Raw genomic sequence first — 112,548 nt, forward strand, 5'->3', positions numbered from 1 at the left:
TCTAAAAAATAATGAGCACGGTGCGGCTGTGGCGGGCGGTTGTTTTTGTTCAGGTTTCCGGCGCGTCCCGCACCGTGCGGCGCTGGCGCGCACCGTGCGCTGCGCGCTCCTCTTCCTGATTTTCCTTGATGATTTGCACCGTGCGGGGGCGCCCCATGTCCGATGACAACGAGTTCCGCATCCGTCCGGGCCGTATCCGCTCGACCCGCGCGCAACAGGCGAGGCCCTTTGTCGCCCAGGCGCTCGCCGCCGCCCAGAAAGCCGGCGGACGCGTCTCGCGCTCCGGCAAGATCACCTCGGGCAACCGCTCACGCTTCGGGCGCGGTCAGCGCGCCAGCATCCAGGCCAACCGGCTTCTCACCGGACGCTCGCGCATCGCCGTCATCAAGACCCGCGTGGTTCGCCAAACGGCACGCTCGGCTCCGCTCGGCGCACACCTTAATTATCTGCGCCGCGATGGCGTGACCCGCGACGGGGAAAAGGCGCGGATGTTCGGCCCGGAAAGGGACGACATGGATGTCGGCGCTTTCGCGGAAAAGTGCCAGGACGACAGGCATCATTTCCGCTTCATCGTCTCGCCCGAAGACGCGGTGGACATGGCCAATCTGAAGGATCACGCCCGCGAGCTGATGGGGCAGATGGAGAAGGATCTCGGCACGCGCCTCGATTGGGTCGCCGTCGATCACTGGAACACCGACAATCCCCATATCCATATCATCCTGCGCGGCCGCACCGACGATGGCCAGGACCTGGTGATTTCCCGCGACTACCTCAAGGAGGGCATGCGCGCCCGTGCGCAGGATCTGGTCACGCAGGAACTCGGGCCCCGCACCGATCTGGAGATCCACCGCAATCTGGAGCGGCAGGTCGAGGCGGAACGCTGGACGCAGCTCGACCGGCAGCTTGTGCGCGACGCCGGCAAGTCCGGCATCATCGACCTTGCCCCGCTTCCCGACCGCCAGCCGGACGAGTTTCATACTCTGAAGGTGGGGCGGCTGCGAACCCTTGAAATCCGCGGGCTTGCCGAAGAGATCGGCCTCTCGCAATGGTTCATCAAGCCCGAAGCCGAAGCGGTCCTGCGTGAACTGGGCGAGCGCGGCGACATCATCAAGCGCATGCACCGTGCCCTGACCGAACGCGGCATCGAACGCGGCTCGGCCAGCTATGTCCTCGCCGGCGAAAGCCTTGACGTTCCCGTCATCGGCCGCCTGGTCGAGCGCGGCCTCGACGACGAGTTGAAGGGCACCGCTTATGCCGTGGTCGACGGCACCGACGGGCGGACCCATCACATCAAGCTGCCGCATCTCGACGCCGCCGGCGACAGTCCGCCCGGTTCCATCGTCGAGTTGCGATCCTGGGAGGACCCGCAGGGGCAGCGCCGCGTCGCGCTCGCCGTCCGCGCCGATCTCGATCTTGGTGCGCAAGTCGGCGCCTCGGGCGCGACCTGGCTCGACCGGCAGGCCATCGCCCGCGATCCGATCGCGCTGTCGGACAGCGGTTTCGGCGCTGAGGTCCGTCAGGCTCTGGACGAACGCGCTGAACATCTGATCGGCGAGGGCTTTGCCGAGCGGCAGGGCGGTCGCGTCGTCTTCGCGCGCCGGCTGCTCAGCACCTTGCGCCAACGCGAACTCGACAACCTCGGCGAGAAGCTCGCAACCGAGACCGGCATGTCCTTCGAGCGCGCAGCCAGCGGCGAATATGTCGCCGGCTCCTATCGCCAGCGTTTCGCGCTCGCCTCCGGCCGCTTCGCCATGATCGACGACGGCCTCGGCTTCCAGCTCGTGCCCTGGTCGCCCTCTCTCGAAAAACAGATCGGCCGTCACGTCTCCGGCGTAGCCCGCGATGATGGCGGCGTAGATTGGGACTTCGGGCGCAAGCGCTCCCTCGGCCTTTAGCCTCAACCAGAAAGGACCATCGCAATGTCCGCGACCAAGATCCTCTGGGGACAGATCACCATCGTCTTCCTCATCATCCTCGCCACCACCTGGGGCGCGACCCAGTATGTCGCCTCGAGCCTCGGTTATCAGGCGCAACTCGGGCCGCCCTGGTTCGTGATGTTCGGCGTGCCGATCTATTATCCGCCCGCGATCTTCTGGTGGTGGTATTTCTACGAAGCCTATGCGCCGCCGATCTTCGCCAAGGGCGGGATCATCGCGGCATCGGGCGGCTTCATCGCCATTGCCGTCGCCATCGGCATGTCGGTCTGGCGGGCGCGCGAGGCGAAAAACGTCGCCACCTATGGCTCGGCGCGATGGGCCGGGAAAGGAGAGATCAAGGCGGCGGGCCTGCTCGATCCCGATGGTGTTGTTCTCGGCCGTTACGAGAAGGACTATCTACGCCATGACGGGCCGGAGCATGTCCTGTGCTTTGCCCCGACACGTTCGGGCAAAGGCGTCGGCCTCGTCGTCCCGTCGCTGCTGACCTGGCCGGGGTCGGCCATCGTCCACGACATCAAGGGTGAGAACTGGCAGCTCACCTCCGGCTTCCGCTCGCAGCACGGCCGCGTGCTGCTCTTCGACCCGACCAACCCGAAATCCTCGGCCTACAATCCGCTGCTGGAAGTGCGCCGCGGCGAGTGGGAGGTGCGCGACGTCCAGAACATCGCCGACATCCTCGTCGATCCGGAAGGCAGTCTCGACAAGCGCAACCATTGGGAAAAGACCAGCCATTCGCTGCTGGTGGGCGCCATCCTGCATGTGCTTTACGCCGAACCCGACAAGACCCTGGCAGGTGTGGCCAAATTCCTGTCCGATCCGAAGCGCCCGGTGGATTCCACGTTGCGCGCCATGATGAAGACCGCGCATCTGGGCGAAGCGGGGCCGCACCCGGTCGTTGCCAGCGCCGCGCGCGAGCTGCGCAACAAGTCCGAGAACGAGCGCAGCGGCGTGTTGTCGACGGCGATGTCGTTTCTCGGCCTGTATCGCGATCCGGTCGTGGCCGAAGTCACACGCCGCTCCGACTGGCGCATCAGCGATATTGTGGGAGGCGATCAGCCGGTCACGCTTTACCTCGTCGTGCCGCCCTCCGACATCAACCGCACCAAGCCGCTGATGCGATTGCTGCTCAATCAGATCGGCCGTCGCCTGACCGAAGACCTGCAGGCGAACGCCGGGCGGCATCGGCTCCTTCTGATGCTGGACGAGTTTCCGGCGCTGGGCAGGCTCGATTTCTTCGAGACCGCGCTGGCTTTCATGGCCGGCTACGGTCTGAAATCATTCCTGATCGCGCAGTCGCTGAACCAGATCGAGAAAGCCTACGGGCCGAACAACTCGATCCTCGACAACTGCCATGTCCGCGTCAGCTTCGCCACCAACGACGAGCGCACGGCGAAACGGGTGTCGGATGCGCTCGGCACCGCCACCGAGATGAAGGCGATGAAGAACTATGCCGGCCATCGCCTGTCGCCCTGGCTCGGGCACCTTATGGTCTCGCGCTCGGAAACCGCGCGCCAGTTGCTGACGCCGGGCGAGATCATGCAGCTTCCCCCACATGAGGAGATCGTCATGGTGGCGGGCATCCCCCCGATCCGGGCGACGAAGGCGCGCTATTACGAGGACGCCCGGTTTCGCGAGCGCGTTCTGTCACCGCCTGAATTGAAAGGTCCCGAAGAAACGCGGCCCGACGACTGGACCAAGCTTCCGATCCCGGCGCGACCGGAAGGCGCCACGGATCACGGCGACCAGAGAACCAATGACGAAGATCCGACCGAATCCGAACGCCGATTGCAGCCTGAACTCAGCCGCGTAAAGCCCGTGGAGAAGAAAAAGCCCCTCGAGAACGAATTCGAGATCGCGCCGCCCGATGAAGTTGAGGAAGAGGCCATGCAAAATCGGCGCATGATCCGCCAGGTGCAGGGCATTGCCCGGCAGGTTGCCATGGACCCGAACGACGGCATGGAGCTGTAGCGCCATGGCCAATCTCCGGAAGAAGAAAAAACTCACCGTCTATCTGGACCCCGATGTCGAAAAAGCCCTGACCGAGTTTGCCGCGCGGCGGGACCGGTCGCAGTCGATGATCGGCGAGGCGGCCATCGCCTCATTCCTGTCTCCCGACGATGCCGAACGCCGAGAGGCGATAATCGCCAAGCGCCTCGATCGACTCGATCGCCGCATGGACCGGCTTGAACGAGACGTCGGCATCGCCGTCGAAAGCCTGGCGGTCTTCATCCGCTTCTGGGTCAACACCACACCGGCCTTGCCTGAGCCGGCGGCAAAGGCCGCGAAGGCCAAATCAGCGGAGCGATACGAGGCGTTCATCACCGCGCTCGGTCGCCGCCTCGCACAGGGACCGAAGCTGCGGCAGGAGGTGTCGGAGGATGTGACGGATCAGAGAGTTGAATTTGGCCGCCTTAGTCGTTGACACGAGTTCCCGCTCCCGGTTGGCTGAGCAGTAACAAGGATCCGCCGGAAGCGGCCTTCGCGACTGTCGCGGTCTTTGGGATTTTCGCGAATTATCCTAAGGTGATGGCTGTATATTCACTCGACTTTGGAGGAACAGCCTTGAGACTTGCCATTGCCAGCCTGTTCGCCATCGGTCTCGCCGTCCCTGCCTTCGCCCAGACGGAACCGCCCGCAGATTTTGACGAAGCCGCATGGCAGGCCGAATGGGACGCGGGCGACACGGATGGCGACGGCAAGCTGAGCCGGGAAGAGGCGAAAGCCGGGAATCCGAACATGACCGATGAAGTCTTCGACCAGATCGACACCGATGGCGACGGTTTCATCAGCCCCGCGGAAGACAAGGCCGCGCTCTTCGAAGCACGCGGCAAAACCACAAATGAATAGGGTATGGGCGGGGGCTTTTGGCGCAACGGTGTTTGTCGCGGCAGCATCCGTGGCAGGCGCGGAGGCGCCCACGTCCGCCAGACCGGCCGGGTTGCCTGAGAACTATGTTCCTGAAATCCCCTCGCATGAGATGGAGCCGGACACCGGCCCGCTTTCGGCCGCCCTACAGGAGCGTTTCCGCGACCGTATCGCCGGTATCTTCATCGAGCGCGAGCCCGATTTCCATGTCGTCGTCAGGCTAACGGGAGACCGGGATGCGGGCACGCTTCAGTACCAATTGGGCGAAGATCGGGTGCGTGTCGAAGTCCTGACAGGCGCATCCCATACCGTCGATCAACTGGTCGCCGCGTTGGATGACCGCCAGATGATTACGCGCGTTCTTCCCGATGGCTACGGCGGATATGTCGATGAGCGCACCGGATATGTGGTTCTTACGGTTCTCCCCGGAACAGAGCTTGCCGGTGGCAGCGAAGCATCCCTTTCGGCTGCTTTGGGCGTGCCGATCCGCATCATCGAAGGGGAACCCGCTACAATCGGTCCAGCACCACAGCAGCGGGAAGAGCGGTAATCCATTGCGGCCCGGATTCCGGGCCGCGACGTGTCGCAAAAATCAGTCGCACAATTTTGACTTTCGCACGCGACATTTGCGACAGAAATTCCCCTGAAAATTCAACGTTGGCCTGACCTGCTACAAAAATCAGGGATCTTCGTGACGGCTTCTCAAAACTTATCGTTGCTTCCCGCTTCTCCTTTGATCGGCCCCCATAACAGCGCGACGAGGGCGAGATTGGCGATGGCGAGAGCTGCCAGCGCCACAAGAGTTTGATCGGTGCCCCCGACCGAAAGCAGGATCGCACCCACGGTTGGGCCGGCAGCTTGGGCGACGAGACTGGGCCGGGCAAGCCGCCCCATGATCGGCGCATAGCGGGAAGGTCCGAACAGGGCGAGCGGGAGCGCACCCTTGGCGATCGAGAAGATGCCATTGCCGGCCCCGTAGAGGATGAGCGACAGGCCGATGATGAGAAAACCTGCCGCGAGCATCGTCACCCCTGCCGCGCTCAGGACGGAGGCGGCCGCGAGTGTCCAGAAGGGATGATGCCTCCCCCCGCTCGCCATTTCGCCAATTCGGCCGGCGACTTGGGCCGGGCCTATCAGCGCGCCGAGGGCTACAGCTTCGCCCAGCGACAGCCCGCGTTGCTGCAACAGGGTCAGCAGATGCACCGATATGATGGTGACGCCCAATCCGGCCAGCACCACGATCGCCGTCATGATCAGATAGGCCCGGCGCTCATGGTCGCGCAGCTTGATCGCAGGAGCTTGGTCTTTGCCACCGATCGGCCTGGGCTTGCCGTTGCTCGGAAGGACCAGCAGCACGAGCGGCAGGCAGATCGCGAGATGAATGCCGGCATAGGCCATGCAGGCCCCGCGCCATCCCAGATGCTCCAGAAACAAGGCCGAGAGCGGCCAGCAGACCGTGCTTGCGAAGCCGCCCCACAAGGTCAGTGTAGTGATGGCGGATCGCGCGGAACGGCCATAATAGCCCCCGAGCGTGGCAAATGCCGCATCATAAAGGCCGGCCCCCATGCCGATACCGAGCACGATCCATCCGGCGACGAATACCCATAGGGACGGCGCAGCCGCAAGGATGACGAGGCCGGCAGCGAACAGCAGGCAAGCCAGAGCAAGGATGGGACGCCCGCCGTGCTGGCCAATGGCGTCACCCACGCGCGGGGAAACGACGCCGGCCGCGAGCAGGCCAATGGAGAGAGCGCCGACGATCCATGAAAGCGGCCAACCCGTATCGGCCGCGATCGGGGCGGCGAGAACGGCGAGCAGGTAATAGGAGCTGCCCCATGCAAATATCTGTACGATGCCGAGCGCGGAGATGACGGGCCACCTTCTCGCGTCGGGAGACAGGCCCGTTTGAGCCGGCAGGTTTGTCGTCACCGGACGCGCTTGAGCGCCATACGCTCTTCCAGCTTTTGGGCGGTTTCCTTGCGCTCGCTGTAGCGGTCGGTGAGGTAAGGAGCGACGTCGCGGGTCAGAAGCGTGAACTTCACCAGTTCCTCCATCACATCGACCACCCGGTCGTAATAGGATGAAGGCTTCATTCGACCCGCTTCGTCGAACTCCTGATATGCCTTGGCGACCGAGGACTGGTTGGGGATGGTGATCATCCGCATCCAGCGGCCGAGGACGCGAAGTTGGTTGACGGCGTTGAAACTCTGCGAGCCGCCAGAGACTTGCATCACGGCCAATGTGCGGCCCTGGGTGGGGCGAACTGCGCCAACCGCGAGCGGTATCCAGTCGATTTGCGCCTTGAGGACTCCGCTCATGGCACCGTGACGTTCGGGGCTGGTCCAGACCTGCCCTTCGGACCATTCCGAAAGTTTCCGAAGCTCCTGCACCTTCGGATGATCAACGGGCGCACCATCAGGCAGCGGCAGGCCGTGCGGATCGAACACACGGGTTTCCGCGCCGAAGTGGTTGAGGAGCCGTTCGGCTTCGAGCGTGAGCAGCTTGCTATAGGAGCGTTCACGCAACGAGCCGTAGAGCAGGAGAATGCGCGGCGGATGAGCAGAGGGCGTCGTTCGTAGGCGTTCAGCCGATGGGCTGTCGAGCACCGCGCGGACCACATTAGGAAGGTCGGAAACCGTCATGGCTTGGCCTCGGCCGGAACGGCAACGGGCGTCCCTTTCTCGGGAAACCACTTCGCGCCGAGCCTGAGCGCGACATGAACGAGCAGGATCAGTGCGGGCACTTCCACGAGCGGGCCGATGACGGCGGCGAAGGCCACCGGCGATGCGAGACCGAATGCCGCGATGGCGACCGCGATGGCCAACTCGAAATTATTGCCGGCAGCGGTGAAGGCGATGGCCGTGGTGCGCGGATAATCCGCCTCGATCAGCCGGCCCATCGCGAAGCTGATGAGGAACTGGATGACGAAATAAAGCGCCAGGGGAATGGCTATGCGCAGGACATCGAGAGGCAGCGACACCACGTCCGCGCCCTTGAGGCTGAACATGGCGACAATGGTGAACAGCAGCGCGGCTAGCGTTATGGGGCTGATGCGCGGCAGAAATTCGTGCTCATACCAGCCCGCGCCTTTGCGAGCGATGAGGATGCGGCGCGTCAGGAACCCGGCGAGGAAGGGAATGCCGAGATAGATCAGCACCGCTTCGGTAATGGTCCAGAAGCTCACGTCTATGACGCTGCCCTCAAGGCCGAAGAGGGGTGGCAAGACGGAAAGGAAAAACCACGCATAGGTGGAGAAGAACAGAATCTGGAATATCGAGTTGAAGGCAACCAGACCGGCGACATATTGATTGTCGCCGCGCGCGAGTTGGTTCCAGACCAGCACCATAGCGATGCAGCGGGCGAGTCCGATCAGGATCAGTCCTGTCATGTATTCCGGGTGGTCGCGCAGGAAGATCACGGCCAGCGCGAACATCAGCGTCGGGCCGATGATCCAGTTTTGTACCAGCGAAAGGATCAGCACTCGCTTGTCGGAAAAGACCCGGTGCAGTTCTTCGTAGCGCACCTTGGCGAGCGGCGGATACATCATCAGGATCAGGCCGATGGCGATCGGTATGTTGGTGGTGCCGACCGACATGGCGTTGAGAGCTTCCGGCAAGCCGGTGAATATCGTGCCCAGCACGACGCCGAGTGCCATCGCGGCGAAAATCCACACCGTCAGATAGCGGTCGAGGAAACCAAGGCGGGAAGCTGGCTTGAGGGAAGCCATCAGTATTCTCCAATCGCAGGCTGAAAGTCAGGCGGAAGCAACGCGCCGTCCATGTTCGTCAATGATCCGCTCGCCATCCTCTTTGACGAACTCGCCCCGTTGTGGGGGCAGCAGATCAAGAACGGCTTCGGACGGTCGGCAGAGCTTGACCCCTTGGGGGGTGACGACGAGGGGGCGATTGATGAGGATCGGGTGCGCCATCATGGCGTCGAGCAATGCGTCATCGCTCAATTCTGGATCGCCAAGGCCGAGGTCGGCATAGGGCGTTCCTTTCTCCCGCAAGATCGAGCGGGCCGTCAGGCTGGCGCGCTCGATGAGTTGCGCGAGCAGCGCCCGTGAGGGCGGGGTTTTCAGATATTCGATGATATGCGGCTCGACGCCGGAATTGCGGATCAGGCCGAGCGTATTGCGCGAGGTGCCGCAATCGGGATTGTGGTAGACAATGACATCCATGGATTGCCTCACGCCGCGCCAGAGCGGGGCGAGGCTGCCCCTTCGGATTGACCGATTTCGTTGAGCTTCATATTGAGCGACGATTTATCGAGGCTGGCGACGGGCAAGGCCACGAAGACCGAAATCCGGGTTTTCATGTAGCGAAACGCCGTGACAAAAGCCGCCATGCGCTGAATCTCGGTGCCCTCGACGGTGGCGGGGTCTTCGATACCCCAATGCGCGGTCATCGGCTGGCCCGGCCAGACCGGACAGGCTTCGCCGGCCGCGTTGTCGCAGACGGTGAACACGAAATCCATCACCGGCGCGTCGGGGCCGGAGAATTCTTCCCATCCTTTCGATCGGAAGCCTTCAGCCGGGTAGTCGTAGCTTTCGAGTACCTTCAGGGCGAGCGGGTTCACTTCGCCTTTGGGCTGGCTTCCAGCCGAATAGGCCCGGAAGCGACCCGCACCATCCTTGTTCAAGATGCTTTCGGCAAGGATCGAGCGGGCGGAATTTCCGGTGCAAAGAAACAGCACGTTGAAGATTCTATCGGAGTGATTGGCCATAGGCTCAGGCATGGGTGACGCCTTTCGTCGGTTTGCAGCAGGACAGCGCGGCGACTGCCGGGTTGCACACGTCCGGGTGGCCTTGGCAGCAATCGCGCATGAGAAATTCGAGCAGGCCGGACAGCGCCGGATAGGAGGCGCTGTAGATGATCGAGCGCCCGTCGCGCCGCGACTCGATGAGGTCGGCTTGTTCAAGGTGGCTCAGGTGGAAGGACATGCGCGACGACGATGCGCCGTCCATCGCTTCCCCGATCGCGCCGGCCGGCATCCCTTCCGGGCCGGCCGTCACCAGCAGGCGCACGATGCGCAGCCGGGTTTCCTGCGAGAGCGCCGCGAAGGCAGAGAGGGCTTGCTTTTCGTTCATGTATGCCTCAACATCTCAAGAGTAGTTGAATCATGGATACACGGACATGAACGCTTACGCCAGCCCCTTAATCACAGAATTTCCTGATGTTGCCTCGCTCGGGGCGATCCTCGATATTTTGGAGGGCCATGCCGACAAGGTTCTTGTGCTCGCCTATGGCGACGGGCAGCAGGTGCAGGCCGGCTATCACATCACGGAGGTCAAGGCCGGTTCCTTCGTCACGCTCGATTGCGGCGGCAATCCCGATGCGTGGCGGGAGACGGTCTTGCAGGTCGAGGATATTCCCCCGACCGAAGGCAGCATGCCGATGACCGTCGCCAAGTTCCGGTCAATCTTGGGAAAGGTCGGCAGCAGGGTCCAGCTTGACACGGACGCGCGGTTGACATGGGAGGTGAGCCGGCCCGGTGAGCCGATGCAGGTCTATGACGGGGCCGGAATCGAGATCGAGAAAGACCGGACGATTGTGCGTCTCAGCCCGCGCCCCGCAATCTGCAAGCCGAGGCATCGCGCGCAGCAGACGAGAGCGTCTGCCTGCTGCGGCTAAGCCCGCCCGAGCCATTGCCATGTCGCACTACTTCTAAATCCCGCTACGTTGCAGGTTCCGGGAATTTTGCGGCGATAGTTTCGGATAGCTGGCGAGGACTTCTGTTCATGCAGCCTTTGTTTTGCCTCGTGCCAGAACGCTCTCCACCAGCAAAAGCCCGACCCCACAGACAATCGCCACGTCGGCAAGGTTGAAGGCGGGCCAATGATAGCTGCCAATGTAAAAATCCAGGAAATCCGCCACCGCACCCTGCCGCAGCCGGTCGAGCAGATTGCCGAGCGCCCCCCCAACCACGAGCCCGAGGGCGGATGCCGTCAGGCGGCTGTCGCTTCGATGGATCCAGACAAGGAGGCCAGCGACTATAGCGAGCGTGAACGCCATCAGGAGCCAAGCCGGCGCCTGGCCGAACAATCCGAAGCTCACGCCGGTATTGAAGCCGAGCACGAGATTAAAGAAGCCGGTGACGGGGATGACCTGAGGCGGGTTCATAACATGGTTCAGGACCCACCACTTCGTCGCCTGATCAAGGAAAAATCCGCCAAGGGCGATGGGAAGGCCGAGCCTGAGCATGTCCAAATGTCCTTTAAACTCCGGCTTAGCCGATCCGGCCGAGGGCCGGGAAAGTCTGGAGCAGCCATATCGCAAAGCTGGTTAGATGGCCGGTGATCATGGCGATGCCCATCACCACCATCACCCCACCAGCGACGATTTTGAGCACCCGGCCAGTACGGCGCATCGACATCATCCGCGCCATGAACCCGCGCATGAACAAAGCGGCCAAGATGAAAGGGAGGCCAAGGCCGAGCGAGTAGACGGCGAGCAGCGTCGTTCCGCTTGCGACCGTGGCGTTGGCGGCGGACAGGGTCAGAATCGCGCCCAGCACTGGTCCGATGCAGGGAGTCCAGCCGAACGCGAAAGCGAGACCGAGGAGATAAGCCGCGCCGGCGCTTCCGCTGCCCGGATTGGCATGGAACCGCGCTTCACGATTGAGCCAGGGCATTGGTACGAGGCCTGTCGTGAACAGACCGAAGAGGACGACGATTACGCCTCCGATCAGGTTCGCTTCGAAAAGATACATGCGCAGGAGCCGGCTCAACACGGTTGCGCTGGCCCCAAGGAGGACGAACACGGTCGTAAAGCCGAGCACGAAGCAGAGGCTGAGGCCGAGAGTTCGGCTTGCCGCCTTGAATTCGGCATCGGCCGCAGTGCCATCCGGGCTAATCGTGCGGCCTGCGACGTAGGAGATATAGCCCGGCACCAGCGGAAGGACGCAGGGCGACAGGAAGGATACGACACCTGCGGCGAAAGCCGTCGCTATTCCGATACTGGAGAACTCCATCAGCCAATCTCGCCCGCCAGGCGGCGGAGCTTCTGCAATCGAATCTCACGCGGCTCGTGCATGTCGAGCGTGCCGACGAATTGGCTCTCGGCATCCATTAGGTAAACGCCGGCGGTATGATCCATTGTGTATTCGCCCCCTTCCAGAGGCACTTTTCGCGCATAGGCCGCAAAGGCCTTCACCACAGCGTCCGTTTCCTGTCGATTTCCCCGCAGTGCGAGGATGCGGTTATCAAAGGCTGTCATGTACTGAGCCAGCAATTCTTGTGTGTCCCGTTCGGGATCGACGGTGAAGAACAGGACGTTGAACTGGTCGGCCACCGGCCCGAGCTCGTTCATGAGATCGCTCAGTTCATAGAGCGTCGTCGGGCACACATCGGGACAATGGGTGAAGCCGAAGAAGGCGAGATAAGGCTTTCCGGCCAGCGCAGCATTGTCGATCGTTTCGCCTCGATGGGATGTGAGCTGGAACGGGCCGCCGATGGCTGCCGTGCCTGTCGAGGACGCGACCGCCACGGTTTGCTGTTGCCAAGGCTTGGATACGGACAGGCCGATGAAAAGCCCGCCGACAGCGGCGACGGCAACCCATGCAACAAGGCGGAAAAGTTTGACGCCGCTCATTGGACAGCCTCTCCGTGTCCGTCATGTTCGTTCGCAGATTCCGGACGAGCGCCCATGTTCTGCACAACGAACTCAACGTCGATCGCAGCGGCCTGCTCGAACACAAGAGTCGCGGCAAACCGCTCCCCATCCTTCAAAGGGCGCGATGGCTTCAAGAACATGATGTGCATACCGCCAGGTTGAAGCTCGACGGTCTCGCCAGCTCCAATTTCGATGCCATTTTGCACAGGCCTCATGCTGGCAACCCCATCGCTCACGGTCGACTCATGGATTTCCACCCGGTCTGACAGAGGTGATGAGATTGAAACCAGGCGATCGGCCATATCGCCATCGTTTGTCAGCGTCAGATAGCCGCCGGCTACCGGCGTGACCGGCGGAGTCGCGCGTGACCACGGGTGATTGATGGTGATCGAACCAGCTTGGAAGTCGTGACCCACAGCAGGAGAGATCGACACTGCAAGGGCAAGGAAGGCGGCGGATAGGGCTCGCAAACTAGTCATGTTCCTTTTCTCCTTTTCCAGCTTCGCCGGCCTTCTCAAGGATTTCGAAGCCGCTTCTGACAACGACTACAACCACACCCAAGCCAATGATCAGATCCGGATAAGGCGAATTGAAAAGAATTACTGCAAGACCAGAAACAGCGATCGCCGAGTTCACGAGCATATCGTTTGTCGTGAATATCCATGAGGCTTGCAGATGCACGCCACTTTCCCGATGTGATTTCAGGAACCACATGCAGATCATATTCGTAAGCGCGCTCGCGATTGCCACGGCGATCATGACCGGCCCGATCGGATCGGAGCCAGTGAAGAAGCGTCGGCCAACCTCAAACAGAAGCAAACCGGCGAATACTATCAGGAGCATACCCGACAGCCGCGCAACGCGAACCTTCGCCGCCAAACCGCGACCTACGACGAAAAGGCTGATGGCGTAGACACCGGCATCGCCAAGATTATCGAGTGCAGAGCCCATCAATCCTGTTGACTGAGCCCACCAACCTAATCCTCCCACAATGGCTGCCTGGGCAGTATTAATCGCAAGTACCCATGCGAGCGCCCATTGTTCGCTCTTCTCGGATGAATTGGCACTGCCCTGGGACTGATTACTCATAAATTATACCTCGGCTTTCTTGGCGAGAAGTGGAAGCCGCGACCTGCATGTGCGCACTGTTCAAGCTCATTTGTCGCGGGTGCCGCGCCAGGTCAGCAGGCGCAGCGCATTGGCCGTAACGAGGACAGTAGCGCCCGTATCGGCGAGGATGGCCATCCAGAGCGTGGTAATGCCGAATAGAGTCGTCACGAGGAAGACAGCCTTCAGACCAAGCGCTATTGCGATGTTCTGCCAGATATTGCCGAGCGTCGCCTGCGACAATCCGATGAGATCAGCGATACCCGTCACCCGGTTTCTGAGCAGCGCGGCATCAGCGGTTTCCAGCGCGACGTCGGTGCCCGCACCCATGGCAACGCCAACGGAGGCAGCAGCGAGCGCCGGAGCGTCGTTGATACCGTCTCCCACCATGGCAATCGGTCCATCAGCCCTGAGGCGGCCGATCTCGGCGAGCTTGGCGTCGGGCAGAAGTTCGGCGCTCGCCTCAAGGCCGAGATGAGCCGCAATGGCGTCGGCCGTGCGCTTGTTGTCGCCGGTCAGCATCAGAGGGCGCACGCCGCGATCTGTCAGCCGCTTCACACCTTCGATAGCGTCGTCGCGCGGCTCGTCGCGCAAGGCGATCAATCCCTCGATGGTCTTGCCCTTGATGAGCACGACGACCGTCTTGCCCTGGCTCTCCAGCCCGGTGATCGTGTCAACGATGCTCTCTTCGAGGCCCGTTTGTTCGGCGGCGTGACGGGGAGACCCGACCGAAGCGAAGCCGTCCTTCAACCGCGCTGTGACCGCTTTGCCGGGTGTGGCAACGCCGCCCCCGAAGGTGGCGGGCAGTTCGAGCCCCCGCACCTTTGCCGCCTCCACGATTGCAATCCCGAGAGGATGGCTGGTGCTGCGCTCGACGGCCGCCGCGATGGCAAGGACGGAGTTCTCATCACCATTGATCGGCACAATGTCCGTCACCTGGGGGTGGCCACGCGTCAGCGTTCCCGTCTTGTCGAAGGCAACGGTTACGACCTTGCCAAGTGTTTCCAGCGTCGCGCCGCCCTTGATCAACAGTCCCTGACGCGCACCGGCGGCAAGACCCGAAGCAATAGCCGCCGGTGTGGAAATCACGAGCGCGCAGGGACAAGCAATCAGCAACGTCGCGAGACCCCGATACACCCATGTCATCCAGTCACCGCCGAAGGCGAGCGGCGGCACGACAACGATCAGAGCCGCGACGACCATCGCGCCCGGCGTGTACCAGCGGCTGAAACGGTCGATCATACGCGCCGTCGGGGCCTTTGATTCCTGGGCTTCCTCGACCATGTGGATGATACGGGCGATGGTGTTGTCGGCCGCGACATGGCTGATCGACACCCGCAACTCGCCATTTGCATTGATGCTGCCGGCATAGACGTTTGCGCCGGCTTCTTTCAGCACGGGCACGGATTCGCCTGTCACCGGGGCCTCATCGACCTCAGAAACGCCGTCAATCACCGTGCCGTCAGACGGCACACGGTCACCAGGCCGAACAACGACAACATCACCGACGGCCAGATCTTCTGCGGCGACCTTCTCAACAACACCATCACGCTCGCGGAACGCGGCCCGAGGCACGAGATCGATCAGTGCTTCAATGCCAGCGCGCGCACGGCCGGCCGCCACGGTTTCAAGCAATTCGCCCACTGCGAACAGAAAGATCACGACAGCAGCTTCTTCGGCCTCGCCGATGGCGACCGCGCCGAGTGCCGCGACCGTCATCAGCGTCTCGATGGTGAAGGGGGAGCCGGACATCGCGCCGGCGACCGCCCGCCTCGCGAACGGGATGATGCTGATCAATGCAGCGCCCGAGTATAGCCATTGCTCCGATTCGGGCAGGACACGCGCGAGGGCGAAGGCAAGGATGAACAACGCGCCGGTAAGGAGCACAAGCCGACCCTTGCTGCCTTTCCACCACGCCTCCGTGCTGCGTTTCCGAGGTGGGCTCGCCTTTGCCTCGGTCTGCTCGATCACTGGTGTGTAGCCGAGCGCTCGGATCTTTTGCTCAATGGTGCCGAGAGCCGTACGGTCCTCATCCAGTTGCAATGCGAGCGTCTCGTTGGCGTAGCTGACATGAATGTCGCTAACGCCCGGCAGGCGTTGCATCACCGTTTCAATTTTCAACGCGCAGGAGGCGCAGTCCATGCCTTCTACACGCAGTCTGTAAGGGCTCGCTGCCGCCATGATGTCACCTCGACTTTCCCGATGTGACATTGTAGATAGACCCTGTAGTAACTATAGGGTCAAGAGATGAACGACAGAATTCTGATGATCGGCCAATTGGCTAGACGAACGGGGACCAAGGTCGAGACGATCCGGTTCTACGAGAAGAACGGTCTCCTGCCCGCACCCTCGCGTACCGATGGCAACTACCGTGCATATGAGCCGGGCCACCTCAACCGCCTCAGCTTCATCAGGCGTGCGCGCGAGCTTGGTTTCTCGCTCGATCAGATCAGGGAGTTTCTCAAGCTGGCCGACGATCGTTCGCAGTCCTGCGCGGCGATTGATGCGATTGCAAAGGAGCACCGGAAGGAAGTCGAGCGAAAAATCGAAGACCTAACTGCGCTCAAGTCGGAACTGGACAGGATGATAGACCAGTGTGGATGCGGGCTGGTCGCAGATTGTAGGATAATAGAGAGCCTGTCTCCGCTGCCAGCCAGAACCTAATGACTGCTCACCGCAGCGCCGGGCCTCTCGATGCCAAAATCTTTGCGGCGATCGGTGACGTAATCATCTGGATCACAGCGAAGAAGGCGGCAGGCACGGCGATTTCCGAGGGCAACCCGGACGCCGCTACGAACGCCGCCGCAATGGAGAACTCCTTTTTGCTCACCGTGAACAGGTAGGCGATCAGCTCTTGCCGGTCGGCCACAAAGACTTTTGCGATGGACCCGACCGCATAGCCGATCAGGTTCAGCGTGAGCGCGGCCAGCGCGATTAGGAGGGCGAACCAGCCATAGCCGAGGATTGTTTCGGCGTTTGGACCCACGACCGCCAGAAGCAGGAGCAGGTAGAGCACCGAACCAAGAGAGGGATAGAGGCCATCGTGTCGGCCGACCGCTTCCGGGTATCGCGTGCGTAGGTAGACCCCGATCACGGTCGGCAGCACCACGATCAGCACTAATTCCATGATGATCGCCCCGATGGGAACTTGCAGCTCGATTCCGGTGAGAAGCAGGAACAGGATCGGCACGATGAAGGGCGAAAGCACTGTGTTGACCGCATTGAGGACCGCCGCGAGGGCGACATTGCCGCGTGCGAGCAGGACCAGCAACGGAGCGGAAACGTCAGTCGGCAGAGTGCCGACAAGGGTTTGACCGGCGGCCAGCGGCCCAGAGCCGAAGAACAGCCGCCCGGTGAGCCATCCGGCGAGCGACATGGGACCATAGACGAGGCCAAGCGCCCAAAGCTGCCGGCTCGGCTTCCGGAAAACCAGCTTCACGGCGTGAGCGTCGAATGTCAGGCTGATGACCAGCATCAGCAATGCCAGAAGCGGGCTTATGCCGCTTTCAAGGACCATGCCGAGCGAAGGGACGAGCAGGCCAAGCGCGGCCGTTACAACGGCCAGCAGCAGGAGATTGTTTTCAACAAAGGCGAGGGCTTTCTGCATCGGCAGTCCTATTCGCAGCGGATCGTACCGGTTGGGCGGCCCTCGCATTTCGCGAACAGGGCAATCGCTTGATCGCAATATTTGCAGTGACCTTGGCAGCAGTCGTGCATGAGGAAGGCGACGAGATCGGAGAGCGCCGGCCAGTTGGCGCTGTAGATGATCGACTTGCCATCTCGCCGCCCCTGCACGAGTCCGGCACGCTCCAGTTCCTTGAGATGGAAGGAGACGCGCGACGGCGGCGCATCATCGAGCGCGCCGGCGATGGCACCAGCGGCCATGCCGTCAGCCCCCGCGACGACCAACATGCGGATTATCCGCAAGCGGTCCTTGTGAGAGAGCGCGGCGAAGCCCGCGAGCGCGTCGTTTTCGTCCATATCATTTCAACGTTTCATGTTTTGTTGAAATTATTGCTTATAGATGGAGCGCGCGCGCCTCAATCTCGCGCAATTCCTGAAACCCGCAATAGATCGGCTGCACCCGGAAAGTCGCGGCTATTCGTTTCACAAGACTTTATCGCAAGTGCTAAGCCACTTGCGACATGATTTCCGAGAGCGGACCACCTGGGGCGAACGTCGGCTCGGTCCCGGCGAGGCGGCCTGACGCCACGGGCCGGTCGAATCAGTCGAGAGCATGCCGGTGTGCCTGCAGATCATCCGACTGGTCAGGCACACCGCCGTTCTCCTGTAATTTTATCCCACACTACTACGACGACCGAAACTTGTTGAAACGACCTGTTTTGTGTCTCTTTTAGTGATCCCCATCCGGGGATCGTCTCTCGCCTCCCCGGTGGAACGGGGACGAGATGCCAGGCATCAACCACAAACAGGCAAATGTGGACCGCGGCGCGCGCATGCTCCGGACAGCGCTCGGGCCTGCCATCTCAACCCTGCTGCAAGACCCGTCTGTCGTCGAGGTCATGCTGAACCCGGACGGACGCATCTGGGTGGACCGGCTGTCCGAAGGGTTGGCCGATACGGGCGAAATACTGTCCGCCGCTGACGGTGAGCGCATCGTGCGGCTGGTCGCCCACCATGTCGGCGTCGAAGTCCATGCGCGCAGCCCGCGCGTCTCGGCCGAACTGCCCGAAACCGGCGAGCGCTTCGAGGGGTTGCTGCCGCCGGTCGTGTCCGCACCCGCCTTCGCCATCCGCAAGCCCGCGGTCGCAGTATTCACGCTAGACGACTATGTGGCCGCCGGCATCATGTCCGCCGATCAGGCGGAAACGCTCCGCGCGGCCGTCGCGTCCCGCGCCAACATCCTTGTCGCAGGCGGCACGTCCACCGGTAAAACGACGCTGACCAATGCGCTGCTCGCCGAGGTGGCGAAGACGCAGGATCGGGTCGTCATCATCGAGGACACCCGCGAACTGCAATGCGCAGCGTCGAATCTCGTGGCGATGCGCACCAAGGATGGTGTCGCCACCTTGTCGGAACTGGTGCGGTCTTCGCTGCGCCTGCGTCCGGACCGCATTCCGATCGGTGAGGTGCGCGGCGCCGAGGCGCTCGATCTCCTCAAAGCCTGGGGCACCGGCCATCCGGGCGGCATCGGCACCATCCATGCTGGTTCCGGCATCGGCGCCCTGCGCCGCCTCGAACAACTCATCCAGGAAGCCGTCGTCACTGTGCCGCGCGCGATGATCGCGGAGACCATCGACCTCGTGGCCGTCCTCGCTGGCCGCGGCTCCGCGCGCCGGCTGGCCGAACTTGCCTGCGTCGAAGGGCTCGGCCCCGACGGCGATTACCGGATTTCCCTCGCTTTTCCCGACACCTCAATCCCTCACGTTCCAGGAGAACCTGCATGATCCGTTGCGCCGTTCGTATCCGTCATCATCTGGCGACCGCCGCCGCCTTCACCTGGGCGAGCCTGATGACTGCCCCCGCCCAAGCGTCTGGCTCCTCCATGCCCTGGGAAGCGCCGCTGCAATCCATCCTTGAATCCGTCGAAGGCCCGGTGGCCAAGATCGTGGCAGTGATCATCATCATCGTCACCGGCCTGACGCTCGCATTCGGCGATACCGGCGGCGGCTTCCGTCGCCTCATCCAGATCGTCTTCGGTATCTCCATCGCCTTCGCGGCGTCCAGCTTCTTCCTCTCGTTCTTCAGCTTCGGCGGCGGAGCGCTGGTCTGATGGCGGTGAGTTTCGAGGCGCTCGACGCGGTTCCGGGATTCAGTGTGCCGGTTCACCGCGCCCTGACCGAACCGATCCTGCTTGGCGGAGCGCCACGCTCCGTCGCGATCCTCAATGGCACGCTGGCCGGAGCCGTGGGCCTCGGCCTCCAGCTCTGGCTGGCCGGCATCCTGATCTGGGCCGTCGGTCACATCGCCGCCGTCTGGGCCGCCAAGCGCGATCCGCTCTTCGTCGAGGTCGCGCGCCGCCACCTCCGCATCCCCGGTCATCTTTCGGTGTGAGGAAGCCCATGATGAATCTCGCCGAATACCGCCGTACCGCATCCCGCCTCGCCGATTACCTTCCCTGGGTAGCGCTGGTCGGCTTCGGCGTTGTCCTCAACAAGGACGGCTCGTTCCAGCGCACCGCGAAGTTTCGCGGTCCCGATCTGGATTCCGCCGTCGCGGCCGAGCTGGTCGCGGTCGCTGGCCGCCTTAACAATGCCTTCCGTCGCCTCGGCTCCGGCTGGGCGATCTTCGTCGAAGCACAGCGGTCGGAAGCCGCCACCTATCCGGCGAGCCGCTTCCCCGATCCCGCATCGGCGCTGGTCGATGCCGAGCGCAAGGCCGATTTCGAGGAGAAAGGCAGCCATTTCGTCTCTGGCTATTTCCTGACCTTCCTCTGGCTTCCGCCCGCCGAGGATGCCGCCCGCTCCGAGTCCTGGCTTTACGAGGGCCGCGAAACGTCGAGCGTGAACCCTTGGGAACTGGTGCGCGGCTTTGCCGACCGCACCGACCGCGTGCTGGCGCTGCTCGACGGTTTTATGCCGGAATGCCGCTGGCTCGATGACGCCGGGACGCTGACTTACCTGCATTCGACGATTTCGATCAACCGGCATCGCGTCCGCGTGCCCGAAACCCCGACCTATCTCGATGCGCTGCTGGCCGATCAGCCGCTGACCGGCGGGCTGGAGCCGCGCCTGGGCAATCAGCATCTCCGGGTGCTGACGATCACCGGCTTTCCGGCAACCACCACCCCCGGCCTGCTCGACGAAATGAACCGGTTGGCCTTTCCCTATCGCTGGTCGACCCGCGCCATCCTCATGGACAAGACCGATGCGACCCGGCTGCTGACGAAGATCAGGCGCCAGTGGTTCGCCAAGCGCAAGTCGATTGCCGCCATCCTGAAAGAGGTGATGACCAACGAGCAATCCGCGCTCGTCGACACCGACGCCGCCAACAAGGCGGCCGATGCCGACATGGCCCTGCAGGAACTTGGCGCCGACATGGCGGGCATGGCCTATGTCACGGCGACCGTCACCGTTTGGGACGAGGACGCCCGCCGCGCCGACGAAAAGCTGCGGCTGGTCGAGAAGATCATCCAGTCCCGCGATTTCAGCGTCATGGTCGAAACGGTCAACGCCGTCGACGCCTGGCTCGGCAGCTTGCCCGGACATGCCTATGCGAATGTCCGGCAACCGCCGGTCTCGACGCTCAACCTTGCCCACATGGTCCCTTCGTCCGCCGTGTGGGCGGGACCGGAACGGGACGATCACTTCGGCGCGCCCCCGCTGCTGTATGGCAGGACCGAAGGATCGACCCCGTTCCGGTTTTCCCTCCATGTCGGCGATGTCGGCCATACGCTTGTCGTCGGGCCGACGGGTGCCGGCAAATCGGTGCTGCTGGCGCTAATGGCCTTGCAGTTCCGGCGCTACGCGCGCTCACAGGTCTTTGCCTTCGATTTCGGCGGCTCGATCCGGGCCTGCGCCCTCGCGATGCAAGGTGACTGGCACGATCTTGGTGGCGAGCTGACCGACGCTTCCGAAACATCCGTCTCGCTGCAACCTCTGGCGCGCATTCACGAGACGGCCGAACGCGCCTGGGCCGCCGACTGGATCGTGGCGATCCTGACGCGCGAGAACATCCAGATCACCCCGGAGGTGAAGGAGCACATCTGGACGGCCCTGACCTCGCTCGCCTCCGCCCCGGTCGGGGAACGCACCATCACCGGCCTCGCCGTGCTGCTCCAGTCGAATGATCTGAAACAGGCGCTCCGCGCCTATTGCGTCGGTGGTCCCTATGGCCGGCTGCTCGATGCGGAGACCGAACATCTTGGTTCAGCAGACGTGCAGGCATTCGAAATCGAGGGCCTTGTCGGGACCGGCGCGGCGCCCGCGGTCCTCTCTTATCTCTTCCACCGCATCGGCGACCGGCTAGACGGGTGGCCCACGCTGCTGATCATCGACGAGGGCTGGCTGGCGCTCGACGACGAAGGCTTCGCGGACCAACTCAGGGAATGGCTCAAAACCCTGCGAAAGAAGAACGCCAGCGTCATCTTCGCCACGCAGTCACTGTCCGACATCGACAATTCAGCCATCGCGCCGGCGATCATCGAAAGCTGCCCAACGCGGCTGTTGCTGCCCAACGAGCGCGCCATCGAACCCCAGATCACCGCGATCTATCGCCGTTTCGGCCTCAATGACAGGCAGATCGAGATCCTCGCACGGGCCACGCCCAAGCGGGACTACTACTGCCAGTCGCGGCGCGGCAACCGCCTGTTTGACCTCGGATTGTCGGAAGTCGGGCTGGCGCTTTGCGCCGCATCGGCCAAATCCGATCAGGCCCTGATCAGCGAAATCCTCACCGAGCATGGCCGCGACGGGTTCCTCGCCGCCTGGCTCAAGGCGCGTGGCGTCGAATGGGCCGCAGAACTGATCCCGGACCTCAGCAATCTCGCGACCGAAAGCGAGGATCTGCCGTCCGTCATTTTCGATGAGGACGCGTTCGAGCTCACCCTGGAAGAAGAGGAAAGTACCCCATGACGCGCACAAAGACCCGGATTTCCCGCATGGCCAGCGCTTCGGCGCTCGCCCTTTCGCTTGCCGCGCCGCTGGCGCTCGCGCCGGACTTCATCACCCCGGCCCATGCCTTCTTCGGCGGGTTCGGCCGGATCGTCTATGATCCGACCAACCACGCGGAGAATCTGCTGACCGCCGCCCGTACGCTGGAGCAGATCAACAACCAGATCACCTCGCTTCAGAACGAGGCGCAGATGCTGATCAACCAGGCCCGCAATCTCGCGAGCCTGCCTCACAGCTCGCTTCAGGCGCTTCAGCAGAACGTCCAGCGGACCCAGCAGCTTCTCGGGCAGGCCCAGAACATTGCGTTCGACGTTCAGAACATCGATCAGATGTTCCAGCAGGACTACGGCAAGCTGTCTTTGACCGCGACCGACACCCAGATGATCGCCGATGCGCGCTCGCGCTGGGAAAACACCGTCGGCGGCCTGCAGGACGCCATGCGCGTCCAGGCCGGCGTCGTCGGCAATATCGACAGCAATCGCACGCAAATGTCGGAGCTTGTCGGCCAAAGCCAGGGGGCGACCGGCGCGCTTCAGGCGACCCAGGCTGGCAACCAGCTTCTCGCCCTCCAGTCGCAGCAGCTTTCGGACCTGATCGCTGTCATCTCGGCCAATGGCCGGGCGAATGCCTTGACCGAGGCCGAACGCGCCACGGCAGCCGAACAGGGACGCATTCAGCGCGAGCGTTTCCTGACGCCGGGGTCAGGCTATCAGCCCGGCAACGCGCGAATGTTCAACTGAGGAAAGGAGGCGGAGTATGGAGGGGAAGGTGCTGGCCCGGATCGCGGCCATTGTGTTCGTGGCCGTGGCCATCACGGCGGCGATCATCGAGATGTCGCGTGAGGAAGGCCCCGCGCCAGCACCTTCCGTCCCAGCGCTTCAGCCCGCCACCGATCCGCTGCGTCTGGAACAGCGGCGTTGCCAGGCATTGGGCGAGGCGGCGGCCAATGATGCCGACTGCCTCCGAACCTGGGCCGAGACCCGCGATCGCTTCCTCGGCAAGACACCCGCGCCAGCGACCCCCGCACAGAACGGGAGACCGTGAGCCATGGGCGGAACGGGGGTCATCGATAATTTTCTCGGCATCTTCACCAGCTATATCGACTCCGGCTTCGGCCTGCTCGGCGGCGAGGTGGCGTTTATCGCCACGACGCTGATCGTCATCGACGTGACGCTCGCCGCACTGTTCTGGGCCTGGGGCGCCGACGGCGACATCATTGCGCGGTTGGTGAAAAAGACGCTGTTCGTCGGCGTCTTCGCCTATCTCATCAGCAACTGGAACAATCTCGCACGGATCGTCTTCGAGAGCTTCGCCGGGCTCGGGCTCATGGCGTCCGGCACTGGCTTCTCGGTTGCCGATCTGCTGCGCCCCGGCCGCGTTGCCCAAACCGGGCTGGACGCCGGTCGCCCGCTGCTGGAATCTATTTCGGACCTGATGGGCTGGATCGCCTTCTTCGAGAACTTCATCCAGATCGCGTGCCTGTTGTTCGCCTGGGCGCTGGTGGTGCTGGCCTTTTTCATCCTGGCAATCCAGCTTTTCGTCACGCTGATCGAGTTCAAGCTGACCACGCTGGCCGGCTTCGTGCTGATTCCATTCGGCCTGTTCGGCAAGACCGCCTTCATGGCCGAGCGGGTGCTGGGCAATGTGATCTCCAGCGGTATCAAGGTGCTGGTCCTCGCCGTCATCATCGGCATCGGCTCCACGCTCTTCGGCCAGTTTACCGCAGGCTTCGGCGGTGCGACCCCGACAATCGACGACGCCATGGCGATCGTGCTGGCAGCCCTTTCCCTTCTCGGCCTCGGCATCTTCGGCCCCGGCATCGCCACCGGCCTCGTCTCCGGAGGCCCGCAACTCAGTGCCGGCGCCGCCGTCGGGACTGGCCTTGCGGTTGGCGGCGCTGCGATCGCAGCCGGTGGCGCGACCATGCTCGCGGCGCGGGGTGGCGCAGCCGCACTCTCGGGCGGGGCAGCACTTGCCCGCGGCGGTGCCTCGGCCGCCGGTGCGGCTTCGTCCGCCTATACCCTCGGCTCCTTGGGCGGGTCCGGCACGGCCGGGGTCGCCTCCGGCCTTGGCGGTGTGGCGCGCGCCGGAGCCTCCGCCGCCGTTTCACCACTCAAGCGCGCCGCCTCCCGCGCCAGCGACAGCCTGAAATCCAGCTATTCCGATGGTGCGAAAGCCGGATTCGCGGCATCCGGCGGCACGTCGACCATGGGCACCGTCGGCAGAGATTCGTCGCCTGCGCCGTCAACCCCCTCAACCCCTGATGGGCCGCCGGCCTGGGCGCAGCAGATGCGGCGTGGCCGGGCCATGAGCCACGGCGTCACGGCTGCTGCTCATGCTGTCCGATCCGGCGACAGCCACGGCGGCGGCTCCTCCGTCAGCCTTTCCGAAAGTGACCGCACATGAACATCTTCAAACGACCGACGACCCATTACGGCAAGGTGCCGGAACCCGAGACTCCCTATCAAAAAGCCGCACAGGTCTGGGACGAACGCATCGGCTCGGCCCGCGTGCAGGCGAAGAACTGGCGCTATATGGCGTTCGGCTGTCTGATCCTCTCGGCCGGCTTTGCCGCCGCGCTCGTCTGGCAATCGGCGCGTGGAACCGTCGTGCCCTGGGTGGTGCAGGTGGACAATCTCGGTCAGGCGCAGGCTGTCGCGCCCGCGAACGCCGATTATCGCCCGACCGATCCGCAGATCGCCTTCCATCTCGGCCGCTTCATCGAGCAGGTCCGCGCGATCCCGGCGGACGCGATCATCGTCCGGCAGAACTGGCTTCGGGCTTACGAGTTCACCACCGACCGGGGCGCGGCGGCCTTGAACGATTATGCGCGGGCCAACGATCCCTTCACCAAGGTCGGCCGCCAGCAGATCGCCGTCGAGGTGTCGAGCGTCATCCGGGCTTCGCCGGACAGTTTCCGCGTCGCCTGGACCGAACGCCATTTCGAGAACGGCCAGCTTTCCACGACCGAGCGATGGACCGCGATCCTGACTGTCGTGATCCAGCCCCCGCGCGATGCCGAACGATTACGCGCCAATCCGCTGGGAATCTACATCAACGCAATTTCATGGTCGCGGGAGATGAGCCAATGACCCGCACGACTTTCCGTAGAGCCGGTTTTCCGGTTTTCCGTAAACCCGCTTTCGCGGCTTTGCTGCTTTCCGCGACCATGTTGGCCGGCTGCGCGACCAACCGGACGCCGCAATTCAACTATGACGCCGACGTGCCGCCGCTGCCCACCGTGCAGACGGTCGCCACCGACGACCGGCCCCGGCCGCTTCACACGCCGCCGGCCTGGACGGTCGCGCGGGGCGGAACTGCTGCCAGCACTCCGGACGGCCGTGTCGAAAACGCCAATGCCGCCGCCCGTGTCGAACCTCGCCGTGAGGGCTATTACAACGCCATCCAGATTTATCCGTGGAGCGAAGGCGCGCTCTATCAGGTCTATGCGGCCCCCGGCCAGATCACAAATATCGCGCTGGCGCCGGGCGAAAGCCTGACCGGCGCGGGACCTATTGCGGCCGGGGATACGACACGATGGATCATTGGCGACACCGAATCCGGTTCGGGCGCGAACCGCCGCGTCCACATCCTCGTGAAGCCGACACGCCCGGACATTTCCACCAACCTTGTCGTGACCACCGACCGGCGCACCTACATGATCGAGCTGCGCGCGCGGGAATCGCTCTACATGCCTTCCGTCGCATGGGCCTATCCCGCGGCGCCGGCGGGAAGCCGTGCCACCACGCCCGCCGCGCCCATCATCCCCGCCGAGGCGGCGCGGAACTATCGCTACGGATTGCAGGTGCGGGGCGACAGCCCGCCATGGCGGCCGCTCTCCGTCTTCGACGATGGCCGCCGCGTCTATGTCATTTTCTCGCGCGGCATCGTGCAGGGCGAAATGCCGCCTTTGTTCGTCATCGGGTCGGACGGAGAAACGCAGATCGTCAACAGCCGTGTCCACCAGAATGTCCTGATCGTGGACCGCCTGTTCGGTGCGGCCGAACTGCGCCTTGGCAGCGGCGATCGGCAGCAAGTGGTCAGGATCGTCCGCATCAACCCGACGCAGGCCGCAGCAGAACCAGCCAGCACGACCACGGGAGGATCGTCGTCATGAGCGATACCGATACCGCCGCCCCCATGCGCCTGCGCGCCGAGCCGCCTCGTGTCACCCGCCTGTCCCGAAAGTTGCTGGCAAGCGTTGGCGCGGTCGCGCTTCTCGGCATCGCCGGAACCTTGATCTATGCGCTCCAGACCCGCGATGCGGGGCCGGGTGGCGGCGAACTCTATTCGACCGAAAACCGACCCACGGCTGACGGCCTCGCCGGTCTGCCGCGCGACTATACCGGCCCCGTCCTGGGACCGGCATTGCCGGGCGACCTTGGCCGTCCGATCCTCGACGCGCAGAACCGGGGGCAGCCAGTCGCGCCTCCGGCAATCACCACACCAGCCGTCGATCCCGAAGAGGAGCGCCGCCGCGCCGAGGAAGAGGCCGCGCGCTTGAGCAACGTGTTCTTCCAGTCCGGGTCGCGTTCTGGCGGGACAGCGGGAACGGCCATGCCAGGAATAGCCGGGATAGGCTTGCAGCCGGACGGCACAGGGCAGAACAGGCACGCGGCTTTCCTCAATAGCCCGGTCGACCGACAGACGGTTGCGCCAGATCGCGTCACGCCGCCGGCATCGCCCTACATCCTTCAGGCTGGAGCCGTCATTCCGGCCGCACTCATCACCGGAATCCGCTCCGATCTGCCGGGCCAGATCACCGCGCAGGTCACCGAAAACGTCTATGACAGCCCGACCGGCTCGCTGCTTCTGATCCCGCAGGGAACGCGCATCATCGGCCAATATGATGACGGCGTGACCTTCGGCCAGCGCCGCGTCCTGCTGGTGTGGAATCGCCTGATCCTGCCGGGCGGCCGCTCCATCGTTCTGGAGCGCCTGCCGGGCGCGGACGCTTCCGGTTACGCCGGGCTTGAGGATGGCGTCGATTATCACTGGTGGGATCTGATGAAAGCGGCAGGGCTTTCCACACTGCTCGCGGTCGGTACAGAGCTGGCGACCAGCGACGAGGACCGGTTGATCCGCGCCATTCGCGACGGCGCACAGGATACCGTCAATCAGGCCGGGCAGCAGATCGTCCAGCGCCAATTGCAGGTCGCGCCGACGCTCACCATCCGGCCCGGCTTTCCGGTCAGGATTATTGTGACCCGCGACCTGGTATTCGAGCCCGCAGGAGGTTGAGCATGACAAAACTGAAACTCGGTCCCATCGTCGAGGACAAGCCCGTCAAGGTTACGGTAGAGCTGCCGGGGCCGCTTCATCGCGATCTTGCGACCTATGCCGAGGTGCTGGCCCGCGAGACCGGCCAACCCGCCGCTGATCCTGTCAGGCTGATCGTGCCAATGTTGGAGCGCTTTATCGCCACTGACAGGGGGTTCACGAAAGCACGGCGCTCCGTCCTGTCTCCGAAGTCGCAGGTCTGACGGCCATTGCTTTCGCCAGACTGAGAAAGCGACGGAAGGCGGGATTGTCGTTGCTCGCCGACCAGACGGCCGAAAAGGGCAGAACCTCGCCGAGGATCGGTCGGTAAACCACACCCGGAAATTGTGCGACGGTGATGGCTTCGCTCACCAAAGTCAGCCCTCGGCCGAGGGCGACAAGCGGCACCAGATTATCCCGACCGACATATTGCACCTGGATCTCGGGATGCCTGCCGAGATCCGCCAGCCGCCGCACCAGATGATCGTAAATTTCCTGTCCCGGAGCAGTCTCGCTGACGATAAAGGACTCGTCGGCCAGATCGCGCCATACGACTTCCTCCCTGTTGGCTAAGGCATGATGGTCAGGCAAGACCACGAACACACGCTCCGACCACAAGAGGACGCGTTCGCAATCCGGCCAGTCTCGTGTTCCAGTGATGAAGGCGACGTCGAGATTGAGTTGCCGGATCGCTGCGACATGCTCTGCGGGGTTCCCGTCAGCCACTTCGATTCTCACCGCGCTATGTCGCCTGCCGTAAACTTCCAGCAACTCCGCCAAAAAGCCGGAAGCGATCGAGGAATAAATACCGATCCGGACACGTCCCTTTTCAGAACGACCTGCGGAGGCAACCTCTCGAGCGCCTTCTCCAACAGTCCTGATGACCCTGCGGGCGTGTACGAGGAATCGCTGGCCGGCATAGGTTTGCGATACGCCCCATGTATGCCGGTGAAACAAGGAGGCGCCAATCTCGTCTTCCAGCTTGGCAATGGACCGACTGATTGCAGCTTGCGACCGTCCAACCGCAGCTCCTGCTTTGCGAAAGCTGCCATGCTCGACCACAGCCACGAAATAGCGGAGATGGCGAAGCTCGACTTTATCCGAACACTTGACCCCTTTCCGCATTATGCGGCCACCTTGCTTCTGGTCGCCAACATCAATGTCTGGAGAAAGCCCAAACGAATCCGTATGTCGGCACCATCATCGAGGTCCGCGGCATCATCTGCATAAACGTACCCTTCCGCGATCAGCGAGCCGAATAATTTGTCGACGGACGAACGGTTCTTCGCTTGGTCCTTCATTTCTGCCGCCTTGCATTGACGAAACGGGTATCAAGCAAGATCGTGCAGCCTCCAACCATTGGAAGGTCAAGACCGAAATTGCTTAAGTCCCGGTCTTAACCGCAGCGTGAAGATTGCCGTGTCGGCGATAAGTGCTGCTGCCTGCTTCAACGAACGCATTAGCGGCCCGCTCTTCAGCGGTACAGGCATCACATCGCCAAGAAGCCTTGTTTGTCAGTCATCAAAGTGCTCCTCGTCGATGTGGGTTGCCATGTCGATCAGCATGTCGCTCACGTGACTGTCTGCCACTTCGTAGAAAACCTGCTTTGACCGACGCTCCCCCCTGACGAGCCGTGCACCTCTGAGCAGGCGTAAATGGTGGCTAACCAGTGTCTGCGACAGTCCCAGGCTCTCAACAATGTCGCCGACGGACTTTGGACCCGGCAGGCAAAAGAGCAGAATTCTCAGCCGTGTAGGATCGCCCAGCAGGCGAAAAGTCTCTGCCAGTACGGTTACGTCGTTCTGCGACAGGGACGGGGCTTGCTTCAACGTTCATGCTCCTGCTTGCTGTGGACATGCTCAGGCCCATGGTTGTGGTGATGCCCATCATGGTCGTGTCGATCCCCATGCGCGTGCCCCGTCAAGGCAGAGGCTTGCGACAGGCTGCACGCGTCCGCATCGTCATTCCAGTCGATGGCGATGGTCGGATGTTCGATCTTAAACTGTGACTTCAACTCACGCTCGACCGCGCGCATCACCGAGCGAGCATCGACATCGGCTTTCGGCCGCACATGTAGGGTGGCCAAGGTCCGCCCGGACGTGATCGACCAGACATGGATGTGGCTCACCGACGCCACGTCAGCGATGTTCTCGACAAGATGGCGTTCGATCTTCTCGGGCGTCGCGTTATCTGGCGCACCTTCAAGCAGGATATGTATCGACTTGCCGAGGAGATTCCACGCGGCGCGCAGGATCAGCAGGGAGACAAACACCGAGAGGATAGGATCGATCAGCGTCCAACCCGTGTACATGATCACGATGGCGGCTGAAACCGCTGCCACAGAGCCGAGGAGGTCGCCCAACACATGAAGGATGGCACCCTTGATGTTCACGTGCTCGGTATCTCCGCGCGTCAGAATCCAGAACACGAGAATATTGATGAGGAGCCCCGCAATGGCGACGCCAAGCATCGGACCCGCGAGGATAACATGCGGTTCCTGAAAGCGCTGCCAGGCTTCATAGACAATCCAGACGACGATCGCGAATAGCGTGATTGCGTTGATAAAACCGGCAAGGACCTCGAAACGCAGATAGCCAAAGGTCCGCTTGGAGTCTGCCGCCCGCCGTCCGAACCGAAAGGCGGCATAAGCTAGCGCCAGCGCAGCCGCGTCGCTCAGCATATGTCCAGCGTCGGCGAGCAGCGCCAGCGATCCTGAGATCAGACCGCCGATCACCTCCACGATCATGAACGTGAGGATCAGGAAGAACGAGAGAAGGACCTTGCGCTCATTATCGCTCGTGACGGTCGGCGCATGGGAGTGATCATGGGAATGGTCATCATGAGAATGACCATGGCTGTGTGAATGGGACATTTCAGGGCTCATGCGGTTGACATACAACACATGAATATGTGTTCATATGTTGTATGTCAACCGCTCCGCTTGCAATTCGTCCAAGCAGGCGTCTGCGCAAGGCCTACGGCGGGTAGCGCGCCACGGAACCGCGCCGTAGGCTTAATGACTATCCTGTCAATGGACAGCGATCGTGCCGGTAGAAACCTGTCCCCTCTTAGCGTTGACCAGAACCGCGGCAATGACTGCGGCAATCACGAGGGCAGCTCCAGCTCCCGCAAGCGCAAGACCATAACCGTGGATCAGCGCATCGCTGGCCGATCTCACTAGCCCGGCGTCACCCGTCTCCCGCCCGCGATAGAGGGCGGCGAGTGCACCCGGCAACCTGCCAGCCGTGGCAGAGACTGCGATGGTCGAAAGGACGGCCAGCCCCAAGGCGACGCCGATCTGTTGCGAGGCGTTGAAGAGCGCCGATGCGATGCCCGTCTCCTGTGTCTGCACGCCTTTGACGGCGGTCAGCGCCAGTGCAATCACGGCCCCCACGAAACCGAAAGCGGTGAGGAAGGCCGCGGGCATGAAGTGCCACATATAGTTGAGTTCCTGTCCGATATTGGCGAGCCAGAACAAGGCAGCGCCGCCTATTAGTGCGGCGGGCGCTGCCACCTCGCGCGGCGCAAACCGCGTGACAAGCTTGGAACTGACAATGGCCCCAACGATAATACCCGCACCGAATGGCAGGAACGCCAGCGCGGTCATGATCGGGCTGTAGCCGAGGATGTGCTGCAAATAGAGCGTCAGCAGATAGATCATCCCCATCGGACCGAAGCCCAGCAGCAGCATGGCGAGGTAGGAACCCGCCCGGTTGCGCTCCTTGAACAGACGTGGCGGCAGAAGCGGGTCTTTGCTGCGCGACTGCAAGATCAGGAACAGCGGCAGCAGGATCGCGGCGGTAGCGAACGAGGCGAGCGTGATGCTGTCCGTCCAGCCATGTTCGCCGCCACGGGTGATCCCATAGACGAGCGCGGCCATGCCCACAATGCTGGTGAGCGCGCCGGTGAAGTCCGGGCGGCCTTTGTGCAGTTCCGCCTCGACAAGCGTTCTTGACCCCGCCAGCACAGCCAGGCCGATGGGAATGTTGATGAAGAAGGCCCAGCGCCAGCCCAGCAGCCCCGTCAGCAGCCCGCCGAGGATCAGCCCGGCGATGATACCAAGGCCGGACATTGCTCCGTAAACGGCCATCGCTCCGTTGCGCGCCTTGCCTTCGGGGAAGGTCGTCGCGATCAAGGCAAGAGCATTGGGGGCCGTCAGCGCCGCACCCACGCCCTGTAGACCGCGTGACGCGATTATGCTCATGCTGTCCTGGGCAAGCCCGACGAACAGGGAAGCAATGGTGAAGATCGCCATGCCCGCCTGCAGCATGCGCCGCCGGCCATAGATATCGCCCAACCTGCCGCCGAACAGCAGCAGTCCACCAAAGGCGAGAACGTAGGCGTTGATCACCCAAGGCAGGCTCGCAGCCGACATTCCGAGTTCGTTCTGGAGTGTCGGCAGGGCGATGTTCGCGATGGTATCGTCAAGCACCACCATGAGCTGAGCCGTCGCAATGACGGCCAGCGGCAATGTCGTGCTTGCAGGTGACGAAGCCACCGGAGGCTTCGGCGTTTGGGGGGAGAGCGTAGACATCCGGAGTTCCTGTTATTTTTCATGGGGCGTTCAGATGTCGCAGACCCCTAATCCTTCCAACGGCTGGAAGGTCAAGAACAAATTGCTTCCCAAATCCGCTGAAACTTGATCTATAAGCCGATGAGCTGCACATCGCCCACATTTTGCATGCGAGAAGCGCCGATCAGGCAATGGCGATCAGTGGTCTAGCTGGCCATGACATGACCAGATTCGTCGTTCACGGACGGGCCGAGCGGCCTGGCGCGGCAGGAACGGGCGGCGGTCAGACGGTCCTAGCAGCAAATTCGCCGGAACAAGGTTCGTCTTGACATGCTTCCTTCCTGATCCATTGCACCCCAGATGGGGCTTCCAACAATGGGAAGGTCAAGGCCGCCTTGGCCGCGATATCATTTTTCCTCGTTGACCCTTGACCTTGCCAACGTGGCAAGGACCAGATTTGTCCGTGAACGCCCAACAGAGGAGAGTTCGCATGTTCCGATTCACTGCTCCCGACATGACTTGCGGCGGCTGCGCGCGCCGGGTCAACAACGCGCTTCTGAGCGTCGATCCGGCGGCTGATGTCACCACCAATCCACCCACCCGCGAAGTGACGGTCACCACGAAGGTGGACGAGCAGGTACTCCCCGCCGCCTTAACCGAGGCAGGCTATCCGGCCGAACGCAAGGACCAGTCGGCGGCCGCGTGAGGCTTCTGGGCGCGGTGGCGGCTCGGCTGCGCCCCTTCGTCTCCGCCATTCTCAACAGCTCGACTCGACGTGCAAGTACACTCAAGAACCGCTCCACCAGAGAAATGCGCCGGCGACAAAGAGATAGCGTGCCGCTTTGCCGATCGACACGAATATGAGAAAACGAGAAAGGTCAACTCGCAGTGCTCCTGCCACAACTGTCAGCGGATCGCCGATAATCGGCAGCCAGGACAAGAGTAGAGACCACACGCCATAACGTCCGTACCAATCTGATGCACGGCTAAATGACCTGTCGTCAATCGGAAACCAGCGATGGTCTCGAAACCCTGAGAGGAACCTGCCCAGCGCCCAGTTCACCAAGGAGCCGAGCACATTTCCTGCCGTTGCGACGCCCACTAGGGTGACGAGGTTGGCCTGTCCCATTGTTAGAAGAGTCAGGAGCGCTGCCTCGGACGACCCTGGTAGGAGGGTCGCCGACGTGAACGCGCTTACGAAAAGGGCGGCATATGCGACAAGATCAGTTCCGATGTCTGCAACCAATGCCGTGCTGCCTCGAAGTTCGTCATGCACGCCGGCTCTGCTCATCGACGCCAATAGCTATTCTCAATTCTCAAGTCTGGCGCCAGAGCTGTTTCGCTCCGGCGCCGCGCTGCTTACTGGTTCGATCCGGCGTAGACTATGCCGTTCGGGCGATCGCCGACCGGCACGGTCTTGAGCACTTCCTGGCTCGCCACGTCGATGATCGAAACGCTGTCATCGGCAATGTTCGTTACGAACACGAATGCCCCGTCAGCCGATGCCGAGACGCCGTGGGCGCCGCTCCCGGTGGTGATCGTCTCGATCACGTTTCCGGACTCAATCTCGATCACGGAGACCGTGTCGTTCGGTTCCGCCTCGGTGCCCTGATTGGCCACATAGACGTAGGCTCCATCCGGGGTGGCGAACATCTGGATCGGGTTCGGCCCGACGTCGATCCTGTTCGTCACCTCGCGGGATGCGGTGTCGATGACGGCCACCCGGTTCTCGTCTCGAAGAGAGACGTAGACCTGATCGCCCGAGGGCGTGAACCCGACCTGAACAGGCGCTGCGCCCACCGGAATGCGCGCAACCTCGGTCAGCTCCTGCGTGTCGATGACGGAGACCGAGCCGTCCTCGACATTGGCCACATAGAGCTCGCTCTCATCCGGGTTGAGGCGCAGCCCGTGCGGATAGGCTCCGGTCGTGATGTGCTCGATCACCGAAGCCGCTGCGAGATCAACGACCGCAATCTCGTTCCCGCCGGACAGCGAAACATAGGCGCGGCCGCTACGATCGGCGACGACATGCGCCGGATGCGCACCGACTTCTACAGTGCCGACGGGTTGTGACAGCTGCTGCGGATCGAGCACCACCAGAAGCCCGTTGCCGGCATCGGCATGTCCCTGGTCATCCGATCCGTGAGCGTGATCGGAGGCAGCGCTCCCGACGGCGAGCAACAGCCTCCCGTCCGGTGTCCGATCGACATTGTGCGGTGAGACTCCGATCTGCACCGTCTCGACCGAACCCGTGCCGAGTTCGATGGCGCTGATCGAATTGTCGCCCTCGTTGGCGGAGTACACGGTTCCGCCTGTCTCGACCAAGCCGGCAGGCTGCTGGCCGGCATTCCTGTCCAGCCACGCCTGCATTTCGGCGATCTCACGTTCCTGTGCTTCAATGATCTGAGACGCCCACTCTCTTGTCTGCGGGTCATCTCCGTATCGCTGCACGATCTTCGCCATGTCGACCGCACCCTGATGGTGCGGGATCATGCCCCGGATGAAAGCGACGTCCGGGTCCTCGGCCATGACGCCCTCCATCATCGGACCGTGCATCTCCTCCATCGCATCGACATAGGCCTTGGTGAAGTCGGCGACATCGGCGTCGGCTGGAGCCGACTCTCCGCCTTGGGGAGCGGCCATCCCACCGTGCATCATGCCGCCCTGCATCATCTGCTGCATGGCGTCCATGCACGCTTGGGGCATGGTCTCCATCATGGCCCGGCATTCCTTCGGCATGTCCTGCATCGAAGGCATCTGTCCTGAAGTGGACATGGAGGCAGGGGCCCGTTCCTCCTGGGCCTGCGGCGTCTGAGGGTGATGGGCGTCATGCTCTGCCTGCTGCGCCAGAGCAGCGCCGGAGACTCCCATCAAGAGACTGGCAGAAAGGGCAACTATTGTTCGGTACGTCATGGTTCATCCTTTGGCACCGGAGAGCCGCGTCTAATTTCTGGACGCGCGCCTACCGTGGCTTCGTCTGACTGTTTGCTGCTTGAGTGCCGAGAAGAACACCTCCCGGCCGATGCGTTCACTACGCAGGGGCGGTCAGACGCGGTGGTGTCAGGAGGACTGAAGGATTTCGGCCCAGATCGCTGGCCTGGAAACCGAGCAATGGCTCGCCGTCCGAGGATGGCATCACAGGCGGCGCCTCGGGTAGCAGGGCAACAATGGTGCAGAGCTGGCCGCAATCGCGGTCCGGCGCCGTTTCAGTGTGACAGCATCGTTCGTCCGCAGCCTTGCTTCGGTCGTCGGAGTAATTCGAATGGGCCTCATGCTGTGCACCCGCAACGGTCTGATCCTGATACGAGCCGTGTGTGCCCGGGCTGGCATGCGCCGCTGCCAGGAAAACAAAAGCGCTGAACGCAAGCAGCAGCAGGCCTGTCAGGAACTGGCGGAGCCAGTCGCCTTTCGATCCGAAAGCCGCAGTCGAGCTCCTGCTCATGGCTTGGCTTCTTTGTCGAGGTCGGGATGGAGAGTTGCCACGCACCAGATGACATCCTTGCGGCCGTCAGTATCCGAGCCCAGGCAACCAGAGCTCCTGACAAAGGCAGGGTCTGCCCCGCAGGCCCGGTTCTGGATCGGACTGATGGCGACCGGATGGATCATGAGCACCGTTCCACTCAGATCTCCCGCGCGCCGCGGAAACGCCCGAAGGTTTTCTGGACGGAAGGGCCGAACAGGAACACCTCGTATGGCTCGGGGACCACGCCGGGAAAGTCCATGCCGGGGGAGCCGGCGGGCATTCCGGGAACCGCAAGCCCTGTCGCGAGCGGGCGCGCGGCCAGGAGGCGGCGAAGCGCGGCGGCCGGCACATGTCCTTCGATGACATAGCCGTCCACTTCGGCCGTATGGCAGGAGTACAACGCCGCCGGGACGCCGAGCCGCTGCTTGAGGCTTTCGACCTCGCTCGATTCCACGACGCTCACCGGGAAGCCGGCCGCCTCGATATGCTCGACCCATGCGCCGCAGCACCCGCAATTCGTATCCTTGGTGACGGTCACCAGAGGCAGTCCTGCCGAGCGAACCGTTCCCGCCGTTGAGAGCAGGAGGGGGAACGCGGTGGCGCTGGCGAGGAAGGAGCGCCTGCTGATCATATGGATGGTTTGCATCTCAGTTCCTCCATCTGGGCCGCAACTTCGTCAAAGCTGGATCACCGGAAAAATACGTATTTGATCAAAGCGGCGGCGGTAAGGAGCACGAGCACCAGAAGAACGATGCCCCACATCATCCCGCCCGACATCATGACATTGCATCATGGCCTGTTCTGCCCTTCCGTCGCAAAGATACTCATAGCGGCCCCCTTCGCCGCAGACTTTGACTTAGCGCAAGGATGGGACGGTATCCGGGCTGTTGGCGCCACCATCGTCACCAATTTTTCCAGATGGAGGACCTTCGCCCACGTCAGCCTCCTACAATCTCGTGACCCGCAGCCGGGAGGCGTTCGCGATGACGCTCACCGACGACAGCGCCATGGCGGCGGCCGCGATGATCGGCGACAGCAGGATGTCGAAGAACGGGTAGAGCACCCCGGCCGCCACCGGCACGCCGAGCGCGTTGTAAATGAAGGCGAAGAATAGGTTCTGGCGGATGTTGCGCATGACAGCCTCCGAGAGCCGGCGCGCGCGGACGATGCCCGTGAGATCGCCCTTGAGCAATGTGACGCCTGCGCTTTCCATTGCCACATCGGTACCGGTGCCCATGGCGATGCCCACATCGGCCGCCGCCAGCGCCGGTGCGTCGTTCACGCCGTCGCCTGCCATCGCCACCACCTCGCCTGCCGCCTTGTGACGCTGCACGACCGCGCTTTTCTGGTCGGGCAGGACCTCGGCCTCGACCTCGTCGATGCCGAGCCGGCGGGCGACCGCCTTGGCCGTGGTCCAGTTATCACCCGTAAGCATGACAACGCGGATTCCCTGCGCCTTCAGCGCGGCAAGCGCCTCGGGCGTCGAGGGCTTGACCGGATCGGCGATGGCGAAGATGGCAGCGATGCGGTTGTCCACTCCCATGAAGATCGCGGTTGCCCCGTCCTCGCGCAGCCGGTCGGCCTCATCCGCCAGTGGGGCGACATCAACGCCTTGCTCGGCTAGGAACTTGGCATTTCCAAGGGGAATGCGCTTGCCTTCGACCGTGCCGTAGGCGCCTTTGCCGGTCGGCGAGTCGAAATCCGCGACCGGTGCGGTCACGATCCCCCGCTCCTCGGCAGCGCGAACGATGGCCAGCGCCAGCGGATGCTCGCTGGCCCGCTCCACGCTGGCGGCAAGCCGCAAAGCCTCGTCCTCGGTGAACCCCGGCGCCGGCACGATTGCGGTGACGGCGGGTCGTCCCTCGGTCAGCGTACCGGTCTTGTCGACTATGATGGTATCGACCTTCTCCATATGCTCCAGCGCCTCGGCGTTCTTGATCAGCACGCCCGCCTGTGCGCCACGCCCGACGCCGACCATGATCGACATCGGCGTTGCCAGCCCGAGCGCACAGGGACAGGCGATGATCAGCACGGAAACCGCCGCGATCAGACCGAAGGAGAAGCGCGGCTCCGGACCCCAGATCGACCAGGTTATGAAGGCAAGGATTGCGACCACGATCACCGCCGGCACGAACCAGCCCGACACCTGATCGGCGAGGCGCTGGATCGGCGCGCGACTACGCTGCGCCTCGGCGACGAGCTGGACGATCTGCGACAGCATGGTGTCGCGGCCGACCTTCTTCGCCTCGATCACCAGCGCGCCGGACTGGTTCATGGTGCCGCCGATGGCGGTGGCGCCGACCTCCTTGGTGACCGGCATCGACTCGCCAGTCACCATCGATTCATCGACGGCGCTGCGTCCTTCCAGAACTTCGCCATCGACCGGCACCTTCTCGCCGGGACGCACCCGCAGGCGGTCGCCGACCCGAACGGTGTCGAGTTGAACCTCCTCCTCGGTGCCGTCGTCACGAATGATCCGGGCGGTCTTGGGGGCGAGGTCGAGCAGCGCCCGGATCGCGCCGCTGGTGCTCTCGCGCGCCCGCAATTCCAACACCTGCCCGAGCAGCACGAGCACAGTGATGACCGCGGCCGCCTCGAAATAGACCGCGACCGAGCCGTCATGCTGGCGGAATGCATCTGGGAAGATGCCCGGCGCCAGCGTGGCGACGACGCTGTATATCCACGCCGTTCCCGTGCCCATGGCGATCAGTGTAAACATGTTGAGGCTGCGGTTGACGAGCGACTGCCAGCCACGCTGGAAGAACGGCCAGCCCGCCCAGAGAACGACCGGCGTTGCGAGGATCAGTTGCAGCCAGTTCGAGACCTGCTGCCCGATGGCATGAGTCAGCCCGAACAGATGCCCGCCCATCTCGAGAATGAACACCGGGATCGCCAGAACGAGGCCGATCCAGAAGCGGCGTGTCATGTCGATCAGTTCGACATTGGGCTCGGCCTCAAGGCTGACCAGTACCGGCTCCAGCGCCATGCCGCAGATCGGGCATGATCCGGGGCCGTCCTGCCGGATCTCAGGATGCATCGGGCAGGTATAGACCGTCCCCTCGAGAATCGGTACTACCTCCGCCGCCGCCGGATCGAGATAGCTTTCGGGCTCGGCCAGGAACTTCGCGCGGCACCCGGCCGAGCAGAAATAATAGGGCCGGCCCGCATGCTCGGCCTTGTGCTGGGCCGTGTGGGGATCGACAATCATGCCGCAGACCGGGTCCTTGACCTTGTGCGTGTCGTCCTGCGCGACGGCCCCGTGATCATGCGCATGACCTTGGGCGGAATGAGCGTGACTCTGATTCTGGTGATCGTGTTCGGTCTTGCTGGCCATTTTCACGCCTCCTCGGCGTCTTATCCTAAGCTTGCTCTTCGCCTATTCTGCGCCTTCCAACCGTTGGAAGGTCAAGAGGTGATCGGAATCCGGGGTTCCTGCCAATCAGTGATTGTCGTGGATCTTTCCGATGCTGGTCCGTTCTTGCCCCGTCTGAGACTGCATGATGTCAATCTCGGCCGCAGAGTCCTCGCCGTCGAGGCAGTATTCCTCGATCTGCAACGTCGAGAAGTAGATGTTGAAACGCTCGCGCAGGAGATTGCTTGCTTGTCGCAGCACCCGTTCGCCTTCCTGAAAGTCCCCAACGCAGACGTGGCTTGAGAATACATTGCGCCCGGATGTCAGACTCCAGGCATGGACGTGGTGCACGTCGGTAACCCCCTCTAGCTGCCGTATGGCCTCGATGGCGGCCTCCAAGTCGAGGTCTTCGGGCGTGCCTTGCAGCAGGATGTGCAATGCCTCGCGCATAATACCCCAGGAAGCCCAGAGCAGCAGCAGTCCGAAGGCCATGCCAAGCAGCGGATCGATGGCCACAAAGCCCGTGAATCGGATCACCAGCGCCGAGACGATGATGAGGAAGCTGCCGACGAAGGTCTGCAGGATGTGCCAATACGCACCCCGCATATTCAGGTTGTCCTTCTGGCGCTCGTACATGAGCCAGAGCGCGACAAGCTCGGTGGCGATGCCGCCCGCTGCGGCGATCAACATCGGCGTCGTGGCCAGTTCGATGGGCTCCATGAGGCGCATCGCGCCCATCCACAGCACGTAGAGAGCCATGGCGACGAGGAAGAGGCCGTTGAAGAGGGCCCCCAGGATCTCCGCCCGAATGTAGCCGAAGGTGCGCGAGGGGCTGGATTTTCGCTCACCCAGACGCATGGCGACCAGCGCAATGAGCACGCCGCCCACGGCCGAGAAGGTGTGGAAGGCATCCGACATGACGGCGACTGAGCCCGTCCAGATGCCGATCCCGAGTTCCACGATGAAGTAAAGGCCGGTAAGCCAGCCCGAAATGACGAGCGCTTTGCGATCACCACTCGCCGGCATGTGGCCGGCATGACCGCCGTGAGACATTGACATAGGGTTCACCTCCTTGTTGCACAGGAGGACGCCGGTGCCGGCGTCCTCCTGCCAGCACGCTGCCTATGCGCTGACCGCGAATTCGGTCATCATGCCTGTTTCAAGATGCGGCATGTGATGGCAATGCAGCATCCAGCGCGCGGCTTCTCCGGCATCGAGTGCCACGTCGACCATCGACATCGGCGGCACATACACCGTGTCCCGCTGCGCGCCCGTGACCGCACGTCCATTCAGCCCGACGACCTGGAACACATGGCCGTGGAGATGCATCGGGTGACCCATCATCGACATATTGTGGAAGGACAGCACGATCCGTTCGCCGCGCCTCGCGGTAACCGGGCGATGCTGGCCCCAGACGGCACCGTTGATCGTCCACACATAGGGCTGCATCGAGCCGCCCAGCATCACCATGTGGCTGCGGTCCACCGGCCGCTCCGGCAAGGATTCGGAAGCGATCAGGCGCGTCTCCTGCGCAAGGTCGGTGTCAAAGGCCGGTGCTTCGGTCTCTGCCAAAGCATCAATGTGCCGTATCTCGGCGCCCGGAGTGGCAAGGATCAGACCGGTGCGCTCCCGCGCGCCTTCTCGCAGCGCGAGGATCGGCCAGGCACCGCCCTCCGAAGGCAGGTCGATCTCAAGGTCGAGCCGTTGGCCCATGGCCAGACCGAACCTCGTGCCGGAGAGCGGCTGAACGGCATGGCCATCAACCGCGACGAGCCGGGCCTGCGCTTCGCCGGTGTCGAGCCAGAACACCGTCGCCGCAGCGGCGTTGATGACCCGCAGGCGGATACGCCCGCCGCGCTCGACCTGCACCACTTCCGGGTCCGAGAGCGTACGATCATTGGCAAGATAGGCGTCCCAGTCGTAGTCGTTGAGGTCCATCGTCATGCCGTCCATGGTCCCCATTCCCATCATGCCGCCCTTGGCGCCGTGATCCATGCCAGTCATCGGCATGTTTCCCATCGCGCCGTGGTTCATACCTGACATTCCGCCCGTGCCTGTGCCTGTGCCGCTTCCGTGATTGCCCGTGGCACCATGGCCGGACTTGATCTCCGCCATCACCTCTTCGGGTGCCTTGAATGAGAAATCATGCAGAAACAGTACCACCTCCTGCCGGTCAGCGGCGACATCCTCGGCGCTGCGCACGATCAGGGGCGCGGCCAGAAGGCGCATCTCGTGCAGCGGAACATGCGCGTGCATCCAATAGGTGCCGGGCAGCGGTGCGAAGTCATAGGCGCGAGTCTCGCCGGGGGCGAGCATCGGCAAGGGCATGTCGGGCACGCCATCCTGCGCATTGGGCGGGATCTGGCCGTGCCAGTGGATCAGTGTGGCGGTGTCGAGTTCGTTCGTTAGATCCACCCGGAACGGCATGCCGGGATCGAGTGTCAGGCCCTGTCCGGATGGCCCGGCAAGGCCCCAGACAGTGGCGGCGCGTCCGTCGATGTCGAGCGTGCGGCTGGCGGCGCGAAGCGATAGCGGCGTGGCGTCCTGCGCTGCCGCCATCCGGGGCACCTGAGCGTAGGCCAGCATGGCCGCGCCAGCGGCGAGAAAGCCGCGTCGTGAAAGGGTATTCATGGTCGTCTCCTCGGGACCGCAGTCCCGTTCCTCAAAGCTGTCGGAAGGCCGCGGGCCGAATGCCCGGGCGCGATCAGAGGAGACGGATCTTCGGAGGGCGTTCGTTCAGTCCGAGCGCCCGACCGGGAATGCTGGCATCAGGCGGCAGAACATAGGCGGTTGACGTGTATTGGTTTCCAGAACCACCGCTCGGTGATACGAGAAAGATTGAAAAACCTGCACAAACCAGTTCACAGGTTCCCGCATCCATGTCTGCCGATCCGCAGTGTTTGCTGGTGCATGCAGGCTCAATGCCGGCTGCAGAGTTTGTAATCTCGCCCACATGCACAGCCTGTTCCGGCGGTATGCTCATTCGTGCCGCGTGCGCGGAGAATGCCATCGTCATGACGGCGACGCCGATTATGGCAAGCATGGAGACAACGCGCGCAAACATACTGGAACGATAGGTACTACTCACCGGAATGTCTATTGCAAATGGTGTCGCACCACTGGCAAATCCTCCTTGCCATCTCGTGCGTTGCAATTCCTCGTTACTGAACATGCGTGCCATGCGAAAGAAGCTCCTAAATACATTCTGGGCAGGGTCGCTCCTCGCAGGTGCGATCGTGGCGACATTGGCTGGGTGGCATTACGCCCGTTCCGAATCCATCGCTGCGGCATCAGCGGAGGTCGTCGAGCAGGGCCGACAAGTCTATGCGGATCAATGCGCGTCTTGCCACGGTGCGAATCTCGAAGGGCAGCCGGACTGGCGCTCGCCGCCTCCCTCCGGTCGGCTGCCCGCACCGCCGCACGACGAGAGCGGCCACACCTGGCACCATGCCGATGAGATGCTGTTCCGCATCGTCAAGGAGGGTACAGCGGCCATCGTCGGAGGGAGCTATGAGAGCGACATGCCTGGTTTTGCCGATGCCCTGAGCGACGGCGAGATCCGGGCTGTCCTCGCTTTTATTAAGAGTACTTGGCCGGAACGAGAGCGCGGATATCAGGAGGAGGTCTCCCGCCGCCGCTGAGTTTCGGAGTCCCGCCTACGCGGGCAGTTGTTGACCTGCGAAGTCGGCATTGACCCGTCCCGTTTCCGGCTCATCCATCCTTGGGCCTCATTGAACGGATGATGTCCTAGTGATGCCGCTGACATTTTTTCGGAGGCACAGGAAGTTCTCCGATAGCCAGATAAGCTTGAGACAACGGCTTGTGCGAAGCTGCGACGCCGAGCCCTCGCGCATCAATCAGTTCAAGAGCCTGCAATAGCTTCTCGGCAACTTCCATGTCGCCGTCCGAACATGCCCGTTTGAACAGGTGCAGGATTTCGCCGGCAAGCGTCATGGCTATTGCTCCCTGGCACCGTGACCGCTTCTTTCCGCCTTCGCCGACACGACGGGCCTCGTGTGCTCGAACCTGTTCCCTGTCGCGCCGGAACGATCGCGGGTGTGTGTGGGGCTGGTCTCAGGGTCATCAGTCGTCGCCAACTCATCGATGATCGGGCAGTCCGGCCGGGCATTGCCCCGGCAGTTCTCGGCAAGGTGCTTGAGCGTCATGCTCATCTCCCTGAGTTCACGCGCCTTCCGTTCAAGTTCTTCGACATGCTCGAGCGCCACGCGCTTGACGTCCGCGCTCGCCCGGTCTCGGTCTCGCCAGAGCGCAAGCAGTTCCGTCATTTTCTCGACCGAGAAACCGAGATCGCGCGCACGCCTGATAAAACGCAACGTATGCACGTCCTTATCGGAGTAATCCCGGTATCCGCTATCCGTCCGCGACGCTTCCGCGATCAATCCGATCGATTCGTAGTAGCGGATCATCTTCGCCGAGACGCCTGATGCCGCCGCTGCTTTACCGATGTTCATCGCTGGTTCCTTTCTTCGACTTATGTAGGCGCTTCTTCGGGCGTAAAAAACACGTCCGCATGTATGTCCTCGCCGCGCAAGCCCAGTTCGCGAAGCATGATGCCGGAAGCATCGATCATGGCAGGCGGTCCGGCCATATATGCCTTCCAGCCATTGAGGTCCTGCACGTCACTCACGATCGCATCCGTTACCAGGCCGGTTCGGAAGTGATCGGATCGGCTCACCTCCGAAAGCACGGGCATGAAGGTGAGGTTGTCGTAGGTGCTCGCCAGAAGACTGAAATGATCGACGAGATAGAGATCACGTTCCGTCCGTGCCCCGAAATAGAGATGGATCGGCTGCCGCAGGCCGCTTGCCAGCGCCGTTTCGACAATCGACTTGATCGGCGCCAGTCCCGATCCGCCGGCGACCGCCAGAATTGGACCCGTATGCTGTTCGCGCAGAAACGAACTGCCGAGCGGCCCGCGAACCGAAACCTCGTCGCCGACCTTGAGTGACCTGGCGACGTGTTCGCTCGTCGCTCCACCGGGCACATGCCTGATGTGGAATTCGAGATGGTCTCGACCCGGCTGGTTCGCCATCGAATAGTCGCGCGCCGGAACGCCATCGAACGTCACCTGCGCATACTGGCCCGCCTTGAACGCGACGGCCTCTCCCGTTTCGACCTCCAGCCTGATTTGCCGGATGTCGTGGGTTGCGTCATCGATCGCGACAACCCGCGTGCGATAGGTGCGGACGGGAAGATCAAGCTGTTCTTCCTCCTCATCGAGCCATGCGACCGTGCAATCCGTGAGCGGCTGCGCGCGGCATGCAAGGATCAGTCCCTGAGACCGCTCATCGTCCGTCAGGGCAAAGCGCGTGTGCGGCAGAAGATCGACCTCGCCGCTGACCAGTCGGGACTTGCACGAGCCGCAGCGGCCCGAACGGCATCCATGAGGATATGCGATCCCTTCTTCTAGCGCTCTCTCCAGAATGGTTCGGCCATCCGGCACGTCGATGATGCGCCCCGCCTGCCGAATTTCGATTTGTCTTCCCATGACAATCTCCCTCAGGCGGCGCCCGATGACAGGGCTTCCGCCAGACGAGGTTTCTGGTCAGCAAAGGTGCCATAGAAGACCTGTTCGTTGACAATCGTGATCGGGGCAACGCGCACGCCGGTCCGCGCTTTCGCCTCTTCGGCGATCTGCGGATCTGACAGGTCACGCTCTTCGAATGGGACACCCTGGTCAGCAAGCCATCGCTTGACGGCATGGCAATCGGGGCAGGTTGGCGTGGTATACAGCACCACTGACGGAGTTCCCGTATTGGTCATCGCTTCATTCCTTTACATGTGGCGAGCCTGCCGAAGCAGGCTCGCCTGTTTCTCATTCCGCAGGCGCAAGTTCAGGCTGACGGGGCCGGACTGCGCCGCTTTCCGCCTGCGCGGGCGCGCGGAAGGTCTTGAGCCTCAGCGCGTTGCCGAGGACGAAGACGCTCGACAGGGCCATCGCGCCGGCGGCAAAGACCGGCGACAGCAGGATGCCGTAGGCCGGATAGAGCAGACCGGCGGCAACGGGGATCAGAGCCGTGTTGTAGGCAAAGGCCCAGAACAGGTTCTGCCGGATGTTGCCGATCGTCGCCTTGGACAGTGCGATCGCGTTCGGCACGCCTTGCAGGCTGCCCGACATCAGCACCACGTCGGCTGCCTCGATGGCAATGTCCGTACCCGTGCCGATGGCAAGGCCCACATCCGCTTCGGCCAGCGCCGGAGCGTCGTTGATGCCATCGCCGACGAAAGCGACCTTGCCATGCTGGGCTTTGAGGCGGCGTACAGCGTCGACCTTGCCGTCCGGCAGCACTTCCGCCACCACCTCGTCGATCCCCAGCCGAGCCGCGATGGCTTTTGCCGTGCGGGCATTGTCGCCGGTGATCATCGCGACCTTGAGGCCGAGATCGTGCAGCGCCTTGATCGCTGCGGGCGTCGTCTCCTTGATCGGATCGGCCACGGCGATAATCGCCGCGAGCTTGCCGTCGATGGCGGCATAGAGCGGTGACTTGCCCTCATTGCCGAGACGTTCGGCAATCTTGGCGAAGGCAGCTACGTCGTGGCCGAGGTCTGCCATGTAGCGGTCAGCGCCAATTTCGACTTGGCTGCCGCCGACCATGGCCTTGACGCCGAAACCCGTCACCGACTCGAAGTCCGACACGGCCGGCAGCGGGATGTCCTCCCCGGCGGCCGCATCCACGATCGCACGGGCGATCGGATGCTCCGACTTCGCTTCGACGGCCGCAACCAAACCGAGGACATTTGCCCGGTTGAATCCGATGGCCAGTTCCAGATCGGTGAGCGCAGGCTTGCCTTCGGTCAGTGTGCCCGTCTTGTCGACGGCGACGACCCTGGCGTCCTTGAGCAGCTGCAACGCTTCGCCCTTGCGGAAGAGCACGCCCAGTTCCGCACCGCGGCCCGTGCCCACCATGATCGAGGTCGGCGTCGCCAGACCCATGGCGCAGGGGCAGGCGATGATCAGGACGGCGACGGCATTGACCAGAGCGAAGGTCAGCGCGGGCGACGGGCCGAACCACATCCATGCGGCGAAGGTGAGGATCGCTACCGCAAACACCGCCGGCACAAAATACATCGTGACCTTGTCGACCAGCGCCTGGATCGGTAGCTTTGAGCCTTGCGCTTCCTCGACCATGCGGATGATCTGCGACAGCACCGTGTTGCCGCCGACCGCCGTCGCACGGATGGCAAAGGCGCCCTTCTGGTTCACCGTTCCGGCCACGACCTCGCTGCCATTCGTTTTGGACACCGGGATCGGTTCGCCCGTGATCATCGATTCGTCGACATAGCTCTGGCCTTCGATGACCTCGCCATCCACCGGGATGCGATCGCCGGGACGAACCTCGACGATGTCTCCCGACAGCACGGCGTCGATCGGCAGTTCGATCGTCTTGCCGTCCCTGCGCACGCGCGCCATCTTGGCCTGAAGGCCGACGAGACGCTTGATCGCCTCGGAGGTGCGTCCCTTGGCACGAGCCTCCAGCAAACGGCCGAGCAGGATCAGCGTCACGATGACGGCGGCAGCCTCGAAATAGACGTTCACCGTTCCGGCAGGCAGGAAACCGGGCGCGAAGGTCGCGACCAGCGAATAGCCATAGGCGGCGAGCGTGCCGACCGCGACCAGCGAGTTCATGTCGGGGGCGAGCCGCCACAGGGCGGGCAGCCCCTTGTCGTAAAAGCGGATACCCGGAACGAACAGGACGATGGTCGTCAACACGAACTGGATATACCAGTTCGTCTGCATGCCGATGGTTGAAGCGATCAGGTCATGCATGCCCGGAATGACGTGTGAGCCCATCTCCAGGATGAAGACAGGCACCGTCAGCACCGCCGCGATGGTGAAATCGCGGGTCAGTTCACGACGTTCCGCTTCCTTCTTTTCGGTACGATCATCCGTCTCGCCCTGGCTGGTTCCTGCCGCCGTGGCGATCACCCTGGCGTCGTATCCCGCGCCCTCGATGGCAGCCACCAAATCCGCCGCATCGGCGCTGCCCTGGATCGTGGCCTTCTCGGTCGCGAGGTTGACGACGGCATTAGTGACGCCGGGTACGGCCTTGAGCGCCTTTTCGACGCGTCCCACGCAGGATGCGCAGGTCATGCCCTCGATCGCCACTTCAAGCGAGGCTGCCGTCGGCGCGGAGAAGCTTGCCGCAACCTCATAGCCTACATCCTCCACGGCCTTGACGAGAGTGGCAGGATCGACCGCAGCGTTCGTGGTGATGCTCGCCTTTTCGGTCGCCAGATTGACGACCGCATCGGCGACGCCAGGCACGGCCTTGAGGGCTCTTTCGACACGACCTACGCAGGATGCACAGGTCATCCCCTCAATGGGGAGTGATATCGTTCCAGACAGGTCTGTTGCTCGAACGGGGGCATTCATAGCCGCCTCCTTTTTTGTCCCGAAATTCCAGTTCGGACAGAAGATGGGGTTTCCAACCATGGGAAGGTCAAGAGGACAAACAGAGAAAAATCGCCATTGACCTTCCCATGGTTGGAAGCCCCACATTTGGCAACGTGAGACCAAACAAGGAGAATTCTCATGGAACTCAGAATCGAGAACATGACCTGCGGTGGCTGCGCAAAATCCGTCACCAAGGCGATCCAGTCAGTCGACCCCACCGCCAGGGTGGAGACGAATCCGGAGGCGCGGGCGGTCAAGGTTGAGACGACTGCTAGTGCGGGGGCTATTCAGCAGGTTCTCGAAGAAGCCGGCTATCCTGCAACTGTAAACTGACCAGGAGCTGTGTCATGAACAAGCTCACCCCGATCTTCATTGCCGGCGCGTTCGTCATTGCTGGCGGACTCGCCTACGCACAGTCTCAGATGGACGAGCAAGGCCAAGGAGCGACCATGAATCACGGCGAACATGCCGGACACGGCGCCACCGCGCATTCGGATAACCCTGTCATTCGCGCCTACCAGCAAGTCAACGACAAGATGCATGCCGATATGGCGATCGAGTTTACGGGCGATGCGGATGAGGATTTCATGCGCGGCATGATCCCCCATCACCAGGGCGCCATCGACATGGCTCGTGTCGTTCTCGAACACGGATCAGACCCCGAGGTGCGAGCACTTGCTGAGGAGGTCATCTCCGCCCAGGAGGCGGAAATCGCGCAGATGCAGGAATGGCTGGCCAAGCGCAGCCAATGAGACGGTGAAGGGCGGATCAATTCCGCCCTTTTCCTTTGCCGGTCATCAGCACGAGGACGGTTGCCACCGCGAAGGCGACAAGCGCCCCATCGGTGCGCCTTCGGTCAAGGCAAACGGCTCGCGTGGACGCTGAACCACGTCTGGAACCCTGTTTCGAAAATGGTGATGCGTCCGCGGGCCTCGACCAGGGATAACAGCGTATCGGCCAGATCCCTGACCGCAAGCAACCCGACCCGAAGCTCTCCAACTGCGGCGATCAGATTCTCGGCTCTGATCTTCATGTCCATCTCCTTCGTTTGGCCCTCCAAGATGAGGGTTCCAACCATTGGAAGGTCAACCCCACTGATGATCGCGACAATGGTGCAAAGCAGACAGAAAGCGCCGGCGAGATTTTTTGATCGGAGGGAACCAAGATGGCTCTCGAACCTTAAATATACCCATACGGGGTATTTTACGGCCATGTGCCAGAAGGACAACAAAGCCCTCCGCGCGAGGCTCAAGCGAATCGAAGGACAGGTGCGAGGGGTCAGCCAGATGGTGGCCGATGACCGTTACTGCATCGATATCCTGCATCAGATCCACGCCATCAAGGCGGCGCTGGCCAAGGTCGAGACCGAAATCCTCAAGACCCACGCCGCTTGCTGTGTCGAGGAAGCGATAGCGGCAGGTGATGCGGACGCGCAACGCCGCAAATTCAGCGAGTTGGTCGAGGTGTTCGCAAAAGCAAAACTCTGAAATCGAAGGACTGACGACATGGCCACTTCCACCGCAAAACGCGCCGACCTGCACAGGATGGTGACCCACGAACATACCTGTCCCTACGGTCTCAAATCGCTCGACCTCCTGAAACGGCAGGGCTACGAGGTCAACGATCATGAGCTGACGTCGCGCGCCGAGATCGATGCTTTCAAGAAAACGCACGGCGTCGACACCACACCGCAGACCTTTATCGGCGGCAATCGCATCGGCGGCTACGACGATCTTCTCGCCTTCTTCGGCAAGGAGGTAAAGGACAAGGACGCCACCACCTATACGCCGGTGATCGCGTTGTTCGCGATGGCTGCGTTGATGGCGCTAGCGACGAGTTGGGCCGCGTTCGGTACCCTTGCGACCGTTGCGGCGGCAGAATGGTTCATTGCCATCGCCATGTGTCTGCTCGCCCTGCAGAAGCTCAAGGACGTGGAAAGCTTCGCTACCATGTTCCTCAACTACGATCTGTTCGCCCAGCGCTGGGTGCGCTACTCCTACGTCTATCCGTTCGCCGAAGCGCTGGCGGGCATCCTGATGATGGCCGGCGCGCTGATGTGGCTGTCGATCCCCGTTGCCCTCTTCATCGGCACTGTCGGAGCCGTATCGGTCTTCAAGGCGGTCTATATCGACAAGCGCGAACTCAAATGCGCCTGCGTTGGCGGTGACAGCAACGTTCCGCTCGGCTTCGTCTCGCTGACGGAGAACCTGATGATGGTCGGAATGGCGATCTGGATGCTACTCAAGCCCATGGGCATCGGTCTCGGACATTAAGCGAAAACCAAGGAGCCACGAGATGACCCAATCGTCCCATAATGGCAAGCACGAACACGCCGATCACGGCGAAGGACGTCCCTACCTGATGTTCTGGATCAACATGGCGCTCGGCCTGATCGTCATGTACGTCGTCATGTTCTCGATGATCGACGGATTTCAAGATTTCCGAAACAATCTCAACATGTTCTACATGGCCGTGACCATGTGGGCGCCGATGGGCATCTTCATGCTGGCAACGATGCCCGGCATGTTTCCGCGAAAAGGGCTCAATATCACCCTCTACGCCGTCTTCCTCGTCTTGACGATCGCCTCATTCGCAGCCACACGAAGCCAAACCCTGATCGGTGACGGGCAGTTCATCGATTCGATGATCCCGCACCACTCGGGCGCGATCCTCATGTGCCGGGAAGCAGACCTGCGCGATGCTGAATTGCTGACGCTTTGCGAAGAAATCATCGCAGCCCAGCGCAGCGAGATCGAGCAGATGGAGACAATTAAGGCTCGTCTCGATCAAAGGCCCTAAGACCTGTTGCCTTGCCCAATAGCGTCCGAGAATGGCAGGCTCAATGAGGATTGCATGACAAAACATCATGAGGATGGTCGCAGCTTCGTCACGGTCGTCAGCAAAAGCCAGCCGTGCCGGACCTGCGGCGGCTATTCGAGACCTTGAATGCCGCTCACGAGGGCTTCTCTTGAGATCTCGCCCATGTGTACCGATTGCAGCGTCCCGTCGCTCTTGAGGAACAACGTAGCCGGCAGGCCCGGTACCTCGTAATGACGACCGAACTCACCGAGTCCGTCGAGCACCACATGCTCAAGCTCAAGATTCTCGGCTGTGAGGTAGCGCTGAATGATCTCCTGGCCTTCACCTTGGTTGACGAAGACAAGTTCGGCAGCGTCCGTATTTGCGGCAACGTCCGCCATCATCGGCATTTCACGGCGGCAGGGCGGGCACCACGTCGCCCACAGGTTGATGACCACAGGTTGACCTTCGAGTTCACTTGGATTGAACCGTTCTCCGGCCAGCGTGCGGTAGATGTCTCCGGTCGGCAGCGGTGTCGCCGGCACGCCGGCGCTGAGCTGCAGTACGAAGAACGCGACATAGGCCGCAGCGGCGCTCGGCAGGGCCGTCCACAATGTGAGCCGCAATTCGCGCCGGAAGCGAAAGAACGTGTAGGCGAACGCCAGCGCAATGCCGGCTTCGATCATGAAGCCGCCCTGCCACATGTAGAATACGCGCAGCGGCTCGGCGAGGAAACTGCTCGCGTGCTGGATGACGTGCCCGACGCGCGCGCCGACCACGAAAGCGACGGTCGCGCCCCAGGCCCAGGACGAAAAGCGCTGATCGACCTTGCGGGCGAGGATCTCGCTCAGCAGGAGAAAGGCGGCGATGGCGAGGATCGCGGCGAAGCGGTCGGGTGCGAAGACGAAAGGCCCGATGGCGACTGCGTTCATCTCACTGCCTCGCCTGAGAGACCGATGTCAGCAACGTATCGGTTGTCACATCGCCGATGAGGCGGGAGCCGTTTGCCTCCGAGGCATTTCGGTTGAAGAAGATCATGGTCGGTGGGCCGACCACAGCAAGATCGCGCATCAGACCCTGACTGGCCTCATCCAGTCCGGTCAGATCCACCTTGACACGCTGGAAGTCGTTCAGTGCGGCAACGATTTCCGTGCTCGAAAAGACGTCGCGTTCGATCGTCTTGCAGATGACGCACCAGTCGGCCGTGAAATAGACCAATGTCGGACGTCCGTTGGCAGAGGCAATCGCTTGCTCGACCTGCGGCGTCGAGTTTGCCTCGATGAATGTCATCTCGGACTGGGCGATCTGCTGGCCCGAACCGGTCATGACGAAGTGGGCGAGCGGACGTAGCGGGTCGGTCCCGCCCGACGCCGCCCCGATCGCCAGGATGACGCCGCCGAGGGAAACCCCAAGTCCGGCGGCTTTGCGGAAACGTGGCCAGGCACCCGCATCGGCCAGGAGCCGATCAGCGACGCCGATGAAGACCGCAACAATCAAGAGGAGGCCCGCCCAAAGCGCCAGCGTCACTTGCGGCGGCAGGATTCGGGAGACCATCCAGATCGCCGCGCCGAGAAAGACGAAGCCGAACGCGTATTTGACCTGCACCATCCACGCCCCCGCACGCGGCAGAGCGCGGCTCCCCATCGTGCCAAAGGCGATCAGCGGAATGCCTTGGCCGAGCCCGAGGGCAAACAGCGCACTCGCGCCGATCCAGGCATCGCCCGTATGTGCGATATAGAGAAGTGCCGCGGCGAGCGGCGCGGTGACGCAGGGACCGACGATCAGCGCGGAAAGGAAGCCCATTCCGGCGGCTCCGCCCACCGAGCCGCGCGTGCCGGCCTGTACCCCTGCCATCCGGCTGACCCAGGTGGTCGGCAGTTGCAGTTCGAACAGGCCGAACATCGCCGTCGCCAGCACGACGAACAGCGCTGCGACGGCGCCAATGGCGTAGGGCGATTGCAGCACCATCTGGAGGTTTTGGCCGGACCACGCGGCAACCACGCCAAGCAGGCCAAACGCTGCGGCCATTGCCAGCACATAGGCCAAAGACAGGATGAAGCCGCGCCGGGCCGTCAATGCCTCGCCCTCGCGCGCCAGGGTCGCGCTCAGGATCGGATACATGGGCAGCACGCAGGGCGTGAAGGCGAGCAACAGCCCGAAGGCGAGGAAACTCACGATCACCCAGATCGCACCGCCGCTGGCGAGAAGCGAGCCGACCATGCCGCCGTCCTGCGTGTCCTCAGCCAGGCTGAAGCCGCCGTTTCCCGTCCCTCCGGCAGGGGCGGCCGGAGTTGGACCTATGCCAAAGCCGACAACGGGTTCGGAAACCTGAAGGTTTGCCGTGTTGACCGTCAGGGTCAGCGGCGGATAGCAGATCGAATCCTTCTTGCAGCCCTGATAGGTGACTGCGACCTGCCCGGGCGCTTCAGTGCCGAGACGTGCCACCGCTTCAAGATAATAGACCTCCGAAGGACCGAAGTTGGCATCCTCTGTCTCCACGACGCCCGGTCCAGTCGACAGCGGGATCGGCTCGCCGGTCGCGGCATCCTTCGCTTCCAGATGATCGCGATAGAGGTAATAGCCTTCCTCGATTTCCCACCGGAGTTGGATCTGCTGATCCGCATTCCGCTCAACCGAGAAACGGAAGGCTTCCTCGGCTTGCAGGAGATCCTCCTGTTGCGCCGCGGCGGGCAGCGACAGGAAGACGAAGAACAGGCCAGCAAGGAGGCGGAGTATGGGCATTGAGGACATGAAATTACTCGGATGATCGCGATCGGGATGCATCAAGACGCTTCGCGAGCGTCTGCGACAACCTGGCGGAAGCCGTCCTCGTCGAGGGCGGAGGCGACGAGAAACCGACCGATCAGAAACACGGGCGTGCCACGCAGACCGAGCCCCTCGGCCTGCGCGTTATTGCGCTGAAGCAAGGCGGTGATCTCGGCGTCGCGGCGGTTGGCTTCGGTCTCGAGACCCGCCGTGTCGAAGCCGGCACCTTCCAATGCCTGTCGCATCTGCTCTTCTGGCACCCGCGACCCTTCGATACCCATCAACGCCAGATAGGCTTCCTCGTAGCGGTTCTGATACCCGGCCGCCAACGCCAGCTTTGCGCCATAGACCGAAGACTGCGCGAGGATCGGCCAGTCCTTGTAGACGTGACGCACATTGCCGTCCGATTCCAGCACCGTATTCAGCGGCTCGACGGTGCGCTTGCAGAAAGGACAGTTATAGTCAAAGAACGAGACGATCGTCAGGTCGCCGTTCGGGTTGCCGCCGACCGGCGCCTCCGGGTCGTTCAGGATCATCTCGGCTGACATGTCGTCGGCACGCACGGGCATGGCAAAGCCGGCGGCAGCGAGCGCCGCCAGGCCCGAGAGCAAGGTCCGCCGACTCAATGCACCGCGGAACGGCGGCCTACCCATAGCGAAAGGATGAGGTCTACGTGTGCAGAGGCGCCGATCGTGCATGGTCTCAAAGCTCCAGATCATGGATATTGAAGCGAGCGCACTCTCCCGAGCTTAAGACAGTCTTAAGGACCGCATTGAGCCGAAGATGCGACGGCAGTTTATCCTGACTCCGGACTATCGGGTGAACGGCCGCAACCGCCGCATGAGATCGCGCCTGCTGAACGGTCCGACCGAACGGGTGCCGTTGTATTCCTGTCCGGTGGCTGCATCCACGACGAAGAATGTCGGCGGGCCGCTCGCTCGAAGGTGGGAGAGGAGCTGGCGGTTTCCCTCGTCCATCGCCGTGACGTCCACCTTGACGAGAGGGACAGCCTCAAGGTGTTGCAGCACAGCAGGGTGGGCGAGGATTTCCCGCTCAATGCGGTGGCACACCGCGCACCAATCCGCACGGATGTCGATGAGCGCGAAGCTATGTGTTCGTGCGATCTGCTCCAGTCTCTCCCGGTAGGAAGCGACGTCCGTGACCATTGCAGCCGGATTGGCGGCGGCCATCCCGCTGGGAGTCGCCAACAATCCTACCGGCACCACCAGGCCCCCGAGCAGAAGCTCGCGGCGGGTCCATTGGTCATTCTTGCGTCGAGCATCAGCATCGATGCCGCATCCAACACCTTCCGCGGACGCTACGGCGTTGTTTCTTAAAAGTCGCGTCCGCATCCTCGTCTCCTTCACAGGACCGGCGGCAAAGCGGGCGTTCCTTAAGGCCCGCTTAAGGGCGGAAAAGTGCTCCTCGCCTGCGACGCAAGCCCGCGTTTCCAACAAAGTGCCCCCACCCAATCGAAAACCTGTTCGGCCGGATCACTTGAGCCGCAGGCCGGCGCCTGAAGTCCCCGCCGCTTCGCTATCTTCGGCCGCGCTTACCTTAAGCTGCTCTTAAGATGGGCATCGTGCTGTGCGGCCTGATTGATCGCAAAGCAGAGAGCGTACGAAACGTGAGCAAGCTACCGACACCCGCAATCGCGCGACGCGCTTTCCTCATTGGCGCCAGCGCAATGACTCTCGCCGGATGCGTTTCCACGAGGCAAACACCGCAAGTCGCGCAGCCGGTCTCGATGCCTCCTCCGCCGCCGACGCCCCCGATGTACTACGCACTGCCGAACGAGCGCTTCCCGATCCCGGAAGTCGACGTTTCCAAGGTCGATCCGAAATGGTGGCGGACGGAAGTCGACTATCCAACCGATGAACGAGCCGGAATCGTCATCGTCGATACGCCAAACCGTTACCTCTACCACGTTCAGCCTCACGGCCGCGCAACCCGATACGGTGTGGGTGTCGGCAGGGACGGTTTTTCGTGGGCTGGTCGAGGGCGTCATATCGCATACAAGCGGGAATGGCCGCGCTGGACACCTCCCGATGAAATGGTTGCGCGCCAACCCGAGTTAGAGCCCTACTCAATCGCCAATGGCGGCATGGACCCGGGGCTGAAAAATCCACTTGGAGCACGCGCCCTCTACATTCATGAAGGAAACCGGGACACGATCTATCGCATCCACGGAAACCCGGAATTCTGGACCATCGGCCAGGCCGTTTCATCAGGATGCATCCGGATGATCAATCAGGATGTCATCCACCTCGCCGACAACGTTCGCGACGGGAGCCCGCTGGTTGTGATAGCAGATCCGGCTATGGGGCATCTTTTGGTGGGATAGCTTCGTCGCGCGGCGAGAAGATCACTCCCTGCGTTGGCGCATCCTGCTGGCACTCCATCTTCTTGAAGATGAGTTGGCTGCGCCCCGCACCATGTATGTGCAACGGGTCACGCGGCGTTCGCCATCACCGCTTGCAGCCCTCCGCAATCGCGATTCTGAAGTCGTAGGTGCCAACCACTCCGCCCGAGCGCCAGTTCGACGATCGCGAGACCGAGACCGCTGCCGACCGGTACTTTGTTGCGGCCGCGAAAGAAGCGTTCGGTGACGCGGGCCAACTCCTCCTCGGGGATACCGGGACCATCATCCTCGATGATCATCTGGCCCTCTTCGGCGGGGCCGGCCACACGACACCTGACGACGCCTCCGGGCGGCGAATGGTTCACAGCGTTCTCCATCAGATTCCGGGCAGCAAGAGCGAACAGATCCGGCTCGATGTCCAGCTCGATGCGGTCAAGATCAGGGGAAACCTCGACCGCAACGCCCCTGGTCGGATCTGCTAATTCGTCCGCGAGCGCTCTCAGTATACTCCCGGGCCATACCTTCCCACTACGCTCGCCCTGGTCGAGCGCCTCAACCGCCGACATATCCAGCAATTGCCGAACGAGCCGGCCGGTGCGGTCTACGCCAACCATGATCTGACGCAATGCCTGCTCGCGGATCGTGCCATCGCCGCTTGCAAGCGCGACCTGCGCCTGCGTCTTGAGGCCGGCCAACGGCGTGCGCAGTTCGTGGGCGGCAAAGGCGGTGAAGTTGCGCTCGCGTTCCCGAAGCCCGGCCACGCGTGCAAACAATCCGTTGAGCGACTGCAAGACCGGCGCAATCTCCTTCGCGGTCTGCACGTCCTCGATCGGGCTGAGGTCGGAGGCGGGTCGTGCTTCCAGGTCGCCTGCGATCTTCCTTAGCGGCTCAAGGCCGCGCCTGACGCTGAGCCAGATCAGGACAGCAAGAACCGGCAACATCAGCAGGACCGGCAGGAGAAGACCGCGGATGACGTCGTTCACCAACCCGTTACGGATACTCAGATTGTCGCCGACCAGAACGCGAACACCGCGCTCGGTATTGGTGATTGCATAAACCCGCCACCGCTCACCATTTATCACGGTTTCGGAGATCCCGTCGGTGTGCTCCGACATTGCTTGATCGGGCGCCGCATCCGATCGCCCGATCAATGTCCCCTGCAGCGACCAGATCTGGCACGAAAGCTGGCGGTCATAGGCGCTGTGGCCGCGCACCGGCAGATCGGACGTGATCGTTTGCGTCGGATCGATGGCGATCTCCTGGCTGACGATCAATGAGGAAACCATCCGGCCGGCTTCCATCAGCCGCGCGTCGAGAACCCGTTCCACCTCCGCGCGCGTGGAAAGGAAAATCCAGACGACCGCCGACAGCCAGACGAGACCGGTGGTCAGGGCGAGGATCAGGAACAGCCGTTTGGAGATCGACGGCATCACGGTTCGTCTCCGAGGCGATAGCCGATCCCACGGACGGTCTGGATCATGCCCGGTCCCAGCTTGCCGCGAAGATGATGGATGTGGACCTCGACAGCATTGCTCTCGACCTCCTCCTGCCAGCCGTAAAGCTTCTCCTCGATCTGGCTCCGCGACAGGATCCGGCCGGGATGGATCATGAGGGCATGCAAAATCGAGTATTCGCGCCGCGACAGGCGGATGGGTTCGCCTTGGTGTTCGACATTCTGGTTTGCAGGATCGAGCCGCAGGCCGCGCCATTCGATAAGCGCCTGCGGCCGGCCAGCGGCACGGCGGACGAGCGCGCGCAGCCGCGCCGCGACCTCGTCGAGGTCGAACGGCTTGCCGAGATAGTCGTCGGCCCCCGCATCCAGTCCGTGAATCCGGTCGGCGACCTGATCACGCGCAGTCAGGAGGAGGACGGGCGTGGCGTCCTGCCGTTCCCGCAGGGATTTCAGCACGTCGAGGCCGGAACCGTCGGGAAGCATCAGGTCAAGCACCAGCGCATCGAACTCATGGTTCGTGAGAGCTGCGCCGGCTTCTTCGCAGGTTTTGACCGCATCGGCGGTGAAGCCGCCAATCGAAAGGCCCACCGTCAATCCGTCTCTGAGGACGGCATCATCTTCGACTATCAGCACGCGCATGGTTATCACCCGAGGTTCCAGGTCGCATTTCTATACGAGGCTTAAGGCAGCCTTAAGGATCGAACTTGAGCGCGCTCGATATCGTTCGGGGATTGGGCGCCTGTGATGTACCTCATCTTACCTGAGCCAAGAGTCGGACGTCTTCGAGACTTGGAATCGCGCCGGCAAAAACGCCGTTCTCGCCCTGATCCTTATGGGCATCTCCAGCCCAGCGCCGAAACAAAACGCTGGCATGGCGGCAGTGTACCCGTCATTCCGGCCCTCCTGTCCATCGGGCTGTTGCTGGTCGCGGTGAAGGAACTCGCCCGGCCTGAAACGATACGCGGGTCCACTTGTCTGCCCGAGCCAGTTGGGCAATGCGCATTGGAGACGGACTCGAATCAGTTCGGCTCGCCGAGGCATCGTCCGGCTGGTGTTCAGGCGATCATCCCGTCCTGCCTGCTCAGGCGTCATTCGTGTTGACCAGGTGTTGGCCAAGCCCAAAAAGGGAAGGGCCACCCGAAGATGGCCCTTACTCAATCCTTTGATTTCCTTTAGAAATCTGAAGAGAGCGAAGGGATTCGAACCCTTGACTCCAACCTTGGCAAGGTTGCTATGCGGCGGCCCGAAACAGCAAGTTATGATGGGTGCGCCCTCCCGCAACCATCTTTACCGGCGTCGATCGCAAGTTATGATCGACGCCGGTCCCCGCAACCATCTTTACTTGCTCGGGGCGCAAGTGAAGATTAGATCCTGCCCCCGCAACCAAAATTTTCCAAGTAATTAAGCAAGTTAAGAAGCTTGGCGTAAGCCGGGCTTTCTTGCGTTTTGGGTTTCGGTAACCACGGCTTGGCGAACGCCTTACTGCGCACCATCCGCAACTGGCTTGATTGGCTCAGCAAGTTGCTGGCCCGCGAACCTTCGCGACATTACACTAACGTGGCTCGAAGACGGCTTTGGGAAGAGAGCCATCACGGACGGAACGTCCAGGCGGGGGGCGACAGAAAAAGGACGCTCGTCATGGCGAAGGCGGACATCGCAGCGACAGAAGGCGAGATTCAAGAGGCAAAGGGTTCCCATAAGCAGGCACTCGAAGAGCTCGAAACAAAAGAGGAGCTACAGCGCCGTAACGCCGACGTCGTGACGCAGCGTGAGATAGAGCGGCTCCGAAATGTAGTAGAGGCACGGCAGGGAGCGTTGGCTGCAGCGGAGGCTACCAAACTGTCGGCCGAAACGAAGCATTCGACACTTCTACCTGCACAGAGAGCCAGCGCCGAAGCCGCGCAGGCGCAGGCGCAGGCTCAAGTCGAGCTGAATAAGATGACCGTATACGCCGGAGTGACCGGCCATGTGGAGCAGTTCAGCCTGCGCGTGGGAGATGTGGTCAATCCATTAATGCGACCCGCCGGAATTCTTATTCCGTCAGAAGCCGGTCGCCTCTACTTGGTTGCGGGCTTCAATCAGATTGAAGCCCAGGTCATGAAAGTTGGAATGACAGCGGAAGCCACCTGCGCGTCCAAGCCGATGACCATCATTCCTTTGGTGGTCACACAGGTTCAAGACTTTATTTCTGCCGGACCAGTTTAGAACCTCTGAGCGATTGATCGAACCCCAGCAGACTGCGCAACCGGGAACGCTCTTGGCCTTTCTGCAACCCCTGTTCGAAGGCGGTCTCGATAACGTCACCCCAGGCAGCAGTTGCGTTGCTAACGCCTATACCAACAATCATGACAAGCTGGCGCAGCCGGACATCGGATGGGGCGCTGGCTTTTTCTGCATATGGTCGACACGGTCAGCATCGTCCATGCAATGATCCTGCGGCTACAGGCCCTCGTCCTGCCCATCAAAGTTCTCGTGTTCGGCGGACATTGACGCCTGATAGCACAACGACGCTTGAGCTCATCGCTCTTAGCAAGCTCTGCATTCACGAGGTTGGATCATCGATAAGCGGGTTCGGCTTGCTGAAGGCAATAAGCTTCGCCGCGTCTCCCACGCGGATCATCGGCCCATCAACGGTAACGCCAGCCTCGGCAAGCTCAGCTAAGGCCCGCGACAAGTTCTCCGGCCGCATGCCGAGGCGGCTCGCCAGCGCCCGCTTTTCGAACGGCAACCGAAACGTGCCACAGCCTCCCGACTGGCTCGCTTGGGTGAGAATCCAATTGGCGAGACGTTCGCTGCTGGACCGCAAGCGTACGTTCTTCAACTCTTTAACGATCGTACGGTAGCGGCAAGCAAGCTCGGCCACCGTTGCTCGTGCAAAGCCTGTGTCGCGCTCGAAGACCTCGCGCACAGCCCCGGCTGGTATGAGCACAACCGTCGACGACGACAAGGTGCGAGCCGATTTCAGATAAGGTCCGTCGACAATCACGGCAGCAAGAATGAAAGCAGCTGGCGGCGTCAGGATCGACACCGTCGCCTCACGATCATTATGAGAAGCAAAGAAGGCGATCTGACCGTCGACCAGAACGTGCAAGAAGTCCGGCCTCTCACCTTCGTGGATGAGCACAGTCCCCGTCGGGAAACGTTGCACATATCCAGCTGCGATCAGCGTTCTGAAATTTTCCAGCTCGACGCCGCGAAAGAGCGGTAGTTCGCGGACAATCTCGGAATCCTCGCGGCGCATGCTCTATCGCAGGTGCTCCTATTACGGTCGGTCAACGTTGCCTCGGTCCTGGCCTCGTTGCAACGAGCATCTTGCCTTGATTTTTATCAATCATTGTATTGAACAATATCAATTACAAAATTGCTTTTACATTACTCAGGACACAAAGAAGCGACTAATATTTCTTTTGTCTGCGTAGTTTTTAACAAGTTGATCTCGATCAACGAAAAGCATTTCCCCAAACGTAATTCTTGTCGTGCCGAGTTTTTTTCCGGCGACCTCAAGTGGGGTGCTTGATACATGAATACTCAGCCTACCGTGGATCCTGGCGACCAGAGCAGGGCGCTTTGGCTGTCCACCATTTCCTTCACTGTCTGCTTTGCGGTTTGGACAATTTTCTCAATCATCGGTGTGGGCATAAAGGAAGAGCTGGGACTTAGCGATACCGAGTTCGGCCTACTGGTAGCAACACCTATTCTAACCGGTTCGTTGAGCCGGATATTCCTCGGCATCTGGACAGACCAATACGGCGGCCGCGTCGTATTCACAACGACGATGGTGCTGGGTGCCATTGCGACCTTCCTTTTATCGTACGCGACGACCTACGAGTTGATGCTTTTGGCCGCCCTCGGGGTGGGACTCGCAGGCGGCTCATTTGCCGTCGGCATCGCCTACGTCTCCCGCTGGTATCCGTCGGAAAAGCAGGGGACGGCACTCGGGATCTTCGGCGCCGGCAACGTCGGCGCAGCCGTGACTAAGTTCCTGGCACCTTTTGTGATGGTCGCCTACGGCTGGACCGTGGTGGCTCAAGTGTGGGCCGCAGGGCTGGTGATCATGGCCGCCGTCTTCTGGTTCGCAACCAAAGATGACCCGGTACTGCGCGCTCGGCGACAGCGTGGGGAGAGCGCACGCAGCACGCTGTTAGAACTAGATCCACTGAAACGGCTGCAGGTGTGGCGGTTCTCGCTCTATTATTTTTTCGTGTTCGGTGCGTTCGTCGCCTTGGCTCTGTGGCTGCCGCGCTATCTAGTCGGTGTTTACGAACTCGACATCCGGACCGCCGGCATTCTGGCCGCCTTCTATTCTGTGCCGGCGAGTATCTTCCGCGCCTACGGTGGCCACCTTTCGGATCGGATCGGCGCCCGTAAGGTGATGTACTGGACGTTTGGCGTGTCGGCGGTGGTGTGTTTCATGCTGTCCTACCCGAACACCGACTACGTCATTCATGGCATTCGCGGCCCGATCACCTTCTCGACGAGTGTAGGCCTAGTGCCATTCGTGATCCTCGTATTCGTACTGGGCTTCTTCATGAGCCTGGGCAAGGCAGCGGTCTATAAGCACATCCCCGTCTACTATCCCAACCACGTCGGCGCAGTCGGCGGCATGGTCGGACTCGTAGGTGGGCTTGGGGGCTTTATCCTACCGATCATGTTCGGTGTCATGCTTGACCTGACGGGCATATGGACCAGCAGCTTTATGCTACTCTTCGCCATCGCCAGCATCTCGCTCGCGTGGATGCACTTCGCGATCCTTGCGATGGAGCGCAGAGCGCGCGCCCCCGAGCCAGAGATTCTGCCGCAGCTGCCGGAGATGACAGAGATCCATCGGCCGGAGCATCGTGGCGCGCTAGCTGGTGTCATCGAGGATTGGCGACCGGAAGACAAAGAGTTCTGGGAGAGCAAAGGTCGGACCATTGCACGCCGCAACCTTTGGATCTCGATCCCGGCCTTGTTGCTCGCGTTTGCGGTGTGGATGGTATGGAGCGTCGTTGTCGCCAAGTTGCCGGCGATCGGCTTCACCTACTCGACAGATCAGCTCTTCTGGCTAGCAGCTCTGCCGGGCCTTTCCGGCGCGACACTGCGCATATTCTACTCGTTCATGGTGCCGATTTTTGGTGGTCGACTTTGGACATCGCTGTCGACGGCCTCGCTGCTGATCCCGGCGTTCGGCATCGGCTATGCCGTGCAGGACCCGCAAACACCCTACGTCATCTTCCTCGTGCTGGCACTACTCTGCGGTTTCGGCGGTGGCAATTTTGCCTCGTCGATGGCCAACATCAGCTTCTTCTTCCCGAAGGCTGAAAAAGGCAACGCGCTGGCTCTTAATGCCGGCCTCGGCAATGCCGGCGTCAGCGTCATGCAGTTTATTGTGCCGCTCGTGATAACGGCAGGCGTCTTCGGCGCGCTTGGAGGTGAGCCGCAAACACTGTCAGACGGTAAACTGCTCTGGCTGCAAAACGCCGGCTTCATCTGGGTGCCGTTCATTATAGCCTCGGCGATCTTTGCATGGTTCGGCATGAACGACATTGCCGATGCGAAAGCCTCTTTCGCCGAACAGTCGGTAATTTTCCAGCGCAAGCACAATTGGGTGATGTGCTGGCTCTATGTCGGCACCTTCGGCTCGTTCATTGGCTATTCGGCGGGCTTCCCACTCCTCGCAAAGAACCAGTTCCCGGCTGTCGACTCGCTGCAGTACGTCTTCCTTGGCCCGCTGGTCGGTGCTCTCTCCAGGGCAGCCACAGGCTGGGTCTCGGACAAGTATGGCGGCGGCCGAGTGACCTTCTGGGTCTTCATCGTGATGATCGCCGCAGTGGCGGGAGTGCTTTACTTCCTGGGTATCAAAGAAGAGCCGGGCGCGTTCTGGGGCTTCTTCGCAATGTTCCTGATCCTGTTCCTGGCGACAGGCGTCGGCAACGCATCAACCTTCCAAATGATCCCGATCATCATGCGCTCCGAGATCGGGCGCCTGATGCCCGAAAAACCTGCCGAGGAGAGACTGCGTCAAGCGGAGAGGGAAAGCGCAGCCATTATCGGATTCACCTCGGCGATTGCAGCCTACGGGGCCTTCTTCATCCCGAAGGCCTACGGCTCATCGATAGTGATAACCGGCGGCCCGGAGGCGGCACTGTGGGGTTTCATGGCCTTCTATGTGACGTGCGTTCTGGTGACGTGGTGGTTCTACACGCGTCCCGGCGGAATGCTTCATGACATCGAGCGCGGGAAAACGGCCGCTTCCCCACAACCAGCGGAATAATCATTGCGCGGACGTTGGGCAAGACGGCCGAAGCCCGCCATATCGGAGCTACCAGATGAGCCACATTCTCGATCGCCTCACGTTCTTCAACCGCGTCGTCGACGAGTTCTCGGATGGCCACGGCATCACCACCCGTGAGGACCGCACGTGGGAGGACGGCTATCGCAAGCGGTGGGCGCACGACAAGATCGTCCGCTCGACGCATGGGGCGAACTGCACGGGCTCATGTTCGTGGAAGATCTATGTGAAGGGCGGCATAGTTACCTGGGAGACGCAGCAGACAGACTATCCACGCACCCGTCCTGATCTGCCAAACCATGAGCCACGCGGCTGCTCCCGCGGCGCCTCCTACAGCTGGTATCTCTACTCCGGAAATCGCGTCAAATATCCGCTGGTGCGCTCGCGGCTTCTAAAGCTGTGGCGCGAGGAGCGCGCCATTCGCACGCCGGTTGCCGCATGGGCCTCGATCGTCGAAGACCCGACAAAGCGCGCTGCCTATACGAGAAAGCGCGGACTTGGCGGTTTTGTGCGCGCCAGCTGGGATGACGTGACCGAGATCATCGCCGCGGCCAATGCGTATACCGTCAAACGCTATGGCCCGGACCGCATCCTTGGCTTCTCGCCGATCCCGGCAATGTCAATGGTGTCCTATGCGGCGGGTTCGCGCTACCTGTCGCTGCTCGGCGGCGTCGCAATGTCATTCTACGATTGGTACTGCGACCTGCCACCGTCCTCCCCACAGACATGGGGCGAGCAGACGGACGTGCCCGAGAGTGCCGATTGGTACAACGCCGGCTTCCTAATTCTGTGGGGTTCGAACGTCCCGCAGACACGCACCCCCGACGCTCACTTCTACACTGAGGTTCGCTACAAGGGGACGAAGAGCGTCGTCATCTGTCCAGACTATTCCGAAGCCTCGAAATTCGCGGACATGTGGCTCAGCGTGAAGCAGGGGACCGATGCGGCGCTTGCCATGGCCATGGGTCACGTCATCCTCAAAGAGTTCCACGTCGACCGCAAGGTCGCGTACTTCGAGGACTACGCCCGCCGCTACACCGATATGCCAATGCTGGTCCGGCTCGTGAAACGTGACGACCATCTTGTGCCGGACCGCTTTGTACGCGCTAGCGATTTCGCTGAAGAGCTGGGCGAGAAGAATAATTCGGAGTGGAAGACGGTCGCATTTGATGAGGCGTCCGGCAATCTGGTTGTACCCAACGGCGCTGTCGGATTCCGATGGGGCGAGAAGGGAAAGTGGAACCTTGAGGAAAGGGCAGCGAGCGCCGAAACCAAGCTGCGCCTCTCACTCGCAGGAATTAGGGATGACATTGCCGCTGTCGCGTTCCCCTACTTCGGCAACATTGAGCACGACCACTTCAACGGCACCGATCACCCGAGCATTCTGCCGCGCAACATGCCGGTGAAGAAGCTCGTGCTCAAGGACGGCGAGACCTTGGTCGCCTCCGTTTACGACCTCTTCCTCGCCAACTACGGAGTCGACCGCGGTTTCGGCGGCAAGCACGTCGCAAAAAGCTACGACGACAACGAACCCTATACCCCGGCATGGGCCGAGGCGATCACTGGCGTCAGGCGCGACCAGATCATCCAGGTGGCACGCGAGTTCGCGCTGAACGCCGAGAAGACCAACGGCCGGTCTATGGTGATCATAGGTGCTGCGATGAACCATTGGTATCACTCCGACATGAACTATCGCGGCGTCATCAACATGCTGGTCATGTGCGGCTGCGTCGGTCAGTCGGGTGGCGGCTGGTCGCACTACGTCGGGCAGGAGAAGCTGCGCCCGCAGTCAGGCTGGCTGCCACTCGCCTTCGCGCTCGATTGGGCCCGCCCACCGCGTCAGCAGAATTCAACCTCGTGCTTTTATGCCCATACCGATCAGTGGCGATACGAGACGCTTAATGTCGGTGACATTACCTCGCCAACTGCACCGCCTGGCCCATGGGACGGGGCGCTCATTGACTACAACGTCCGCGCCGAGCGCATGGGCTGGCTACCGTCGGCGCCACAGCTGGAAACCAACCCAATCGAGGTCGGCAAAGCGGTGGCGGCATCCGGCAAGGATGCGCCGACTTACGTCGCCGACGCGTTGAAGTCCGGCGCGCTCAAATTGAGCTGTCATGACCCCGACAACCCCAAGAATTGGCCCCGCAATCTTTTCGTCTGGCGCTCGAACCTGCTCGGCTCGTCAGGCAAAGGCCACGAGTACTTCTTGAAGCACCTGCTCGGCACGAGCCATGGCGTGATGGGTAAGGACTTGGGTGAGATGGGTGCGAAAAAGCCCAAAGAGGTGGCTTGGCGCGACGAGGCGCCAGAAGGAAAGCTCGATCTCCTGATCACGCTCGACTTCCGCATGTCGACGACGTGCGTTTACTCCGACATCGTACTACCGACGGCGACTTGGTACGAGAAGAATGATCTCAATACCTCCGACATGCACCCGTTCATTCACCCGCTGACGGGCGCGGTCGATCCGGTGTGGGAAGCAAAGAGCGACTGGGAAATCTACAAGGCGATCGCCAACAAATTCTCTAACGTGGCACCCGAGGTGCTCGGCATTGAGAAGGACGTCGTACTGACCCCAATCATGCACGACACGCCAGCCGAGATTGCACAGGCCACGGACGTGCGCGACTGGCACCGCGGTGAGTGCGAGCCGGTGCCCGGCAAGACCATGCCGACCGTAACGCTTGTCGAGCGCGACTACCCCAACCTCTACAAGCGCTTCACGGCGCTCGGGCCGCTGATGTCCAAAATGGGCAACGGCGGCAAGGGCATGTCGTGGAACACGGAGAACGAGGTGAACTTTTTGAAGCGCCTTAACGGCGAGGTGACGGAAGAGGGCCCGACGAAGGGCCTTGCACGAATTGAGAGCGATATCGATGCCGCCGAGGTAATCCTGTCGCTCGCGCCTGAAACCAACGGCGAAGTAGCGGTCAAGGCTTGGGAAAGCCTATCGAAGGCCACCGGTCGCGATCACACACACCTCGCACTGCCCAAGGAAGATGAAAAGATCCGCTTTCGCGACATCGTCGCCCAGCCGCGCAAGATCATCTCTTCGCCGATCTGGTCGGGGCTCGAGAGCGAGAAGGTTTGCTACAACGCCAGCTACACGAACGTGCATGAGCTGATCCCCTGGCGCACATTGACTGGCCGTCAACAGCTCTACCAAGACCATCTTTGGATGCGAGCATTCGGCGAAGGGTTGTGTGTATACCGCCCCCCAATCGACACGCGAGCCGTCAAACCGGTGCTCGACGCGAAGCCCAACGGCAACAAGACCGTGGTCCTGAACTTCATCACGCCACACCAGAAGTGGGGCATCCACTCGACCTACACCGACAATCTGCTGATGCTGACCTTGAGCCGCGGTGGGCCTATTGTCTGGATCAGCGAAAACGACGCCAAGAAAGCCGGTATCGTCGACAACGACTGGATTGAAGCCTTCAATTCCAATGGCGCCCTCGTGGCACGTGCTGTCGTCTCGCAACGCGTGAAGGACGGCATGTGCCTGATGTACCATGCACAAAAACCGTGAACGTGCCGGGCTCCGAAATGACCGGCCAGCGTGGCGGCATACACAATTCGGTGACGCGTGCCGTCGTCAAGCCAACGCACATGATCGGCGGCTACGCCCAGCAGAGCTACGGTTTCAATTACTACGGCACGATCGGCACGAACCGCGATGAATTCGTGGTCGTGCGCAAAATGAGCAAGGTGGACTGGCTCGAGCGGCCGAACACCGATGCCCCAGTCGTTACCACTCAATCCCGTGAGGCCGCTGAATGAAAATCCGCGCTCAAATCGCAATGGTGCTGAACCTGGATAAATGCATCGGGTGCCACACCTGCTCTGTTACCTGCAAGAACGTTTGGACGAACCGGGAGGGCATGGAATATGCCTGGTTCAACAACGTCGAGACCAAGCCAGGCATCGGCTATCCCAAGGATTGGGAGAATCAGAAGCGCTGGAACGGCGGCTGGGTGCGCAAGTCGAACGGCAAGATCCAGCCCAAGATCGGGTCGAAATGGCGGGTACTGGCAAAGATCTTCGCCAACCCAGACTTGCCCGAAATCGATGACTACTACGAGCCATTCACCTTCGACTACGAGCACCTCCAGAAGACGCCGGAACTCGAGGCCTCTCCAACGGCAAGACCGCGCTCGCTGATCACCGGCAAGCGGATGGAAAAGATTGAGTGGGGACCGAATTGGGAGGAGATCCTAGGCGGCGAGTTTTCAAAGCGCTCAGCCGACTACAACTTTGAAGGTGTCCAAAAGGAAATTTACGGACAGTTCGAAAACACCTTTATGATGTACCTGCCGCGGCTGTGCGAACACTGCCTTAATCCGGCGTGTGTCGCAGCCTGCCCATCAGGTGCCATTTACAAGCGCGAAGAGGACGGCATCGTCCTCATCGACCAGGACAAGTGCCGCGGATGGCGCATGTGCGTGTCGGGCTGCCCATACAAGAAGATTTACTTCAACTGGTCGAGCGGCAAATCGGAGAAGTGCATCCTTTGCTATCCGCGCATCGAGGCCGGCCAGCCGACGGTGTGCTCGGAGACCTGCGTCGGGCGCATCCGCTATCTAGGCGTCGTGCTCTATGACGCCGACCGCATTGAGGCGGCTGCAAGCGTCCCGGATGAGAAGGCGCTCTACGAAGCGCAGCTTTCCGTCTTCCTCAATCCGCAGGACCCCGAGATCATCTCGCAGGCACGTGCCGATGGTGTGCCTGAGAGCTGGCTCGAAGCCGCGCGCCGCTCGCCGATCTGGAAGATGGCGATGGAGTGGAAGGTCGCCTTCCCCTTGCATCCGGAGTACCGCACGCTGCCGATGGTTTGGTACGTGCCGCCGCTATCGCCGATCCAGTCCGCGGCGGAGGCAGGCAAGATGGGCTCGGACGGCGAGATGCCGGATGTTCGCTCGCTACGCATTCCTCTGCGTTATCTCGCCAACCTCTTGACGGCTGGTAACGAAGAGCCGGTGGCGCAGGCGCTCGAACGCATGCTCGCCATGCGCTCTTACATGCGCGCGAAGACAATCGATGGCGTCATAGACGACGCAATCGCCAGGCGCGTTGGTCTCAAAGCCAATCAGATCGAGGACATGTATCAGGTGATGGCAATCGCCAACTACGAGGACCGCTTCGTCATCCCAACGACGCACCGCGAGCTGGGGGAGGACACCTACGATTTGCGCGGATCGTGCGGCTTTACGTTCGGCGGGGACTGTTCCGATGGACGGACGGCGGACGTCAACATGTTTGGCGGGCGCAACAAGGCGCCCAAAAGAACCACGGAGACCGTGTAATGGCAAAGACCTTCAAGGTTCTCTCGACACTGCTAAGCTATCCAACCGAGGAAATAGTCGCTGCCGCACCGATCATGGCAGGTGTCCTGAAAGAAGAGCGGCTCTTGCGACCACGAGAGATCAAGGCGCTAATACCCCTCTTCGAAGAACTCAGCGCCAGCGATCTTTACGAGCTTCAGGAGCGCTACGTGCTTCTGTTCGATCGTACGCGCTCACTGTCATTACATCTCTTCGAGCACGTACATGGCGAGAGCCGTGATCGCGGTCAGGCCATGGTTGACCTGAAGGCGGTTTACGAGACAGCTGGCCTGGAGATCAGCTCCAACGAGTTGTCCGACTACCTACCTTTGTTTCTTGAGTTCCTGGCAACGCAACCGCTTACCGAAGCGCTCGATTTAGTCGGCCAACCTGCGCACATCTTTGCCGCGCTTGCCGAACGATTGAGGCGGCGCAAATCGATCTACACGGCGGTTTTCGATGTGCTCGCCAAGCTGGCGAAGGCTGATCCGAGGTCGGCGGAAGTACGTCAGCTCGTCGGCGAACCGGAGATCGATCCCAATGATCTGGAGTCGCTGGATGCCGCCTGGAACGACGAGGAAGTACGATTCGGTCCGTCCGCGGATGCGCAATGCGGCGGCGATCGGTTGATCCCGAAGCTCCGCGCCGGAAGCCGGCCAGCGCCGGGCATGGAGGTTGTCCAGCCGCAGCCTCGCACCATAATCACCCACTCCGGTTCCCGGAGCATCTAAAGGAGCCGCTGCGATGCGCGATATGCTGTTCCACCTTCTGTTCGTCTGGTACCCTTACGTTTGCTTGGGCTTCTTCGTCGTCGGCTCGCTGTTCCGCTTCGAGCGTGATCAGTATTCGTGGCGTGCGTCCTCAAGCCAGCTTCTGCGCCGCCGCCAATTTATTATCGGCTCCAACCTGTTCCACTTCGGGATCCTGTTTCTGTTCGTCGGCCACTTCGTTGGCCTTCTAACACCCACTTGGCTTTACACGAAGCTCATCACCATAGAGCAGAAGCAGATGATTGCCATTACGGCCGGCGGCATCGCCGGTGTGGTCTGCTTCGTCGGACTGACCATGCTGCTCCATCGCCGGCTGTTTGACCCGCGTATCCGTATTACCTCGACGACGATGGATATGGCGATCCTGACCATACTCTGGGTGCAGCTTGCCCTCGGGCTCGTGACACTGCCCTACTCGCTGCAGCATTCGGATGGGGAGACGATGCTCAAACTTTCGCATTGGGCCCAGGGCGTGCTGACCTTAGAGCCAAATGTCGACAATTACCTGAAAGGGCTTGAGTGGCCCTACCTCGCTCACCTCGTGCTCGGCATGACAATCTTCCTGTTGTTCCCGTTCTCACGGCTCGTCCATATCTGGTCGGCGCCAGTCGGGTATCTTGGGCGCAAAGGTTATCAGATTGTCAGAACGAGCCGGCCCCAACGTCAGAGCGCCGTCGCAGGATCGAGCCAGCGGAGTAGATGACCAATGACAACGGTTTATAAGGCCGAAGATCCGGCGTTGCCGTTTCGTGCAGCGCAAAGCGCGAAGGTCAGCGTCAACGGCGTCTCAATCCCCGCCGCCGCCATCTCGCGGGAGGTCCAGCATCATACGGCCGCGACGCCGTTGCAAGCATGGAAGGAGGCCACCCGCAGCCTCGCCCTGCGCGAGTTGATACTGCAGGAGGCAAGACGGCTTGAGATTGAGCCGGAGCCGGAAACGGACGAGGAAGGACGTCGAGAGACCGACGACGAGGCGCTGATCCGTCAGCTCATCGAGAGAGAGGTGAAGACGCCGACGGCCGACACAGAGTCTTGCCGGCGTTACTACGAGTGCAATCGCGCGCGCTTTCGCTCACCCGACATTTTCGAGGCGGCGCACATCCTGATTGCGGCGCACCAGAATGATGTAGAGGCCTTCGTTGCGGCACGCACCCTTGCCGATCAACTAATCGAAATTCTGTCCGTTCGACCCGAACTATTCGGTCAATTTGCCGAGACCTACTCAACCTGCACCTCGGCCAAGACGGGGGGAAACCTCGGTCAAATATCGCGCGGAGACACGACACCTGGATTTGAAGCTGCACTGTTCAAGTTGGTTCCTGGAGAAATGACGCGGGAGCCGGTTGCGACGCCTTACGGCCTGCATATCATCCGGCTCGACCGACGCATTGAGGGGGGTGTGTTTCCCTTCGAGATGGTCGAGGAACGTATCGCGGCTTATCTCAGCGAGCGCAGCCGGCGCCAGGCAACCGCGCAGTACTTGGCGTGCCTTGCCGCGACAGCAGAACTGGAAGGCGTTGATTTTCTAACCCCCACGGACGTCCGGGTGTATTAGGGAACAGGCGACATGCTCCTCGGGGATCTCATAAAGCAGCTCGACGATGAGGCTGCAGCCACGGAAGCGCTGCTGTCGATTGGCGACATCGCATTTATAGTGCGCATTCAAGAGCTAGCGGCGGCAGAAGAGACGGCGCTTGGCGCTTATTTGAGGCGAAAGATCAGCCACTTCTCTGCGACCGCGGATGCTGACACATGGATGGCCGTAATGATGACGTCGAGCCGCTCGAAAAACCCCGGGGGAAACTGTCTGCGCGCGATTCTCGAAACCACTTGTATGCCCGGCGGTGGTTGCGCCGATACCAGCGAGGGACAGGCCTAGTTGGGACCGACATTTGACAGGGATCAAGGTCGGCAAACACTAGTCCTGTTTAACTTAAAGCAGAAACTAGAAAGCCGCTCATTTGCGGTGCGGAAACGACTGCGAATTCGTTTTCCAGATAGAGCGATGCACCTGTTTGCTATTCTGACTGCCGCAAGGATGCATCGCGCAGAGTGGTGCTAATGAAGGTCCTCATCGCATATGGATCTGTAGAAGGTCAGACACGCAAGATCGCGGAAAGAATAGCCGAACGCATTCGCAATCACGGCGAAGAGAGCACTCTCTACGACACTGAGTGCCGTCCGCGTCATCTGGCCGTCGACGTGTTTGATGCTGTTATCGTGGCGTCTTCCGTACATCAAGCGCTGCACCAAATTTCTGTGCGAGATTTCGTCGCCGCGCATCGTGCCCTGCTCGAAGATATTCCGTCGGCATTTGTGTCCGTGAGTCTCTCTTCGGCCTTCCGCAACGGAGGGACTGACGCGCAGAACTACGTCGATTATTTCTTTGAAAACACCGGCTGGCATCCGACGTACTACATCAAGGTCGCCGGTGCGTTGCGCTACTCAGAGTATGACTTCTTCAAGGAACAGATTCTAAGGCATGCCGTTTTCAAGGACAGGCTGGAAATCGTCGATGGTCACGATCATGAATTTACTGACTGGTCCGAAGTAAACGAGTTCATCGATCGTTTTTTGCAACACACCAAAGCCCGATCGAGAACGAGCCCTGTTCCGACTGCAAGCAAAAACTAGCAGCGGGCCGACCATATCAAATCGTTAGCGGCAGACTTGGCTGAGGACTGCGGGTACCGTCGATGTCAACCTCGCTGACGTGCGCTTCTGAAAGAATCCGCTGGTTCCCGCGACAATCGACTCGACCGCGTCCACCGTACAAGTCGTGCCCATTAGGTAGGTGATGGCGGCCGGCCGCGAGGGGAGGGCCGGCCGCATTGCGCACCCTATCGTATTGCAGCCGGGGGGAAGCTGCAGGGTGGCAATCTACTCGCTGGGGGAAGCGAGGTTCGAAGACCTGAACCCGAACATTGGGTTTCACTGAGCCGGCCAGTCACCTTCAGACACCGCCCGGCGCAAGGCGTCCGAGTTAATAGGAACAGGGTGGGAAACGCAGGATTGGCGAGTGGCGTGGCAAACGCTGGGTTTCTCGAAACATAGCAATGGCCTTCACTTGGTACGACAGTGTCAGGGCTGGGTCAGAGATCAGTAACGCGCTGCGGATCGGCAGACGCGAGGGCCGCAGCGCGCACGGGTTTCGGCGGATAGATCCAAACCGTATTGATCTCCTGCTTAATCTTCTTCGCGTCAGCGCCAACGTGCTCGACGTTGCGATCCCAGCCGCGCGTGAACAGCGCGCCTGCCTCTCCAAGGTCGAGGCAGGTAACATAGGCCTTCTGGTGATAGGGAGTCGGCGCTTCGCCGAGCAACTCGGCCGCGGCGTTGTTGCCGGCGAAGGCGCCCATACGCGTGGCGTGTTGACACGACATTAGCGCGTGGTTGCCGTCGTCGTCGCAAACAGCTTTTGCAGCATCTCCCGTCGCGAAGACGCCGGGAACGCCGACGACGCGTAGCTCGCGGTCAACGACGAGGCGACCAAAGTTGTCGCGCTCGCCTGGCACTTGGACCGTGAGAGGAGCTGCGCGGATTCCTGCTGCCCAAATGACGGTCGCGGTTTCGATGCACTCACCATTGGAAAGCGTGACACTCGTCTCGTCGATCGCCGCAACGCCTGCTCCGAGCCTGGTTTCGACGCCGAGTTTGCGAAGCGCATCCTCGATTAGCGGACGCGGACCGGCGCCCATGTCGGGGGCGATTGCTGGGTTGCGCTCGACAATAATCACGCGCGTGTTGACATCCTTGCCAAAGATTTCACGCAGCCGGCTGGGCATCTCCGTCGCCGCCTCGATACCCGTGAAACCGCCGCCTGCGACGACCACCGTATTGCGAGCTTCCGATGCCGGCCGGCTCGAAAGACTCTTGAGGTGGCGGTCTAGTGAAATGGCAACTCGGAACGCGGCCTCCGGAGATGAACGCTAGGCCCCGTGGCAATAACAAACCTTTTGAAGTTGTGATGACGGCGCGTAGTCCTCAATCCACATCAGCGGCATGCCAACCCTCGCCGGGATCGTACTCTTTCATCTCAGCCACAAGCATGCGCGACTCTGGCCCCAAGTCTTGTTCGTAGACTGTCCCATCCTGGTTGACGATGAAGGACATAATGCCGGAATTGCCGTATTCAGCTGGTGCCGCTGCGAGCCCAAACCCGCCGATCATTCGACCATTCACAACGAAATCCCGCGCGCCTGACTTAGCCGCAGAGCCCTGTCCGTCAAGCATTTTAAAGACATACCCATGGTAAGGCACTGAGGCATCGTTCTGCTCAGTACCCCGCCGATATCCTTCAGCCCTCGCCTCCGCCACCAGGGGCCCCATTGGGCTCGTCACCTCGCCTTCCTGGGTTGGCCAAAAGAGTCCGTCTTTGTTGCCTGGCGTACTGAGAAATCGGCGTGCGTATTGCAGCCCATTCCCGTCTCGGTCCTGCGAGGCATATTCCATCTGCGCAGCCACATACGCGAGCATCACACGCATGGCAGCATGCTCGTTTTCCCCAATCCTGCGGTTCAGAATCTCATCTGCGCCAGCCTCGCTGTCGAAACGCCATGTGACACCTTCAGCGACCAGCGGGATAGGAAATGGATATTCTTCCTCGCCAATCAAAAGCACACTTCGAATTGGGTCGTCCTTACGCAGTCGGTGCGATTTGGCATAGGCCTTAAGAAATTTTTCGCGCATGGCTTCGTCATAGATCTGGTCACCAGACGAAATCAGCTGCTCCGATCCCGGACCAAGCACCCTTTCCAAGGCTTCGGTTCCCGATGATTGCGCTGCCCTAAAAAGGGCCGCCGCAGCCTCATCTGGACTCGCGAACATCATCTGACGGATTGCTCGATCCTCCGCCTGCGATGAAGAAATCGTACCGACACCGATCAGAAAACACGTTGTTACGGTGAAGAAAATCAGTGAAGGATATCTCGAACAGCTGCGATGGATGGGCATGACGACCTCTCACCCGATTTCAAGATATTGATGTTGAAACTAGCGGCGACGCCCATGTCCTCCGCCCCCGCGCCTCATTCCTCCTCCATGCCTGGACATTCCGGAACGGCTCGCTCTCCCACGACTAGCGTGCTTGGCAACATCGCGGCCACGTTTCATGTCGAAAGCATTCGATCTCCGCGGCCCAGATGAGGATCGTCTTGCAGATGGCTTGTGCCTCGTCTTTGAGGATGGGCGCTTGTGTGGACTACCGCTCGGCCTTTTATGCGACGGCTTTTTCTTGGCGGTTTTATCGCTGACTTTGTCCTTCATCTTGCCCTTATTGGGGCGGTCTTTGTGGGCTCCAGCCTTGTCCTTAAGCTTGCCTTTGTCGATGTTGCCGACCCGGTCTTTGACCTTGGCCGCATCACCTTTGCTGATCTTATCATGAAGCTTTGCTGCCCCAGCTCCTGCTGCACCTGCCGCAAGCTTGTCGCGCACCCCTTCAACTGAATCACGGTCGTGGAACCCGCGAAAGTCCTTGCCGGCCTCCTTAAATCTATCGCCATTCTTGCCGAACTTCTCGCGGCTCGCGTGATCACGATAGGGCACAGGGCCGCGATGCCGCGGATTGTGAACCCAGGTATTTGACGTGATCTTCGGGTTATTGACGTTGATCCTGTTGTATCGATCGACGTCGATGTGAATGTTGCGGTGGCGCCAATCACAGTAACCCCATCCCCAAAGTGAGCGCGCGACGGCGTATCCGGTCCCCCAGAAGAAGCCCGAAACAAATGCTGACGTCGGATATCCCCCATACCAATAGTAGGGCGGATAGTCTGGATACCACCATGACCCGTACACAACCGCAGGCTCATAAATTGGAACGTAGACGACATCAGGACTCGTCTGCTGAATGATGATCTCACTGGATCCATCATCTTGCTTCCGGCTCACTTTCTGCTGCTCATTGCTCTTGAGCGAACCAGCATCCTCGGCCTTCATACGAAGCGCCTGGATCTGATTCATGACGTCATCTTCTTGGGCGAGGAACGCATCGCCAAGCTTCTGCGTCCATTCCAACTTCTCGCTCATCATCTGCAGCACGTCAGGAACGAGCGTAAGCGCTTTGACGCTCGGATCCCAATCCTTGGCATCCAGAGCCTTTGTGAGGTCCTCACCTTCAAGCTTCGCGTTCTCAGGATCTTTCCGCCATCGCGCAGCCTGTACGACTTCAAGCGGATAGGTTGATGCCATCAACACGTTGGACAGAAGGTCGTCGGGATAGAGCGCAATCGGAGCCAGCAGCTGCGCCAGTTCCTCCTTCTTGAACAGCGGCGCTTGATCAGCATCCTGAGCCTGCAGTGTTCGCGGCAACGTGCCTGCCAGCAAGATCACAGCCGCGGCAAGACACTTCATCAATTTATAGGCGCTCATGGATAAAATCCTCACCGCCTCTCATCGCTACTAGGACGTCATTTCGAATACCAGTTGAATTAGAAGGCGCGCCGACGCCAAGCGAGCCAATGGATTGCCCTATACCTTGTGATCTTTTTTTCATATCGGCTTCTCCTACCCGGCAAAACATGCAGCGAGTAAATCCGAAAACAACGGAAGGAGCCTGTTCAACATCGTCAACGATCTAAGTCGGATGCGCCGCGTTCCGTTCCAGGCCGAAACAGACGGAAAAATGAAATCGGCTGTCAACGGAAACGACGCTCCGCAGTCAGACTGCGGCAAATCTGGATGACATAAGAGAATGAATTGGAAGGCTGGTTAATCGGCGATGTAAAGCCGCTGCATAACACGCGTAAAAAGTCTTACCCGAACGAAGCAAGCCCCGGGACCGGGGCCGCTCGAAGTCGCCAGCGGGCGGCGCGACTGACGCGGCTCCCGGTCCCGGGGCTGGACCGGTTCGTAGGTTTGGGCGTCCGGTTTCGAAAAGCTGCAGCAAGCTTGGCTACATCGCGCAAGGAGCGAAGGGGTTTTTCTCCCCTTCGCTCGTGCAGTCCCCCGGGACTAAACAGTCCGTAAGGAAACCTTCCCCCGATTCCCTGCGGCGGTCACCGATGCTGGTGTATTGGAAGTCGCCTGTATACGTCATCCCCGATTTGGGGGAGGCCTTATGGGATGAGATTAAGCCGTATAGCCTGCGCCACAGCTTGCACACGGTTCCGTGCCCCAAGTTTCACTTGTACCTTCTTAAGATGGCTCCGGATTGTCTCTTCGCCGAGACCAAGGAGTTCGGCAATTTCCCTCATTTGGTGACCGAGCGACGCAAGCCGCAACACGGCAAGCTCACGCGCCGTCAACGCGGCCGCCGAACCGATGCGGTCGGTTTGGAGTCCTATAAGCTTCTGGAGGCGAATAGCAGCGAACGTCGCTCCCATGAAGATGATGGTGCGATCTTCCGGGGTGAACCGATTTGAAAGAACGTTACGCGACCAGTAGGTCACAGTCCAACGCCCGCCAACCGGGCACGTGAAATAATCACGCATACTGTACTTCATCGCGAGCTCGAAGGGCCACTGATCTACGCCCAATGGCTCGAGCATGCGCATCATTTCAGACATCGTGAACGGGGCAATGGAAAGCTGAGCCAGCGAAAGGCCAGGGCCTGGGTGCTTTTGCGTGCGTTCGAAATAGTCTTCCCACCAGCCCTCTGGCACACTTTTGTGCAAGAACACCGTCTTACCTTTTTCGACGCCGCTCCAATCGCACCAGCGTATTGGCATGAGGCCGGCCATAAGAACGTTCATCTTACACGCCTTGGCCGTCACGCCGTGCAGGTTATCCAGAACCTGATCAGGTGTTTCTAGCTCTTCAATGCTGGTAATAAACCGCAACATGTCAGAGCCGAGTTTTGAAACTTCCTTACTCACGGGCATTCGGCATTCGATAAACGCCTCCCGTCAGAATCACATTACCCACCGTCCCATAGCAAAGGACTTGTAGGCTCCTCCTCTCCCAAACAAAGAATAGCAGCAACCCGAAATCAAAGGGATCCGTGAGCATAGAACTTGGTTACGGACGCAAGCCATTCAATGCGTAGTAAAAAATTCCCTCCAGCACCAACGCGCTAGAGGGAGCATGTAATTCAAAATTTAAGGCGTGAAAGTCACCACCAACCCTTGCAGATAAAATAACGCTTCTTCCAATAGAATTTTCCGGTCGCATACCACTTCGCCTTGTAGAAGCCGCAGCCGCGAGGGCGATGAAAGTTGTGGTGATGAAAGTGGTGAAAATTATGCTTCCAGAGATGATGCTTGAAGCCATGCTTGCCGCCAGCTTCTGCGCCGGTGGCGCCCCCCATTAGGGCCGCGATAGCAACAGATCCGGTTAGCGCAAGCGCCATAACAGTCGTCTTCATTTACAATCTCCTTACTTCTGCGTAGCCCGCGCTTCCCATGATCATCGGAGTAGGCGGTGAGCTAACAATGCGAGAAGCGATCCTTAGCCGCTGTTCCCACCGAAACAGGAAGGAGATCCATTTCAGCTCCGGTACTATTCGCCGATAGAGCCAATCTGCCGTTCATTAGCCAACTTCAATCCCCAACCGCGGCCTCAAGCCGCTATGGGTAGGAAGACATTTTTTTCTTTGTATGTTGGAAATACCCCCGAATGGTGTCCATTCTCGAACATACGGATTACGAACCGACAGGCCACGATGGAGCAAGAAACCGTGCACGAATGCACCGGCCGCAAAATGCGGTAGGGGAACGAAATGAAACGTAGAATAAAACTCATGCATCATAGTGCACGCTGGAATGAGCACCCTGGCTAGGAGCTTTTCAGCGAGACGCGATCGGCGCAGCACGAGTCGCTCACCGCCAGACCAAATGCGTCACCCTAGCACTGTCCGTTGAACCAGAGCGTCTTCGCGAGACAGCCTCGATCCGAAAGAACTATAAAGTTGTGTGTGGTTTCATGAGCCACCGTACTGAACAAGGCAGCAATACCTTTGAAACAAATGACGCACCCTGAACAGCGCTCGCCATTCAGGCTCGATTTTCGCATTTTCGCACCGATACTCCCCGGCGCTACGGTACGAGAACGTATTATTGCCTGTGTTGGCGCTGCCCTGGGCATCGGTCTGACGTTCCTGATCTGTGAGAGAATTATTGGGCCAGGAAGCCATCTGCCGTTGATCGTCGCCCCCATGGGAGCGTCCGCCGTCATACTTTTCGCTATTCCAACGAGCCCACTCGCACAACCCTGGCCGATCATCGGCGGGAGTACAATTTCAGCTTTCGTGGGATTAGCAGTGCACTTCCTGATCCAAGATCAGGTCTTAGCAGTCGCCATCGCCGTCAGTCTGGCAATTGCCATTATGTCCCTAGCTCGATGCTTGCATCCGCCTGGCGCTGCTGTCGCGATGACCGCGATCATCGGGGGACCGGCGATCACCGAAACGGGCATTTGGTATCCGTTCATTCCCGTCGCACTTAACGCCCTGATACTCGTATTGCTCGGAATAGGCTTTCACAAGTTGTCGGGGCGACCGTATCCAAACTACGCGGCTCGGAACGATATCAATGATTACGGAACCAGTGATCCGCCAACCCTCTCGCGAGCAGGCTTCAAGCAAGAGGACGTCGATGCAGCCCTATCGGCTTTGGACGAAACCTTTGACATCGACCGCCATAGCCTGACCCGTTTGCTGCGTGAAGTCGAACTGCAGACAATTTCCCGCTCCCGGGGTGACCTTAGATGCGAGGACATCATGTCCCGAGACGTCATCAAAACGCACCTCGGAGAATCCGCCGACGCTGCTCAGGTGCTTCTTCTAAAGCACAACATTCGCACATTGCCCGTACTAGACGGTGAAGACCGGTTGGTGGGAACCGTTGGACTCCGCGAGCTGGCCGGAGCCACAGGTGTGGTTGATGAGGTGATGTCACGCGCGGCCGTGTCTTCTCCAACGGCTCCCGTGATGGGCCTCGTGCCGATTTTGACCAACGGCCGGATGCACGCAGTCATTATCACCGACACCGATGAACGTGTACTGGGGTTGATCACGCAAACAGACCTACTCGCCGCCGTCGCGCGCGCCGTCTCATGAGTTTGCAGCGGCGCCACTACCCAGCGCCAAAAGGCAGGATTGCGACCACGGCTGCAAGCGATAAGAATGCGCATCGAAACATCCCGGCAGGACTTCCAGATGCATGCCAATCACACTCTCGACGCTTCGGCAGCGCCGGAAATCTCATTTGATCAGTTCCTCGCGGTCGACATCCGCATCGGAACGATCACATCGATCGAGCCGTTCCCAGAAGCTCGAAAGCCAGCCCTCAAGCTGGTGATCGATTTCGGTCCAGCTATTGGGCTGAAGAAATCAAGCGCACAGATTACCCACCATTACACACCGGAAGATCTCGAAGGCCGCCAGGTCGCGGCCGTTGTCAATTTTCCGCCGCGGCAAATCGGAAAGTTCATGTCGGAAGTTCTGACACTTGGCTTCGCGGATGAAGAAGGTAAGGTCGTCCTGTTCAAGCCCGACCATCCCGTTCCGAATGGAAGCCGGCTGTTCTGAAACGCATACGGCCGATTGGAACGTCCACCGAATACACCCTGTCCAGGGATGCAAATTTCTGCTCGGTTTTGGCCTCACAGAACACTCAAATTCACGGCAAAGTTTTTACCTGTCGCATTGCTGTGAGGCAGACTTGGTGCGTGGCAGCCACCAAAGCTTCAGCCGCATCTCGATCCACACCAGGCAATGAAACCGCAAAGTTACAGCAGCCCGCCCCCACTTTGCGAACGTGGCCCGACGCCGACCGTTGCGGCCCCCTTGCGTCAGAAACACCTTCGGATGTCAGCCCTACGAAGTCACAAACATCATTGCACCGAGGATGCAGGCGGAACACCCAGCGGAAAAAAGCTGTTCTAACCGCCCACATCACCGACAAACACTATTAGTTGAGGCAACCACTATTGGCTTTGCAAAGCGTCCACCAGCCAGCCATATGGCGGGACGACGGAACGTGTGCAGCGGCATCGTTCAAAGCACACGGATAGTCCTTGCGCTGCAAAAGCGATGTGAGAGGGGCCGAGACAAAGAATGGCAATTCGGTACACTGCCACTACGATCCTCTGGGCGACTATCGTTGCGCTAATAGGGCCCAACCTCGCCGTCGCCCAACAGCCTAAAGTTCAAGCCGATCTCATTTCGGCGGTAGATCATATTCAGCCCGGAGTTCCCTTCACCGTCGGCCTGAGCCAGCGCATTACGCCACACTGGCACACCTATTGGAAGAATCCCGGTGACTCGGGCGAGCCCACACGCATTGAATGGTCTCTGCCGGATGGCTTTAAAGCGTCTGAGATTCGTTGGCCTGTTCCCGACGCCATCCCTGTCGGACCGTTGGTGAATTACGGCTACTCCGACACCCTCCTGCTCCCCGTCACCATTACACCGCCCGAAACGCTCGACACCCAGTCCGTTGAGCTGACCGCGAAATCCAATTGGCTGGTTTGCGAGCAGATCTGCATCCCTGAATCGGCGGAACTCAAACTGATCCTCCCCGTCGCCTCAGCAGGCGAACCGCCAACCCCAAGCGAGCACGCCGACCATTTCGCAGAGACCGAACGCAGCATCCCGACACCGGCCGATTGGCCTGCCACGGTCGAGCAATCCTCTGACACTGTCACGCTGAAAGTCGCCGCCCCCGAACTCGATCCCAATCGCGTCACGAAAGTTGAATTCTTCCCCGATACCTGGGGCCTGGTTGATCATGCCGGCGCTCAGAAAGTCTCCTGGACGGACGACGGCGTCACGCTCAGCTTGAAGTCGGGGGAACTCGCCAGCAACGGCATAAAAGAACTAAACGGCGTTTTGGTTCTGACCGAACAGATCGGTAACACGCAGCAGGCTCGGCACGGCTTCACCATAAGCGCGAAACCAACCGGAACTCAGGATATCGCCGCAACGGGCGCAGCCACACCCTTGCAAGCCATCGGCACCCCGTCCGGAGAGGGCGACAACACCGGCACACAAATCACCATCTGGCAAGCAATGCTCTTCGCGCTCCTGGGCGGGATTATCTTGAACCTGATGCCGTGCGTGCTCCCGATCCTTTCGCTTAAAACGCTGTCCCTCGCCAAACACAGTGGAAGCGGCGGAAGCGAAGCCAGACGATCGGGGCTCGCCTATCTCGCCGGCGTTCTCGCAAGTTTTGCTATACTTACTGGCGTGCTTGTTGCCCTGCGCAGCGCCGGCCTCGCCTTCGGCTGGGGCTTCCAGTTCCAGTCGCCGGTCTTCGTACTCGCCATGGCCGCTCTATTCCTGGCGCTCGGCCTGTCGCTCTCCGGCGTCTTTGACATCGGCGGCGGCGCTGTCGGCCTTGGGGAAGGATTGACCCGCAAATCGGGTCTGACAGGCTCCTTCTTTACCGGCGTGCTGGCGACCGTCGCGGCAACACCCTGCACCGCGCCGTTCATGGGCGCCGCGATCGGCTACGCGCTGACGCGGCCCGCCCTCGACATGGCGCTCGTTCTCCAGGCCATGGGTGTCGGCTTCGCGCTCCCTATTCTGCTGATTTCGTTATCTCCAGCCGCCCGTCGCATTATTCCGAAGCCCGGCCCCTGGATGGACACGTTCAAGCAAGTCCTGGCTTTCCCGCTCTATGCCACGGTTGTCTGGCTCGTTTGGGTGCTTTCGCTACAGGCCGGCAGTGATGGCGTCCTTAGCGCGGGCGTCACGTTGATCGCCGTCGGCTTCGCTGCATGGCTGCTGGGGAACCGCACAGGCCAACCGGCTCTCAGGGGCGCTTTGGCAGTCGCCGTCGTCGGTGCTGCTCTTGCCTTCACGGTTCCCTGGATCACGAGCGCTGAGGTCCCCACCACCTCAGCCGACAAAGGTGATGTCGCCGCCGGCGAGCCCTTCTCCGAAGAACGCGTCGCCGAGCTTCGTGCTTCGGGCCGCCCGGTCTTCGTCAATTTCACCGCCGCGTGGTGCATCTCCTGCAAGGTCAACGAGCAGGTCGCCTTGCGTACAGACGGCTTCCGCAAGGCGCTGACCGATCACAACGTCGCCTACTTGAAAGGCGATTGGACCAATCAGGATGAGCGCATTTCCCGCGTGCTGAAGGCTTACGGACGCGCGGGCGTTCCGCTCTACCTGCTCTACCCCGCGGACCCGCAAAAAGAAGCCATCGTGCTTCCCCAGCTTTTGACCGAGGCGATTGTGGTGCGCCACTTCGCCGAACTAAACCTCGCACAAGCTTCCAATCGTTAAGAGGAGGACTGAGACCATGACATTCCGCACGACAGCTAAGGTCGCCGCAGCAGCGTGCTTGGCCTTCGTACTCGGAGCCGCCGGCGCCGCAGCCGCACCTGAGGTTGGCAAGCCCGCACCCGACTTCACCGGCGTCGACACCCATGGCAAAACCCACACGCTGAAAGAACTGCGCGGCAAGACCGTTATCCTGGAATGGTCCAACGACGGCTGCCCTTACGTCCAGAAGCACTACGGCAGCGGCAACATGCAAAAGCTGCAGAAGGACACCACAGCGGACGGCATCGTTTGGCTCACCATCGTCTCGTCCGCCCCCGGCGCACAGGGCAATCTCCCACCGGCCGAGCACGATGCCCTGATGCTAAAGCGTGATGCGGCACCGTCCGCCGTTCTAATCGACCAAGAAGGCACAATCGGCCGCGCGTACGGCGCCCAGACCACGCCACACATGTACATCATCACGCCGGACGGCAATCTCGCCTACAAGGGCGCGATCGACGACAAACCGACAGCGAACCAGTCCGATATCGAAGGCGCGCGGAACTATGTCCGCGAAGCGCTGGAGCAGATTGCCGCCGGTAAACCGGTCGACCCCGCCGTCACCCGCGCTTACGGCTGCTCGATCAAATACAAAACATCCTGACCCCAGCGCGACTTAGCGCGAGGCTGAAAACAATTGCGGGCCGGAGCATCATGCTCTGGCCCGCGCTAGCACGTTAAAATTGGGGCTACCCGCGCAGTCCGAACTCTTGACCGTGCCCTCAAAATATGCCAGTATTGGCATGCCTGGGTTGGGGATTAGGGGACGCTCTCGGGTCTGTTTCGCGTTTTTTATGGAGACGTAAAAATGGACACTGGAGCAAAGACATATGAAACCCCTTCATTGGATGGGCTCAACTCGTAAGGATATTAAAAACTTTCCGGAGGACGTGCGCAGCGAAATAGGCTTCACTCTCTATCTTGCCCAAAATGGAGATAAGGCCCTCAACGCAGTACCGTTGGTAGGGTTTGGCAGCACAAAAGTTCTCGAAGTTGTCATCGACGATGATGGCGACACCTTTCGAGCAGTCTATACGGTAAAGTTTGCGGATGCAGTTTACGTTCTCCACGCGTTCCAAAAGAAATCAAAGCGAGGAAAGCAAACGCCGAAACCGGATCTAGATCTCATCAAGAGACGTTTGAAGGCAGCAGAAATCGACTATAAGTCTAAATACATGAAAACGAAGAGGAAAGGTCTGGCGAAATGAGCACGGAGCGCAATACCGACGATGCGGTGATTGATAGCGCCGGCAACGTTTTTGCTGACTTGGATCTACCGTCATCCAGCGATGATATTTTGAAAGTCGAAATTGCCCGAGTAATTTCGAACACTCTTCAAGAGTACAAACTAACGCAATCCGAAGCTGCACGCAGGATTGGTATTGATCAACCAAAAATTTCTAAAATCGTTCGTGGTAACTTGAAGGAATTTTCCGCTGAACGACTGATAGAGTATTTGCTAGCGCTTGGTTGTGATATCGATGTCCACATCAAGGCGCCAAAGCAAGCGCGTGGCCGCATCACAATTGCAGCGTAGTAAGTATCCGAATTTTTATCGCTACCCACGAACTCCGATTGACACAGTTGGAGTTTTGATAAGTCACGCGCAACCTACGCTCTCCCACACCCTACCCCTCAGAATTCCGCCACGAATCGCGTTCAATAGTCTCCGCTGGGGAACCCTTTGGAGAGAGAGAACCATCAATGTCGTCGTGGAAGGCCGTCTGTCTGGCCCTGTTTTCGTTCGCCGCCATCATTCAATCGGCACCTGCCAGCAAGGCCGCCTCTGGCCCTGAAATCGATGCAGGCGTACATGCCACGCTCGATAAGTTCTTCTATCAGGTGAGAGGCGCGCGCGATCTCGCCAACAAGTCCGTCGGCATTCTCGTCTTCCCGTCCGTGGTCAAAGCCGGCTTCGGCTTCGGCGGCGAATATGGCGAAGGCGCGCTTTTGATCGGCGGACGCACCGTCGATTACTACAACACGCTCTCGGCCTCCGTGGGCTTCCAGCTTGGCATCCAGGAGCGCGCGGTGATCATCATGTTCATGACCGAATCCGCGCTCGATCAGTTCAGAAGAACGGCCGGCTGGAAAGTGGGCGTGGACGGCTCCGTCGCCATCATCACGGTCGGCGTCGGCGGCTCCATCGACACCAACAAGATCACAAGCCCCGTTGTTGGCTTTGTCGTCGATCCCAAGGGGCTGATGTATAACCTCACCCTCGAAGGCTCGAAGATCACGCGCATCTCACGCTGATCGAGAAGGCACTGGCTTGTGTGCTTCGGGAAGAAGCACGCCCCCCTAGATGTGCCCCGCCTCCGCGCACTGGGGCACCTGCCGTTTAAGCCGTTCCAACAGCCAGCGTGCCGCCGGCCCCAAGGCGCGATCCTTGCGATGCGCCGCGACTGTCGGCACGCGCGGCAGCGATCCGTCGCCCTCCCAATAGTCGAGGGGCAACTGGACGAGATTCCCGCGATCCAGATCGTCCTGCACCATGTGGCGGGGCATGCTTCCCCAACCGAGCCCAGCGCGCAGCAAAGCGTGCTTGGCGCCTAGATCCGACAGCCGCCACGTACGCGTGGACAGCACCCCACGATCGACACCGCGACTGAAATCAGAGCGGTCACTAAGCACCAATTGCAGCTCCTCCCGCGCACGTTCTAATGGGATCGGTGCCGGGATCTGAGCCAGCGGATGAGACGGCGCCGCAACGAGCAGCAGCTCAATCGGCACGAGGTGCGACTGTTCCAGTTCCACCGCCCGCGCATCCAAATAAATCAGCAACCCAAGATCGACCTGACCCTCCAACACCATGCTGGTCGCCGCACCCAGGGACTCAACGAATACGCGCGCCTGCACCGAAGGATAGAGCTGCTCGAAATCGCGTAGTTGCATAACGAGAGGCGCCATCGGAAATAGCGGGTCCACAACCAGCGCCACTTCCGCTTCAAGCCCACCAGCAATGCCGCGGGCCATCACATCGAACGCATTCGTCTCTTCAAGCAATCGCCGCGCCCGCGGCAACAACGCTTGTCCCGCCAGCGTAAGGACCGGCCGATAACCTGACCGGTCGAACAGATCGAGGCCAAGCTGCTCTTCCAGCTTCTGGACCCCATACGTCACGACGGATTGCGCGCGATCCAGCTTGCGAGCTGCGGGAGCAAAGCCACCGTTGTCGACCACCGCCACGAAAAGACGGACATATTCCAGAGCCTGACCGTTCATAACTATCAACTTAGTAGATAGAGACGTTCGAACGTCTACCCATTTTTTAGAATGCCTGAAAGCAATAAATAGGACGCATGCCCCCGGCCACCGAGACCGGAGCCAGATAAAGAAACAGGAGAACGGCTATGCATCGTCCTAAGCTTCTTGGCATCTCCGGCAGCCTCCGCCGGGACTCCTTCAACACCCAAATCCTTGAATCCATCAAGCAAGTCATCGCGGACCGCACCGATTTCGATGTGTTCCGGCTGAATGAAGTCCCACTGTATAATCAGGATCTCGACGTCGCCCCGGCAATCCCGGGCGTCGCAGCATTGCGCGACGCCATTGCGGAAGCCGACGGCGTCGTCATCGCAACGCCTGAGTTCAACTATGGCATCCCCGGCGTATTGAAAAACGCGCTCGACTGGGCGTCCCGTCCCTACGGAAAAGCCGCGTTAATCGGCAAACCCGTCTTGACCTTCTCATCCTCTCCCGCATTCACCGGCGGCGTACGCGCTCAGGCCCAGCTCAACGAGACGCTTCTGGCCATCGGAGCAAGACTTATAGTGCGTCCTCAGACGGTTATCGCCGAAGTTCACAACAAATTGCAAAACGGCCGTCTGGCCGATACAGCCAGCCTCGACTTCCTCATTGCTGGCGTGAACGACCTGATCACCGAGAGCGCCCAACCGGCCCGAAAAGCGGCTTAAACACAGGCACACCGCGTTTCTCCCCACTGCCCAGCGCGGCGGCTGGCGGTTCAAAACCGTCGGCCGCTTTGCATTTTGCAAATGGAGGTATGCGCATGATCACTGGTGCTCCGCTTGTCTCTGCACTAGCAATAGTTCTCATGTGCGAGTTCGGATCAAGCCGCGGGTGAGAAGAAACGCGATGGATGGTTCTGTAATGAGAACGGTACGCAATGTGCTGATCGCAATCGCCCCCGTTCTGGCCGCCGGCATCCTTGGCAACCTCGCGACCATCCCGAACATTCCGACATGGTACGCCGGACTGGAAAAGCCCGCCTTCACACCGCCCAACTGGGTGTTCGGGCCGGCCTGGACCACGCTATACGTCTTGATGGCCTACGCCTTCTTCCGCGTGCTGCAATCACACGCGCCCGGCCGTGCGGCGGCAATCATCTGGTTTGGTCTGCAGATTTCCGTAAATGCCTTGTGGTCCTGGGTCTTTTTTGAAGGTCAGAACCCTGCGGGCGGCTTCGTCGTTATCCTCTTGTTACTCGTACTGATCATCGGCACCACGGCGGCTTTCTGGAAGGTGGACCGCCTCGCCGCACTGCTCCTGGTGCCCTACATCGGATGGGCTACATTTGCGGCCCTGCTGAATTGGGAAATATATCGCCTCAATTAGTCGGCGCGACCGGTCGCAGCTTGAATGGTTGGAGCGAACCGCAGGAAGGCTCAATGAAGCGCAAGATCATCGAAGTGAACGACACCATGCAGCAGGGCTATCGCTACGAACTCACAGCTCCAGCGGGCCAGGATTTCGCCCCCGAGTTCGAACCCGACCTCACGCCCAAGGGCATGTTGGAACTGGGTGTATTCGGCGGAAAGTACATGACCGATACGCGAGCTGAATTCCCCAAAAGCTGGTTCACGAATGCCAAGCTCTCACCCAAAGGCAGCGACCCATCCCTTAACTACTTTGGCGTTGACGCAAGCCAACCACTTTCGGTCTGGCGCAAGAAAGGCTGGATCCATCCCGATGACCCGCGCGGGTGGTTCCAATGGTACTGCCGCTACTATCAGGGTCGCCGGATTGAGGATGAGGATCAGCGCCAAATCGGCCGCTGGAAAGCAATGAGGCGCCACATCGCCCAGATCCGCCGCAATTGCGAGCCGGGCGATATCTTCTGTAGACGAAGGCAACGGCAAGCCCTCCTCCACTGGGCCTATGACAGCCGAAAGTTCTGACGAGGAAACGCGACTTTGCCCGGCGACAGGCAAAGGTCGGCCGATCTAAGCTCGCACAAAACAATCAAAAAACGTCGGACACGGAACATGAGCACCTGCCACCGTCAGGAAGACACAACGCGCACGTCCGAGCCAATCGTTTCCGAACAGAACATCTTCCTGATTACGCTGCTCGCGTCGACGTTCCTCATGGGCTCAAGCTTCATCTCAGGAAAAATCCTTCTGCAAGACGGCTTCAGTCCATTGGTGCTGGTGGGATGGCGTTGCTTTGTTGCAGCCATAGCCGCAGCACCGCTCGTCCGGTTCGACGGGCCCTATGGCCAAGCGCTCGCCCCGCCACAGCTTGGCTTACGCGACGCAGCCCTGATGATACTCATCGGCCTCCTTCAGACGACAGGTGTCATGGGCTTCTTGTTCCTGTCCATGCAGTACATCTCAGCGTCGGCCAGCGCTATCATGCTTTTCACAAACCCCATCTGGGTCGCAATGCTGGGCATCGTGTTTCTGGACGAGACACTCCACAAATGGCGCACCATTGGATTGGTGCTCGGCTTAATCGGGATCGTCTTTGCCATCGGGGTAGGCCCCGAGCTTTCACTCCACCCCGACACGATCCTCGGCGAAATTTTCGGATTATGCTCTGCATTCTGCTGGGCCGCGGCGACAATCATCAATAAGCGCGCAAAATTACCTTTTGGCGGCTGGGCGATGAGTTTCTGGCAACTATTGGTCGGCTCTCTGGGACTCCTCGTTATCGCCTACGCATCTGGCGAGCACTGGCCGGAGAACGTATCATTCGAACAATGGGCCTGGTTCTTTTGGCTCGCGATCCCAGCCACCACCGGATCGTTCGGCCTGTGGTTCGTGGCCTTGCGCAAAGGCGGCGCGACGCGAACGAGCGGGTACCTTTTCCTCACACCGCTTTTCGCAGTGATCTTATCCTTCATCATACTGGGAACGACATTGTCAGTGCTGCAAGCAACAGGCGGCTTCCTCATATGCGTCGCACTCTGGCTGATCAACAGAGATCGCCCAGACACGCCAGTGCGCGGGCCCTGAAAGGACTAGCGCCGTCGCCTCTTCGTCGGCACCGCCGCGTTGACCAATGCGAAGGCCGCGTCTCCGGCCGTCTCCATATAGGACGCATCCCGTTGTAGGAGCCCAGCCGCAAACGCCCCGTCCATCAGCAGGACAACTTGGCGTGCTAAGGGTTCGGCTGGGGCGATGCCTTCACTTTCAAACATCTCACTCAGCCAACCCTCAAACCGCTTCTTATGGGCCGCACCGATCTTTATCGCCGGATGCCCCGGCATGTTGGCCAATTCAGCGGACGTCCGCAGGAAGCCACATCCCTTCCATTTGGGATGGCGCGCGGACACCGCGAGGTGATGGAAAATACTCCGCACCTTGTCCGCAACGCTCCCGTCCGCTTCGCTAAACCAGCGTCGAAATAGAGCAAGGTTGGGTTGATCGCGCCCTTCTAGATATGCCGCAACCAGATCATCTTTGCTTTTGAAATGATAATAGAGCGTCCGCTTCGTCACGCCCGCTTTGTCCGCCACGGCATCAACGCTAACAGCCCTCACCCCCTCACTGTAAAAGAGTTTTGAGGCTGCTGCGATGATGCGCTCGCGCGTTGAAGGCGTCGTCGGTCCCATGCGCTTTGTATACTAACTAGTGAGTGTAAAATCATCGGCTTTTCATCAAGGATCGTCTCCCGACGCAATAGGCACGCGAGAGACGCTGAGATGACGAAGATAGGGGTGGCACTGGAAGCGCAAAAGATCTCGATTGTCTGCCGTGACGACGTAACGCTCCATGGCCATCTTTGGGAAACATCACAGGAGCAGCTCGCAGGCACAGTCATCGTAAATCCCGCCACAGGCGTCGCAGCACGTTATTATCATCGCTACGCGACCTTCCTGGCGGAACACGGCTTTGACGTTATCACCTACGACTATCGCGGGATCGGCCTCTCCCGCCCCAAGCATCTACGTGGCTGTGGCTACCGCTGGCGCGACTGGGGAGAATTGGACTTCGACGCAGTCCTGCGTTTCGCCAAAGCACGCACACCCTCTCTCCCCTTACTCGTTGTCGGGCATAGTATCGGTGGCTTTCTCCTGGGCTTTGCTGAGAATGCGCCTGCTATTGACCGTATCCTTACCGTCGGCGCGCAATATGCGTACTGGTGGGACTACGCCCCAGCGTATCGCGCGCGCCTCTTTCTGAAATGGCATGTCGCCATGCCAGCGATAACAGCGCTCATCGGCTACTTCCCAGGCAAAAGGCTCGGTTGGCTCGAAGACCTTCCCGCCGGTGTCGCCAATGAGTGGAGCTTTCGCCCCGCACGCATGGAACTGAGCTATCCGCGAAGAGAGAGAAAAGCGATCCTCGAGCGCTTCGCCTCTGTCTCGGCACCGACTTTGGCAGTAACAATGAGCGATGACGAACTGGCAACCGTGACCGGTATCCGACGCGCGCTATCCTACTATCCCAACGCACGCCGTAGCCAGGTACTGCTTTCCCCACAGGACGTCGGCTTTGAAACAATCGGCCACTTCGATTTGTTTCATGATAGGCACGCGTCCGGCTTCTGGCGCGATACCCTGAATTGGCTGCGTCAGGGCACGAATCCCTGGCCACACAATCATCTTGCACAACATTGTGAAGGCTGAGGTAGGCCCCCGAAAACTGCGGTTCTGTCACAGTTTTTGGCTAAAGGCATTCCCGTCGGAACTTTGCACCCCACGGGGCATATAGTAGGGGAACCGGAACAAGCAGCCGGGCAGCGCTCACACCATTCTCTCAACCGGAAATATGGCCATCCCAACGGCCAGTGAAGAATTTCCCGTTGGGTTCATCTTAGGGACGTCACATCCCGCTCCCAATCCGGAATGTATGTCACCGCTACGCAGGCGGACAGGATTCCGTCCAAGGACGCACCATGAATAAATTCGAACAGGCCGAAGATATCGTCACTGCACGGCCGGATCTTCCAGCGCTTTCAATCCCGCTGTCATTCGTTGAATTCGTCGGGCTCACGGCTGCCTTGATGGCGCTAACAGCATTGTCGATCGATATCATGCTGCCGGCACTGCCAGAGATCGGCTCCGCGCTCGGCGTTGATAACCAGAACGATCGCCAGCTCGTCGTCATTTTGTATATGGCGGGTTTCGCAGCTGGACAGCTGATCTATGGCCCTCTCTCCGACCGATTTGGACGACGCCCGGTCCTGCTGGCAGGCCTCGGTATATTTGTCGCCGGTACGGTCGCAGCCCTGGTCTCACAATCATTCTACTGGCTCCTTGCCGCCCGGATTGTGCAGGGCCTCGGAGCAGCCTCACCACGCGTTATTGCCATGGCCATCGTCCGCGATCTTTACAGCGGCCGCCAGATGGCACGCGTCATGTCGTTCACCATGATGGTGTTCATTATCATCCCGGTGTTCGCGCCATCGATCGGCCAGGGCCTTATTCACATCGGCGACTGGTACTGGACGTTTTACGCTTTGCTAGCCATCGGCCTGGGCCTGACTGTCTGGGCCGGTTGGCGATTGCCAGAAACAGCGGCCAGCGCACGCGGTAGCGAGGAGCCTCTGGCGCTTGGCCAATCATTCAAAATGGCCATTCTGGATCCGCAGACCGCCGCCTATGGCATCGCGATTGGCTTCATGTTCGGATGTCTTGTGTCATACATCGCCAGCGCGCAACAGCTCTTCGTCGACGTCTTTCACATGGGCACAATGTTTCCGCTCCTGTTCGGAGCGGTAGCCTCAACCATAGCAATCGCATCGTTCACGAACGCACGTCTCGTGGGGCGCCTCGGCATGCGCTGCGTTTCCCACATAGCCTTGGTGGGCTTTCTCATCGCATCACTGTGTTTAGCCGTGGCATCGGAACTCGGCGTCGCCACGCTCCCGGTGTTCGTCATCCTCATAGCCACGACGTTCTTTCTGTTCGGCCTCGTTGCGCCAAACTTCAATGCATTGGCGATGGAAAATCAGGGACACAATGCCGGAATGGCTTCATCCGTCGTCGGTTCGCTCAGCACTTCGATTGGCGCTGTTGCCGGCGGCCTTATCGGTCACGCGTTCGACGGCTCCGTTCTGCCCCTGAGCCTGGGCTTTGCCGGGTGCAGTCTGATCGCGTTCCTGATTGTGCTCTGGGCCGAGGGCCCAGCCGGATTGTTCGGGCGCAATCGACCCAACTAACGGCGCACATTTCCCTTAAATGCATAGAGGCGCCCTCCCAAAGGAGGGCGCCTCTACGAAAATATGATGCGTGCTCTCTGAAAGCGTCGTCGGCTACTCACCCGCAACGGTTACCGGAGCCAGCGACGCGAACTCGTCATCCGTGAACACGCGGCTGCGAGTCAGAAACCGGACCCCTTCCGGCGCCTCCAGCGAAAAGCCGCTACCACGGCCCGGGACAACATCGATAATCAAGTGTGTGTGCTGCCAGTACTCGAACTGGGAACGGCTCATATAAAATGGAACGCCACCAATCTCTCCGAGCAAAACATCCTGGCCGCCGACGCGAAAATCGCCGGCAGGGAAACACATCGGCGAACTCCCATCACAGCAGCCACCGGATTGATGAAAAATCAACGGTCCGTGACGACTTTTTAGAGAGGCAATGAGTTCCAGAGCCTCAGGCATCGCACTTACACGCTCTGTCATGATCGCACCTCATAAGGATCTCGTCATACATCCCTGCACTTGCAAAAATGCCGCGGCGTCAGGTGTTTGCGCCAGCGCCGCGGCAATATCACCGGAAGTAGCTCATGCCCGGTGGAGGAAAGCTCCCGGGCTCTTCCGGAATCCCTCCTCAACGGCCTCAGAAGAAGCCAAGGGCCTTCGGACTGTAGCTGACCAGCATGTTTTTGGTTTGCTGATAGTGATCCAGCATCATCTTATGGTTCTCGCGCCCGATGCCCGACTGCTTGTAGCCGCCGAACGCTGCGTGCGCCGGATACAGGTGATAGCAGTTGGTCCACACGCGACCAGCCTGGATCGCACGCCCAAACCGATACGCACGCGTTCCGTTCCGGGTCCATATGCCGGCGCCAAGACCATAGAGGGTGTCATTGGCGATCGAGAGCGCTTCTTCGTCATCCTTGAACTTCGTCACGGCGAGGACCGGTCCGAAAATCTCCTCTTGGAACACACGCATCTTGTTGTGTCCTTCGAGGACCGTAGGCTTGACGTAGTACCCTGAGGCCAATTCGCCATCGAGCTCATTGCGTCCGCCACCGGTGAGGACCTTCGCGCCCTCATCCTTACCGATCTGGATGTAGGCAAGGATCTTCTCCAGCTGATCGTTCGAAGCCTGCGCGCCAATCATGGTGCTAGCCTCGAGCGGGTGGCCAGTCTGGATCTTTTCAACACGTGCAATTGCCCGCTCGATAAAGCGGTCATAGATGCTTTCATGAACAAGCGCGCGTGACGGACACGTGCAAACCTCGCCTTGATTGAGGGCGAACATCGTGAAGCCTTCAAGCGCTTTATCGAAAAAGTCATCATCGGCGTCAGCGACATCTGCGAAGAATATGTTCGGAGATTTGCCGCCGAGTTCCAACGTGACCGGGATAATGTTTTCACTTGCATACTGCATGATGAGACGGCCCGTCGTCGTCTCACCTGTAAACGCCACCTTGGAAATGCGCTTGTTCTGCGCCAGCGGCTTACCGGCTTCCACACCAAAGCCGTTGACCACGTTCACGACGCCCGGCGGGATAAGATCGCCGATGATGTCCATGAGAACCATGATACCCATCGGAGTCTGTTCAGCTGGCTTAAGCACGACGCAGTTGCCGGCAGCCAATGCTGGCGCAAGCTTCCAGATGGCCATGAGGATCGGGAAGTTCCACGGAATGATCTGACCGACAACTCCGAGCGGCTCATGGAAATGATACGCAACGGTGTCGTGATCGATTTCGGAAATCGAACCTTCCTGCATACGGATCGCCGCTGCGAAATAACGGAAGTGATCAATACCAAGCGGAATGTCTGCCGCCATGGTTTCGCGGATCGGCTTACCGTTATCCAGCGTCTCAACCGTGGCGATCAGCTTGAGATTGGCTTCGATACGATCGGCAATTTTCAGAAGAACAGCTGAGCGCTCTGCTGGCGAAGTCTTCCCCCATGCGTCTTTCGCCTTGTGGGCAGCATCGAGTGCCAATTCGATATCAGCAGCTGTTGACCGGGCAACCTCGCACAGAGGCTTGCCGCTAACAGGTGTCAGATTGGTGAAATATTGCCCCTCGACAGGAGCAACCCATTGTCCGCCAATGAAGTTATCGTACCGCGGGCGAATGCGCACTTGTTGGCCGAGTTCAGCGAGAGTTTTCTCGATCATTGGCTTATCTCCTTGGGAATATAGGACCGCCCAGCTCACCTTCTCGGGGCGCCTAGTCCGATCCGATAAAGTACAATTTATGGGCTATATTGGGTTAGGCAAGAATGAAATTGCCCAAAAGTACGACACTTTTCGGAGAGCGCCTCTGAGGGTGTCGAGATGTTGGACAAGGCGTCCCATTTATAATTTCTGGATCCGCAGCTTTCGCTTTTCGTGATCTTACTCCGGACGCGAAACAACATAAGCCGCACCCGTCAACATCAGCGCCGCCACCAGCCCGGCGATCAACGGGCTCGGTCGAGCGCCAAACCAAAACACCGCATAACTCGCAGCCATACAGCTGCAGGCCACAATTTTCGTCCGCCGCGGAATGGCGCCCCGCTCACGCCAGCGCATCAGAGGCGGACCAAAACGAGGATGCGTCATCAGCCGCATCTCAAGCCGCGGTGACGAACGGGCAAAGCACGCCACCGCCAAAATGAGGAAAGGCACCGTCGGCAGGACAGGCAAAAACGCCCCGACAAACCCAAGCCCGACAAAAAAATAGCCAAGCGCCAAAAAGCCGACCCGTTTCATGTCAATCGCTTCCGCCGCATCTCATGGCCACAACTCCGCAAAGTATACGACAAACCGATCCTAAAAGGCTGCGGCACGTGGACAACCCTACGCAAAAGAACTGGTCCAACAGACGCAGAATTGCGGATCTCCACCAGCAACACCTTTGCGCCGGTAGACATCAGCGCTCCCAGCTTTACATTGACGACCCGTCACGATGACTGCGACTTCGATGTGGTCGACGCTGCCGGCAATGTCATAGCCACACCCGGCCTTAAGAACTTCCAATCGATTGCTGTCGGATCACAGATCGCGTTCTGAAGCACTGCGCCTTAGAACGGAAAACCCCATCGCGTTCCCTGGACGGACGAGCACGACCGAACAAGAAGGAGGTTTCCCATGCCGCCCCAAGATACACTCGCCGAAGCGACAACCTTTCTCGAAGCCCTGATTGCCTGGGCCGCCCAGGCTTTGCCAAATCTGCTCGCCGCTCTCGCGTTGATGCTGTTCGGCCTCTGGTTCGCAGGATGGGCTGCACGCACCGTCGGGCGCATCGCCGACCGCGAGCGTCGCTTCGACCCAACGCTCAAAGGCGTGCTTACCTCGCTCGTTCGCTACACCATCGTCGTCATCTTCTTCATCGCCGTGCTCGGCCAACTCGGCATCCAGACAACGAGCATCCTCGCCGCCCTCGGTGCTGCGGGCCTGGCCATCGGCCTCGCCCTCCAAGGCACGTTATCGAATATCGCCGCAGGCATGATGCTGCTTTGGCTGCGCCCCTTCCGCACCGGCGACTACATTGACGCCGGCGATGTCGCCGGCACCGTCAAGGAAGTCGGCCTGTTCGCGTCCGAACTTCATTCCTGGGATGGCGTCTATCAGTTCGTCCCCAATTCTCAGCTATGGAATAAGCAGCTCATCAACTACAGCCGCCTGCCGACACGCATGGTCCAGGTGAAGTATGGCATCGCCTATGACGACGACATTGAAACCGGAAAGGCGACGTTGTTGGCGCTGGCGGAAGCTGATGCCCGCATCCACGCTGACCCCGCTCCGATCGTCTTCGTCTCCACGCTCGGCGACAGCGCTGTTGAACTCTCACTGCGGGCATGGGTCCAAAATACGGACTACTGGCCCACCGTTCGCGCGCTGAACGAGGAAGGCAAGCGCGCCCTCGAAAATGCAGGCCTCAGCATCCCATTCCCGCAACGAGATATCCACATTTACAACAGTGCACCGCCAGAGAACCCACCTTCCGCTTAAATTGCCGTCCATACAAACAATCTGACAGCGGAAACTGCGTCCTGCCGCCAGATTGTCCACTATTCGGACATGCGGCAGGATGACGCAACTCTAGCTATTTGATACAGTTATCTCAGAAGCCGGCTCGTGGAGATAACTTCCATGCCTCATGTCAGTTTTGCGATCGATACAATTCTTAAAGATCTGAATGATCTAGAAAATGAAATTAATCGCGAGCTTTCGAAAGAAAGCGAAACAGGCCTTCCACAAATCATGGCGGAAAATGGCTACGCCAAGCAGCTCGGCGATATCCGCGAGCGAATAAGCCTCCTCCTGGAAAAGGTGAAATCCCGATTATCCAATTTGCTCCGGCTGAGGGACGTCCGCGGCTCAGGATCGCTCTCTGAAATGGGATTAGACAAAGAAATTCCCGAAGCTCTCAGTGAGTTATCCCAACTCTACGCCGTAAGCGAACGGCTGCAATCGCTCATCGCCACCATCAGTCTCAACCTCGACAGCACAACAAAATCTCTGACGCAGACCGTTACGGCGCACGCACTCAACTGGATTCAACTCATCACAAGCTGGATCAAACGCATCTCGACGCAGCTCTGGAATTTGCTGTGCAGCCTACTCACACCGCAGGCATGGAAGCTCGGCGGCAGCCTCAGCTCCGGCCCCTTCGGCCTCGCCAACGCCAGCATCGAAATCACCTTTGGCCCGTGAGCCAATGTCTCAGAACGAGCCCGGCCTGCTTCCCCACCACTCAAGCATCTTAGCCGACACCACCGTCCGCGTCGTCCGCATTCCCCCACGGCACTCCGCAACATCCTCCTGACGCATCCCAAATGTTGCTATGCTCCCCGACGCCGAACGCTGGGGAGCCCACACACACATGACCCGCAGACACAATCGCACGCGGACGCTCGAGTCGCCTTTCCACGCGGCCGCGACTGCACTCACCGCGATCCTTTTCTGCGCCGCGCCATCGGCAGTGGCCGACGAATTGGCCAAGCTCCAGGACCATCTCGACCGCTACGTCGCGGGCGCCCGCCCCGCCCTCTATGACGGCGTCAAATGCTTCGACGACGATCAGCGACTATGGATGAAAAATGTCCGCGATGCCTGCCGCGGTGAGACCCAATGTCTGACCATCGCACTACGCGCCCGCCTGACGGCACTCCACCCCCTCCAGCCCGGAGCGGCAGCACTCGGCGACCTGGAAATGCCCGGCGTGCCGACGTTGGAAACCGTCATCCCGCCCGTTCCCGGCGTCGACAGCGGCACCACCGGCGACACGCCGATGGAGATCGTCGGTCAGCTCGTGCGGGAGAATGAGGATATCGACAACCTGGGCCTCGCCGTGCGCGACGCTCAAGGTGCGCCGCACGCCTTCGTTTACGATATGGACATCGGCTCAAGCCCCACGCACGACCCCGTCCGCGCGCACATCCGAAACGGCACCGACGCTACCTTCCGAAATTGAATAAAAGGATGCCCCAAAAGAACGCCCGGCAGCTTAATTGCGTCGCGGTCAGGCATAACGGAGCGGCCCGCGCTTTCCCCGGTATTCATTTCGCGGAAGCACTGGCCGCACACTGATGCATTGGCGTTAAACCCCACCTCAACGCAAGCACTCGGCCGAACCTTGGATACCGGGGACAAGCCCCGGTATGACAGACGGTGGTTTGTTTATTCTGCTCTAGCGAAAATCACGCGCCGCACGCTTTCGAAACTCAGCCCCACCACCACACGCACAACCGTCATCCCGGCACTTGTTGCCGGGCTCTAACGTTCGGCTGGAGCGTCCATCCGAGATTGAACTCGCGTTTGCCCCAATGTTCCGTTCACGAACATATCTGCTATGCTCAATACCAATGAAAGAAGAAAGGGAGGAACGGATCGAATGCGACCACTTCACAGCAGTCAGAAAACCAAATCCCCAGCTGCAGCTTCCGCGCGGCGAGTCGAACAAGTAAGCGGCTCCAAAACTAAGGGGATATGCCCCCACAGTCGAGGCACTCAATCCCCACGTATCAACTAACACCACATGATCCCATGCAGTCTCCCAAGTTTCCAAACAAAAGTCAGCATCTACGGGATATAATCAATGCATCTCGGCTCAAGCATACCTGGAAAAATCGAGTGCGGGACGCACTAAGGCGCCAACCAATTCCAGATCCAGTCGAACATCTCGATTTTCACGTGCACCTGGGCGCTTCCTGTTCCGCCATCGAAGCCGAAGTGTGCTCCGCATCATACCTGCCCCGCGCACCGACCCGATTTCTATCAGAAAAATCGAAAGGATTGTGCCGACAGATCGTAATTCCCACCGTCAAAGATGCATTGATCATCCAAGCGTTGTCTGACGCACTTTGGGCCGAGATAAAGAAGAAGGCCCCATCTCCAAATGCCTACTACGCCCCAGGAGATCAAAAGTTCTCAACGCAACATCGTGGATACGAGGCGGAGTATGGCCCGACAGATCCCTGGCTCTCATTCCAAAAAGCTATCTTTGGGTTTGCCGAACAAAGAGAGTTTGTTGTTGTAACAGACATCGCTAATTACTACGATTTCATTTCCTACGATCATCTCAGAAACGTTCTTTCGTCTCTTTCTCTGACGAATGAATCAGCTCTCGATCTCCTGATATATTCGCTATCGTTCATGTTGTGGCAGCCAGACTACATGCCGAAGGTCTCCGTAGGACTCCCACAAATGAATCTCGACGCGCCAAGGCTTCTGGCACATTGCTTCCTCTTCGAGGTCGATCACTTGATTACAGAGAAGTCTAACGTTGAATTTGCGCGTTTTATGGATGACATGGATATCGGAGTGGACGATCTCCCTACCGCAAAGAAAATTGTCCGCGACCTAGACTTGGCCTTACAGACGCGTCAGTTACGCCTTAATTCCGGAAAAACCAAGATACTAACTAACAGCGCTGCTACTCGCCACTTCAAAATACAAGAAAACCGAATCATTGACGAACTAGCTGACGAAATTGAAAACCGGAAAAAGAACAAGAAGAGCATCTCCAGGCAGAGGACTAAAATTATTGAGCTACTCGACGAGTGGTGGAAGACGGGCATCTTCGATGACGGGAACGGAGACAAGATCTTAAAGCGCTTGATAAACTTGGCGCGCATAAACCGAGCTGAGATCAGTGCCTATCTAGTGCGCAACATCTTAGAAACGCGCCCTTCTCTTAGAGGCACAATTCTTAATTGGTGGCAGCATTCCCTCCATCCAAATGGACACATACAACGCATTGCCACCTTTGTGGAAAGCGGCATCATTATTGATCACGCCGCACTGATGGAAGTGGCCAGTAGCCTTGTCGCATGCAGACTACCGAACAACGATTTCTCCACATCCGCAGTCGATCGAATAATCGACACGCTGGATCCTAGAGACCCATGGTGCTTCTATGCTGCGCTTTGGATCGGCTCGAAGTATAGGTCGAGCGAGTATCTGATGGAAATGATTGAGGGTCACGGCACAACATGGCAAATGCATGAGCATACGGGACGCTTGGCAGCAGGCATATTCCCAATGATAAATCCCGGGCAGCGCACGAAGTTCAGAAGGATCATACAAAGATCTGGCAACTTGGGATCTCAATCGGTCTTAAAATTTCACGAGGCTCTTTTCGAAGGACCCGATGGAATTGCTTCGGTAAAACCCTTTTTATTGGCGCCAAATCCCTCCTTGCCGAATCGCCTCACGCACTCAAAATTTTTGATGGTTTCCACTGTCCTACAGAATCAGTCTTGTGGATCCGCAGCCAAGGCTGAGCTCAGGAGAGCCCATAAGACGGCTCTCACCGATGCGTTTTATTCGTCTCACATCGATTTAGAGGTAGCAGCTACAGCCGGTTAACCCCTACGAGTCGGCACTGACACCTTGATTTGTTTTCCGCTAACCTCCCCTCCTGATAAACATATCCCCGGACCCACGACGCCACGCAATCTGTCCCACCACGCCTGCCAAATATCGGGAGGAAAAAATGCCCGAACCCACCGTCAACGTTCGTTACATCGTCGCTGATGTTGAAGCCGCAATCGAATGGTACACGAACCATCTTGGCTTTGAGCTTCTGACGAACATGGCCCCCGCGTTTGCGGACGTTCGGCGCGGCGCGTTGCGGCTGTTGCTCAGTGGCCCGACAAGTTCAGCGGGACGGCCCATGCCGGACGGCGAACAGCCCCAGCCCGGCGGCTGGAACCGCATTCATCTTATCGTCGACGATCTCCCGGCCGAGGTCGCACGGCTGCGCGCGGCAGGTGTCAATTTTCGCAATGAGATCGTCACGGGGCCGGGTGGATCGCAGATCTTGATTATAGACCCGTCCGGAAATTTCGTTGAACTCTTCCAGCCGGCGCAGCACTGAGTACATCATGGACCGAGCCACAAAATCGGCCGCAGGGAGAATTTCCCCACGGCCAAGTTGTGCCATAGCTTAGCCTCACCACCTGAGGCCATCTAGCCCTGCCTCAATCACCCTGGAAAACCGGGTTGTCGCAGTGGCTTTGCGCGGTTAGCGCGTCCGCCTGCGCGGCCGAAACGCCGGTGACAAGTGCGAGAACAACGAAAAGCGAAGCGAGAATACGGCTCATGATCATCTTCCTTTTTTGAGAACTCATCGCGTGTGGTAATGACTGCCCACACGTCATTGATTTCGCTCTCAAGCCGAGAAGCGTTACACGCCTCGCAGACCTGTGATCATGTTGTTATGTAAGCCGAAGAGACCGCAGCACCTTGAGCTCTCGATGGCTCATAAGACCGGATCGGGCCAACAGCCGCCCGGTCCCCACCCAAAAACTTATCCCCGCCCTGGCTCCGCAGCCCTAAGCTCCTCTCAACCGCGCCCCACACGCTCAAGACAATCGCGCCGGCCGGTTTCGAAACGCGGATGCTTCGGGGCTCCCCTCTTGGCCCTGTTCAGTGCGCCACACACTAAAGCGTCCGCGCCTCGAAGCCGGCGGTCTCACGCCGGGTGAACCTCGCCAATTCTATAACGCACAGACAAAAGAAAAGCCTCGGGGCCGAGGGCCCACGAGGCATAGCGTCATGGCATCGATGGACTGCCCGGAGGATTACCGCGCAAAAACCGTAACGACCGCTTGCGGGCCTTTGGTCCGGATCGTTTTGTAACGCATCACAACGCGGCGAACGCGGCGCTTATTCCCCTTCAGGTCGATGGCACGCGTGCACGCGCCTGGACCGATCCGCTTACGGACCTTCACATCCTGCTTGCCGCCGTTGCCGAACACGACGTCAACATCGCGGAAGTGCACCGCACGGCGCGCGACACACAGCCGGATCTGCGAGAAGCGGCCCTCGCCAACCCCGCTCACCGAATCCGTTTCCATCTTGTCGGAAACCATTCGCGTCCCCAGGCGCTCCCACGCCTGAGCTTGCACCGCACTCATGCCGACGAGCAGGAGCGAAGCTCCAGCAACCGTTGCAAAGGTCCTGAACATCAATGTCTCCATGTTTGATACGACTTCCCTCGGCCAACCGGATAACGGTTTGGCCCGAAGAGTTCCGTCGTCCGCCATTCCGGATAAGTCCGTGGCAAATCGATGGCGAAACGAGGCGCTTGAACAAAAGATGAGAACATCCCGTGCAGACACGAAAAAACCTCGCGGACCAGTTGCGTCCGCGAGGTTCATAAGCCGGTGAATCGGCTTAGCTTCAGGCGCACGCGTCAGGCGGCGTGCGGCCGCGTAAGGGGGTTATGCTGCGGGGCGCCATTTGCCCGACACGAAGCCGAATGCGATGGCATCGTTATAGCGGGTAGCGGCCGCTTCCAGTTTGTCCTTGGCGACCACGGTCACCGCCGCGCTGCCTTGGTGCTTCAAAAACCCGCTGAGTAGAATGACTTTCTTATCTTTCAGGTCGATCGTAGGGAACGACATGTCATGATCCTCTATTGGCCTCCCTCTGTGGCATCCTTCTGCCAGCCTCAAGTGGAGCCCGTGTGACAATATCCAGGCATTTTAATCAACATTTATTGACGCTTGGTGAGCTTCCAGAAAATCAGAAAGCGGTTTTCCGATAAGAAGCACGCCCAAGCACTAGGCAACGCCTGGCTCAAGCGGTTGTGATCCCCCTCACTCCATGCGCCGCCGGAACAACCAGGCGGCTGAACTCAACGTCACAATGGCGATGACCGCGAGGGGCGCTGTGTTGAGCGCGACGTCCCACGGTCCAAGGTCTTTGAGGAACACTCCCTTCACGATAACGAGGAAGTAGCTCAAAGGATCCATGTACGAGATCGGTTGTAGCCACTCAGGCATGTTCTCGATCGGCGTCGCGAACCCCGAAAGCAGCATCGCAGGCACCAGGAACAGAAACGCACCCAGGATCGCCTGCTGCTGCGTCATCGATAGCGACGAAATGAAAAGACCGATGCCAACAACCGAGGCCAGAAAGAAGAAGCCGCTGGCATAGAGAAGCACCACGGAGCCGCGCAGCGGAATGCCGAACACGAAGACCGCCGCCAAAATGAAGATCGTGATGTGAAACATGCCGATCAGCATCGGCGGAACGAGCTTGCCGATGAGAATTTCATGAGGCCTGAGCGGAGAGACCATAAGCTGATCAAACGTACCGAGTTCGCGTTCCCGCGCCACCGACAGCGCCGTCACCACGAGCCCAATCAACAGCGCAATGCTCGCCACCAGGTTTGGCACCATGAACCAGAGGAAATCGAGATTCGGATTGAACCAGTTGCGTGGCTCAACACTCACCGGTGCAGCAAGCCGGCCATTGGCTTTCGCGGCATCCGCAGCCAGCCCGTTGATGATCTGCGTCAGATACCCCGACACGATCTGCGAAGCGTTGGAGCGACGGCCATCCAGAATGATCTGAACCGGCGCGGGTCGTCCCGCCGCGATATCCCTTGAAAACGTTGCGTCAATGCGGACAGCGGCCATCACACGCTGCATGTTGATCGCGTCCCTGATCTCGGCCGGATCTTCGGTCCGCAGCACATGCCGGAAGGACGGGGTACCGGCAATCCGCTGCACCAGTTCGTATCCCGCCACACCGGAATCCTGGTTGAGAATGAGGATATCGACGTTTTTGACTTCAAGAGTCGCCGCGTACGAAAACACCAGAAGCTGGATGATCGGCGGACCGATGAGAATGAAGCGCCCCTTAGGATCGCGCAGAACCGCCAGCAACTCCTTCAGGATCAACGCTCTTAACCGCACCCACCACATGATCAACCGATCCTTTTGCGCGTGCTGCGCGCCGCCAGCACAAACAAAACCGTTCCCATCGCAAGCAGGATGGCGATGTTGCGCAGGAACAGCGGCCAGATATCTCCGGCAAGGAAGACGGTCTGTAAGCTCGGGATTACATACCGCGCCGGCACGATCATCGTGATCCATTGGATGACGACAGGCATCGACTCGATCTCAAATAAAAATCCGGACAGCAAAAACGCCGGCAAGAACCCGCTCATCAACGCCAATTGCGATGCCAGGAACTGATTTTTTGTCGTCGCCGAAATCAGCAATCCCTGGCCGAGCGCAGGCAACAAAAACGCCGCCGAGATTGTGTAAAGCGCAAACAGTGAACCGCGAAACGGAACGCCAAATAGGAACACCGCAACGAGCACACACAGCGTCATCGAAATAAGCCCGAGCACGAAATACGGCAGCACCTTTCCGGCAAGAAGTTCAGCCGCCGTCACCGGCGTCGCCATCATCGCTTCCATCGTCCCGCGCTCCCATTCGCGCGCAACGACAAGCGAAGTCAGCAGCGTCCCCACCAGCGCCATGACGATGGCGACGGAACCCGGAACAAGGAAGTTGCGGCTGGCCAGTTCCGGATTAAACCAGAACCGCTGCTCCGGATTGATCACGGGCAACCTGGACCCAACCTCAGCACTCCGCATTCGCCCCCAGTTCGCGACGACGCCCTGCGCGTAGTTTTGAACAAAGTTCGCTGTATTCGGATCGGAGCCATCGACGAGAACTTGAATTGGTGCGGCGTTGCCACTCGCGAAATCGCCTGCAAAGTTCGCCGGAATTACGACGATCCCGCGGATGCGGCCGCGAATGAGATCCTCTTCAAATTCACGCCGATCGTGCCCATTGATGACCCTGAAATAGCGCGATCCCTGGAAGCTCGCAGCGAGATCCTGAGTCACCGGTGTCGCGGATTCGACCACAAGCCCAATCCGCGTACGGGTCGCATCAAGCGAAACGCCATAACCGAACAGAAACAGCAGGATCAGCGGCAGAACAAAGGCGATCAAAATGCTGCTCGGATCGCGAAGAATCTGAAATGTTTCCTTTTTGACCAGAGCTAGAAAACGGCGGGTTCTAAGTTGCCTATTCCGCGCAGCGCCAAGCGACACACTCTGACCCGCATTGCTCATGCCGCAACAGCCTCCGCTTGAGACTGCTCCACCAATGCGATGAAGGCATCTTCCATCGTCGGGTCGGGATTTTCTGCGCTCGCCACACGCACTTTCAGTTCATCAGGCGAACCCAACGCAATGGATTGGCCGCGGTAGATGAGTGAGATGCGATCACAATACTCAGCCTCCTCCATGAAGTGCGTCGTCACCAGAACCGTCACACCCTTCTCGACGAGACCGTTGATGTGCGTCCAGAACTCTCGCCGGGAAATGGGATCAACCCCCGACGTCGGCTCGTCGAGAAACAATACTTCCGGCTCATGCATGACCGCACACGCCAAGGCGAGCCGCTGCTTGAGACCGAGCGGCAGATCCTTAGCTGACATTTTGGCATGCGGACCGAAATCAAAGATATCGTTCATCAGCGCGATGCGTTGCGACTTGCCTTTGCCTCGCAACCCATAAACACCTGCGAAAAATTCGAGGTTCTGACCAACCGTCAGATCTCCATAAAGCGAAAATTTCTGGGCCATGTAGCCCAAGCGATTGCGCGCCTCCGCTGTGTCGCGACGCAAATCGAAGCCCGCAACCCGCCCTTGTCCTGCGGTCGGTTTGAGTAGCCCGCAGAGCATTTTGAATGTCGTCGATTTACCTGCACCATTCGGCCCCAATAGTCCGAAAATCTGCCCGCGCGGAATCGAGAAGGTAATGTCCTGAGCGGCCGTGAAATCACCGAAGCGTTTGGTCAAGCCACGCGCCTCGATAACGGGCGCGGCATCTTGAGCGGGAAGTGCCTTAACGGCTTCCGCGAGCTGAGACGTCCCGCCCGGACCGCCGCCCAACAGGTCAACAAAGGCATCTTCAAAACGAGGTTGCGTCGGTGCGACCTCAACACCGGCCCCTTCGAGGAGAGGCTCCCCCTTCGCATCGGACCTCATGACAAGCCGGACGGCATCACCCTGAATAACGCCATCTATCACACCAGGCCGGTCCAACACCTTGGCCAAGAACTCTCGGCGTCTCCCCGAAATACCGGTGACCTTGAAGACCCGGCCTCCCATTCTCTCCGTGAGGTCTGACGGCGGTCCCGAGAATAGCAGTTTGCCCTGATTGAGGAGAAGCACGCGGTCACAAGCCTCAGCCTCATCGAGATAGGCTGTCGACCACACGACACCGACGCCTTCGGCCGTGAGGTTCTCCACCATCTTCCAAAGTTCGCGACGCGAAATCGGATCGACACCAACTCCTGGCTCATCAAGAAGCAGCAACCGCGGCTTTTGCAGCAACGCACACGCGAGACCCAGCTTTTGCTTCATTCCTCCAGAAAGCTTACCAGCCAATCGACGCGTAAAATTCTTGAGATCCGTGAAGCGCAAAAGTTCCTCAAAAACGCCAGAACGCTCGTGGAGGGGCAAACCTCTAAGATCCGCATAAAGATTGAGGTTCTCTTGTACCGAAAGGTCTTCGTAGAGCCCAAACCGCTGCGGCATATATCCAATTGCATCATAGATACGCGCGGCCTCCGACCGGCTGTCGAAACCGAGTACCGAAAGCGAGCCTTCGTCAGGTACGAGCAGTCCGGTCATCAAACGGATGAGCGTTGTCTTGCCCGCGCCATCTGGCCCAATGAGCCCGGTGATCTCACCACCGCGTATAATTCCAGAGACATCGTCAAGGGTCGGCGAGGACGCGCCGAAGCTTTTCGTAACTCGAGAAAGAGTGACGTAAGGCGCGGCGCCGCTCTCGCGCGTGGAAGACATCATGAACCAGCCTGAAGGCTTGCAGACTTAGACGGCAAACGCACCGTGACCGGCATCCCCTGACGCAATCCATTATCAGGATCGTCAATTACGACGCGCAAACGATAGACAAGGCTCGTCCGCAACTCGGGCGTTTCAACCGTCTTAGGAGTGAACTCAGCCACAGGTGAGATGAACCCGATCTGTCCGAGATAGACGCGCTTTGGATCACTGTCAGAGGTAACGCCCACGGCCATACCGGGATGGATCTGACCAAGACGCGTTTCTCCGATATACGTCCGCACCCAAACCGGTTTTGTAAGCGATAGGACGTAGATTGGTTCTCCAGGAGACACGATTGCGCCCACCTCACGAACACGAGAGAGGATGATGCCATCGGATGGCGCACGCAGTTGCGTATCCTCAACTAAGGTTTTCGCCATAGCGAGTTCCGCTTCGGCATTGTGCGACTGCGCGCGTGCAACTGCCAAATCTTCCGGGCGAGTTCCCTCTTCCAGAAGCCGCAACGCCTCCCGCGCAGCCTTCTCCCGCGCGACGGCCATATCTTTGTTGGCTTGCGCCTGATCGAGTGCGGCCTTGGACGCAGCGCCTGCTGGCGTCAGTTTCAGCATCCGTTCGAAGGCAGGCTCCGCATTAGCGACATCTGCCACGCGTTCCGCCAGAACAGCACGCGCCTGCGCAATCTCAGCTTCTCTCGGGCCAGCTTCAAGCTTCGCAAGATTGGCCTGTTGGCTTGCCAGCTGAGCTTCGGCAGCGTTCACCCGGTCTTTGTAAGGTTGGTCATCAAGTCGCGCGAGCACATCACCCGCTTTGACGCTATCCCCCTCTTCGAAAGACATCTCGGCTACGCGGCCACTCACGCGAAATCCCAGTTGCACCTGCCGGATATCGACATTGCCGTAAAGCGTCAGCCCCTCACTCGCCTTTGAAACAAAGCCCAAGCGCGCAGGAATGTTGAACCACCAAGCAGTGGCACCAACTCCTATCAAGACAGCAAATACAATGAATAATCTTTTGCTCATGGCGCCAACCTCCCGGCGGCCGACGCCTGCAAAGCAGAAACGTTACGCCCGATCATCTGGGCAATTTCTGAAAATTCAGATGTGCCGATGTTCCGCCAGCCGAGCGCCCGCAACACAGCTGCGCGACCGGACCGAAATATCAGAATTTGTCCGATCAGCCCGATAGCTTGAACCTGCACAGTTTTCGACTGCGGTGGCTGGCCAACTATCGCTGCAACAAGTTGTGTTGCCGTTCCTATGTACCGACCCATCCCACCGTCATAAAGCCGATCAAAAGCCGCGCTTGGGTGTTGCTGCTCACGAATGATGAAGCTCGCCCAAGATGCTGTCTCGTCGCTGACGAGCAGGTGCGCGAACGTCGTCAGCATATCTACCAAGAGCCCGCGCGCCTCATCTGGCGAAGGTAGGTATCTGGCTTTACCGTTTTCATCGAGATCCAAACGGCTGCGTATCTTTTCCGCAAGCGGCTCCATATGCGCACGAATACGGCTCGCGATGTGCTCAGCCACCGCCAGGTAAAGCCCTTCCTTGCTTCCGAAGTAATAGGGGATCGCTTGCAGGTTCACGCCAGCATGCGTTGCCAATAACCGCGTCGACGCAGATTCGAAACCGTGCGTCCCAAACACTTCGATAGATGCGAGCAGTAATTTGTTTTGCGTCTCGTCGTTGGCTTCAACAGCCGCGCGAGATACTGCCCCCTTAGCTTGTCGCACCCTAGATTTTGCAGGTTTACCGCCAGCCTTACCCGTCCCAGCGGACGCGACCTTGCGCGCCTTGCTCCGCGGAGCGGTTGCTTTGACCTTGGGGCGCGTTCGGCCACCATGACGCTCTCTTGACGTATCCATAATACGCCAACATAGGCAACGCCCATCATAAATTCAATCGATTGATTGAATTTATGATGAACCCCAAAGGTCAACAATGTCGGGCAGTGGCCAAATAGAACCGTGCAGCCTAACAAGGCGTGAGCCCACGGCCATCTGAAAGCGTAAGTCACTTGAACTCAGCATCGGATTTGCACGTTGGGTTCATCTGAAAATCACGGACTAAAAACAACACTTCACGTTCGCGAGAAAACCCTAAGAGTACGCCTGCGAACCGGAACGGCATCTCATTGATCCGTGTTACGGATGTATAGTTTCTTTGAAAGGAAATGAGATGCTAAAGGCCATAATTGCGAATGCGATCTCAGTGTGCGCATTGATTTTACTAAGTTCCTTGCCAGCACTTTCCGAAACAAGCTGGTACACGGCAGATCAGGCCAGCAAGGGTCATACGCTGTTCAACAATCACTGCGCCGAATGTCACCGTCCCGATCTTACGGGCGCGATGGGTCCAGCCTTAATCGGCAAACCTTTCCTGCAACACTGGGGAGGACAGCCTGTCGAAGCACTCTTTCAATTCGAGCATGAAAAGATGCCGGCCACGAACCCAGGCTCTTTGCCCAAGGATGAAGTGCTAGCCATCACCGCGTATATACTTCAGCGTAATGGTCTGTCAGCGGGTTCAAAAGCCCTTTCGGAGGCAACCGCCAAAACAATGAAGATTCCCCAATCGATCTCAAAATAACTGCACCAAGATAAAAGCTAAATAGATTTCAGCGTCAGCGGCTCCCTGATGACGACGATACCGTCATCAGAAAGCCGTTACGTGCCTCCCGGAAAGTACTAACGGACGCGACCCCGATCTACGCTGCCGGCACCCATTTGCCAGAAACGTAGCAAAAGGCTACCGCGTCCGTATGGCGCTCCATTTCGGTTTGCAGCTTCTCAAGCGCTACGACTTGCACCTCTTCGTCCGTCGAGTTGTCGGACCATTGGTAGCCGCTCAGAAGAATGACCTTCTTCGTATTCAAATCAATCGTTGGGTACGGCATGCCATTCACCTCTGTGGCCCCCGTCGTCCCCACAAACTAGTGTGCCATGATCTCGTCTGAGGTCACCCGGCAATCCACAATATGCGCGATCAACTATTGTTGCAGATGGGAAATATAATTCATCAATATGCAGAGCGGCCTTCTGTCCCGCATCCAACAACGGCGATTGCTTCAACCGCATCGCTATGTGGTAATTCTCATGTACAGGAGTGAAACACCCATCACACGACAAGCGAGGTACCAGCCAAGTGCACGGTCATGACCATTCCGACCATGGGCACTCCCACACCCATGGCGCTAACGAACGCAGTGTCGGAATAGCGGCACTCCTGACGGGCGGGTTCATGATGGCCGAGGTGGTCGGCGGGCTTCTGTCAGGATCTTTGGCCTTGCTCGCGGATGCCGGCCACATGCTGACAGACTTCGCTAGTCTGGCGCTCGCGTGGTTTGGTTTTCGCCTCGTACGCAAGCCGGCCGATTGGAAGCGCACCTACGGGTTCGACCGTTTCTCCATCCTCGTCGCGTTCGTCAACGGCCTGACGTTGTTCGCCATAGCCGCCTGGATCACCTTTGAAGCGATCCATCGTTTGCGCCAACCTGTCGAAGTCATGGGCGGCTTGATGTTCTGGGTCGCCTGCGCCGGCCTCGCCGTCAATGTCCTTTCATTTTTGATCCTCCAGAGCGGCGATAAGGAGAACCTGAACATTCGCGCTGCGGCTTTACACGTCATGGGCGACCTACTCGGTTCAGTCGCTGCCATCGCGGCAGCTCTGATCATTATTTTCACAGGTTGGATGCCGATTGACCCGATTCTATCGGTCCTGGTCGCACTTATAATCTTACGATCAGCTTGGCGCGTCGTTAGCGAAAGTGCACATATTTTGCTTGAGGGCAGTCCCACGCACATCGATGTCCGGGAAATCGAGACTGACTTGGCCAGCGCGGTGTCAGGCGTCGCAGACATCCATCATGTTCACGCCTGGTCGATCACGCAGGAGCGGCCGATGATCACCCTCCACGCTCGGCTTGAACCCTCCGCCAACAGTGACGCAGTTCTTGTCGCGATCAAAAAACGGCTCGCGACCCACTTCAAGATCACCCATGCCACCGTCGAGATCGAACGCGAAACATGCGTTGATGGACATAAGGGATGTTAAAGACCCCGAGTATCGCGATTGCCCAAAGGGTAACCGAATGGTCAATCGCTGAACTTGGCTGTCACCCTCGACGACCGAATAGATCACGTCACCCGAGTTACTGGATCGGCGTCTGGCCATTCGGACCGTACCGCCGATAAAGCCATTCCACCATCTCCCTAACGGCCGCATCTGCCTTTTCGCCGGGAAAGTTCGTTGTTACGACGATGCCAATATCGTGATCAGAATCAACGAGGATCGTGGCCAGATTGAGCGAATTGGATCCGTTGTGTGTCAGAACTGGCCGTGAAGTCCAATCCATTTTGGCCAATCCCCAACCAAGCGCATACTGGCCGGTTTTTGGGGTGCCGGGTTTGGGATTTTTGATCTCCGGAGTCGTGACAATAGCCGTGTGCAGACGCTCAACAGTCTCAGGTTTTACCAACGCTGGTCCGCGCCGCCCAACGCCCGCATTCCAATCCGCCCAAATTGCAAAATCGGAAATCGACATGTGCGCATTGCCTGCCGGTCCCATGACTGCGGGAACATCGGCAGCCGGTCCCCATGGCATCGGAATGATCTTCCCGTCGTCGTCGATTCTGTGGCCGATAGCGGCATCATAACGGCCGAACGTTGCCTGAGGACCGAGCCCGGCTGTCGTCAATCCCAACGGCTCGAATATCCGGGTCGTGATGAGGCTTTCCCAGGCCTCTCCCGAGACCTCCTCGATCATTGCCCCCGCGATCACATAGCCGAAATTCGCATACTGGAAAGGTGAGCCTTCAGGTATCTTCGGCGCGTTCTTGCTCCCCCACTCAGCGATAATGCGCCTGCGATAATCATGGAGTGAATAGTCGTAGCTCTTGTCGCTGAAGTAGAGCTTTATCATCTCTTCGTCGTCAGTCGGTATTCCGCTGGAATGAGATAGCAACTGCTCGAGCGTTATCTTTGAAAATGCGGGCGTGAGACCGGGCATGTCAGCCCCTAGGACATCACCAATCGTCGATGTCCAACTCAGCTTGCCATCTTCCACCATCATGGCAGCAATTGTCGCGGTCATCGCTTTGGTGTCTGATCCCAAATGAAACCGGTCATCAATCTTGGTCTCTGTATCTCCACCCAGCATACGTTTGCCCGTCACACCCTTCGCAACGATCCGGCCGCCCTTCGTGACTGCAGCCGCCAGCGACGGCAGCGTGTACTTCGCCCGGAGGTTTTCAAGTTGCGATGTAAGAGCACCATCGTCGGCAAAGGACGAAAGCGGGAATAGAAACGTTGCGGCAAACGCCACAATCAACGCCAACGACGTCACAACAGCGCGCATAAGACCTCCGATTTGCACGAACGCCTCTAAGTAGCATCCGTAGCCCACTCACGGCACAGAACAGCCACTCTAACGTTAAGTCTTCTTTACTTTGCCCCACGCCAGAGCCGGCAGAACAAGCTGAAGATAAGAAACGGCGCGAGACCGATGCCAATCATTTCCTGCGCCTGCATCCGCGCTCATACCTAGTCATCACGCATCCGATCGGATAGTTAGAGTCGGACGTGAAAATCGTCAGCGGAGTATGTGCGTTGAAGCCTGCCAGATTATTTCACCACCTCACGATCGCCGTGGGAGTTGTCCTCACGGCCACCTTCGCGGCGACACCATCCGCAACGGCAGCGAAGTGCGGCAACGGCCCAGGCGGCTTCTCCTCCTGGCTGAACGATTTCGAGGCGCGCGCCAAAGCCAATGGCATCACGCAGCGCACGCTTGATCGAGCACTGAGCGGCGTTACCTATGACCCCAACGTCATAAGGCGAGATCGTTCGCAAAAATCATTCAAACTGAGTTTCGAAGAATTCTACAAGAGGCGCGTCGGCAGCTACCTGATGAAGCAGTCTCAGGCACGCTTGAAACGTCATGCCGGCCTGCTGGCAAGTATCGAAAAACGCTACGGCGTCCCCGGCGAGATCCTAGTCTCGATCTGGGGCTTGGAGACGAACTTCGGCAAAGACACCGCGGGCAAATACTCCATCATCCGGTCCATCGCGACGCTGGCTTATGATTGCCGTCGCTCTGAATTTTTCACGGACCACCTACTCGCCGCGCTCAGGATTGTGCAGAAGGGTGACATGAGCCCGAAAGACATGCGAGGCGGCTGGGCGGGCGAAATCGGACAAGTTCAATTTCTACCCGGCTCTTACGACAAATATGCAGTCGACTTCGACGGCAACGGACACCGGGATCTCGTGCACAGCATTCCTGACTTGCTTGCCTCGACCGCCAACTATCTTCGCGCCCACGGCTGGCAGAAGGGGGCATCCTGGGATCCCGGCACAGCCAATTATCAAGTCATCAAGGCCTGGAACCGCGCTGACGTCTACGCCCGCACCATCGCGGTCATGGCGAACCGCCTGCAGAGCTGATAGGAACACCGCACATTGCGACTTGACCAATCCATAAACAATGCGATGGCCATGGACGACGAGACATGGGCGCGTCATGCCAATCCATGGAGCGTCTGGACGAGACTAGCCACACTCCCGGCTTTCGCTTTAGCGGTCTATGCCCGTGTATGGATTGGATGGTGGTGCCTCATACCGATTGGCCTCATCGTAATTTTTCTCTGGTTGAACACGCGCATCTTCTCGAAGGCGACAACAGACGAACGTTGGGAGACTCGTGCCATACGCGGCGAGCAGCTTTGGCTCGCCCGCAAAGAGAATCCGATTCCGGAACATCACAAGACAGCAACGTTCTGGATCGTTTTCGGCAGCTGCGTCGCGATCGCCCCGCTCGCCATCGGGTTGGTCATGCTCGACCCTTGGGCCATCGCTCTCGGTGTCGCGGGAATGTTGTTCGGCCAGCTCTGGTTCCTCGACCGGCTTGCTTGGCTCTATGCTGAAACACGCAACAGCGAAGGCAAGTAAGGTATCTCATCTCGTTTACAATTTGTATCCTCGTCGTCATCCCGGGGCTTGTCCCCGGGATCCAAGTTCCGGTTCAAGTCAGCTGGCAAGCTAGGCACGACAGCGAAG

General features: G+C 59.9%; 117 protein-coding genes, 1 tRNA gene and 3 pseudogenes. 59 read left to right on the forward strand and 62 right to left on the reverse strand.

All coding sequences use genetic code 11. The features are described from left to right. Nucleotides 1-155: 155 nt before the first annotated feature. The 5 genes from K5845_RS17465 (at nt 156) to K5845_RS17485 (ending at nt 5,352) form a co-directional block, all read left to right on the forward strand. Nucleotides 156-1,895, forward strand: coding sequence for a relaxase/mobilization nuclease domain-containing protein (locus tag K5845_RS17465; protein ID WP_012092635.1), 1,740 nt, complete (start codon nt 156-158; stop codon nt 1,893-1,895). A gap of 24 nt (nt 1,896-1,919) precedes the next feature. Further along, nucleotides 1,920-3,905: a conjugal transfer protein TraG gene (locus K5845_RS17470; protein WP_012092636.1), complete on the forward strand. Its 1,986-nt coding sequence runs from the start codon at nt 1,920-1,922 to the stop codon at nt 3,903-3,905. Nucleotides 3,906-3,909: 4 nt separating this feature from the next. Further along, nucleotides 3,910-4,359 carry a ribbon-helix-helix domain-containing protein gene (locus tag K5845_RS17475; RefSeq protein WP_012092637.1) on the forward strand — a complete coding sequence of 150 codons (450 nt, stop codon included), beginning with the start codon at nt 3,910-3,912 and terminating at the stop codon, nt 4,357-4,359. Nucleotides 4,360-4,499: 140 nt separating this feature from the next. Then, entirely contained in the window at nt 4,500-4,784 is a 285-nt protein-coding gene (locus K5845_RS17480; RefSeq protein WP_036749074.1) for an EF-hand domain-containing protein, read from the forward strand. Beyond that, a complete protein-coding gene (locus K5845_RS17485) occupies nt 4,777-5,352 on the forward strand; it encodes a hypothetical protein (protein WP_028034399.1) in 576 nt (191 codons plus the stop codon). Before K5845_RS17480 ends, K5845_RS17485 begins: the two co-directional genes overlap by 8 nt. A 152-nt stretch (nt 5,353-5,504) precedes the next feature. Here K5845_RS17485 and K5845_RS17490 read toward each other — a convergent pair whose 3' ends face one another. The 6 genes from K5845_RS17490 to K5845_RS17515 are packed head-to-tail and all read right to left on the reverse strand — an operon-like array spanning nt 5,505 to nt 9,891. Then, the gene (locus tag K5845_RS17490; protein WP_151665539.1) at nt 5,505-6,701 is read right to left on the reverse strand and encodes an MFS transporter; all 1,197 of its coding nucleotides are present in this window, start codon (nt 6,699-6,701) and stop codon (nt 5,505-5,507) included. Between the two features lie 26 nt (nt 6,702-6,727). Beyond that, nucleotides 6,728-7,444 (reverse strand): arsenical resistance protein ArsH, encoded by a 717-nt coding sequence (gene arsH / locus K5845_RS17495; protein WP_012092640.1) that lies wholly within the window; start codon nt 7,442-7,444, stop codon nt 6,728-6,730. Next, a complete protein-coding gene (arsB, locus tag K5845_RS17500; protein ID WP_012092641.1) occupies nt 7,441-8,529 on the reverse strand; it encodes an ACR3 family arsenite efflux transporter in 1,089 nt (362 codons plus the stop codon). The genes arsH and arsB overlap by 4 nt, the downstream gene beginning before the upstream one ends. 27 nt (nt 8,530-8,556) lie before the next feature. Then, nucleotides 8,557-8,982, reverse strand: a complete 426-nt coding sequence (gene arsC / locus K5845_RS17505) for an arsenate reductase (glutaredoxin) (RefSeq protein WP_012092642.1) — start codon at nt 8,980-8,982, stop codon at nt 8,557-8,559. A gap of 8 nt (nt 8,983-8,990) precedes the next feature. Next, nucleotides 8,991-9,527, reverse strand: a complete 537-nt coding sequence (locus tag K5845_RS17510; RefSeq protein ID WP_034658503.1) for an arsenate reductase ArsC — start codon at nt 9,525-9,527, stop codon at nt 8,991-8,993. 4 nt (nt 9,528-9,531) lie between these two features. Further along, nucleotides 9,532-9,891 (reverse strand): ArsR/SmtB family transcription factor, encoded by a 360-nt coding sequence (locus K5845_RS17515; RefSeq protein WP_012092644.1) that lies wholly within the window; start codon nt 9,889-9,891, stop codon nt 9,532-9,534. Between the two features lie 46 nt (nt 9,892-9,937). On the opposite strand from K5845_RS17515, the gene K5845_RS17520 reads away from it, so the two are divergent. After that, complete coding sequence (locus K5845_RS17520; protein WP_012092645.1) at nt 9,938-10,435, forward strand: DUF6428 family protein; 498 nt, start codon at nt 9,938-9,940, stop codon at nt 10,433-10,435. Nucleotides 10,436-10,540: 105 nt separating this feature from the next. On the opposite strand, the gene lspA is transcribed toward K5845_RS17520, so the two are convergent. From lspA to K5845_RS17550, 6 genes are all read right to left on the reverse strand, one after another. After that, complete coding sequence (lspA, locus tag K5845_RS17525) at nt 10,541-11,005, reverse strand: signal peptidase II (RefSeq protein WP_012092646.1); 465 nt, start codon at nt 11,003-11,005, stop codon at nt 10,541-10,543. Between the two features lie 25 nt (nt 11,006-11,030). After that, entirely contained in the window at nt 11,031-11,774 is a 744-nt protein-coding gene (locus K5845_RS17530) for a cytochrome c biogenesis CcdA family protein (protein ID WP_012092647.1), read from the reverse strand. Beyond that, entirely contained in the window at nt 11,774-12,394 is a 621-nt protein-coding gene (locus K5845_RS17535) for an SCO family protein (RefSeq protein WP_012092648.1), read from the reverse strand. Before K5845_RS17535 ends, K5845_RS17530 begins: the two co-directional genes overlap by 1 nt. Further along, nucleotides 12,391-12,894, reverse strand: coding sequence for a copper chaperone PCu(A)C (locus tag K5845_RS17540; protein WP_012092649.1), 504 nt, complete (start codon nt 12,892-12,894; stop codon nt 12,391-12,393). The genes K5845_RS17535 and K5845_RS17540 overlap by 4 nt, the downstream gene beginning before the upstream one ends. Continuing rightward, nucleotides 12,887-13,504 (reverse strand): cation efflux transmembrane domain-containing protein, encoded by a 618-nt coding sequence (locus K5845_RS17545; RefSeq protein ID WP_012092650.1) that lies wholly within the window; start codon nt 13,502-13,504, stop codon nt 12,887-12,889. The genes K5845_RS17540 and K5845_RS17545 overlap by 8 nt, the downstream gene beginning before the upstream one ends. Nucleotides 13,505-13,570: 66 nt before the next feature. Further along, entirely contained in the window at nt 13,571-15,703 is a 2,133-nt protein-coding gene (locus K5845_RS17550) for a heavy metal translocating P-type ATPase (RefSeq protein ID WP_028034401.1), read from the reverse strand. A 66-nt stretch (nt 15,704-15,769) separates the two neighbouring features. Here K5845_RS17550 and K5845_RS17555 point away from each other — a divergent pair, with 66 nt between their 5' ends. Continuing rightward, the gene (locus K5845_RS17555; protein WP_012092652.1) at nt 15,770-16,186 is read left to right on the forward strand and encodes a MerR family transcriptional regulator; all 417 of its coding nucleotides are present in this window, start codon (nt 15,770-15,772) and stop codon (nt 16,184-16,186) included. A gap of 7 nt (nt 16,187-16,193) precedes the next feature. Here the strand turns inward: K5845_RS17555 and K5845_RS17560 are convergent, their stop codons facing one another. Beyond that, the gene (locus tag K5845_RS17560; RefSeq protein WP_012092653.1) at nt 16,194-17,129 is read right to left on the reverse strand and encodes a bile acid:sodium symporter family protein; all 936 of its coding nucleotides are present in this window, start codon (nt 17,127-17,129) and stop codon (nt 16,194-16,196) included. Between the two features lie 8 nt (nt 17,130-17,137). Next, nucleotides 17,138-17,503, reverse strand: coding sequence for an ArsR/SmtB family transcription factor (locus tag K5845_RS17565; RefSeq protein WP_012092654.1), 366 nt, complete (start codon nt 17,501-17,503; stop codon nt 17,138-17,140). Nucleotides 17,504-17,931: 428 nt separating this feature from the next. Between K5845_RS17565 and trbB the strand changes: the two genes are divergently transcribed. From trbB to K5845_RS17620, 11 genes are read left to right on the forward strand one after another with little or no spacing between them, the layout of a single operon-like run. Further along, complete coding sequence (gene trbB, locus K5845_RS17570; protein WP_012092655.1) at nt 17,932-18,930, forward strand: P-type conjugative transfer ATPase TrbB; 999 nt, start codon at nt 17,932-17,934, stop codon at nt 18,928-18,930. Continuing rightward, nucleotides 18,927-19,256, forward strand: coding sequence for a TrbC/VirB2 family type IV secretion system protein (locus K5845_RS17575; protein WP_012092656.1), 330 nt, complete (start codon nt 18,927-18,929; stop codon nt 19,254-19,256). Before trbB ends, K5845_RS17575 begins: the two co-directional genes overlap by 4 nt. Beyond that, entirely contained in the window at nt 19,256-19,537 is a 282-nt protein-coding gene (locus tag K5845_RS17580) for a VirB3 family type IV secretion system protein (RefSeq protein ID WP_012092657.1), read from the forward strand. The genes K5845_RS17575 and K5845_RS17580 overlap by 1 nt, the downstream gene beginning before the upstream one ends. A gap of 8 nt (nt 19,538-19,545) precedes the next feature. Then, a complete protein-coding gene (gene trbE / locus K5845_RS17585) occupies nt 19,546-22,056 on the forward strand; it encodes a conjugal transfer protein TrbE (RefSeq protein WP_012092658.1) in 2,511 nt (836 codons plus the stop codon). Then, entirely contained in the window at nt 22,053-22,835 is a 783-nt protein-coding gene (gene trbJ / locus K5845_RS17590; RefSeq protein ID WP_012092659.1) for a P-type conjugative transfer protein TrbJ, read from the forward strand. The genes trbE and trbJ overlap by 4 nt, the downstream gene beginning before the upstream one ends. A gap of 16 nt (nt 22,836-22,851) precedes the next feature. After that, complete coding sequence (gene trbK-alt / locus K5845_RS17595; RefSeq protein WP_012092660.1) at nt 22,852-23,139, forward strand: putative entry exclusion protein TrbK-alt; 288 nt, start codon at nt 22,852-22,854, stop codon at nt 23,137-23,139. A gap of 3 nt (nt 23,140-23,142) precedes the next feature. Then, nucleotides 23,143-24,501, forward strand: coding sequence for a P-type conjugative transfer protein TrbL (gene trbL / locus K5845_RS17600; RefSeq protein WP_012092661.1), 1,359 nt, complete (start codon nt 23,143-23,145; stop codon nt 24,499-24,501). Beyond that, nucleotides 24,498-25,187: a conjugal transfer protein TrbF gene (gene trbF / locus K5845_RS17605; RefSeq protein WP_012092662.1), complete on the forward strand. Its 690-nt coding sequence runs from the start codon at nt 24,498-24,500 to the stop codon at nt 25,185-25,187. Before trbL ends, trbF begins: the two co-directional genes overlap by 4 nt. Further along, complete coding sequence (gene trbG, locus K5845_RS17610; RefSeq protein ID WP_012092663.1) at nt 25,184-26,212, forward strand: P-type conjugative transfer protein TrbG; 1,029 nt, start codon at nt 25,184-25,186, stop codon at nt 26,210-26,212. Before trbF ends, trbG begins: the two co-directional genes overlap by 4 nt. Further along, nucleotides 26,209-27,336 (forward strand): TraB/TrbI/VirB10 family type IV secretion system protein, encoded by a 1,128-nt coding sequence (locus tag K5845_RS17615; protein WP_012092664.1) that lies wholly within the window; start codon nt 26,209-26,211, stop codon nt 27,334-27,336. Before trbG ends, K5845_RS17615 begins: the two co-directional genes overlap by 4 nt. Nucleotides 27,337-27,338: 2 nt before the next feature. Next, complete coding sequence (locus tag K5845_RS17620; protein WP_012092665.1) at nt 27,339-27,578, forward strand: DUF2274 domain-containing protein; 240 nt, start codon at nt 27,339-27,341, stop codon at nt 27,576-27,578. Here K5845_RS17620 and K5845_RS17625 read toward each other — a convergent pair. The 5 genes from K5845_RS17625 to K5845_RS17645 form a co-directional block, all read right to left on the reverse strand. After that, nucleotides 27,532-28,479, reverse strand: coding sequence for a LysR family transcriptional regulator (locus K5845_RS17625; RefSeq protein WP_012092666.1), 948 nt, complete (start codon nt 28,477-28,479; stop codon nt 27,532-27,534). The two genes, K5845_RS17620 and K5845_RS17625, sit on opposite strands and share 47 nt — an antisense overlap. After that, a complete protein-coding gene (locus K5845_RS17630) occupies nt 28,479-28,655 on the reverse strand; it encodes a hypothetical protein (RefSeq protein ID WP_012092667.1) in 177 nt (58 codons plus the stop codon). The genes K5845_RS17625 and K5845_RS17630 overlap by 1 nt, the downstream gene beginning before the upstream one ends. Before the next feature lie 213 nt (nt 28,656-28,868). Further along, the gene (locus K5845_RS17635; protein WP_012092668.1) at nt 28,869-29,183 is read right to left on the reverse strand and encodes an ArsR/SmtB family transcription factor; all 315 of its coding nucleotides are present in this window, start codon (nt 29,181-29,183) and stop codon (nt 28,869-28,871) included. Next, the gene (locus tag K5845_RS17640; RefSeq protein ID WP_040128397.1) at nt 29,180-30,226 is read right to left on the reverse strand and encodes a cation diffusion facilitator family transporter; all 1,047 of its coding nucleotides are present in this window, start codon (nt 30,224-30,226) and stop codon (nt 29,180-29,182) included. The genes K5845_RS17635 and K5845_RS17640 overlap by 4 nt, the downstream gene beginning before the upstream one ends. A 156-nt stretch (nt 30,227-30,382) precedes the next feature. After that, nucleotides 30,383-31,888: an MFS transporter gene (locus K5845_RS17645; RefSeq protein WP_012092670.1), complete on the reverse strand. Its 1,506-nt coding sequence runs from the start codon at nt 31,886-31,888 to the stop codon at nt 30,383-30,385. On the opposite strand from K5845_RS17645, the gene K5845_RS17650 reads away from it, so the two are divergent. Both K5845_RS17650 and K5845_RS17655 read left to right on the forward strand, forming a co-directional pair. Beyond that, on the forward strand, nt 31,809-31,997 hold the full coding sequence (locus K5845_RS17650; protein ID WP_287959646.1) for a hypothetical protein: 189 nt from the start codon (nt 31,809-31,811) through the stop codon (nt 31,995-31,997). The genes K5845_RS17645 and K5845_RS17650 overlap by 80 nt on opposite strands. A gap of 360 nt (nt 31,998-32,357) precedes the next feature. Then, nucleotides 32,358-32,573, forward strand: a complete 216-nt coding sequence (locus tag K5845_RS17655; RefSeq protein WP_012092671.1) for a heavy-metal-associated domain-containing protein — start codon at nt 32,358-32,360, stop codon at nt 32,571-32,573. Nucleotides 32,574-32,654: 81 nt separating this feature from the next. On the opposite strand, the gene K5845_RS17660 is transcribed toward K5845_RS17655, so the two are convergent. From K5845_RS17660 to K5845_RS17700, 9 genes are all read right to left on the reverse strand, one after another. Further along, nucleotides 32,655-33,158: a YqaA family protein gene (locus K5845_RS17660; RefSeq protein ID WP_012092672.1), complete on the reverse strand. Its 504-nt coding sequence runs from the start codon at nt 33,156-33,158 to the stop codon at nt 32,655-32,657. A gap of 68 nt (nt 33,159-33,226) precedes the next feature. Further along, nucleotides 33,227-34,780 carry a CopM family metallochaperone gene (gene copM, locus K5845_RS17665; RefSeq protein ID WP_151665536.1) on the reverse strand — a complete coding sequence of 518 codons (1,554 nt, stop codon included), beginning with the start codon at nt 34,778-34,780 and terminating at the stop codon, nt 33,227-33,229. A gap of 118 nt (nt 34,781-34,898) precedes the next feature. Further along, entirely contained in the window at nt 34,899-35,309 is a 411-nt protein-coding gene (locus K5845_RS17670; protein WP_028034404.1) for a hypothetical protein, read from the reverse strand. Continuing rightward, nucleotides 35,306-35,473 (reverse strand): hypothetical protein, encoded by a 168-nt coding sequence (locus tag K5845_RS17675; protein WP_186398809.1) that lies wholly within the window; start codon nt 35,471-35,473, stop codon nt 35,306-35,308. The genes K5845_RS17670 and K5845_RS17675 overlap by 4 nt, the downstream gene beginning before the upstream one ends. Nucleotides 35,474-35,487: 14 nt before the next feature. After that, nucleotides 35,488-35,976 (reverse strand): DUF411 domain-containing protein, encoded by a 489-nt coding sequence (locus tag K5845_RS17680; RefSeq protein WP_012092675.1) that lies wholly within the window; start codon nt 35,974-35,976, stop codon nt 35,488-35,490. Nucleotides 35,977-36,276: 300 nt separating this feature from the next. Then, nucleotides 36,277-38,664: a heavy metal translocating P-type ATPase gene (locus K5845_RS17685; RefSeq protein ID WP_012092676.1), complete on the reverse strand. Its 2,388-nt coding sequence runs from the start codon at nt 38,662-38,664 to the stop codon at nt 36,277-36,279. Nucleotides 38,665-38,769: 105 nt separating this feature from the next. Then, complete coding sequence (locus K5845_RS17690; protein WP_012092677.1) at nt 38,770-39,741, reverse strand: cation diffusion facilitator family transporter; 972 nt, start codon at nt 39,739-39,741, stop codon at nt 38,770-38,772. Nucleotides 39,742-39,804: 63 nt separating this feature from the next. Beyond that, entirely contained in the window at nt 39,805-41,313 is a 1,509-nt protein-coding gene (locus tag K5845_RS17695) for a multicopper oxidase family protein (protein WP_012092678.1), read from the reverse strand. Between the two features lie 73 nt (nt 41,314-41,386). Continuing rightward, nucleotides 41,387-41,863: a hypothetical protein gene (locus K5845_RS17700; RefSeq protein WP_197057541.1), complete on the reverse strand. Its 477-nt coding sequence runs from the start codon at nt 41,861-41,863 to the stop codon at nt 41,387-41,389. Here K5845_RS17700 and K5845_RS17705 point away from each other — a divergent pair. Continuing rightward, nucleotides 41,862-42,323 carry a c-type cytochrome gene (locus K5845_RS17705; protein ID WP_028034407.1) on the forward strand — a complete coding sequence of 154 codons (462 nt, stop codon included), beginning with the start codon at nt 41,862-41,864 and terminating at the stop codon, nt 42,321-42,323. The two genes, K5845_RS17700 and K5845_RS17705, sit on opposite strands and share 2 nt — an antisense overlap. 106 nt (nt 42,324-42,429) lie before the next feature. Here K5845_RS17705 and K5845_RS17710 read toward each other — a convergent pair whose 3' ends face one another. Genes K5845_RS17710 through K5845_RS17730 form a run of 5 tightly spaced genes read right to left on the reverse strand, consistent with a single transcriptional unit; the run spans nt 42,430 to nt 47,077 of the window. Next, nucleotides 42,430-42,636 (reverse strand): hypothetical protein, encoded by a 207-nt coding sequence (locus tag K5845_RS17710; protein WP_028034408.1) that lies wholly within the window; start codon nt 42,634-42,636, stop codon nt 42,430-42,432. A 2-nt stretch (nt 42,637-42,638) separates the two neighbouring features. Continuing rightward, nucleotides 42,639-43,154: a Cu(I)-responsive transcriptional regulator gene (cueR, locus tag K5845_RS17715; protein WP_012092680.1), complete on the reverse strand. Its 516-nt coding sequence runs from the start codon at nt 43,152-43,154 to the stop codon at nt 42,639-42,641. 20 nt (nt 43,155-43,174) lie between these two features. After that, nucleotides 43,175-44,191: a 2Fe-2S iron-sulfur cluster-binding protein gene (locus K5845_RS17720; protein ID WP_012092681.1), complete on the reverse strand. Its 1,017-nt coding sequence runs from the start codon at nt 44,189-44,191 to the stop codon at nt 43,175-43,177. 11 nt (nt 44,192-44,202) lie between these two features. Continuing rightward, nucleotides 44,203-44,466 carry a glutaredoxin family protein gene (locus K5845_RS17725; RefSeq protein ID WP_012092682.1) on the reverse strand — a complete coding sequence of 88 codons (264 nt, stop codon included), beginning with the start codon at nt 44,464-44,466 and terminating at the stop codon, nt 44,203-44,205. Nucleotides 44,467-44,518: 52 nt separating this feature from the next. Further along, the gene (locus K5845_RS17730; protein WP_012092683.1) at nt 44,519-47,077 is read right to left on the reverse strand and encodes a heavy metal translocating P-type ATPase; all 2,559 of its coding nucleotides are present in this window, start codon (nt 47,075-47,077) and stop codon (nt 44,519-44,521) included. 159 nt (nt 47,078-47,236) lie between these two features. On the opposite strand from K5845_RS17730, the gene K5845_RS17735 reads away from it, so the two are divergent. Then, nucleotides 47,237-47,431: a heavy-metal-associated domain-containing protein gene (locus K5845_RS17735; protein WP_012092684.1), complete on the forward strand. Its 195-nt coding sequence runs from the start codon at nt 47,237-47,239 to the stop codon at nt 47,429-47,431. 14 nt (nt 47,432-47,445) lie between these two features. Beyond that, the gene (gene copM, locus K5845_RS17740; RefSeq protein ID WP_213506229.1) at nt 47,446-47,850 is read left to right on the forward strand and encodes a CopM family metallochaperone; all 405 of its coding nucleotides are present in this window, start codon (nt 47,446-47,448) and stop codon (nt 47,848-47,850) included. Between the two features lie 104 nt (nt 47,851-47,954). On the opposite strand, the gene K5845_RS17745 is transcribed toward copM (K5845_RS17740), so the two are convergent. Continuing rightward, a complete protein-coding gene (locus K5845_RS17745) occupies nt 47,955-48,131 on the reverse strand; it encodes a hypothetical protein (protein ID WP_156122387.1) in 177 nt (58 codons plus the stop codon). Nucleotides 48,132-48,309: 178 nt separating this feature from the next. Between K5845_RS17745 and K5845_RS17750 the strand changes: the two genes are divergently transcribed. The 3 genes from K5845_RS17750 to K5845_RS17760 are packed head-to-tail and all read left to right on the forward strand — an operon-like array spanning nt 48,310 to nt 49,897. Beyond that, nucleotides 48,310-48,585 carry a metal-sensitive transcriptional regulator gene (locus K5845_RS17750; protein WP_028034411.1) on the forward strand — a complete coding sequence of 92 codons (276 nt, stop codon included), beginning with the start codon at nt 48,310-48,312 and terminating at the stop codon, nt 48,583-48,585. Between the two features lie 18 nt (nt 48,586-48,603). Further along, entirely contained in the window at nt 48,604-49,371 is a 768-nt protein-coding gene (locus K5845_RS17755; RefSeq protein ID WP_012092687.1) for a glutaredoxin family protein, read from the forward strand. Between the two features lie 22 nt (nt 49,372-49,393). Beyond that, nucleotides 49,394-49,897 carry a DUF305 domain-containing protein gene (locus K5845_RS17760; protein WP_012092688.1) on the forward strand — a complete coding sequence of 168 codons (504 nt, stop codon included), beginning with the start codon at nt 49,394-49,396 and terminating at the stop codon, nt 49,895-49,897. Between the two features lie 131 nt (nt 49,898-50,028). Here K5845_RS17760 and K5845_RS17765 read toward each other — a convergent pair whose 3' ends face one another. The 4 genes from K5845_RS17765 to K5845_RS17780 form a co-directional block, all read right to left on the reverse strand. Beyond that, on the reverse strand, nt 50,029-50,829 hold the full coding sequence (locus K5845_RS17765; protein WP_012092689.1) for a TlpA disulfide reductase family protein: 801 nt from the start codon (nt 50,827-50,829) through the stop codon (nt 50,029-50,031). A 1-nt stretch (nt 50,830) separates the two neighbouring features. Further along, the gene (dsbD, locus tag K5845_RS17770) at nt 50,831-52,681 is read right to left on the reverse strand and encodes a protein-disulfide reductase DsbD (protein ID WP_012092690.1); all 1,851 of its coding nucleotides are present in this window, start codon (nt 52,679-52,681) and stop codon (nt 50,831-50,833) included. After that, nucleotides 52,681-53,289, reverse strand: a complete 609-nt coding sequence (locus K5845_RS17775; protein ID WP_037092232.1) for a DsbA family protein — start codon at nt 53,287-53,289, stop codon at nt 52,681-52,683. The genes dsbD and K5845_RS17775 overlap by 1 nt, the downstream gene beginning before the upstream one ends. Nucleotides 53,290-53,475: 186 nt before the next feature. Further along, nucleotides 53,476-54,015: a thioredoxin family protein gene (locus K5845_RS17780; protein WP_012092692.1), complete on the reverse strand. Its 540-nt coding sequence runs from the start codon at nt 54,013-54,015 to the stop codon at nt 53,476-53,478. A 335-nt stretch (nt 54,016-54,350) separates the two neighbouring features. Here K5845_RS17780 and K5845_RS17785 point away from each other — a divergent pair, with 335 nt between their 5' ends. Beyond that, nucleotides 54,351-55,007, forward strand: a complete 657-nt coding sequence (locus tag K5845_RS17785) for a L,D-transpeptidase (protein ID WP_109707754.1) — start codon at nt 54,351-54,353, stop codon at nt 55,005-55,007. A 107-nt stretch (nt 55,008-55,114) separates the two neighbouring features. Here the strand turns inward: K5845_RS17785 and K5845_RS17790 are convergent, their stop codons facing one another. From K5845_RS17790 to K5845_RS17800, 3 genes are all read right to left on the reverse strand, one after another. Then, complete coding sequence (locus K5845_RS17790; RefSeq protein ID WP_012092694.1) at nt 55,115-56,455, reverse strand: ATP-binding protein; 1,341 nt, start codon at nt 56,453-56,455, stop codon at nt 55,115-55,117. Then, the gene (locus K5845_RS17795) at nt 56,455-57,117 is read right to left on the reverse strand and encodes a response regulator (RefSeq protein ID WP_012092695.1); all 663 of its coding nucleotides are present in this window, start codon (nt 57,115-57,117) and stop codon (nt 56,455-56,457) included. The genes K5845_RS17790 and K5845_RS17795 overlap by 1 nt, the downstream gene beginning before the upstream one ends. A 545-nt stretch (nt 57,118-57,662) precedes the next feature. Continuing rightward, a tRNA-OTHER gene (locus tag K5845_RS17800) sits at nt 57,663-57,753 on the reverse strand. Between the two features lie 435 nt (nt 57,754-58,188). On the opposite strand from K5845_RS17800, the pseudogene K5845_RS17805 reads away from it, so the two are divergent. Then, nucleotides 58,189-58,968 (forward strand): annotated as a pseudogene (locus K5845_RS17805) (HlyD family secretion protein); the annotation flags it as partial. A 52-nt stretch (nt 58,969-59,020) separates the two neighbouring features. Here the strand turns inward: K5845_RS17805 and K5845_RS17810 are convergent. Beyond that, on the reverse strand, nt 59,021-59,719 hold the full coding sequence (locus K5845_RS17810; protein WP_046479435.1) for a cyclic nucleotide-binding domain-containing protein: 699 nt from the start codon (nt 59,717-59,719) through the stop codon (nt 59,021-59,023). 279 nt (nt 59,720-59,998) lie between these two features. Between K5845_RS17810 and K5845_RS17815 the strand changes: the two genes are divergently transcribed. The 8 genes and pseudogenes from K5845_RS17815 (at nt 59,999) to K5845_RS17850 (ending at nt 71,483) form a co-directional block, all read left to right on the forward strand. Further along, nucleotides 59,999-62,731, forward strand: coding sequence for a nitrate/nitrite transporter (locus K5845_RS17815; RefSeq protein ID WP_090228214.1), 2,733 nt, complete (start codon nt 59,999-60,001; stop codon nt 62,729-62,731). A gap of 55 nt (nt 62,732-62,786) precedes the next feature. Further along, nucleotides 62,787-66,538: pseudogene (locus K5845_RS17820) on the forward strand (nitrate reductase subunit alpha). After that, nucleotides 66,535-68,061, forward strand: coding sequence for a nitrate reductase subunit beta (gene narH, locus K5845_RS17825; RefSeq protein WP_287959601.1), 1,527 nt, complete (start codon nt 66,535-66,537; stop codon nt 68,059-68,061). Before K5845_RS17820 ends, narH begins: the two are co-directional and overlap by 4 nt. Next, nucleotides 68,061-68,810: a nitrate reductase molybdenum cofactor assembly chaperone gene (gene narJ, locus K5845_RS17830; protein WP_287959602.1), complete on the forward strand. Its 750-nt coding sequence runs from the start codon at nt 68,061-68,063 to the stop codon at nt 68,808-68,810. Before narH ends, narJ begins: the two co-directional genes overlap by 1 nt. A gap of 13 nt (nt 68,811-68,823) precedes the next feature. Continuing rightward, nucleotides 68,824-69,552, forward strand: a complete 729-nt coding sequence (narI, locus tag K5845_RS17835; RefSeq protein ID WP_046479430.1) for a respiratory nitrate reductase subunit gamma — start codon at nt 68,824-68,826, stop codon at nt 69,550-69,552. 3 nt (nt 69,553-69,555) lie between these two features. After that, a complete protein-coding gene (locus tag K5845_RS17840; RefSeq protein ID WP_287959603.1) occupies nt 69,556-70,404 on the forward strand; it encodes a peptidylprolyl isomerase in 849 nt (282 codons plus the stop codon). Between the two features lie 12 nt (nt 70,405-70,416). Further along, nucleotides 70,417-70,728, forward strand: coding sequence for a hypothetical protein (locus K5845_RS17845; protein ID WP_046479429.1), 312 nt, complete (start codon nt 70,417-70,419; stop codon nt 70,726-70,728). 182 nt (nt 70,729-70,910) lie between these two features. Further along, entirely contained in the window at nt 70,911-71,483 is a 573-nt protein-coding gene (locus K5845_RS17850; protein ID WP_287959604.1) for a flavodoxin domain-containing protein, read from the forward strand. 458 nt (nt 71,484-71,941) lie between these two features. On the opposite strand, the pseudogene K5845_RS17855 reads toward K5845_RS17850, so the two are convergent. The 5 genes and pseudogenes from K5845_RS17855 to K5845_RS17875 all read right to left on the reverse strand — a co-directional run. Further along, nucleotides 71,942-72,748: pseudogene (locus tag K5845_RS17855) on the reverse strand (NAD(P)/FAD-dependent oxidoreductase); the annotation flags it as partial. Nucleotides 72,749-72,833: 85 nt separating this feature from the next. Next, nucleotides 72,834-73,802 carry a DUF2950 domain-containing protein gene (locus K5845_RS17860; protein WP_090228269.1) on the reverse strand — a complete coding sequence of 323 codons (969 nt, stop codon included), beginning with the start codon at nt 73,800-73,802 and terminating at the stop codon, nt 72,834-72,836. 39 nt (nt 73,803-73,841) lie between these two features. Next, a complete protein-coding gene (locus tag K5845_RS17865) occupies nt 73,842-75,218 on the reverse strand; it encodes a DUF3300 domain-containing protein (protein WP_244512403.1) in 1,377 nt (458 codons plus the stop codon). Between the two features lie 686 nt (nt 75,219-75,904). Next, on the reverse strand, nt 75,905-76,669 hold the full coding sequence (locus K5845_RS17870; protein WP_076605352.1) for a response regulator transcription factor: 765 nt from the start codon (nt 76,667-76,669) through the stop codon (nt 75,905-75,907). A 230-nt stretch (nt 76,670-76,899) separates the two neighbouring features. Then, on the reverse strand, nt 76,900-77,151 hold the full coding sequence (locus tag K5845_RS17875; protein ID WP_287959605.1) for a hypothetical protein: 252 nt from the start codon (nt 77,149-77,151) through the stop codon (nt 76,900-76,902). A gap of 600 nt (nt 77,152-77,751) precedes the next feature. Here K5845_RS17875 and K5845_RS17880 point away from each other — a divergent pair. The 7 genes from K5845_RS17880 to K5845_RS17910 all read left to right on the forward strand — a co-directional run bounded on the left by K5845_RS17880 (nt 77,752) and on the right by K5845_RS17910 (nt 84,312). Then, nucleotides 77,752-78,843, forward strand: coding sequence for an HPP family protein (locus K5845_RS17880; RefSeq protein ID WP_046479397.1), 1,092 nt, complete (start codon nt 77,752-77,754; stop codon nt 78,841-78,843). 99 nt (nt 78,844-78,942) lie between these two features. Further along, nucleotides 78,943-79,314 (forward strand): tRNA-binding protein, encoded by a 372-nt coding sequence (locus tag K5845_RS17885; protein WP_287959644.1) that lies wholly within the window; start codon nt 78,943-78,945, stop codon nt 79,312-79,314. A gap of 528 nt (nt 79,315-79,842) precedes the next feature. Beyond that, nucleotides 79,843-82,017 (forward strand): protein-disulfide reductase DsbD family protein, encoded by a 2,175-nt coding sequence (locus tag K5845_RS17890; protein WP_287959606.1) that lies wholly within the window; start codon nt 79,843-79,845, stop codon nt 82,015-82,017. 16 nt (nt 82,018-82,033) lie between these two features. Beyond that, nucleotides 82,034-82,660: a thioredoxin family protein gene (locus K5845_RS17895; RefSeq protein WP_287959607.1), complete on the forward strand. Its 627-nt coding sequence runs from the start codon at nt 82,034-82,036 to the stop codon at nt 82,658-82,660. A 226-nt stretch (nt 82,661-82,886) separates the two neighbouring features. Further along, nucleotides 82,887-83,264 carry a type II toxin-antitoxin system RelE/ParE family toxin gene (locus K5845_RS17900; RefSeq protein ID WP_287959608.1) on the forward strand — a complete coding sequence of 126 codons (378 nt, stop codon included), beginning with the start codon at nt 82,887-82,889 and terminating at the stop codon, nt 83,262-83,264. Beyond that, nucleotides 83,261-83,593, forward strand: a complete 333-nt coding sequence (locus K5845_RS17905) for a helix-turn-helix domain-containing protein (RefSeq protein WP_287959609.1) — start codon at nt 83,261-83,263, stop codon at nt 83,591-83,593. Before K5845_RS17900 ends, K5845_RS17905 begins: the two co-directional genes overlap by 4 nt. A 167-nt stretch (nt 83,594-83,760) precedes the next feature. Continuing rightward, a complete protein-coding gene (locus K5845_RS17910) occupies nt 83,761-84,312 on the forward strand; it encodes a BPSL1445 family SYLF domain-containing lipoprotein (RefSeq protein WP_046479393.1) in 552 nt (183 codons plus the stop codon). A gap of 45 nt (nt 84,313-84,357) precedes the next feature. On the opposite strand, the gene K5845_RS17915 is transcribed toward K5845_RS17910, so the two are convergent. After that, entirely contained in the window at nt 84,358-85,281 is a 924-nt protein-coding gene (locus K5845_RS17915) for a LysR family transcriptional regulator (RefSeq protein ID WP_287959610.1), read from the reverse strand. A gap of 128 nt (nt 85,282-85,409) precedes the next feature. Here K5845_RS17915 and K5845_RS17920 point away from each other — a divergent pair, with 128 nt between their 5' ends. The 4 genes from K5845_RS17920 (at nt 85,410) to K5845_RS17935 (ending at nt 88,256) form a co-directional block, all read left to right on the forward strand. Continuing rightward, a complete protein-coding gene (locus K5845_RS17920) occupies nt 85,410-85,973 on the forward strand; it encodes an NADPH-dependent FMN reductase (RefSeq protein WP_090228279.1) in 564 nt (187 codons plus the stop codon). A 181-nt stretch (nt 85,974-86,154) separates the two neighbouring features. After that, a complete protein-coding gene (locus K5845_RS17925; RefSeq protein ID WP_046479391.1) occupies nt 86,155-86,634 on the forward strand; it encodes a TspO/MBR family protein in 480 nt (159 codons plus the stop codon). Nucleotides 86,635-86,687: 53 nt separating this feature from the next. Next, nucleotides 86,688-87,197: a hypothetical protein gene (locus K5845_RS17930; protein WP_046479390.1), complete on the forward strand. Its 510-nt coding sequence runs from the start codon at nt 86,688-86,690 to the stop codon at nt 87,195-87,197. Between the two features lie 87 nt (nt 87,198-87,284). Continuing rightward, nucleotides 87,285-88,256, forward strand: coding sequence for a DMT family transporter (locus K5845_RS17935; RefSeq protein ID WP_287959611.1), 972 nt, complete (start codon nt 87,285-87,287; stop codon nt 88,254-88,256). Nucleotides 88,257-88,261: 5 nt separating this feature from the next. Here K5845_RS17935 and K5845_RS17940 read toward each other — a convergent pair whose 3' ends face one another. Further along, nucleotides 88,262-88,855: a TetR/AcrR family transcriptional regulator gene (locus tag K5845_RS17940; protein ID WP_287959612.1), complete on the reverse strand. Its 594-nt coding sequence runs from the start codon at nt 88,853-88,855 to the stop codon at nt 88,262-88,264. Between the two features lie 90 nt (nt 88,856-88,945). Here K5845_RS17940 and K5845_RS17945 point away from each other — a divergent pair, with 90 nt between their 5' ends. Continuing rightward, entirely contained in the window at nt 88,946-89,872 is a 927-nt protein-coding gene (locus K5845_RS17945; RefSeq protein ID WP_046479388.1) for an alpha/beta hydrolase family protein, read from the forward strand. Nucleotides 89,873-90,141: 269 nt separating this feature from the next. Next, entirely contained in the window at nt 90,142-91,407 is a 1,266-nt protein-coding gene (locus K5845_RS17950; RefSeq protein WP_052744049.1) for a multidrug effflux MFS transporter, read from the forward strand. A 93-nt stretch (nt 91,408-91,500) separates the two neighbouring features. Here the strand turns inward: K5845_RS17950 and K5845_RS17955 are convergent, their stop codons facing one another. The 3 genes from K5845_RS17955 to K5845_RS17965 form a co-directional block, all read right to left on the reverse strand. Then, nucleotides 91,501-91,875 (reverse strand): DUF779 domain-containing protein, encoded by a 375-nt coding sequence (locus K5845_RS17955; RefSeq protein WP_046479387.1) that lies wholly within the window; start codon nt 91,873-91,875, stop codon nt 91,501-91,503. 157 nt (nt 91,876-92,032) lie between these two features. Beyond that, a complete protein-coding gene (adh, locus tag K5845_RS17960; RefSeq protein WP_046479386.1) occupies nt 92,033-93,553 on the reverse strand; it encodes an aldehyde dehydrogenase in 1,521 nt (506 codons plus the stop codon). 219 nt (nt 93,554-93,772) lie between these two features. After that, entirely contained in the window at nt 93,773-94,129 is a 357-nt protein-coding gene (locus tag K5845_RS17965) for a YbaN family protein (RefSeq protein WP_090228285.1), read from the reverse strand. Nucleotides 94,130-94,249: 120 nt separating this feature from the next. Here K5845_RS17965 and K5845_RS17970 point away from each other — a divergent pair, with 120 nt between their 5' ends. From K5845_RS17970 to K5845_RS17995, 6 genes are all read left to right on the forward strand, one after another. After that, nucleotides 94,250-94,429, forward strand: a complete 180-nt coding sequence (locus K5845_RS17970) for a hypothetical protein (protein ID WP_287959613.1) — start codon at nt 94,250-94,252, stop codon at nt 94,427-94,429. Between the two features lie 78 nt (nt 94,430-94,507). After that, the gene (locus tag K5845_RS17975; protein WP_052744048.1) at nt 94,508-95,371 is read left to right on the forward strand and encodes a mechanosensitive ion channel family protein; all 864 of its coding nucleotides are present in this window, start codon (nt 94,508-94,510) and stop codon (nt 95,369-95,371) included. Nucleotides 95,372-95,512: 141 nt separating this feature from the next. After that, on the forward strand, nt 95,513-96,076 hold the full coding sequence (locus K5845_RS17980) for a hypothetical protein (RefSeq protein WP_090228288.1): 564 nt from the start codon (nt 95,513-95,515) through the stop codon (nt 96,074-96,076). A 169-nt stretch (nt 96,077-96,245) separates the two neighbouring features. Next, the gene (locus K5845_RS17985; RefSeq protein WP_046479382.1) at nt 96,246-96,836 is read left to right on the forward strand and encodes a lysozyme inhibitor LprI family protein; all 591 of its coding nucleotides are present in this window, start codon (nt 96,246-96,248) and stop codon (nt 96,834-96,836) included. 659 nt (nt 96,837-97,495) lie between these two features. Beyond that, on the forward strand, nt 97,496-99,232 hold the full coding sequence (locus K5845_RS17990) for an RNA-directed DNA polymerase (protein ID WP_152025033.1): 1,737 nt from the start codon (nt 97,496-97,498) through the stop codon (nt 99,230-99,232). Nucleotides 99,233-99,359: 127 nt separating this feature from the next. Beyond that, nucleotides 99,360-99,743 (forward strand): VOC family protein, encoded by a 384-nt coding sequence (locus K5845_RS17995; protein ID WP_046479380.1) that lies wholly within the window; start codon nt 99,360-99,362, stop codon nt 99,741-99,743. Nucleotides 99,744-99,846: 103 nt separating this feature from the next. Here the strand turns inward: K5845_RS17995 and K5845_RS18000 are convergent, their stop codons facing one another. The 8 genes from K5845_RS18000 to K5845_RS18035 all read right to left on the reverse strand — a co-directional run bounded on the left by K5845_RS18000 (nt 99,847) and on the right by K5845_RS18035 (nt 107,357). Then, nucleotides 99,847-99,969: a hypothetical protein gene (locus K5845_RS18000; protein ID WP_280136716.1), complete on the reverse strand. Its 123-nt coding sequence runs from the start codon at nt 99,967-99,969 to the stop codon at nt 99,847-99,849. Between the two features lie 480 nt (nt 99,970-100,449). Next, nucleotides 100,450-100,836 carry a DUF2541 family protein gene (locus K5845_RS18005; protein ID WP_139165319.1) on the reverse strand — a complete coding sequence of 129 codons (387 nt, stop codon included), beginning with the start codon at nt 100,834-100,836 and terminating at the stop codon, nt 100,450-100,452. 255 nt (nt 100,837-101,091) lie between these two features. Then, entirely contained in the window at nt 101,092-101,274 is a 183-nt protein-coding gene (locus K5845_RS18010; RefSeq protein ID WP_287959614.1) for a hypothetical protein, read from the reverse strand. 195 nt (nt 101,275-101,469) lie between these two features. Beyond that, complete coding sequence (locus K5845_RS18015) at nt 101,470-102,582, reverse strand: ABC transporter permease (RefSeq protein ID WP_287959615.1); 1,113 nt, start codon at nt 102,580-102,582, stop codon at nt 101,470-101,472. Nucleotides 102,583-102,584: 2 nt separating this feature from the next. Next, nucleotides 102,585-103,748 (reverse strand): ABC transporter permease, encoded by a 1,164-nt coding sequence (locus K5845_RS18020; RefSeq protein ID WP_287959616.1) that lies wholly within the window; start codon nt 103,746-103,748, stop codon nt 102,585-102,587. Further along, the gene (locus K5845_RS18025) at nt 103,745-105,493 is read right to left on the reverse strand and encodes an ATP-binding cassette domain-containing protein (protein ID WP_287959617.1); all 1,749 of its coding nucleotides are present in this window, start codon (nt 105,491-105,493) and stop codon (nt 103,745-103,747) included. The genes K5845_RS18020 and K5845_RS18025 overlap by 4 nt, the downstream gene beginning before the upstream one ends. Continuing rightward, nucleotides 105,490-106,512 carry a secretion protein HlyD gene (hlyD, locus tag K5845_RS18030; RefSeq protein WP_046479374.1) on the reverse strand — a complete coding sequence of 341 codons (1,023 nt, stop codon included), beginning with the start codon at nt 106,510-106,512 and terminating at the stop codon, nt 105,490-105,492. The genes K5845_RS18025 and hlyD overlap by 4 nt, the downstream gene beginning before the upstream one ends. Beyond that, nucleotides 106,509-107,357, reverse strand: coding sequence for a CerR family C-terminal domain-containing protein (locus K5845_RS18035; RefSeq protein ID WP_287959618.1), 849 nt, complete (start codon nt 107,355-107,357; stop codon nt 106,509-106,511). Before K5845_RS18035 ends, hlyD begins: the two co-directional genes overlap by 4 nt. Nucleotides 107,358-107,670: 313 nt before the next feature. On the opposite strand from K5845_RS18035, the gene K5845_RS18040 reads away from it, so the two are divergent. Then, nucleotides 107,671-108,081, forward strand: a complete 411-nt coding sequence (locus K5845_RS18040) for a c-type cytochrome (RefSeq protein ID WP_090228312.1) — start codon at nt 107,671-107,673, stop codon at nt 108,079-108,081. 118 nt (nt 108,082-108,199) lie between these two features. Here K5845_RS18040 and K5845_RS18045 read toward each other — a convergent pair whose 3' ends face one another. Continuing rightward, entirely contained in the window at nt 108,200-108,388 is a 189-nt protein-coding gene (locus K5845_RS18045; RefSeq protein ID WP_139165321.1) for a hypothetical protein, read from the reverse strand. Between the two features lie 248 nt (nt 108,389-108,636). Between K5845_RS18045 and K5845_RS18050 the strand changes: the two genes are divergently transcribed. Continuing rightward, nucleotides 108,637-109,545: a cation diffusion facilitator family transporter gene (locus K5845_RS18050; protein ID WP_090228315.1), complete on the forward strand. Its 909-nt coding sequence runs from the start codon at nt 108,637-108,639 to the stop codon at nt 109,543-109,545. A 97-nt stretch (nt 109,546-109,642) separates the two neighbouring features. On the opposite strand, the gene K5845_RS18055 is transcribed toward K5845_RS18050, so the two are convergent. After that, nucleotides 109,643-110,848, reverse strand: coding sequence for a serine hydrolase domain-containing protein (locus K5845_RS18055; protein WP_287959619.1), 1,206 nt, complete (start codon nt 110,846-110,848; stop codon nt 109,643-109,645). A gap of 224 nt (nt 110,849-111,072) precedes the next feature. Between K5845_RS18055 and K5845_RS18060 the strand changes: the two genes are divergently transcribed. Together K5845_RS18060 and K5845_RS18065 are read left to right on the forward strand one after the other, a co-directional pair. Beyond that, nucleotides 111,073-111,936 (forward strand): lytic murein transglycosylase, encoded by an 864-nt coding sequence (locus tag K5845_RS18060; protein ID WP_342027537.1) that lies wholly within the window; start codon nt 111,073-111,075, stop codon nt 111,934-111,936. 15 nt (nt 111,937-111,951) lie between these two features. Further along, nucleotides 111,952-112,440 (forward strand): DUF6653 family protein, encoded by a 489-nt coding sequence (locus K5845_RS18065; RefSeq protein WP_287959620.1) that lies wholly within the window; start codon nt 111,952-111,954, stop codon nt 112,438-112,440. The last annotated feature ends 108 nt before the right edge of the window (nt 112,441-112,548 follow it).

The sequence above is a fragment of the Filomicrobium sp. genome, from assembly GCF_025698805.1.
In the GTDB taxonomy this organism is placed as follows: domain Bacteria; phylum Pseudomonadota; class Alphaproteobacteria; order Rhizobiales; family Hyphomicrobiaceae; genus Filomicrobium; species Filomicrobium insigne.

Coding starts and splice junctions, on each gene's coding strand:
- K5845_RS17465 (WP_012092635.1), top strand. CDS start 156: ATGTCCGATGACAACGAGTTCCGCATCCGTCCGGGCCGTATCCGCTCG.
- K5845_RS17470 (WP_012092636.1), top strand. CDS start 1,920: ATGTCCGCGACCAAGATCCTCTGGGGACAGATCACCATCGTCTTCCTC.
- K5845_RS17475 (WP_012092637.1), top strand. CDS start 3,910: ATGGCCAATCTCCGGAAGAAGAAAAAACTCACCGTCTATCTGGACCCC.
- K5845_RS17485 (WP_028034399.1), top strand. CDS start 4,777: ATGAATAGGGTATGGGCGGGGGCTTTTGGCGCAACGGTGTTTGTCGCG.
- arsH (WP_012092640.1), bottom strand. CDS start 7,444: ATGACGGTTTCCGACCTTCCTAATGTGGTCCGCGCGGTGCTCGACAGC.
- arsB (WP_012092641.1), bottom strand. CDS start 8,529: ATGGCTTCCCTCAAGCCAGCTTCCCGCCTTGGTTTCCTCGACCGCTAT.
- arsC (WP_012092642.1), bottom strand. CDS start 8,982: ATGGATGTCATTGTCTACCACAATCCCGATTGCGGCACCTCGCGCAAT.
- K5845_RS17510 (WP_034658503.1), bottom strand. CDS start 9,527: ATGGCCAATCACTCCGATAGAATCTTCAACGTGCTGTTTCTTTGCACC.
- K5845_RS17515 (WP_012092644.1), bottom strand. CDS start 9,891: ATGAACGAAAAGCAAGCCCTCTCTGCCTTCGCGGCGCTCTCGCAGGAA.
- K5845_RS17520 (WP_012092645.1), top strand. CDS start 9,938: ATGAACGCTTACGCCAGCCCCTTAATCACAGAATTTCCTGATGTTGCC.
- lspA (WP_012092646.1), bottom strand. CDS start 11,005: ATGCTCAGGCTCGGCCTTCCCATCGCCCTTGGCGGATTTTTCCTTGAT.
- K5845_RS17530 (WP_012092647.1), bottom strand. CDS start 11,774: ATGGAGTTCTCCAGTATCGGAATAGCGACGGCTTTCGCCGCAGGTGTC.
- K5845_RS17535 (WP_012092648.1), bottom strand. CDS start 12,394: ATGAGCGGCGTCAAACTTTTCCGCCTTGTTGCATGGGTTGCCGTCGCC.
- K5845_RS17540 (WP_012092649.1), bottom strand. CDS start 12,894: ATGACTAGTTTGCGAGCCCTATCCGCCGCCTTCCTTGCCCTTGCAGTG.
- K5845_RS17545 (WP_012092650.1), bottom strand. CDS start 13,504: ATGAGTAATCAGTCCCAGGGCAGTGCCAATTCATCCGAGAAGAGCGAA.
- K5845_RS17550 (WP_028034401.1), bottom strand. CDS start 15,703: ATGGCGGCAGCGAGCCCTTACAGACTGCGTGTAGAAGGCATGGACTGC.
- K5845_RS17555 (WP_012092652.1), top strand. CDS start 15,770: ATGAACGACAGAATTCTGATGATCGGCCAATTGGCTAGACGAACGGGG.
- K5845_RS17560 (WP_012092653.1), bottom strand. CDS start 17,129: ATGCAGAAAGCCCTCGCCTTTGTTGAAAACAATCTCCTGCTGCTGGCC.
- K5845_RS17565 (WP_012092654.1), bottom strand. CDS start 17,503: ATGGACGAAAACGACGCGCTCGCGGGCTTCGCCGCGCTCTCTCACAAG.
- trbB (WP_012092655.1), top strand. CDS start 17,932: ATGCCAGGCATCAACCACAAACAGGCAAATGTGGACCGCGGCGCGCGC.
- K5845_RS17575 (WP_012092656.1), top strand. CDS start 18,927: ATGATCCGTTGCGCCGTTCGTATCCGTCATCATCTGGCGACCGCCGCC.
- K5845_RS17580 (WP_012092657.1), top strand. CDS start 19,256: ATGGCGGTGAGTTTCGAGGCGCTCGACGCGGTTCCGGGATTCAGTGTG.
- trbE (WP_012092658.1), top strand. CDS start 19,546: ATGATGAATCTCGCCGAATACCGCCGTACCGCATCCCGCCTCGCCGAT.
- trbJ (WP_012092659.1), top strand. CDS start 22,053: ATGACGCGCACAAAGACCCGGATTTCCCGCATGGCCAGCGCTTCGGCG.
- trbK-alt (WP_012092660.1), top strand. CDS start 22,852: ATGGAGGGGAAGGTGCTGGCCCGGATCGCGGCCATTGTGTTCGTGGCC.
- trbL (WP_012092661.1), top strand. CDS start 23,143: ATGGGCGGAACGGGGGTCATCGATAATTTTCTCGGCATCTTCACCAGC.
- trbF (WP_012092662.1), top strand. CDS start 24,498: ATGAACATCTTCAAACGACCGACGACCCATTACGGCAAGGTGCCGGAA.
- trbG (WP_012092663.1), top strand. CDS start 25,184: ATGACCCGCACGACTTTCCGTAGAGCCGGTTTTCCGGTTTTCCGTAAA.
- K5845_RS17615 (WP_012092664.1), top strand. CDS start 26,209: ATGAGCGATACCGATACCGCCGCCCCCATGCGCCTGCGCGCCGAGCCG.
- K5845_RS17620 (WP_012092665.1), top strand. CDS start 27,339: ATGACAAAACTGAAACTCGGTCCCATCGTCGAGGACAAGCCCGTCAAG.
- K5845_RS17625 (WP_012092666.1), bottom strand. CDS start 28,479: ATGCGGAAAGGGGTCAAGTGTTCGGATAAAGTCGAGCTTCGCCATCTC.
- K5845_RS17630 (WP_012092667.1), bottom strand. CDS start 28,655: ATGAAGGACCAAGCGAAGAACCGTTCGTCCGTCGACAAATTATTCGGC.
- K5845_RS17640 (WP_040128397.1), bottom strand. CDS start 30,226: ATGTCCCATTCACACAGCCATGGTCATTCTCATGATGACCATTCCCAT.
- K5845_RS17650 (WP_287959646.1), top strand. CDS start 31,809: ATGACGGCCAGCGGCAATGTCGTGCTTGCAGGTGACGAAGCCACCGGA.
- K5845_RS17645 (WP_012092670.1), bottom strand. CDS start 31,888: ATGTCTACGCTCTCCCCCCAAACGCCGAAGCCTCCGGTGGCTTCGTCA.
- K5845_RS17655 (WP_012092671.1), top strand. CDS start 32,358: ATGTTCCGATTCACTGCTCCCGACATGACTTGCGGCGGCTGCGCGCGC.
- K5845_RS17660 (WP_012092672.1), bottom strand. CDS start 33,158: ATGAGCAGAGCCGGCGTGCATGACGAACTTCGAGGCAGCACGGCATTG.
- copM (WP_151665536.1), bottom strand. CDS start 34,780: ATGACGTACCGAACAATAGTTGCCCTTTCTGCCAGTCTCTTGATGGGA.
- K5845_RS17670 (WP_028034404.1), bottom strand. CDS start 35,309: ATGAGCAGGAGCTCGACTGCGGCTTTCGGATCGAAAGGCGACTGGCTC.
- K5845_RS17675 (WP_186398809.1), bottom strand. CDS start 35,473: ATGATCCATCCGGTCGCCATCAGTCCGATCCAGAACCGGGCCTGCGGG.
- K5845_RS17680 (WP_012092675.1), bottom strand. CDS start 35,976: ATGCAAACCATCCATATGATCAGCAGGCGCTCCTTCCTCGCCAGCGCC.
- K5845_RS17685 (WP_012092676.1), bottom strand. CDS start 38,664: ATGGCCAGCAAGACCGAACACGATCACCAGAATCAGAGTCACGCTCAT.
- K5845_RS17690 (WP_012092677.1), bottom strand. CDS start 39,741: ATGTCAATGTCTCACGGCGGTCATGCCGGCCACATGCCGGCGAGTGGT.
- K5845_RS17695 (WP_012092678.1), bottom strand. CDS start 41,313: ATGAATACCCTTTCACGACGCGGCTTTCTCGCCGCTGGCGCGGCCATG.
- K5845_RS17705 (WP_028034407.1), top strand. CDS start 41,862: ATGCGAAAGAAGCTCCTAAATACATTCTGGGCAGGGTCGCTCCTCGCA.
- K5845_RS17700 (WP_197057541.1), bottom strand. CDS start 41,863: ATGGCACGCATGTTCAGTAACGAGGAATTGCAACGCACGAGATGGCAA.
- K5845_RS17710 (WP_028034408.1), bottom strand. CDS start 42,636: ATGACGCTTGCCGGCGAAATCCTGCACCTGTTCAAACGGGCATGTTCG.
- cueR (WP_012092680.1), bottom strand. CDS start 43,154: ATGAACATCGGTAAAGCAGCGGCGGCATCAGGCGTCTCGGCGAAGATG.
- K5845_RS17720 (WP_012092681.1), bottom strand. CDS start 44,191: ATGGGAAGACAAATCGAAATTCGGCAGGCGGGGCGCATCATCGACGTG.
- K5845_RS17725 (WP_012092682.1), bottom strand. CDS start 44,466: ATGACCAATACGGGAACTCCGTCAGTGGTGCTGTATACCACGCCAACC.
- K5845_RS17730 (WP_012092683.1), bottom strand. CDS start 47,077: ATGAATGCCCCCGTTCGAGCAACAGACCTGTCTGGAACGATATCACTC.
- K5845_RS17735 (WP_012092684.1), top strand. CDS start 47,237: ATGGAACTCAGAATCGAGAACATGACCTGCGGTGGCTGCGCAAAATCC.
- copM (WP_213506229.1), top strand. CDS start 47,446: ATGAACAAGCTCACCCCGATCTTCATTGCCGGCGCGTTCGTCATTGCT.
- K5845_RS17745 (WP_156122387.1), bottom strand. CDS start 48,131: ATGAAGATCAGAGCCGAGAATCTGATCGCCGCAGTTGGAGAGCTTCGG.
- K5845_RS17750 (WP_028034411.1), top strand. CDS start 48,310: ATGTGCCAGAAGGACAACAAAGCCCTCCGCGCGAGGCTCAAGCGAATC.
- K5845_RS17755 (WP_012092687.1), top strand. CDS start 48,604: ATGGCCACTTCCACCGCAAAACGCGCCGACCTGCACAGGATGGTGACC.
- K5845_RS17760 (WP_012092688.1), top strand. CDS start 49,394: ATGACCCAATCGTCCCATAATGGCAAGCACGAACACGCCGATCACGGC.
- K5845_RS17765 (WP_012092689.1), bottom strand. CDS start 50,829: ATGAACGCAGTCGCCATCGGGCCTTTCGTCTTCGCACCCGACCGCTTC.
- dsbD (WP_012092690.1), bottom strand. CDS start 52,681: ATGCATCCCGATCGCGATCATCCGAGTAATTTCATGTCCTCAATGCCC.
- K5845_RS17780 (WP_012092692.1), bottom strand. CDS start 54,015: ATGCGGACGCGACTTTTAAGAAACAACGCCGTAGCGTCCGCGGAAGGT.
- K5845_RS17785 (WP_109707754.1), top strand. CDS start 54,351: ATGACTCTCGCCGGATGCGTTTCCACGAGGCAAACACCGCAAGTCGCG.
- K5845_RS17790 (WP_012092694.1), bottom strand. CDS start 56,455: ATGCCGTCGATCTCCAAACGGCTGTTCCTGATCCTCGCCCTGACCACC.
- K5845_RS17795 (WP_012092695.1), bottom strand. CDS start 57,117: ATGCGCGTGCTGATAGTCGAAGATGATGCCGTCCTCAGAGACGGATTG.
- K5845_RS17810 (WP_046479435.1), bottom strand. CDS start 59,719: ATGCGCCGCGAGGATTCCGAGATTGTCCGCGAACTACCGCTCTTTCGC.
- K5845_RS17815 (WP_090228214.1), top strand. CDS start 59,999: ATGAATACTCAGCCTACCGTGGATCCTGGCGACCAGAGCAGGGCGCTT.
- narH (WP_287959601.1), top strand. CDS start 66,535: ATGAAAATCCGCGCTCAAATCGCAATGGTGCTGAACCTGGATAAATGC.
- narJ (WP_287959602.1), top strand. CDS start 68,061: ATGGCAAAGACCTTCAAGGTTCTCTCGACACTGCTAAGCTATCCAACC.
- narI (WP_046479430.1), top strand. CDS start 68,824: ATGCGCGATATGCTGTTCCACCTTCTGTTCGTCTGGTACCCTTACGTT.
- K5845_RS17840 (WP_287959603.1), top strand. CDS start 69,556: ATGACAACGGTTTATAAGGCCGAAGATCCGGCGTTGCCGTTTCGTGCA.
- K5845_RS17845 (WP_046479429.1), top strand. CDS start 70,417: ATGCTCCTCGGGGATCTCATAAAGCAGCTCGACGATGAGGCTGCAGCC.
- K5845_RS17850 (WP_287959604.1), top strand. CDS start 70,911: ATGAAGGTCCTCATCGCATATGGATCTGTAGAAGGTCAGACACGCAAG.
- K5845_RS17860 (WP_090228269.1), bottom strand. CDS start 73,802: ATGCCCATCCATCGCAGCTGTTCGAGATATCCTTCACTGATTTTCTTC.
- K5845_RS17865 (WP_244512403.1), bottom strand. CDS start 75,218: ATGAGCGCCTATAAATTGATGAAGTGTCTTGCCGCGGCTGTGATCTTG.
- K5845_RS17870 (WP_076605352.1), bottom strand. CDS start 76,669: ATGCCCGTGAGTAAGGAAGTTTCAAAACTCGGCTCTGACATGTTGCGG.
- K5845_RS17875 (WP_287959605.1), bottom strand. CDS start 77,151: ATGAAGACGACTGTTATGGCGCTTGCGCTAACCGGATCTGTTGCTATC.
- K5845_RS17880 (WP_046479397.1), top strand. CDS start 77,752: ATGACGCACCCTGAACAGCGCTCGCCATTCAGGCTCGATTTTCGCATT.
- K5845_RS17885 (WP_287959644.1), top strand. CDS start 78,943: ATGCATGCCAATCACACTCTCGACGCTTCGGCAGCGCCGGAAATCTCA.
- K5845_RS17890 (WP_287959606.1), top strand. CDS start 79,843: ATGGCAATTCGGTACACTGCCACTACGATCCTCTGGGCGACTATCGTT.
- K5845_RS17895 (WP_287959607.1), top strand. CDS start 82,034: ATGACATTCCGCACGACAGCTAAGGTCGCCGCAGCAGCGTGCTTGGCC.
- K5845_RS17900 (WP_287959608.1), top strand. CDS start 82,887: ATGAAACCCCTTCATTGGATGGGCTCAACTCGTAAGGATATTAAAAAC.
- K5845_RS17905 (WP_287959609.1), top strand. CDS start 83,261: ATGAGCACGGAGCGCAATACCGACGATGCGGTGATTGATAGCGCCGGC.
- K5845_RS17910 (WP_046479393.1), top strand. CDS start 83,761: ATGTCGTCGTGGAAGGCCGTCTGTCTGGCCCTGTTTTCGTTCGCCGCC.
- K5845_RS17915 (WP_287959610.1), bottom strand. CDS start 85,281: ATGAACGGTCAGGCTCTGGAATATGTCCGTCTTTTCGTGGCGGTGGTC.
- K5845_RS17920 (WP_090228279.1), top strand. CDS start 85,410: ATGCATCGTCCTAAGCTTCTTGGCATCTCCGGCAGCCTCCGCCGGGAC.
- K5845_RS17925 (WP_046479391.1), top strand. CDS start 86,155: ATGGATGGTTCTGTAATGAGAACGGTACGCAATGTGCTGATCGCAATC.
- K5845_RS17930 (WP_046479390.1), top strand. CDS start 86,688: ATGAAGCGCAAGATCATCGAAGTGAACGACACCATGCAGCAGGGCTAT.
- K5845_RS17935 (WP_287959611.1), top strand. CDS start 87,285: ATGAGCACCTGCCACCGTCAGGAAGACACAACGCGCACGTCCGAGCCA.
- K5845_RS17940 (WP_287959612.1), bottom strand. CDS start 88,855: ATGGGACCGACGACGCCTTCAACGCGCGAGCGCATCATCGCAGCAGCC.
- K5845_RS17945 (WP_046479388.1), top strand. CDS start 88,946: ATGACGAAGATAGGGGTGGCACTGGAAGCGCAAAAGATCTCGATTGTC.
- K5845_RS17950 (WP_052744049.1), top strand. CDS start 90,142: ATGAATAAATTCGAACAGGCCGAAGATATCGTCACTGCACGGCCGGAT.
- K5845_RS17955 (WP_046479387.1), bottom strand. CDS start 91,875: ATGACAGAGCGTGTAAGTGCGATGCCTGAGGCTCTGGAACTCATTGCC.
- adh (WP_046479386.1), bottom strand. CDS start 93,553: ATGATCGAGAAAACTCTCGCTGAACTCGGCCAACAAGTGCGCATTCGC.
- K5845_RS17965 (WP_090228285.1), bottom strand. CDS start 94,129: ATGAAACGGGTCGGCTTTTTGGCGCTTGGCTATTTTTTTGTCGGGCTT.
- K5845_RS17975 (WP_052744048.1), top strand. CDS start 94,508: ATGCCGCCCCAAGATACACTCGCCGAAGCGACAACCTTTCTCGAAGCC.
- K5845_RS17980 (WP_090228288.1), top strand. CDS start 95,513: ATGCCTCATGTCAGTTTTGCGATCGATACAATTCTTAAAGATCTGAAT.
- K5845_RS17985 (WP_046479382.1), top strand. CDS start 96,246: ATGACCCGCAGACACAATCGCACGCGGACGCTCGAGTCGCCTTTCCAC.
- K5845_RS17995 (WP_046479380.1), top strand. CDS start 99,360: ATGCCCGAACCCACCGTCAACGTTCGTTACATCGTCGCTGATGTTGAA.
- K5845_RS18000 (WP_280136716.1), bottom strand. CDS start 99,969: ATGAGCCGTATTCTCGCTTCGCTTTTCGTTGTTCTCGCACTTGTCACC.
- K5845_RS18005 (WP_139165319.1), bottom strand. CDS start 100,836: ATGTTCAGGACCTTTGCAACGGTTGCTGGAGCTTCGCTCCTGCTCGTC.
- K5845_RS18010 (WP_287959614.1), bottom strand. CDS start 101,274: ATGTCGTTCCCTACGATCGACCTGAAAGATAAGAAAGTCATTCTACTC.
- K5845_RS18015 (WP_287959615.1), bottom strand. CDS start 102,582: ATGTGGTGGGTGCGGTTAAGAGCGTTGATCCTGAAGGAGTTGCTGGCG.
- K5845_RS18020 (WP_287959616.1), bottom strand. CDS start 103,748: ATGAGCAATGCGGGTCAGAGTGTGTCGCTTGGCGCTGCGCGGAATAGG.
- K5845_RS18025 (WP_287959617.1), bottom strand. CDS start 105,493: ATGATGTCTTCCACGCGCGAGAGCGGCGCCGCGCCTTACGTCACTCTT.
- hlyD (WP_046479374.1), bottom strand. CDS start 106,512: ATGAGCAAAAGATTATTCATTGTATTTGCTGTCTTGATAGGAGTTGGT.
- K5845_RS18035 (WP_287959618.1), bottom strand. CDS start 107,357: ATGGATACGTCAAGAGAGCGTCATGGTGGCCGAACGCGCCCCAAGGTC.
- K5845_RS18040 (WP_090228312.1), top strand. CDS start 107,671: ATGCTAAAGGCCATAATTGCGAATGCGATCTCAGTGTGCGCATTGATT.
- K5845_RS18045 (WP_139165321.1), bottom strand. CDS start 108,388: ATGCCGTACCCAACGATTGATTTGAATACGAAGAAGGTCATTCTTCTG.
- K5845_RS18055 (WP_287959619.1), bottom strand. CDS start 110,848: ATGCGCGCTGTTGTGACGTCGTTGGCGTTGATTGTGGCGTTTGCCGCA.